The organism is Ruegeria sp. ABV4_181, from assembly GCF_056158465.1.
Genome location: NZ_JBSWTI010000002.1, coordinates 1,703,328 through 1,814,076 on the forward strand (window position 1 = coordinate 1,703,328; position 110,749 = coordinate 1,814,076).

Here is a 110,749-nt window from a genome sequence, read left to right on the forward strand (position 1 = left end):
TGGGTGAGCCATTGACCGGCGCACTGGCACTGGCAAGGGAGGTCCGGCATGAGCATCACTGACTTCCTTCGTGCCGAGGCCTGGCTGACGCCGGAAAACGGGCCGCGATACGTTCAGCTGCGTCGGCGGTTGCAGGAGGGGATCGATACCGGCGTGCTTGCCCCGAACTCGTCGCTGCCGTCCGAGCGTGAACTGGTGGAAATCACCGATTTGTCGCGTGTCACAGTGCGCAAGGCGATTCAGGAACTGGTTCAGGAAGGTGTCATTGAACAGCGTCAGGGGTCCGGCTCATTCATTCGCGAGCGTATGCCGCGGGTCGAACAATCGCTGACGCACCTGACCTCGTTCACCGAAGACATGGCAAGCCGGGGAATGCAGACCACCTCCAAATGGCTGGAACGGGGTGTGTTCGCCCCGACACCCGAAGAGATCAGGGCGCTGAGCCTGTCTGACGGCGAACAAATTTCCCGCATCTACCGTCTGCGCGAGGCCGATGGCCGACCGCTGGCGCTGGAACGGGCCGCACTGCCGCTGGATATCCTTCCCAATCCGATCGAAGTGACCACGTCGCTTTACGAAGTGCTCGAAGGGCTGGGCAGGCGCCCTGTGCGCGCCGTTCAAAAGATATCAGCCCTGAATCTGGCAGCGCGCGAGGCTGACTTGTTGGAGGTGCCTGAAGGGGCCGCCGGGCTGAACATCGAGCGTGTTTCATTCCTCAAGAACGGGCGGGTCGCGGAACTGACCCGGTCCCTGTATCGCGGCGATGCCTATGATTTTGTCGCCGAATTGCGGTTGTAACTGGAAAGGCCGGAAATTCATGTCTGAACAAACTTCGAAAATGCGTCAGGAGATCCTCGAAATCCCTGATGCCGTTGACAGATTGCTAAGCCAGGGTGCGACCAATATTCAGGGCGCCGCACAGATGGTCCGTCAGGCCGATCCACGGTTTCTGATTTCGGTGGCCCGGGGTTCATCGGATCACGCCTGCAGCTATCTGAAATACGCCAGCGAGCTGCTGCTGAACCTGCCGGTGGCTTCGGTTGGTCCGTCCGTCAGCTCGATCTACGGCGTTGACCTGAAGGCAAAAGGCGCGCTGTGCCTGTCAGTGTCTCAGTCGGGTCAGAGCCCGGATATCGTGGGAATGACGCGGTCACTTGGAAATTCCGGCGCGGTCACGGTTGCAATTACCAACAACACAAACTCGCGTCTGGCCGAAGCGGCGGACGCGGTATTGCCCCTGCATGCCGGTCTGGAACTGAGTGTGGCTGCCACAAAAACCTTCGTTACTTCGCTGGTGGCCGGATTGTGGCTTTTGGCAGAGCTGACCGAGGATGACGAGCTAACGGGTGCCATACGCACCTTGCCGGGCGTCCTGGAACGGGCCGCGCAATGCGACTGGTCGGCGGCGGCCGAGACGATAACGGGCCGGTCCCTGTTCACCCTTGGGCGCGGACCGTCCTACGCGATGTCCAACGAAGCGGCGTTGAAGATCAAGGAAACTTGTCAGATTCATGCCGAAAGCTATTCAGCGGCCGAGGTGCTGCACGGGCCGGTTTCAATCGTGGAAGAGGGATTTCCGACCATCGTCTTCGCCGCCGGCGATGCGGCGGAACAGACCACGGCCGAAGCGGCCGACGCGCTGGCCGGCAAGGGCGCAACGGTCTTTGCAGCGACCGACAAGGTGACGCAGGCGCAAACCCTTCCATTCATCCGAACCGACCATTGGCTGACCGATCCGATTGCCACCATCACCTCGTTCTACAGTATGGTCGAGGCCGTGGCCGGCGCGCGCGGCATCGACCCGGATACGCCGCGGCATCTCAAGAAGGTGACAGAGACGGTATGACCTCAGATTCGGTAACTTTTCGGAACGGGTCCCTGTTTGACGGCGCGCGACTGCAGACCGGCCAGGCAATCGTTTTTCGGACCGGTGGGCCTGCGACCCTTGTGCCAGAGGGTGATGTGTCGCAAGACGGGCAGGTCATTGACCTGAACGGCGACATCCTCTGCCCGGGCTATGTTGATCTGCAGGTCAATGGCGGCGACGGCGTCATGTTCAACGATGACCCTTCGGTGGAAACCATCAGACGGATCGCGTGTGCGCATCGGCGGCTGGGCGTGGCAAACCTGTTGCCAACGCTGATCACCGATACCGCCGAGAAGACTCAGGCGGCGATTCAAGCGGCGATCGCGGCCATTCAGGAGGGCGTGCCGGGCGTCGCGGGTCTGCATCTGGAAGGGCCGCATCTGTCCGTCGCCCGCAAGGGCGCGCACGACGCCGCACTGATCCGCCCGATGGATGACGGCGACCTTTCCATGCTGATCGACGCGGCGGGCAACTTGCCCAGTCTCAAGGTCACCATCGCGCCCGAGGCCGTTTCGGATCAGCAGGTCAGCGCAATGTCCAGGGCCGGAATTCTGGTATCTCTGGGCCACAGCGACGCGGATTTTGCAACGTGCCAACGATATGCCGAGGCTGGTGCCCGCTGCGTGACACATCTGTTCAACGCCATGAGTCAGTTGGAAAACCGCGAACCCGGGTTGGTCGGGGCCGCACTTGCCAATGGCGGGCTGTCCGCGGGCTTGATCGCTGACGGTATCCACGTACATCCCGAAGTTATCCGGGCGGCCTGGGCCGCCAAGAATGCACCCGGTCAGGTCTTTCTTGTCAGCGATGCCATGGCCGTTGCTGGTACGGATCAGACCGAATTCCGACTGGAAGGCCGACGGATTACCCGAACCGACGGGCGGCTGACCCTTGAGGACGGAACACTGGCCGGTGCGGATCTTGATCTGACCACGGCTATCCGCAATCTGGTCAATCGGGTCGGTGTGCCATTGCAGGATGCCCTTGCCGCCGCGACGACTTATCCGGCGCAGCTCATTGGTCTGCCGGAGGCGCAACTTCAGCGGTACGAATCGATGATCCGGGTGTCGGCGGACCTGAAATCGTGTTCCTGGCTGGCGCGATGATCTGTCCTGGCTGAGGCCATGATCGTTGGTCCGCATCGCCTGTTGTGCATGGCACAACCGAGTGGAGGCAAATTTCGGTTTCGTGGTCCGAACGGCGCTTGACGATACCTGACGCATCGCTTAAACCGACCTCCGCTGAGCGGGCGTCGTATACTGGCTATTACCTCAGCCTTCCAAGCTGATGAAGCGGGTTCGATTCCCGCCGCCCGCTCCAGATCAGCCCACAAATTCTGCGTCAAATGGCCCTGCAGGGTCTGCAATTTGCGTGACTTTGCTTGACCCCGTGACGTAGTGCAGCCAAGAAGCGGTCACTCAGTCGCGAATACGAATTAAGGGCCGGCCATGGCAAGATCCGCTTCAGCACGTCCAGCAGACAAACCCGCGCCGGGTGCCAGCGAAGAACGCGCCGGATCGAAGAAGATTGGCGTTCTGTCCTCGCTGTGGCCGTTCATGCGGCCCTACCGGATGCTGATGATCGGCGCGACGTTGGCGCTGGTGCTGACGGCCAGCATGACGCTGACCTTGCCGCTAGCAGTGCGCCGCGTGGTCGACAATTTCCGCATCGAAGACGGCGAGTTGCTGGATTGGTATTTTCTGGCGGCGCTGGGCATCGCGGCGATTCTGGCGATGGGAACCGGCATTCGCTATGCGCTGGTCACCCGGTTGGGCGAGCGTGTCGTGGCCGATATCCGCAAGGCCGTGTTCGACCGCGTCATAGGGATGAGCCCCGAATTCTACGAACGGATCATGACGGGCGAAGTGCTCAGCCGGATTACCACGGACACCACCCTGATTCAGTCGGTTCTGGGGTCTTCGGTGTCCATCGCGCTGCGCAACCTGTTGATGTTCATTGGCGGGCTGGTGCTGATGTTGCTGACCTCGGCCAAGCTGACTGGCATGGTGTTGTTGCTGATCCCGCTGGTCGTGGTGCCGATCCTGGTGCTGGGCCGCCGCCTGCGCGTCATCAGCCGTGAAAACCAGGACTGGATTGCGGCCTCATCCGGTAATGCGGGCGAGGCGCTTGGTGCCGTTCAGACGGTGCAGGCATTCACGCATGAACAGGCCAGCCGCAAGCAGTTTGGCGACATGACCGAGACATCTTATGTCGTGTCTCTGCGCCGGATCAAAACCCGCGCGGTTCTGACCGTGATCGTGATTTTTCTGGTGTTCTCGGGCATCGTCGGCGTTCTGTGGATGGGCGCGAATGATGTGCGCAACGGGGTGATGACCGAAGGCGTTCTGATCCAGTTCGTGATCTATTCGGTCATCATGGCGGGTTCCGTCGCTGCCCTTTCGGAAATCTGGAGCGAGCTGCAGCGTGCCGCGGGCGCGACCGAACGTCTGGTCGAATTGCTGAATGCACAGGACACCGTGAATGACCCGGCAAAGGCCAGCGCATTGCCCGCTGATGTGCGCGGCGAGATCCGGTTCGATGACGTGACTTTCCGCTATCCTTCGCGCCCTGATGTCGTGGCGCTGGACCACCTGAGCCTTCAGGTCAAACCGGGTGAGACGGTGGCTTTTGTCGGCCCGTCAGGTGCGGGCAAGACAACCGTGATCCAGATGATCCAGCGTTTTTATGATCCGGATTCCGGACGGGTCAGCCTGGACGGGGTCAATCTCAAGGACCTCGATCGCGCCGATTTCCGGCACCATATGGCTCTGGTGCCGCAGGACCCGGTCATCTTCGCGGCATCTGCGCGCGAGAATATACGTTTTGGCCGATTGGATGCCACCGACGACGAGGTTGAGGCCGCCGCCCGTGCCGCTGCGGCGCATACATTCATTTCGGCCCTTCCTGAAGGGTATGACAGCTTTGTCGGGGAACGGGGCGTGATGCTGTCGGGAGGGCAGAAGCAACGCATTGCCATCGCCCGCGCGATCCTGCGAGACGCGCCGGTGCTGTTGCTGGACGAAGCCACCTCGGCCCTTGATGCCGAAAGCGAACGTGCGGTGCAGGGGGCCGTGGACAAGATGCGCGCCGGTCGCACGACCCTGATCGTGGCGCACAGGCTGGCAACGGTGAAAAAGGCCGACAGGATCGTGGTGATGGAGGCCGGCCAAATCATGGCGCAGGGCACCCATGACGATCTGGTGGCGCAGGACGGGTTGTATGCCCGTCTGGCCCGGCTGCAGTTCACCGACGGTCTGGCCGCCGAATGATGTGACGTGGGGGCAATTTAACCCGCTCCGTAGCGTCATTCTACACCTGAACGGGCATCGCCGCTAAGCGCATTCTTGATCATGCGCGGTTTTGCTTCCATTTTGTCGATGGACACTAAACCTGTGCTGGACACGGGACAGATAAGGGAGGAACCACATGGCGTTTGTGGGATTGGAAGACAAGGCGAGAATGGAGCAGGAAATGCCGTGGGAGGACCGCGACGTTCCGGTGACCTTCCACCAGTTGCTGTCACGGACGGCAGGCAAATATCCGAACAGCAATGCAGTCAGCTTTCAGCTTTTTTCCGGCCCGACCGACAAGGCCGAGACACTGACCTGGTCGGAACTGCTGGGCAAGGTCAATCAGGCCGCCAACCTGTTCCGGTCTCTGGGCGTCGGTGAAAAAGACGTGGTTGCCTATGTGCTGCCCAACTGTAACGAAACCCTGGTCACCATGATGGGCGGGGCTGTTGCCGGGATCGTCAACCCGATCAACCCGCTGCTGGAACCCGAGCAGATCGCGGCCATCCTGCGGGAAACCGGGGCCAAGGTTGTGGTGACGCTCAAGTCGTTCCCCAAAACCGACGTCGCCCAAAAGGTCGAAGAGGCCGTGCGCCACGCGCCTAAGGTTAACACCATTCTCGAAATCGACCTCAACCGATACCTGACGCCGCCAAAGTCCTGGCTGGTGCCCTTCCTGCGCCCGAAGATGGGCGACAAGGAACATCTGGCCCACGCGGATTACAAGAACTTCAATCAGGAACTGGCGAAACAGCCCACCACGCTGACTTTCGAAGACAGCAAGGAAGACCGCGTAGCCTGCTACTTCCACACGGGCGGAACCACGGGCATGCCCAAGGTTGCGCAGCACAAATACTCCGGTCTGGTTTATAACGGCTGGCTGGGTCATACCCTGCTGTTCTCGGAAGAAGACGTGATCATGTGCCCGCTGCCGATGTTCCACGTCTTTGCCGTGCATGTGATCATGATGGCCGCCGTGTCTTCGGGCGCGCATGTGGTCTTCCCGACGCCGCAGGGGTATCGCGGCGATGGTGTGTTCGACAATTTCTGGAAACTGATCGAGCGCTGGAAGGTGAGTTTCATCATCACCGTCCCCACGGCCATCGCCGCCAAGATGCAGCGCCCGGTGGATGCGGATATCTCCAGCGTCAAAACGGCCTTTTCAGGCTCGGCGCCGCTGCCGGTAGAGCTGTTCCGCCGGTTCGAAGAGGCCACCGGCGTGACCATCGTCGAAGGCTATGGCCTGACCGAAGCCACCTGCCTTGTGTCCTGTAACCCGGTGGATGGGGAAAAGAAGATCGGCTCGATCGGCATCCCTTTCCCCTACACGGACGTGAAAATCCTGCAAAACGGTCCGGACGGCCCGAAAGAATGCGGGTCTGACGAGATCGGTGAAATCTGCATCTCGAACCCCGGTGTCTATGCAGGCAACACCTATACCGAGGCCGACAAGAACGTAGACCTTTATCACTTCGACAAATACCTGCGCACGGGCGATTTGGGCCGGTTTGACGAGGATGGTTACCTGTGGATCACCGGGCGCGCCAAGGATCTGATCATTCGCGGCGGCCACAACATTGATCCCGCCGAAATCGAAGAAGCCCTGTTGGGTCACGATGCGGTTGCCTTTGCCGGCGCCATCGGCCAGCCGGACGCATATGCGGGCGAGGTGCCCTGCGCTTTCGTCGAACTGGTCGACGGCGCCACGGTCACCGAAAAAGAGCTGATGGATTACTGCGACGTGCACGTTCACGAACGGGCCGCGCAACCCAAGCACATGACCATTCTGGACGAGCTTCCCAAGACCGCTGTCGGAAAGGTCTTCAAACCGGAGCTGCGCAAACAGGCGATCACCCGCATCTATAACGGTGCGCTGGAAAAGGCAGGCGTCGAAGCGCGCGTGGTCTCGGTAATCGACGACAAAAAACGCGGTCTCGTTGCGCAGCTTGACGCGAACGGTTCCTCGGACGACGATGTCAGCAAGGTGCTGGGATCGTTCACCCGGCCATGGGAGTGGGCTGCCTGACCGGGAGGATACATGGATTATGAACGTCTGATCGATGAGGAAACCTGGGCGTTCATAAGACGAACGGCTGAAAGCTATCCCGAAGACGCGGTGAAAATGTCGATCGACGATCAACGCCGCGTCTATGACGCCATGTGTCGGGACTTTCGCCAACCTCGGCCCGATGGCGTCGAAACGCAGGACAGGTCCGCCGATGGCGTGCCTGTCCGGGTTTACACCGCCGGAGATCCCACGCGAACCGTCGTCTATTTTCATGGCGGCGGTTTTGTCGTTGGCGGGCTGGACAGCCACGATGACGTTTGCGCCGAGATTTGTGCGCAGACCGGATATCGGGTTGTCGCCGTGGACTATCGCCTGTGTCCCGAACATCTGCACCCGGCCCAGTTTCAGGATTGCTGGACTGCTACGAATTGGGTCTTTCGGGAATTTGGCGACCCGATGATTCTGGCAGGCGACAGCGCGGGTGGCAATCTTGCGGCCGCCGTTGCCCATTACGGGCGGGGACGGCTTGAGAGCATCATGGCGCAGGTTCTCATCTATCCCGAGTTGGGCGGTGATACTTCGAAGGGATCGTATATCGAACATGCCCACGCACCGCTTTTGACGCGAGACGAGGTTCTTTATTTCGAAAAGGTGCGCTGTAGCGGCGAGGTACCCGCCGAAGACCCGACATTCGCGCCCTTAAATGACACCGAATTCACAGCCCTGCCGCCCACGGTTGTCGTGACCGCGGATTGTGACCCGCTGCGGGATGACGGGGCTGCCTATTGCGACCGGATCACCGCTGCAGGCGGGCAGGCGCATTGGGTGAACGAACCCGGCCTTGTGCATGGATATCTGCGCGCGCGAAACAGCGTGAAGCGCGCCGCCAACAGTTTCGAGCGGATTTCCGTCGCCATTGAGGCGCTGGGCCAGCAGATCTGGCCCTACGACTGAATTGTCATTTCAGAAACGGCGCGGCTTTCATCGTCTCGGCAACAGGCGCGCCCATCCGGTTAAGGATGGTAGGCGCAAGCTGTAGCTGATCAATCACCGTGTCGGCCTCGGGGCCTTCGGCATCGCCAAAATAATACAGCGCAGTTTCCTGCTGAAGCGCGCCACGTCCGCCGTGATGGCCGCGTTCATCCTGCCCGTGATCGGCGGTCACGATGATCTCATATCCCAATTGCCGCCATCGGGGGATGAACGGGGCCAGCATCTCGTCGGCGACAAAACAGGCGTGGTCCATTTCCTCGCAATCATGAAAGAACCGATGGCCCATGCTGTCCAGTGTGCAGCTGTGCAGGATTCCGTAATCCAGCCCAAAGCGCAGGCACAGATTGGTGAGCGTGGCGAACAGGTCCACATCGCAGGGCGTCATCTGATTGGCCTTGCCATATCCGGTCATGGTGTGGAATCGGCCATGATTGATGGACCTGCTGTCCGGCTCGTCATATTCGACATCCCGAACGTAGTCGAAGGGATGGCGATTGAAGAACTGCGACCAATAGCTATGGGTCACCGCCCCGGTCACACCACCCCCTTCACGCACCTGGCTGAAGACATCCTTGTGGCCAAGGCGGAACACATTTCCATTTCCGGTACAGCCATGCTCCTGCGGTGTGACGCCGGTATGGATCGAGGCATAGCAACTGGCCGAGGTTGACGGAAGAACGGCGCGCAGCTTCCACACTCGCGCCTCACCGCTGTCGACCCAGCCTTCCAGATTGCCGAACAGGCGGCGAAAATTGCGCCAGGGAACCCCGTCCAGAATGATGAGGAGTAGTTTGCGATCCATGTGCCGCCCCTTTTCTTCTTAGGGCGACCCTAGGGGATTCGCCCGACCGGGGCTGCCTGTTCGCGCCCTCAATGGCAAAATCCCGACACCTGTCGTCGGACAGGATGCCGGGATTTAAAATCTTCACCGAATTGTCACGGAAAAGGCCGGGATCAGTTCCCGGCGCTTTCCATCTTGCGGTGGGCGACAACCTCTTCCAGCCAGCCCAGATGCATCTCGGGCACGGAACTGAGCAGCAGGTCGGTATAGTCGTCGAACGGCGGGCTCAGAACCTCGCTCTTGGAGCCATAGCGCACGACGCGCCCCTGATACATCACCGCAATGCTGTCGCTGATGGCGCGCACCGTCGCCAGATCGTGGGTGATGAACAGATAGGCCACATCCTCGATCTTCTGCAGGTCCAGCAGCAGCTTGAGGATGCCATCCGCCACCAACGGGTCGAGCGCCGAGGTCACCTCATCACAGATGATCATCTTGGGCTTTGCTGCCAGCGACCGGGCGATGCAGACACGCTGTTTCTGCCCACCGGACAGTTCCGCGGGATAGCGGTCGATGAATTTCTCGCCCAGCTCGATCTCATCCAGCAATTCGACGATCCGCTTGCGCTTTTCGGAACCGCGCATGTTGAAGTAGAACTCCAGTGGCCGGCCGATGATCGTACCGACGGTCTGCCGCGGGTTCATCGCCACGTCGGCCATCTGATAGATCATCTGCAACTCGCGCAGGTCTTCCCGGCTGCGCCCCGCCAGATCGCGCGACAGCTTGCGCCCGGCAAAGGTGATCTCACCGTCGCGGGGCGGCAGCAGGCCGGTGATCACCCGCGCCAGCGTCGATTTACCCGAGCCGGATTCGCCCACAACCGCCAGCGTCTGCCCCGGGTGCAGTTCCACATTGACGTTGTGCAGCACGTCGAAGTTCAGCCCCTTGTAGCGCGCGGTGATCCCGTCAACGCTCAGCACCGCCTCAGGCGTGGGCTTCTTCTCTTCATGTTCGATCGAACGGACCGAGACCAGCGCCTTGGTATAGTCCTCTTGCGGATCGTTGATGATCTGGTCGGTATGGCCGTATTCGACCGTATTGCCCATTCGCAACACCATGATGTCATCACTTACCTGCGCGACGACGGCGAGGTCGTGGGTGATGTAGAGCGCGGCAACGCCGGTATCGGCAATGGCCTCTTTGATCGCCATCAGAACGTCGATCTGCGTCGTCACGTCCAGCGCCGTCGTGGGTTCGTCGAATACCACCAGATCGGGCTCGGGGCACAGGGCCAGCGCCGTCATGCAGCGCTGTAGCTGACCGCCAGACACCTGGTGCGGATAGCGGTCGCCGATATTGTCCGGATCGGGCAGACCCAGCTTGGCGAACAACTCCCGCGCGCGGCCTTCGGCCACTTTACGGCTGAACTTCTTTTGCTCGACGGCCGCCTCGACCACCTGATCCATGATCTTCTTTGCCGGGTTGAATGACGCGGCAGCAGATTGCGAGACATAAGTGACCTCACCGCCGCGCAGCTTGCGAATGTCGCCATGGGACGCCTTCAGAATGTCGCGCCCGTTGACCCAGACCTCGCCCCCGGTGATCTTCACACCGCCACGGCCGTAAGCCATAGAGGCCAGACCAATCGTGGACTTGCCGGCACCGGATTCACCGATCAGCCCCAGCACCTTGCCGCGTTCGAGGTCAAAGCTGACCCCGTGCACGATTTCGATGTCATGGGGTTTCTCACCCGGCGGATACACGGTCGCGCCGATTTTGAGGTCGCGGACCTTGAGAAGGGTATCACTCATCCCCGACCTCCTTTCAGCGATGTGGTACGGTTCAGGATCCAGTCAGCCACCAGGTTGACCGAGATTGCCAGCGTCGCGATGGCGACAGCAGGGTAGAGCGCCGCGCCGATGCCATAAACGATGCCATCCTTGTTTTCCTTCACGATACCGCCCCAGTCGGCCTGCGGCGGCTGAACGCCTAGCCCCAGGAAGGACAGTGTCGAGACGAACAGAACCATGAAGATGAACCGCAGGCCCATTTCCGCAACCAGTGGCGACAGCGCATTGGGCAGGATTTCCCGGAAGATGATCCAGGCGATCTTTTCCCCGCGCAGGCGCGCGGCCTCGACATAGTCCATGACCGAAATGTCCACCGCCACGGCCCGGGCCAGCCGGTAAACGCGGGTGGCATCCAGAAAGCCCATGACCAGGATAAGGATGGTAACGCTGACCGGAACAACCGACAGAACAACCAGCGCAAAAATCAGCGTCGGGATCGACATGATGAGGTCAACGAAACGCGACAGGGTCTGATCCACCCAGCCACCGACAACGGCCGCGAAAAAGCCCAGCACCGAGCCGGTGACGAAGCTGAGGATCGTGGCGGCAGTTGCGATGAAAATGGTGGTGCGGCCGCCGTAGATCATACGGCTTAGCAGATCGCGCCCGATATTGTCCGTGCCCAGCAGGAACTGAGACGACGATGGCTCCCACACGCCGCCGACCACTTCGGCCATGCCGTAAGGTGCGATCAGCGGCGCCAGCAGGGCGGCCAGGAAGTAGAGGGCGGTAAGGATCAACCCGATCAGTGCAGAAATAGGAATGTTCTTCATTTCGGGTGCCTTAGTCTTGGGTTTGCCACGATCGAGACGATATCGGCAATCATGTTCAGCCCGATATAGACCGCGGCAAAGATCAATCCGCAGGCCTGCACAACCGGCACGTCCCGTTTGGAGACGTGATCGACCATGTACTGCCCCATACCCGGGTATACAAAGACCACTTCGATCACGACCACGCCCACAACCAGATAGGCGAGGTTCAGCATGACCACATTCACGATCGGGGCGATGGCGTTGGGAAAGGCGTGGCGATAAATGACTTTGAAGGTACTCAGCCCTTTCAGTTCGGCCGTTTCGACATAGGCCGATTGCATCACGTTCAGGATCGCGGCACGCGTCATGCGCATCATATGTGCCAGCACAACCAGCGTCAGCACCGTGATGGGCAGGGCAATCGCGCTCAGCTTCTGACCGAGCGACATACTGTCATTGATCATCGCAACCGACGGGAACCAGCGCAGCTTGACCGCGATGAAATACATCAGCAGGTAACCGATCAGAAACTCGGGCACCGAAATCGACGCCAGTGTCACGGCCGAAATCAGCTTGTCGGGCCAGCGGTCGCGGTAGCGCACTGCCAGCAGGCCCAGCAAAATCGCCAGCGGAACCGAGATGACCGCGGCCCAGAACGCCAGGAACAGCGTGTTACCGAGGCGGTCGCCGATGCTTTCGGTGATGCTTTTGCCACTGGTCAGCGCGGTGCCCAGGTCACCCTGCAATACTCCGCCCAGCCAACTGAAATAGCGTTGAACCGGCGGGTCGTTCAGCCCCAGCTCATCTCGCATGTTGGCCAGCGCCTCGGGGGTTGCCGATTGTCCCAGGATGGATTGGGCCACATCTCCGGGCAGGATGATCGTGCCGACAAAGATGAGAATGGAGACGAAAAACAGCAGCAGCAGACCCAGCGCGATGCGCTGGGCCAGTAGTTTTACAAGCGGCGACATATCAGCCGGCCACCCACATCTTCGACGGTGCGTAGAGATCCATCAGGTCAAAGCCCTTGTGATCGTCGACCCAGCCGGTGATCCGGTCCGACGTCGCGCCGATGAAATCATTGAACATCGGGCAGATCAGGCCGCCTTCACCGTGGACGAGCGCGCCCATATCGGCGTACATCTGCGTCCGCTTGGCATCGTCCAGCTCGCCACGCGCATCAACCACCAACTGATCGAAGTTATCGTTGAAGAAGCGGGTGTCGTTCCAGTCCGCCGAGGACAGATAAGCCGTCGAATACATCTGATCCTGAACCGGACGGCCGCTCCAGTAGCTGGTGCAGAAGGGCTGAACGTTCCAGACTTCGGACCAGTAACCGTCATTCGGTTCACGCTTGATATCCAGCGTGATGCCGGCTGCGGCCGCGGATTGCTGGAACAGTGCCGCAGCATCCGGCGCGCCGGGGAACGAGTTGTCCGATGTGCGCAGCGTGATCGGGCCGCTGTGACCGGATTTCTCATAGTGGAACTTGGCTTTGTCCAGATCGTATTCACGCTGCTCAAGCGGCGTGAACAGCGGGTAGGACGCGTTGATCGGGATGTCATTGCCAAGCGAGCCGTAGCCGAACAGGATCTTGTCGACCAATTCCTGACGGTTGATGGCGTATTTCAGTGCCAGACGCAGTTCGTTGTTGTCGAACGGTGCCGTGTTGCAATGCATGATGAACACATAATGGCCCGGTCCGGCTGTCGAATGCACATTGATGCCCGGCGCGCGGCTGACCAGATCAGCGGTTCTGGGCGGCACCCGGTCGATCATGTCGACCTGACCCGACTGCAACGCGGCTACGCGCGCGGTGTTGTCGTTGATGACGACAACCTCGATCGTTTCCGCATGGCCGAGGTTCGGATCCCAGTAGTTGGGGTTCTTTTCGGCGACAAAACGCACGCCCATATCGACTTCTTTCAGCACATACGGGCCTGTGCCGATGGCCGCTGTCGGGTCGTCCTTGCCACCGTTGGGCTGGATCATCAGGTGATAATCGGTCAGCAGATAGGGCAGGTCGGCGTTCGGCGAATCCAGTTCGACGACGAATTTGTCGCCCTCGGCCCGCATTCCCGAAATGCCGCGCAACAGTCCCAGCGCGCCGGACTTGGTTTCGTCGTTCGAATGACGGTCGATCGTGGCCAGCACATCCTCGGCGGTGACGCTTTTGCCGTTCGAGAAGGTCATGCCTTCGCGGATCTTGAACGTCCAGGTCTTGGCATCTGCCGAGGCCTCGACGCTTTCGGCTACTTTCGGCTCCAGCCCGCCATGCGGAGCCAGCGCCATCAGCAATTCACCCCAAAGGCGGTTGATCATGGTGCCAGTGGTGTTGGTCGTGGTCGCGGGATCAAGGCTGTCGGTCGAGCTGCCGCCCTGAATCCCGGCACGGATGGTTCCGCCTTTGACCGGACCGGCCGCACGTGCCGCATCAGCGAACAGGGTGCTTGCCATCGCCGCAGACACACCCAGCGCCGCGGCCTTCCCCATGAATTCACGGCGGGTCAGCTTGCCGGCGGTGACCTGTCTGGCCATGTGAGTGAGTTGATCGTTCATCCAAAATCTCCCAGTTGATTGGATTGTCGCCCTTTACGGGCTTTTTATTGACGCATAAGTCAAAGTAGGCCGATTTTTGCCCCCTGGGCAAGTTTTATTCGCCATACATTTGGGCGTCGTGAATTCACATCTGATCGCGGGGTACCGAGTCCTCCGTTTCCTTGGAGAATACCAAGGTTTCGCCCTGAAAGGCTTTTATTTTTGCGCTGAGGAAAAAGGTCTCTCGGTCGCACCACATTTCGCAAGACGTCTCGGTCCGAAGGTCAATCCCGTCCCGACTCATCTCCTGCGTCCAGTGGCAAAAACCACGGGCAGTCAGCGGATCGTCCGGATGAATGGACCAGCGTTCGTACGCGGTGCCGCCATGTGTCAGCCCATGGTGGTCGTCGGTGACCAGACCGAAGTCATCCTCGATGATCAGGCGCGTTTCGCCCGAGTTCATATCGGTTTCCACGCGCCTGGAATTTCTGGCCTCGCGCAAGGTCGTGACTTTGCGTGGGCTGTCCGTCTCTGCTGGTGGAAAAATCCATTCATCGGTCTCAGCGGCCACCCGGTTCGGGATTGTAATGTCGCCGCGCGTCAGATGCAGTTCGGTGGCTTCCGGCGAAGGCCAGATCAGCGGCCAGTAAGCGCTGGAGACCGCGACGCGCAAATGGTGCCCGCGGGGCACGCGATAGGCGATGTGATCCAGATCCAGCGCAACCTCATATGGCGTGCCTGGCTTCAACGGCTTTGGGTAGGCACGGTTGTCACGATGGGTCAGGTTCAGAACGCCGTAGGTGATGCGCGTTGACGCCCCGTCCGGGTGGACATGATTCAGCCGGACGGCAATCTGCGCCTGTGATTGGTCGGCACTGAGGCGCAAGCGAATGCGGGGCGCTCCGACAATGTTCAGATCTTCGGTCAGCGGCGCGCTGTCGAAACACGCGGACAAGGCGTCATCGGCACGCTGATCGCCCGGCATGTCAGGACCCAGCCAGATGGCGCAATACTCACCGCCATCTATGCCGCAGGTGTGCGGCGAACGCACCTTGCGGTCCAGCGGGCCATCTTGCCCCAGTCCCTTATCTGTCAGGTGTAGGTTCACACCGGGCAAATGCGACGTGGCGCCTTTACATTCAGCGATCCAGTGACCGGGCCTGTTGCTATACCATCGATGAGGGCGCACACCATCCATCAGATAGGCGCGATAATCCGGATCGCTTTCGACGCCGGTGTCCTGATCCCTCAGCCAGCGGTCCCACCAGCGCAGCGCCTCTTGCAGGAAACCGATCCGGGGTTCGGGTACCGCGAAATGAGGATATTTGTGAACCCAGGGACCAACGATCCCTTTGACCGGCGCGGTCAGCTTTTCAACCAACAGCGGCACGGTATTTTTATACGCATCGCCCCAGCCGCCGATGGCCAGTGTGGCCGCCCGAATCGCGCCGAAATCCTCGCACACAGACCCGTGCTGCCAGTAATCGTCCCGCCTTTGGTGGCGCAGCCAGACCGAGGGCAGAAAGGGCTGTCGTTCCAGCCGCTCCAGCCACAAAGCGCGCCAATTCGCGCGCAATGCCGGGTCCGGCGCGCGCGAGGAATAGGACCACATGGTCGCGCCCCAGCCCAGATTCTCGTTCAGCAGGCAGCCGCCCTTGTAGTGGATGTCATCCGCAAACCGGTCGGCGGTCGAGCACAGGGTGATAATGGCCTTCAGCGGCTCTGGTTGAAGCGCGGCAACCTGAAGCGCGTTGAACCCGCCCCAGCTGATCCCCATCATTCCGACCTTGCCGGTGCACCAGACCTGTTGCGACAGCCAGTGTATGGTCGCCACTGCGTCATCCAGTTCCTGCCGGGTGTATTCATCCTCCATCAACCCTTCGCTGTCGCCGTTTCCGCGCATGTCCACACGGATGCAGGCATAGCCGCGCCTGGCAAACCATGGGTGGGTCAGGGCATCCCGCGTCGCTGTGCCATCGCGCTTGCGATAGGGCAGAAACTCCAGAATGGCGGGGACAGGGTTCCGGTCCGCATCTGTTGGACGCCAGACGCGCGCGGACAGACGACACCCATCGGGCATTTCAATACCAACGTCGGGAAGGTCTTCGATATCTCTCAGCACGTTGGCGGGTTGCGTCATGTCGGCAATGTTCGCGGCTTTTCCTTTGCAGGTACGGTCAAAACCGTCAATTCAATCGCGGATTGCGACAAGCAGATCCATCACATTCGTTCCGGTTGGCCCGGTCACCAGCAACGCATCAGCGTGATCCAGATAGCTGCCGCTGTCGGCCCGCAGCAACGCCGGTTCGGCGTCCGGCCCCCAGGTCGATCCGTCGACAACGGCCCCGGCCGCCAGAGTTGGCCCATCGGTGCCGTCGGTCCCGCCCACGACCAGCGTTATCCCCTGACAGCCGGATATCTCGCGCGCCAGTTCCAGCGCCAATGCCTGATTGCGCCCGCCACGACCGGGATTGTCCGGCAGGACAACCGTCGGCTCTCCGCCAAAGACCATGACGCCGCCTGGCATGGCGCGAAGACGTTGTCCCAGAGTTCGAGCCACCTCATGAACGTCGTCATGCAGGCATTCTTCGTCGGCCAGCACTGTGAAACCTTGTGCCTGCGCCATGTCCACCGCCGCCGCGCGCGCATGCGCGTTTGAGGCCACGATCTGTGTTGTGGCCCGAAAATCAACGGCTTCGGGCAAGGCCCCGATCCCCGAGCCGACAACGTTCAGGTCATCGCCGGGCACATCCGAAATCGCCAAAACCGTTGCCCTGCCGCCATGGAAGTGGGAAAGCAGCCCACCGCCCTTGATCCGCGACAGCTTGCGCCGCTGTGCGTTCATAGCGGTGATGTCCAGCCCCGAGGCCAGCAGGCTCTTATTCAGCTGTTCCAGATCATTCAGGGATTTTCCCGGCAACAGATCCTCGGCCAGTGAGGACGCACCGCCGGACACGAGCAGCAACAGATGCGATTCCGGTGCCATCGCCTCTACGGCCGCGCGCAGTGCTTGCCCGCCCTGAAGGCTGCGATTGTCCGGCACCGGGTGAGAAGCTTCGATCACCGTGACAAGGTCCGGAAGGCCCCGCCCGTGTTCATCCTTGGTGACGACCAGAGTGGGGCACGGGCCGAAATGCTCCAGCGCCGCCCGCGCCATAGCGGCGGCCGCTTTGCCAACGGCCAGAATCCGGTCGGGCTCAGGGACCCCGCGCAGCGCTTTGCTGGTCGCGGTATAGCCACCCACGGCGTCGACACCCGCCTGCCATATGCGTATCGCCTGTTGAGCTCTGTTCATCAGCTTTCCATCCAAATCGTGACCGGGCCGTCATTGACCAGTTCAACAGCCATATCTGCACCGAACTGCCCGGTTTCGACGGGCACGCCGTGCTCCTGCAGCCGTTGCGCGAAGACCTCGTAAAGACGTTCACCCAGATCCGGCGGGGCGGCTGCGGAAAATCCGGGCCGGTTCCCGCGCGACGTGTCGGCAGCCAGCGTGAACTGGCTGACCACAAGCGCCGACCCTCCGATATCCAGAACGGACCGATTCATTTTACCCGCGTCGTCTTTGAAGATGCGCAATCTGGAAACCTTGGCGGCCAGATGTTCCGCATTTTGTTCGTCGTCCCCCTGCATCGCGCAGACCAGGATCATCAACCCCGGTCCGGTTTGGCCAACGACATTGTCATCGACGGAAACCCTGGCATGCGAAACCCGTTGTATTACAGCGCGCAAATGTCTTCTCCGCTTGGTTTCTTGCTTACCCGACCCAATCCACGATCTCGCTCAGATCGGCGCGATCGGTGCGAAACCCGTTCGCCGGGTGGTCTTTGTCCGCGTATCCGAAGGATATCGCGCATAGGATTATCCGGTCCGCGGGGATGTCGAAATACCGGCGCAGGAACGGGCTGTAGGTGGCAAGGGCCGCCTGCGGAATCGTGGCAACACCCAGCGCCTGAGCCGCCAGCGAAAACGCGGTAACAAACCCGCCGCAATCCATCGCGCCATAAGATCCAAGCTCTGCCGGGCTGGAGACGATGGCGCAATGAGGTGCCCCAAACAGGGCAAAGTTCTGCATCATCTGATTGGCCGAGGCCGCTCGGTCACCACGTTCCACACCCACCGCCTGATACAGTGCCCACCCGCAGGCCTGGCGGCGATCCTGATACACGCCGGAATACGAGGTTGGAAAGGGCAGGTCAGGGGCCGGGGTGCCGGTCGCAGCCTCTTCCAGCATTGCCTTGCGAAACCGGTCGGTTTCGTCCCCGCTGGTGATCTTCACTTGCCACGGCTGCGCGTTGCACCAGCTTGGTACGCGCGCGGCGCTGGCCACAATCTGCTCGATCTGTTCCCGAGGTACCGGATCAGGTCGAAAAGCCCGGCAGGAGTGCCGTTCATCCAGCAATCTGTTCAGATCGGTAAGCGTCACACGGGCCTCCCCCTCGGCGCAGACGAGGCGCAGGATGGCGTCAGAGCGCAGGATGTTCAAGCGATTAAGCGGCCTTTCCGGGAAGCTGCGCGCGCAAGCTTATTGCTGACCCGTTGCCATCAGATACCCGACGCCGGCGGCGACAAGTAGCCCAAGAACAACGGCGATCGTGATCTTGATTGCGGACCATGGGCGCTCTCCCTGAACGCGCCCGGTGCGCCCGTTCACCACAAAGCGATAGGTCTGCCCGCGATATTTATACGCCGCCATCCAGACCGGCAGCAGGATATGCTTGAACGTCACATTCCGCACATCTGTATCAATCGCATGTATCCGCTGCCGGTCGCCGCCGATGTCGAACCGGACGTCACGCTCGATCACGCGTGCCATATGGCTTCTGGCTTCCTTGTATCCATCCTTCAGTTCAACCGTGTAGGCTTCGGCCCGGAATCCGGCCAGATATTCGGGCTGGTAGGGTTCAAGCGCCGGCAGGTCCCAGGGCTCCAGCGCGTCGGTGTAGCTTTTGGGCAGCGAGCGTGAGGCCAGCACCAGGACGTCGTCAAAGAAGCGGGCCACCCGCCCGGATTTCCGGGACCAGCGGACCTTGGCCACCCGCTGCTGCATCCTTTTGCCGTCGCGCATGACGGTTCGGGTTTCGTAATAGACAACGCCGCGCTCGCCCCGATAGCTGGATTGGGTGTCCGCGTCGAAGGTCCAGTAAGGCACATAGATGCCCTGCATCTTGCGGCCCTTGCGGGCATAGTCCTGCAAACCGTTCGGGGCAAACCACAGGCGGCCCAGCCATTTGTTCATGGCCTTATGCGCGGTGCGCTCGTCCAGCGCAAAGGGCAAAACACACCTGGGTTTGATGTGGCGGCTTACCCCGGTATCCGTCACCACCGGTGTTGCGCAGAACGGGCATTCCGCAGCATGGGTGTCGGGGTCAAATTCGACCTGAGCCGCACAGTTCGGGCAGGACAGCACACGGGTTTCTTCGATTTCACTGTCCGGTAGCCGGTCTGCCAGAGCGGCGTCGAAATCCAGTTCTTTCAGGCTGGCCCCGCCCCACGGCCCGGCACCAATCGCCTCGGAATGTCCGCAATGGTCACAGGTCAGCGTTCCGTCGCCCGGGTTGAATCGGTAATCGGCACCGCATTGGTCGCAGGGAAAACGGTGTTCGTCAGTCATATGCCCGAGCCTTCTGCGTACCGCCCGATCCGGGGCCGACCATAGCGCGAATTGCGAGGGCAACGACAATGCAGGCAGCGATAAACCAGGCCGATCTTTGCGTTACTTGCCACCACCCCATAGGGGTCAGAATGCCGTCAACTCGACTTACTTGATCACCACTGCCGATCTGAGATGAAAAGTTTGGGTTGAGCGATACCATTAATCCAAACAAGCGCCCGATTGCGATGCCAGTTAAGGTCAGAACCAGACCTATGGTTGCGCCCCAAAACGACGCCCGCCTATATGTCACGTTCGTTTGCATAAACCGCCGTAGGAACGGTGCCACAACGATCCATGCCGCAATGAAAGCGATCGGTAGTCCGACAACTGCGAACGGGGGTACAAGTCCGTACACAGACCCCCAGCCTCCGTTATTCAGGGCGCTGACAAAAATGGGAATGCCAATCGCCATCAGCCAGCCCAACAGGGCGGACAAGTTGACCGCCCATAGGAACTGGCGATCGGAATAGGGGGGCTGGTCGGGCTTTCCCCTCAAAACTCACGCTCCGGGCGGTGGCGGCGGCAGGATCGTGAACAACTGCGCCAGTTCCTGAACATCTCCGGCCTTTTTCCAGCCGTCTTGCCCGGCGGTCCAGACGTGGGTTTCGCGGGTGATCTCTCCGTCCGTGGCCATTCGCCCCATCTTGGCTTTCGAGAACGGCCCGCTGGTCTGACCGTCCACCGCGATATGCCAGACATGCTCGACCGGCGGAGGGGGCGGCGGCGCCGCATGCGCCGCTGGTTGCGGGGCAGCGGGGGCGGAACCGCCCCACGGGCCGCTTGGCTGGCCCGCTGCCATGTTGGCCATCTGGTTGGCCATTGCCATACCCATGCCCATACCCAGACCAGCACCCATGCCGCCGCCCTGGCCGGGGTTGTTGGCGGCTGCCGTCATCGCTTCGGCCGCAGAATACTGGGTAAACTTGCCCAGATCGCCGGCCAGCCCCATCGACGTCCGCTTGTCCAGCGCGGCCTCGACCGCAGGCGGCAGAGAGATGTTTTCGATATAGAATTCCGGCATTTCCAGCCCATAGCCGTCCAGCACCGGAGACACCTCGGCCGCGATCAGCTTGCCCAGATCCGCGGTATTGGCCGCCATGTCCAGAACCGGGATACCGGACCCGGCGATCACGCGGCTGAATTCCTGCACGATGATGTTGCGGATCTGGAAACTGATCTCATCCATCGTGAACTCACCATCGGTGCCCACAATCTCAACTAGGAATTTGGCCGCATCCTTGACCCGAACCGTATAGGTGCCGAAAGCCCGGATGCGGGTCGGGCCGAATTCCGGATCGCGCAGCATGATCGGGTTCTTGGTGCCCCATTTCAGGTCATTAAAGCGCGTCGTATTGACGAAATAGATCTCGGACTTGAACGGAGATTGAAAGCCGTGATCCCAGTGCTGCAATGTCGTCAGGATCGGCATGTTATTAGTCTCAAGCATATAGAGACCCGGGGTGAAGACGTCGGCCAGTTGCCCTTCATGCACAAACACCGCCGCCTGACCTTCGCGCACGGTCAGTTTGGCACCGTATTTGATCGCGTGTCCTTCGCGCTCGAACCGCCAGACCATGGTGTCGCGGGTGTCATCGACCCAATGAATGACGTCAATGAATTCTCCGGTCAGAAAATCGAAAATGCCCATTTGGGGTCTCCTCTTCTGGGGCTCAGAGCGGCTGGCCCATCAATTCACGCGCGATGATCCGCACCACAGGGCGGGCTTCGTCAGCCGACACGCCCGCACTCAGACGCTCATCATAAAGAAGCGCCAGCAGTTTTTCGTCATGACTGGTCAGCAATGCAAACTCGTCATCGTCGTTAAAGATCGAAGGCCGGGCGGCCGGGCTGTCATTGGGAAGGCCAAGCCCCTGCGCGATCTCTTCGTGTATGCAACTCAGGCGCAACAGGTCCGCATTTTCGGCCCGGATATATGCCACCGCCTTCTTTATGGAATGCGTGTCACCGCGATGCACGAATGTGAAAACAAAACAGTAATACGGCTTTTGAAGGTTTCTGATCAGATCCAGCCTGTCCTGCGGAATGTCGGGGATCAGCTCCCGCAGCCGTCTCTGGGCATAGGCCGTATCGTCCTGACCGGAAATGAAAACGATAAAATTACCGTCGCGATCCGCGCTTCGGATCCGATGGCCAGTCGCGTTCTGAAGCCGGGCGGCATAAGCCTCGATTTTCGATCGGTCCGCCGCGCGTTTGTCAGGCGCCACGCTTGGACCAAATTCAGTCACGATGCGGATCGGGTTTTTCCACCGGCTGAGCTTGATGGCAGAAGGTCCGCCCGTGAACGCGCCCGACCGGCCCGAATGTTCGTTCACAAAGGCGATCACCTCGAAATTTCGGGCCAGATCCTCGGCATCAAAGGGGGTATCCGGGCCGCCGCCATCGGTCCGCAACAGACCGCGCGCCACAAGATCGTTTTCAATCCTTTGGTAATACCGGGCCAGATCCTGACTGGCCGCGGATGGTGGGACATAAGCGTTTGGAACCGGTGCCGGTGCTACCGGGCGCTGCTCGGGAACAACGGAAGATGTCAGCGCTTCGTCGCAGCCGACCAGCGCCAGCAGTGACGCCAAGCCCAGCAGAGGCCGCAGATATCCCCGAATCCGCACGTCCTGTCCGCCGTCAGCCCGGAACCGATGTTCGGGCGTTGTCGCCGGTTCCGTCCCGGCGCGCCTTGGCTGCGGCCAGCGTATCGCGCAGTTCGGTCTCCATCTTCTGCAACTCCTGCTCGGCGGCGGCGCGTTTAGCCTTGCCTTCGTCGGCAATCGCCAGGCTTTCGTTGATGGTGCCGATCAGATCCGCGTTGGCCTGTTTGACCGCTTCGATGTCGAACACACCGCGTTCCATTTCCTCGCGGATCATCTTATTCGATTCGCGCAGATTTGCGGCGTTCGAAGTCAAAAGTTCATTCGTCAGATCATTGGCATCGCGTACGGCAGCGGCAGCTTCGGCGCTGCGCTGGATGGTCACGGCCTGTGCCAGCTGCGTTTCCCACAGCGGCACGGTGTTGACCAAAGTCGAGTTGATCTTGGTGACCAGCGATTTGTCGTTTTCCTGAACCAGCCGGATCGAAGGCAGCGATTGCATCGTTACCTGTCGCGTCAGTTTCAGATCATGCACCCGGCGTTCCAGATCATCCCGCGCGGCGCGCAGGTCACGCAGTTCCTGCGCCTTCATGACCTGTTCGTCCTCGGGGGCGGCCTGAACCTCGGCTTCCTTTTCGGGGATATCGTGGCTGTCCAGCTCGGTCAGTTTCTCCTCACCCGCCGCAATATACAGCGCCAGTTCGTCGTAGAAGCCCAGCGTCTTTTCATACAGCAGGTCGAGCGATTTGATATCTTTCAGCAAGGTATGTTCGTGGCCCAGAAGATCATCGGTGATCTTGTCGATCTGGTCCTGAACCTGTTCGAACTGGGCGGTGAATTTGGCAAACGGCGCGGCTTTGCCCAGCAGTTTTTCCCACCAGCTGCGTTCGCGGCGCACATCCAGTTCACTGACCGAAAATCCCCGGATCGTGGTCACGATGTTGCGCAGGCTGTCGCCGGCAGGGCCGACATCCTTGTTGCGTACATCGGCCAGCATGGCCTGGCTGATTTCCTGTAACTCGGCCTGCGCGGACGATCCGAAAGAGACGATGGAATTGGTGTTGTCCATGTCGATCTCGCCCATGCGCTTGCGAATCTCGGCACTGACGGGGTCGTCCGCTTCTTCCAGCGAGACGATCTCCGCGGTGGGATCGGGCAGGGCGACGGCGGTTACTTCCTGAACCAGGGTTTCGGCCTCGACCGCCTTGTTCTTGATCTCATCGGACATGGGGATAATCCTCTCACAAATTTTGGCCGGTCAGTCCAACCGGACACCTTCGCGTTGCAGCCGCTCGCGCAACACGTCAATTTCAACCGTCAGATCGCTGCGGTCATCCAATAGCATCTTGCGGGTGCGGGCCGCGAAATTCTGTTCAAGATCGTCCAGCAGGGACGAATAATCCTTCAGCGCCTGAGCGTCACGGGTACGGGCATAGACATCGGCGAACTTCACCGTCGCGTCGCGCGCGCCCTGCAAATAGACGGTCAGGTATTTGCGGGCGCCGCTCAGGTCGCGGGGGTCTTCCTCGACCGTGCGGAACAACTCGCGGGCGGTGTCCTGAAACTGTTCGACCCGCGCTTCGATCCTGCGGTCGCCGGCGCGTTTGATTGCATCCGTCATCTCGGTCAGGTGGGTTTCCGCGTCCTCGACCACGCGGGCGACGCGATCCTGCTGAAACGTGTCGATGCCTTCCATCCCCTTGTCTTTCAGCGGATCCAATCCGAAGGAGACCGAATGCAGAACGGTTGCGACCGCGCCGAACAGAACCGGAGCGATCAGGCTGGCCTCGGACGCGGTGGCTGCGTCCAGAAACTCTGTGCGATAAGACGCCAGACCGGCACCTAAACCCGTCAGGATGCTGGAGAATATCTTTCTGGGAAATGCAGGTCGCCGCGCGGTACGCCGGGCATTAAACGCAGCCTCGGCGCGCAGCCCTTCGCGCAGCAGAAAAGCCGCAGCCGTCAGCAGGCCGGCCGCGATCAGGCCGATGGTCATCCCGATTGCGCCGTCATTCAATGACAGGAATACCAATGGGACCGCGGGCAGAAACAGAAGGTTTGCACGCGCGCCTGCCGGTTCGACCCGGGCGCCGTCAAACTGGCCGCGTCTGGGCTGCTCTGACGGGTCAGGGTCACCCTGTGGGCTGAATTTTCCGCCATAGCGTTTGGCCATGCGCCTACAAGCCCCCCAATACGCCGGTGCAAACACCGAGCAACAGCGCCAGCAGCGCAACGTAGGCCAGTTTCTGTACTCCGGTTCCGGACATGGCGCCCCCCAAAGACAACCTTCAGGGAAAATCTAGGGGATGAGAGGCCCCGGCGCTAGGGGAAAGGTTGCCTAACCTGCGTCACTTGCGAGGTTTCTTGCCGACCGGGGGCCGTTTTCGTTGCGGTCTGCCGGGGCGTTTCGTCGCGGGGTCCGGCTCTGGGTCCAGGCCCAGCTGATCGCGCATCACGCGGCGGCGGATTTCTTCAACCTCGCCGGGTTTCAGATTCCCCAGCTGGAACGGTCCATAAGATACCCGCAACAGGCGGTTTACCGTAAACCCGATATCCTCCATCGCGCGGCGGATTTCGCGATTCTTGCCTTCGCGCAGGCCGATGGTCAGCCATGCATTCGCCCCTTGCTGACGGTCCAGCGAGACGGTCATCGGCTGAAACCGTTCACCTTCGATGACCAGACCCTGACGCAGGGGGGCAAAATCCTCGTCCTTGGGGCGGCCGTTGACGCGTACACGGTATTTGCGCAGCCATCCGGTGGCGGGCAGCTCCAGCTTGCGCTTGATGCCGCCATCATTGGTCAGCAGCAGCAGACCTTCGGAATTCAGGTCCAGCCGGCCGACGCTCATGACACGGGGCATGTCCTCGGGCAGGTTGTCGAAGATCGTTGCGCGGCCTTTTTCGTCGCGTGTCGTCGTCACCAGACCGGAGGGTTTGTGATACAGCCACAGGCGCGAGGGTTCCGGCTCGGACACCGGTTTGCCGTCAACGGTGATCTTGTCCTTGGCAGTGACGTTCAGCGCAGGGCTGTCGATGACCTTGCCGTTCACCGAAACCCGACCGGCTTCGATCATGCGTTCGGCTTCACGGCGCGAGGCGACGCCCGCGCGGGCAAGGGTTTTGGCGATCCTGTCGCCGGGAGGAGGGGTGTTGCTCATCCGCAGGCCATAGCGCATCCCGTCCGCTTGCGAAAGACAGGTTTCTGATGCAGTCAGGGGCATGGAGTTCAAATCGCACATGAATGCCGCGCTGGAACAGGCGCGCGCCGCCGCGAAACGCGGAGAGGTCCCGGTTGGCGCCGTGATCGTGGCTGCCGATGGCCGGATTGCGGCGGCGGCAGGCAACCGAACGCGCGAACTGAACGACCCGACGGCTCATGCCGAAATTCTGGCGTTGCGGGCTGCCTGTGCCGCAGCCGGGTCCGAGCGTCTGCCGGATCACGACCTCTATGTCACCCTGGAACCCTGCGCAATGTGCGCGGCGGCACTGGCGGCGGCGCGGATCCGGCGCATCTATTACGGTGCTGCCGATCCGAAATCTGGCGGCATCGCCCATGGCGCGCGGGTTTTCACCCATTCGCAGGCGCACCATTCACCCGAGGTCTACGACGGTATCGGAGGGCAGGAGGCCGCCGAAATGCTAAAGGAATTCTTCGCCGCGAGGCGGTGATCCTACAGGGAAATGGGCTGCATGATTTCGGGCTCGATCACGTCGACACCGGGCAACCCATCCGCCAGTGCCTGTGCGGATTGTTCCAGAATTGAGAAGGTCTTGTAGTGGCAGGGAATCACGGTCTTGAAGTTAAAATACCGTCTGGCCGCGTAAGCCGCCCCTTTCATATCCATCGTAAAATGCCCCCCCGCCGACAGTATGCCGATATCGGGTTTGTAATAGTCTCCCATCCAGTCCATGTCGGCCATGATATCCGTATCACCGGACAGATAGACCATGTGACCCTCGGACGCGATCATGAAGCCAACCTCGCTGCCGCCGGTCCGGAGCCCTTCGGGCGTCGAGAAAGTCGAACTGTGCGAGGCGGGCACCATCGACACCTTGATACCGTTCAGGTTCACCGTGCCGCCCTTGTTGTAGCCGATGGTTTCCAGCCCTTCAGCCTCGCTCCAATACCCCATCAGATCATACTGACCGACAACCGGTACGTTCAGGTGTTTGGCCAGGGAAACCACGTCGACCACGTGGTCGAAATGCGTGTGCGTCAGGAGGATATGCGTCGCCCCGTCCAATGCGTTGTCGTGATGCTCTTCCGACAGGACCGGGTTGCCGGTCAGCCACGGGTCGATCAGCAGAACCTGCCCTTGTGTTTCAATGCGGAAGCTTCCGTGGCCCAGCCAGATGATATTCATAAAAAATCCTCCCAATCAGCCTGTTGGCATCAACCTAGCATCGGCTATGTAAAATTTCATGGACTGGTTGCAGGAAATTGACGGCTATTGCGAGCGTGTGTCGCCCGCCTATTGGGCCGAGCCAATAAACGCCGTCACAAACGCGGCCTTTCTGATCGCGGCGATTGTCATGTGGCGTCGGGTGCGGGGGCAGGGGATGCCTCTGGCAATGGTGCTGGTTGGCATTCTGGTCGCCATCGGGATCGGCAGCTATTTGTTTCACACCCACGCGCAGGTCTGGGCCGCCATGGCGGATGTTGTGCCGATCCTGCTCTACATTCTGGTCTATATCTTCGCGATCAATCGCGACGTCTGGCAGATGAGGCCGCTAACAGCCGGGATAGTGACGGCATTGTTTTTCCCTTATGCGGCTGCAACCATTCCTCTGTTTCAGCTTGTTCCGGGGCTGGGTGGGTCAGCCGGTTATGCCCCGGTCCCGCTCTTGATCCTGATCTATGCGTTCCTTCTGCGCGACAGGACGCCTGAGACGGCCCGAGGGCTGGCGATCGGCGCGGCAATCCTGATCGCCTCAATCACGTTTCGGGCGCTTGACGAACCTCTCTGCGGATTGGTGCCGACCGGCACGCATTTCATGTGGCACATCCTGAATGCCACCATGCTGGGATGGATGATCGAGGTCTACAAATCGCACCTTTTGCGCGCGTCTCAGCCCTGAAACGCCGCCGCGAGGTCTTCAGGCAAGTCGAATTCCGACAAAACGCGCGCGCGACCGTCGGCCGACATTTTGCGGGCGGTTTTTTCGACAATGCGCAGGATTTTTTCGGCCGAGTGTTTGGCGGCGAAAGGCGCGAAATACCATTTGAGAAAGACGAAACAGATGACGTCTTCCAGCGCCTGCACCTCGGCATCGCGCTTGATACCCTGTTTGCGCAGCATGCGACCGGCAGTTTCCGCCTCATCCGCGCTGTAGCCTTCGTGTTCCATCATCGCCATGACCACGTCGGCATGGTAAACGCCCTGCGCCTTGCGCCACGCCAGGTATCCTGCGCGGCCCTCGGGGTATTCGCTGCGCGCCAGCTTCCAGCGCTCGACATGCTGACCGCGTGCCGCGATTTGCAACAGGTCCGATGCATCGGGAATAAGCCTGTTGAGTTCGGCGCTCATCCGCTGGCCGTAAAGCAGGGCGGCAGGCTGGCCGTCTTCCTGATTGGGGTCTTGCCTGTTGGCGGCGTCAATCGCCTCCAATACCGCTTGCATGCGTGCGCTCATCTTCCGCTCCGTCAGAATGCCGGGTCTGTTCGACAGCCCGGCGGGTCATTCAGCGGTATCGTAACGGCTTGCTGCGGCAAGTGCAGCAGCCAATTGCAGATTGTCCGGGCCGATTGTGGCTTGACCGGCCCGGACCGAGGGGGGGGGTTACTTATCCAGTTTCACCTGATCTTTCGTGACGGTCCCCGAGATCGGCTCGGGGAAGCTCAGATCCCGCGTCAGGCTGTCCATGGTGGGCCCGAATGCCTGAGCCTGCGCTGCAAGAACTGTGGTGGCCAATACAAAGGCTGTCATGAACGTTTTCATTTTCTTTCTCCGGTTTAGGCTGTGCCATACAGTTCGAAATGAACAGTACAGTTCAGTTTTTCAAGAAGGGAAATGAACCAATCAGTTCACTTTGGCGTATAGGGGATATGCAAATTTGAATGGCAGCCCTGTAAGCCGGAACAGGCCATGGGCGATATCCGCCGCCGGGCGGTCTTGCGACCCGGGCATCAGACGGGTAAATGCCCCCTAACGCATATGAGGTTTCCCATGTCGATTGACCAAAGCACCGCCGCCAAGGTGGCCAAACTGGCCCGGATCAAGGTCGAGGATGACGCGCTGCCGGCGCTGGCATCCGAGTTCAACACCATTCTTGGGTTCATCGAGCAACTGAACGAAGTGGATGTCGACGGGGTCGAGCCGATGGTCTCGGTCGAACCGATGCGCCTGAAACGTCGTGAGGATGTGGTCACCGACGGCAACCAGCAGGACAAGGTTCTGGCCAACGCCCCCGACGCCCGCGAAGGGTTCTTCGCAGTCCCCAAAGTGGTGGAGTAAGACATGAGCGATCTGAACAAACTGGGCTTGGCCGAGGCCCGCGACGCGCTGCGCAAGGGTGACGTGACCTCGGTTGAACTGACTGAATCCTGCCTGAAGGCCATTGATGACGCCGACGCGCTGAACGCGTTTGTCCACAAAACGCCCGAGATCGCGCTGGAACGCGCCAAGGCGGCCGATGAGCGGATCAAGGCGGGCGATGCGCCCTCGATGTGTGGTCTGCCGATCGGCATCAAGGACCTGTTCTGCACCAAGGGCGTGCCCTCGCAGGCGGCCTCGAAAATTCTGGAGGGCTTCAAGCCCGAATACGAATCCACCGTGTCTCAGCAACTGGCCGATGCCGGTGCCGTAATGCTGGGCAAACTGAACATGGACGAATTCGCCATGGGCTCGTCCAACGAAACCTCGGTCTATGGCAACGCAGTCAGCCCGTGGCGCCGCGGCAATGATGATGCGCAGCTGACACCGGGCGGATCGTCAGGCGGGTCTGCTTCGGCCGTCGCGGCTGATCTCTGTCTGGCCGCGACCGGTACAGATACCGGCGGCTCGATCCGCCAGCCTGCCGCGTTTGTGGGCATCACCGGAATCAAACCAACCTATGGTCGTTGCTCGCGCTGGGGCATCGTGGCCTTCGCCTCCTCACTGGATCAGGCCGGTCCGATGACCAAGAACGTCCGTGACGCGGCGATCATGCTGGAAACCATGTGCGGTCACGACCCCAAGGATTCGACCAGCGCCGAACTGGCTGTCCCGAATTTCGAGGCGATGCTGACCGGCGACATCAAGGGAAAGAAGATCGGTATCCCCAAGGAATACCGCATGGACGGCATGCCCACCGAGATCGAGAAGCTCTGGTCTGAAGGCGCTGAAATGCTGAAAGCGGCAGGGGCTGAGATTGTCGATATCTCACTGCCGCACACCAAATACGCGCTGCCTGCCTACTACGTGATTGCGCCGGCCGAGGCGTCCTCGAACCTCGCCCGGTATGATGGTGTCCGCTATGGCCGCCGCGCGCAACTGGCGCAGGGCGACGGCATCACCGAGATGTACGAAAAAACCCGCGCCGAAGGGTTCGGTCATGAGGTGCAGCGCCGTGTCATGGTCGGAACTTACGTGCTGTCGGCAGGCTTCTACGATGCCTACTACAACCGCGCCCGTCGCGTCCGCACACTGATCAAGAAAGACTTCGAAGATGTCTTCGCTGCTGGCGTCGATGCCATCCTGACCCCGGCCACGCCGTCTGCGGCTTTTGGTCTGGGAGAGATGACCGAGGCCGATCCGGTTCAGATGTACCTGAACGACGTTTTCACGGTGACCGTGAACCTGGCTGGCCTGCCCGGCATCTCGGTGCCCGCCGGCCTCGACAAACAGGGTCTGCCGCTTGGCCTGCAACTGATCGGTCGTCCGTGGGACGAAGGCGATCTGCTCAACACGGCCTATGCGCTGGAAAGCGCCGCCGGGTTTGTGGCCAAGCCGGGGAAATGGTGGTAATCCTCGGAGCAGGCAAGACAACGCAAGACGGAGCAGCTGGATGCGCTTTTCGCTTCTGATCCCCGCAATCGGGCTTGTGGCCGCCTGCGACACGGTGGCCCCTGTCAACGGGACGGATTTCAACACCCCGGCCTATCAGGCGCAGCGCGAGGCGCAGCTTGCGGGGCAGGGGTATACCGGCAATCCGTTGCTTGGCCCGGTTGAAGTGTCCGAACAGCAACTGGGCGCGCCCGGCACGACATCCCCGCTGCCGACCGGTGACAATGCAGACATCGCGTCGGCAACCGCCGCCGCACTGGCCAGCACCTCCGGCCAGGAAACGGCCGTGCCGCCCGTGACGCCGGTCCCCAGCAATAACGCAATATCCGATGAGCAGGATTTCGAAGCAGTATCGGGACGCCGCACCATCGAAACCGACGCGGCGCGGCTCGAGCAGAACCGCCAGACCTATGAGGTCGTCGCGCCTACGGCGGTTCCGCAACGCGGTACGGATGGTCAGCCCAATATCGTTCAATATGCGCTGAACACGTCGAACCCGGTGGGAACCCAGCTCTATAGTCGCGCAGGGTTTAACCTGCAGGCCAAAGCGCAGCGCAATTGCGCCCGCTACCCGTCAGCCGATCAGGCCCAGATCGAGTTTCTGGCCAATGGCGGCCCCCAGCGTGACCGCAAGGGTCTGGATCCCGATGGCGACGGCTACGCCTGCGGCTGGGATCCCAGCCCGTTCCGCAGTGCTGTCAACAACTGATCCGCAGACGCCAATCTGGCACCCGTCGCTCAATTTCGGCCCGCGCCGGGATGGGCTGACCCCGTCCCTGATCGTCCTCCACTATACCGCGATGGACAGCGCGCAGGCCGCGCTGGAGCGGTTGTGTGATCCTGCTTGTGAAGTATCCGCCCATTACCTGATAGGTGCTGAAGGCACGCTCTGGCAGATGGTGCGCGAGGAAGACCGCGCATGGCACGCCGGGGCAGGGGAATGGCACGGGTCGGCCGATATCAATTCCCGCTCGATCGGTATCGAGTTGGATAACCGAGGTGATCATCCGTTCTCCGCCCCGCAAATGTCGGCGCTGGATCAGCTTCTGATGGCGGTAATGACGCGTTGGGGAATTGCGGCCGAAGGTGTGATCGGCCATTCCGACATGGCACCAGGCCGAAAGACCGATCCCGGCCCCCGGTTTGATTGGCAGCGGCTGGAACGTCAGGGCCTGGCCGCCAGGCGCGGCACAGCGGCGCCCGCAGCACCGGCCGCGTTTCAAACACTTGCCCGCCGCAGGGGATACACGGCGGTTGTTGACGACGAAACATTGTTGTCTGCGGTCCGCTTGCGCTATCGCCCATGGGCCACCGGCCCACTGCATGCGGATGATCTTGCGCCGCTGGGCGGGTTACATGATCCGACTTGATCCGCTCTTCATCTGGCCGGAAATACCTCGGGGTTGAATTGGCCGCAGGCCAAGAAGGGGCTGGCCCCTTCACACCCCATCCACCCTTGACGCCGCCGGGCACACATCCTACGCAACCCACGCGCGGAGGGCCGGATGGCCGCTGGGGTCGCAAGACCCGAGAGGAAAGTCCGGACTCCACAAGACAACGGTGCCGGGTAACGCCCGGGCGGGGCAACCCGACGGAAAGCGCCACAGAAATCAGACCGCCCCGTTTTCGGGGTAAGGGTGAAACGGTGGGGTAAGAGCCCACCGCGCCGCTGGCAACAGTGGCGGCACGGCAAGCCCCACCGGGAGCAATGCCAAATAGGGTCCCCGCGCGGGCCGGTCGGCGTCAGCCGATACCGCCGCTAAGCGCGTCTTGGCCGAGAGGGACCGGGTTGGCAGCTTGAGCCGTGCAGCAATGCACGGCCTAGAGGAATGGTCATCGAAGGGGGCAACCCCGGAACAAGATCCGGCTTACAGGCCCTCCGCGCACTATCCCGATCAAGCGCCGGGTGGCGTGTAGGCCCGGGTCAATACAGCCGCCTTTTCCGTGATTGCCACAAAGTCGTCCGCTGTCCAGGCCCGAACGGTCTCGATCTTTTCAACCGCGCCGGATGCCGCCACCGCCATACCGACCGCAACCGCGTCTGTTCCATCGGGCGCATCGCTGATCACGACCACATCATTTGATCCTGTCGTCATGTTAAAAGCTAACAGCTTGCCGCCAACTTTTTCCAGCAAGTCCTTCACCGGTCCGGTTCTGCTTGCAGGCTTTTGCAGCATGCCCTGAATGCCAGCCTTGGAATATGAAGCGTAGGTAAGGAAAACAGGCAAAATTGTCCTCCCTGGATCAATATTTTGGAAAAGTGAAACTGGTCAATTCCTCGCCGGAATTGCCTATGCGGTCACAAAGCCCCCGGAATCGCCGCGTAAAATCACTGCCAACAGCGGTTGCGTGCCTGTCTGCGATGCCTCGATGAGCGAGCCTGAAAAATGGCTTCTACCTTGCAATACGAAGGGCACATATCAGGAAATCGCAATTTGTTCAAATCTGGCGCGCAAACTTCAGGCCAAGGCTGAAATTGGCGTGCTAACCTTAGCCTTATGGTCGTGAGCCCGGCAGGCCCTCTGAAGCCTCGGTTTCTCGGATACCCGAATAATGTTATCGTTCAGACCAATCACGCTTTACCTGTCGGGAGGTTCACCATGAGTTTCATGAAGGCACTTGCATCGGTTGCGGTTGGCTTTGCTGCGGCCAAGGGCATGGAAAAATACAAGCAGATGGGTGGCATGGCCGGGCTGCAGGACATGATGCAGGGCGCAGGCGGCGGCTTTGGCATGGACCAGCTTGGTAAAATGGCCGAGCAATTTGGCATGCCGGGCGGTGCGGCTGGTTTGCAGGGCATGTTTGGCAAGCTGGGCGCAACCAGCCAAGCCGGCGCCGCCGGGTTGGGCGGGCTCATGAACGCCATGCAGGGCGCTGCCAGAACCGGCAGTCAACAGACCGTCGACATGATGGAGACAGTGTTCAAGGGCACGCCCGGCGGCGCGGTCATGGAGGAACAGGCCAAACTGATGCTGCGGGCGATGATCCAGGCGGCCAAGGCTGACGGCCAGTTGGATGCGCAGGAAAAGGAAACCATTCTGGGCGAATTGGGCGACGACATCAGCGCCGAGGAGCGTGCCTTTGTGCAGGAACAGCTTGATGCGCCAATTGACGTCATCGGACTGGCTGCCGATTCCGGCGCACCGTTGAAGACGCAGGTCTATGCAACCTCCCTGGCCGCGATTCGCCTCGACAACCAGCAAGAGGCTTCCTATTTGCTGCAACTGGCGACGGCTTTGGGGCTTTCAGACGTGGAGCGGGATCAGATTCACACCTATATGGGGGCGCCGACCCTGTCCGCCTGACGTCAATCTCATATCCATTTCCCCGCATGCGCGATTGCCCTTGACATGGGCGGTGCAGGGCGTAAAAGCGCACGCTCATAGGAATTCAACCGAAAGGCCCCTGCCTTTTCGGACGCAGGAGATAACCATGGCGAAGCCGACGACAATCAAGATCCGCCTGAACTCGACCGCGGGCACGGGCCACTTCTACGTGACCAAAAAGAACGCACGCACCATGACCGAGAAGATGACCATTCGCAAATACGACCCGGTCGCTCGGAAGCATGTCGAGTACAAGGAAGGCAAGATTAAGTAATCTGCCGTCCAGCTTGGACAGTTTCAAAGGGCTCTGCTGCGGCAGGGCCTTTTTTGCGTGCCTCCTAGTTCGAGATCGTCGCCAAACAGAGGGCAGCGGCGCCACCGATCCCTCCGTTGCAATGACGCATCAGAGGTCAGGCCATTCAATTCTACGGTGGGTTGCTTTTTGCAAGGGCTTGCCCCTACGCTTCAACAAACCGTTCCAAAATGTTGGCCGTCATGAAAAAAATCTTGTTATCCACACTGACCATTCTGGCCCTTGCAGCCTGCGAAGATCCGTTCAACCGCCAGGGTGTCGGGTTCACTGGGATCGATGGCGAGCCGCGCACCATCTCTGACGTGCCGGGTGCCGCGGCCTTCCTACCGCCAGCCACCAATATCCCGGCCGAGCTGGCCGTGCTGCCGGCCATTCCTGTGACGACGACCGAGGTCGAGGCCGAGAAAATCGCGCGGGTTGCAATCGACAATGGCGGGCGCAGCGATACCGACTCGGTCATTCTGACCGGGTCTGACACCAACCTGTTCCTGAGCACCGTCAGCGTGAACGGAACCCTCTACGGTGTGTTGCGCACGGCAAACAACAGCACGCGGGTGGACAACGCCATTGGGGCCAGCTTTGGCCGTAACGCAGAACAATTTACCGGCTGCCTACCGGCGGGCGATGTATTCCGCAAAGGCTCGTCTGATCGCAGCTCGGGATTTGCCGTGCCGCTGAACTGCAGCTAAAACAAGCTGGCAAAGTCAATTTGGAAGGCCCCGTCATTTGGCGGGGCTTTTGCTTGTTCTGATAGCGAAACGAATTTGCAGCGACGGGATATTGAAATCTGAAGGGCGGCCACCAGCCAAAAGAAAAGGGCGGGTTGCTGAGAACCCGCCCTTTGGATTTTGTTGCCGATGCAGCGTTATTCGCGGTTGCCGAACAGTTGCAGCAGGAACATGAACATGTTGATGAAGTCCAGATACAGGCTCAGCGCGCCCATGATGGCCGCTTTGCCCAGCCACTCCTGATCGCCGGAATGCGCCATTTGCAGGTAGGTGTTCTTGATGTTCTGCGTGTCATACGCGGTCAAACCCGCAAAGATCAGAACGCCGATAACCGAGATCGCAAACGCCATTGCAGAGGATGCGATGAAGATGTTCACGATGGACGCCACGATCAGGCCGATCACACCCATGATCAGGAACGTGCCCATTGCGGACAGGTCCTTCTTGGTGGTGTAGCCATACAGGGAAAGCCCCGCAAACGCGATCGCGGTGATCAGAAACACCTGAATGATGGACTGACCGGTGAAGATCAGGAAAATCGAGCTGATCGACAGGCCCATGACGGCCGCAAAGATGTAGAACACCAGTTGCGCGCCGGCTGCCGACAGGCGGTTGATCCCGGCGCTGAAGCCGAAAACAAATGCCAGCGGAGCGAACATGATCACCCATTTCAGCGGCGATGCGTAAAGCGTGTATCCAAACGATGTCAGATACTTGTCAGCGCTCAGTTGAGCCGCCGCTGCCGAGGGGTCAGCCGTCGTTGCCAGACCCGAGATCGCCCAGGCTGCGGCAAACGTGATCAGCATGCCCACGGACATGGTGCCGTAGACTTTGTTCATATGGGCGCGCAGGCCCTCGTCAATCTGGGCAGCGCGCGCGCCGGCCGCCGTCCGGATCGTGTCGAATTGTGCCATTAAAGGGTCTCCCTTCACGTAATTCTTGTCGCGGCCTGAAGATCAGGCCCCGTTCCCCGCAAATATCGGCAACTACGGGTCGCGTTTCAAGGGTTTAGCACGGGAAACTGGTTAAAACGGTCAACAAAAATGGCGGCCTGCTGATATGGGCCGCCATTCTTTGGAAATAGATGCATCCAGAACTCACTTTTGCCAGAATTGGGGGGCGTCCCAGATTGGCCGGTTTGCCTCGGCCTCGGCCTGTTCGCGCGTGATGCCGATGTCATCAAGGGCGCGGTCGTCCAACTGTGCCAGGTGACAGCGCTGGCGCCGCAGTGACAGCACATCCCAAAGCGAAGTCAGCGAAAATCGGCGGTGAGGTTTGCAATGTCCTGTGATCGCAATTTGGGTCATAATCTTTGTCCTTTCCTGAATTTTCGATGCTTTGTCACTGTCTCATCAAGTTCCTTGATTTATATGGCGTGGTGTGACACATTTTGAAAATGAATATTTATGAAGTGACGCATAAGGAATTGTGAAGATGCGAAATTTGGACATCACGACACTGCGTTCGTTTGTGGCGGTGGCGGATCACGGCGGCGTAACCCGCGCGGCAGGGTTCCTGCACCTGACGCAATCTGCCGTATCCATGCAGTTGAAACGGCTGGAAGAGTTGTTGGGCCTTGAACTGCTGGATCGCAGCGGCCGGACCATCGCGCTGACCGCGTCGGGAGAGCAGTTGCTGGCATATGCGCGCCGGATGATTGCGCTGAATGACGAAGTGATCTCGAAACTTACGGATCAGGCGTTCGAAGGCGAGGTCGTTCTTGGCGTGCCGCATGACATCGTCTACCCCGCAATCCCGCGGGTTCTGCAACGGTTCAACGCAGATTTCCCGCGCGTGCGCGTTCAGCTGGTCTCGTCCTACTCGCTGCAACTCAAGGATATGTTCAAACGCGGTGAGTGCGATCTGATCCTGACGACCGAGGCGACCGGAGGCGAGGGGGCCGAGACCGTTGCCGAGCTGCCGTTGCGCTGGATCGGCGCCCCCGGCGGATCAGCCTGGCGCAAACGCCCGATTCCCTTGGCGCTGGGTCGTCGCTGCCTGTTCCGGCCGCAGGTGATTTCCGCGTTGGACGAGGCGGGCATCCCATGGGAACTGTCCGTGGAAACCGAAAATGACCGCACAATCGAAGCCACGGTGAGCGCTGATCTGGCCGTCCACGCCATGCTGGACGGAACCGAAGCGGCGCATCTGGTCCAGATCGATACTGGCGGCGTCTTGCCGGACCTGCCCGCGCATATGATCAACCTGTATGGTGCCGAAGCCGGACGGGGTGCGGTGGTCGAGGCGCTGGCGGCACTTGTCCGTCAGAACTTCCGCATGCTCGGCAGTGCGCCATTGAAGGCCGTTGTCGGCTGATCCCCGTCAGGGTGTGATCACGACCTTGCCGGTCGCCTTGCGATCCCGCAGCAGCTGCAGGCCGTCTTCCGCGTTTTTCAGGGGCAGCACGTGGCTGATATGCGGCTTGATCCGACCTTCGGTGTGCCAGCGGAACAGCGTGTCAAAGCTGTTCCGAACGATCTGAGGGCGGAAATTCAGGTAACCGCCGATATAGAAGCCGATCACCGTGAGGTTTTTGACCAACAGGTGGTTGGCCGGGATTTGCGGAACGTCTCCGCCCGCGAAACCGATCGGCAGCAGACGCCCTTCGGGATTGGTGGCGCGGAACGCGGCCTTGAACACGTCCCCTCCGATCGCATCATAGACCACATCTGCGCCGCCAAGCTCCTTGACCCGTGCCCGCAGGTCTTCTGAGGCATCGACCAGATGGTCCGCGCCTGCCGCACGGGCGACCTTCAGCTTATCCGCGCCGCGCGCCTGCGCGATCACCGTGGCGCCCATCAGCTTGCCGATTTCGACGGCGGTCAGCCCGACACCCCCTGCCGCGCCCGTGACCAACAGCGTTTCACCCGGTTGCAGCCGTGCCCGATGGTCCAGCGCGATATGGCTGGTTCCGTAGGCGATCTGGATTGCGGCCGCGTCCTCGAAACTCATGGAATCAGGCAGGGGAATCGCCCGGTTCGCGTCGAACACACCATATTCTGCCAATCCGCCCTGACCGGAATAAACCGCGACCCGGTCACCCGGTTTCAGATGCGTAACGTCAGGACCAGCTTCATCGACGATGCCGGCGATTTCCATGCCTTGCGTAAACGGTGCAGGCGGTGTGTCCTGGTAGGTGCCCTTCTGCATCAGCAGGTCGGCAAAGTTTAGTCCGCACGCTTTGATTGCGACGCGAACCTGCCCCTCTTTAGGTTGAGGAACGTCAATATTGCAAAGACGGGCGGCGGCCCCCTGACTTGGCACTCTGTACGCCAGCATCGTCGCGCTCCTGTGTTTTTGGCATAGATTCGCGCTGGCCCGGAATTGTCAATCATTTACCCTGCGGGACAGGCAGGCCGGAGCCTTTGTCGGGATATCCCTAGGGGCGGAAATGACGTGTGCGAGACCATCCCGACACAACCATAAACCTCAGTTCAGCGAAACAGATTCAACCTTCTTGAAAAAAAGCCAAAAAGGCGCAATAGTGATCCATGGTGCTGATTTGGGGGGCATGTTCCAAATTAGGAAGTGGTTAAGGGCGGCTCGCTAGCGTTGCGTTCCAAAGCAAGTCGCGCACCTGAGTGAGTTGTGTGTGTGTAGTAGAGGAGAATACCAATGACCCATCACGTCGATGTCCATGTGGGTAAGCGTGTCCGGCATCGCCGCTGGCTGATTGGCATGACGCAGCAGCAGTTGGCGCAGCAAGTTGGTATTAAATTTCAGCAGATTCAGAAATACGAAACCGGGGCCAACAGGATCAGCGCATCCCGGTTGTGGGACATCGCCGAGGCACTGGATGTACCAGTCAGCTTTTTCTTTGAGGGTCTGGAAGAGGCTGAAAAGGAAAGCACCGGCAAGAAGTCGGTTCCGGCGGATCTGATGGGCGACAAAGAAGCTCTGGACCTGGTTCGGTCCTACTATGCGATCCCCGAAAACCAGCGCCGCCGCCTGTTCGAACTTGCCCGGGTTCTGAGCGACGTCGCCTGAACGAACGGGGTTGACTCTGAACCGCGCGGACCGCACGGGTAGCGCATGCAAGAGACCTCGCTCAGTGATCTGGAAGTAGCCGAAGAAATGGCTGACGCGGCGCGCGCGGCCATTCTTCCGTTTTTCAGACAATCCAATCTTGAAACAGACAACAAGCTGGCCGATGGCTTTGATCCGGTTACGGTTGCCGACCGGAACGCCGAACAGGCCATGCGGGAAGTGTTGGCCCGACGCCGCCCGGACGACGGCGTATTCGGTGAAGAGTTCGGTCAGGTTGAGGGCAGCACCGGCCGCACCTGGGTTCTGGATCCTATTGACGGTACACGCGGGTTCATTAGCGGAACACCTACCTGGGGCGTTCTGATTGCGCTCAGCACGCAGGACGGGCCGATAATGGGGGTGATTGACCAGCCCTATGTCGGCGAACGGTTCATCGGGTCCGCGGAAATTGCGCAGGCAACAGGCCCGACGGGCACGATGCCCTTGAAGACCCGTCCGACGCAAACGCTGGATCAGGCGATCCTGTTCACCACTTTCCCCGAGGTTGGCACACCGGAGGACCGCGCCGGTTTCGAGGCCGTGGCGCGGCAGGCCCGGCTGACCCGCTATGGGATGGATTGCTATGCCTATGCGTTGCTGGCGGCCGGGCAGGTGGATCTGGTGATCGAATCTGGCCTGAACGCCTATGACATTCAGGCGCCGATTGCGGTGATCGAGGCCGCGGGCGGCATCGTGACGGATTGGCAGGGCAAACCGGCCCATAACGGTGGTCGGGCATTGGCGGCGGCAAACGCCGAACTGCACGCTGTGGCGCTGGAAATCCTGCTCAAATACTGAAGCCTGTTGCCCGGCGCCGGCCAGTCGGATAATCTCACTCCGGCTGGTTCTTGTGTCCGTTTTCCGCCAGCCTGCGCACTCCTTGCATGAAACGGGCTGTTGCAGGAGGGCGAAATGACCGAATTCCTAATCAAAAATGCAGATTCGATTCTGACCATGGATGACACGCGCCGCGAAGTGTCGGGTGCGGATATCCTGATCCGGGACGGGCAGATAGAACAGATCGGCCACGATCTGCGCACGGCCGGGGATGTTCACGACGCTTCGGGATGCGTTGTGACGCCTGGGCTGGTGAACACCCATCATCATCTTTACCAGACCCTGACCCGCGCCGTGCCCGGCGGTCAGGATGCGTTGCTGTTTGGTTGGTTGAAAACGCTCTACCCGATCTGGTCCCGGTTCGGCCCGGAAGAGATGTATGTCTCGGCCCAGATCGGACTGGCGGAACTGGCCTTGTCGGGCTGTACGCTCAGCTCGGACCACCTCTACCTGTACCCCAACGGCGCACGGCTGGATGACACGATTGCCGCGGCCACCGAGATCGGCCTGCGGTTTCACCCGACGCGCGGCGCGATGAGCATCGGTGAAAGCGCGGGCGGGTTGCCGCCGGATGCTCTGGTCGAGGCCGAAGACGCAATCCTCGCCGATATGGCGCGGGTTGTGGATGCCTTTCACGACCCGTCCGAGGGTGCGATGTGCCGGGTGGGTCTTGCGCCCTGTTCGCCATTCTCGGTCAGCCGCGAGCTAATGCGCGACACGGCGGTTCTGGCGCGTGAAAAGGGGGTCATGCTGCACACGCATCTGGCTGAAAACGAAGAGGATATCGCCTATTCGCAAGCGCAGTTCGGGTGCCGCCCCGGTCAGTATGCGGAGGAGCTGGGCTGGACCGGATCGGACGTCTGGCACGCCCATTGCGTAAAGCTGGACGGGGCCGAGATCGACCTTTTCGCCAGAACCCGCACCGGTGTCGCGCATTGCCCCTGTTCCAACTGCCGTCTGGGTTCGGGCATCGCGCCGGTCCGGGCCATGCGGGACCGGGGTGTGCCGGTCGGGTTGGGTGCGGACGGCTCTGCCAGCAACGACAATGGCAGCCTGATCCTCGAAGCGCGTCAGGCCATGCTGTTGCAGCGGGTCGCGAACGGTGCGGACGCCATGTCGTCGCGCGAAGCGCTTGAAATTGCGACGCGAGGCGGCGCGGATGTGCTGAATTGACCCGATTGCGGCCGTCTTGCACCCGGCAAACGTGCGGACATAGCCGTCTGGGATACGCGTGGTATCGAAAGCGCAGGTAGTTGGGACCCCGCCGCCTTGTTGTTGGCGGGGCCGATGAAGGTCAAACATCTGTTTGTCGAAGGCCGCCAGATCGTGCGCGACGGGCAGGTTACCACACTGGACATGCCCCGCGTGATCGAACGGCAAAACCGGCTGGCCCGGGCCTTGCAGATTTAGAGGTTGACGCGCTGACCGGCGATCCAGACCTCGGCGATCGCCCGGTCGTCGCCCATCATGATAGTGGGGAAGATGGCTTCCCACAGATCCTCAGCGCAGGCTTCACGTTGAGCGATGGCGGCGGTCGAGGCCAGATCCAGTACGATCAGGTCGGCCTCCATCCCCGGTGCGACATTCCCGATCCGGTCGTCCATCCGCAACGTACGCGCCGAACCGACTGTGCCCAGCCACAACAGCTGTGCCGCGTGCAGGGGCGAACCGCGCAGCTGTCCGATTTCATAGGCCGCCGCCATGGTGCGCAGCATCGAAAAACTGGACCCGCCGCCGGTATCCGTGGCCAGACCGACGCGATGCCCGTCACGCATCAGCCCGGACATGTCGAACAGGCCCGAGCCTATGAACGTGTTCGAGGTCGGGCAGTGGATCAGCGAAGCGTCAACTTCGCGCAGACGGTCTCGTTCGCGCGATTCCAGATGGATGACGTGACCGTATACGCCATGAGAGCTCAGCAGCCCGAATTTTTCATAAGTGTCCAGATAATCGCGCGCTTCCGGGAACAGCTCGCGCACCCACGCGATTTCGTCGGTCTGCTCGCTGAGATGCGTCTGCATCAGGCAATGTGGGTGTTCCGCCCACAACGCGCCCATCGCTTCAAGCTGTTCGGGGGTGGATGTGGGTGAAAAGCGCGGCGTGATGGCATAGGACAAACGGTCAATGCCGTGCCATTTTTCCAGCAGCGCCGCAGATTGATCATAGGCCGTCTGAGGTGTGTCCCGCAGCCCCTCGGGCGCGTTGCGATCCATACAGGTTTTGCCCGCGACCACGCGCTGATTGCGCTGCTGCGCTGCCGTGAAGAACGCGTCGACGCTTTCGGGATGGATGGTGCAGAAACTGCACATGGTCGTGGTGCCATGCGCGGCTGTCAGGTCAAGATACCGGTTGGCGATTTCGGTGGCATATTCCACCTCGCCGAACTTCATTTCTTCGGGAAAGGTATAGGTGTTCAGCCAGTCGATCAGGCGCTTTCCCCAGCTGGCGATCATAGCGGTCTGGGGATAGTGCACATGCGCGTCCACAAAACCGGCCATGATCACGTGTTGCCCGTGGTCCACAACGGTTGCGTCCGGGTGCGCGGTGGTCAGGCTGCCGGCATCCGCCACGGCAGAGATTCGGCCGTCTTCGATCAGAACGGCCTCGCTGATGCGCACCGCGTCTGTTGGTTCGCCGTCAAAGGGCGACCGGGTGAAGCTCAGGACGCGCCCTTTCAGTAGCGTTTTTTGCGCCATTTTCATTCATCTCCGCCTGTATGGGACTGCGAAACAGCATAGGCGGGCGAAACTTGTCGGTAAATCGGCGCATTGTCATTGTTTTCCGGTAGCTGCTTCTTCTAATTAGGGGTCAATGACCAAGGAAACGGGGGCAGACATGACGACAGGCTTTGATGAACCCGTAACCGAACCCGCCAGCGACGAAGATGTCTATGCGCTGGACCGCCGCACCCTGGCGGCCATCCTGTATGCGGTCGATGTGGAAGACCGCGACAAGCTGATCGAGTTGATGGAGCCGCTGCACCCGGCCGACATCGCCGACCTTCTGGAACAGATCAACCCGTATGACCGGACACGCCTGATCCGTCTGTATGACAAGGAATTCGACGGCGACATCCTGTCGGAACTTGACGAATCCGTCCGCGAAGAGGTTATCGCCGTTCTGCGCCCGGACGTTCTGGCCGACGCCGTGCGTGATATGGAAAGCGACGATGTCGTCGACCTGCTTGAGGATCTTGAGGAACCCCAGCAAGAGGCGATTCTTGACGCGCTGGAAGATTCCGAACGGATCGCGGCGGAACAGGCTCTGTCCTATCCCGAAAACTCCGCGGGCCGTCTTATGCAGCGCGAAGTGGTCATGGCGCCCGAGCACTGGACGGTGGGTCAGGCCATCGACTTCATGCGTTCCAATGACGATCTGCCTGAACAGTTTTATCACGTCGTTCTGGTCGATCCGCGCCTGAAGCCGGTCGCGCAGGTCACGCTGGGCAAGCTTATGGCGACCCGCCGCGAAGTGGCATTGCATGAAATCGCAGAGGAAGAGTTTCACACCATCCCCGTCGATCAGGACGAAGAGGATGTCGCCTATGCCTTCAATCAGTATCACCTGATTTCGGCCCCCGTGGTGGATGCCGACGGACGGCTGGTCGGCGTGATCACCATTGACGACGCAATGGTTGTTCTGGACGAGGAATACGAAGAGGACATGCTGCGCCTTGCGGGGGTCAGCGACGAAAGTTCGCTGTCGGACAGTGTGGCCGCGACCAGTCGGCGGCGGCTGCCGTGGCTGGCGGTGAACCTGTGCACCGCAATCTGTGCCTCGCTGGTGATTTCACAGTTCGAGGCGGCAATCGATCAGTTGGTTGCTCTGGCCATTCTGATGCCGATCGTGGCGTCGATGGGGGGCAATGCCGGAACACAGTCGCTGACAGTGGCGGTGCGGGCGCTTGCTACCCGTGACCTGACCGGCGCGAACGTCTTGCGGGTGATCCGGCGGGAATTGCTGGTCGGGCTGCTGAACGGTCTGTGCTTTGCCATCGTTCTGGGCACGGTTGGCATGCTGTGGTTCGAATCCGCGTTGCTGGGTGTCGTGATTGGGGCAGCCCTGGTCGTGAACATGATCATAGCAGGCTTTGTCGGTACGGTAGTACCTGTGGTGCTGGACCGTCTGGGCGCCGACCCGGCGCTTGCGTCCGGCACCTTTGTGACGACGACGACGGACGTCATGGGGTTCTTCCTGTTCCTTGGGCTTGCAAGCGTGGTGCTTTTGTGACCGATCTGACCGAAATCAAGGCCGCCGCGCGCAAGGTGGCCTTTGCGCGCCGAAAGGCGGCATTTGACGCGCGACTGCCGGGCGCAGCCGGCCGGTTGTCCGAGGTTCTGGCCGGCCACCGGGGCGTGCCGTTGTCAGGCTATATGCCGATCCGGACCGAGATTGATCCGCTGCCCGCCATGGCCGAGGCGTCGGCCTATGGTCCGGTCGGTGTTCCGGTCATTCAGGCGGCGGGGCAGGCGCTGAAGTTTTCGCGCTGGACACCCGAAGGCGCGTTGAAAGACGGGCCGTTCGGCGCGAAAGTGCCCGAGGCCGACGACTATTTTGATCCTGAAATTCTGATCGTTCCGCTGGTTGCGTTCGATGTGCAGGGTGGGCGGCTGGGCTATGGCGGCGGGTTTTATGACCGAACGCTGGAGGGCTTGCGCGCGAAACGCCCGACGCTCGCCATCGGGTTCGCCTTTGACGCGCAGGAGGCAGACGGTCTGCCGCTGGAACCCACCGATCAGCCGCTGGATATGGTGATCACTGAAAGCCGTGTGCTGACGTTCTCTGCCTGACCGCGTCAGGCCGGGTTGTTTTCACGGAAATACTCCCAGGCGTCCATTTCCCGGCCATCTGCCAATATGCAGACCCCGTACTGCCCGTTGTCCCCATCGCGGATTTTATAGCGCGCACCGCTTTCGACGCAAAACGCCGCCGCCGGATTTGCCAGTTGTGCGGTTGTGGCAGTGGAAGTGGGCTGATCGCAGGCCGTCAACGCGACCATGCCGATGACCGTCAGAGCGGTACGGGGCACAAAAAATCTCCTGTTGAATGGGCTTTCGAGGATTATACAGACAGTTTAACCGCTTGTGCTTGCCCGATACCACACTTAGGACAGGTCGGATGAGGATACTTTTTCTGGGTGACGTCATGGGCCGTGCAGGACGCACGGCGGTTCAGCAGCATCTGCCGCGTCTGCGCGAGGAATGGCGGCTGGATTTCGTGGTGGTCAACGGTGAAAACGCCTCGAACGGGATGGGGCTGACCGGTGATCACGCAAAGCTCTTGCTGGATGCCGGTGCGGATTGCCTGACACTGGGTGATCACGCGTTCGACCAGAAGGACATGCTGCAATTCATCGAGAATGAGCCGCGCATTGTGCGCCCGATGAACTTTGCCAAAGGCGCACCGGGGCGCGGGCATCGGCTGTATACCGCGCCGGGCGGGCGCAAGGTGCTGGTGGTTCAGGTGTTGGGGCAGGTGTTCATGAAGCGGCCCTTTGACGATCCGTTTTCGGCCATCGAACCGATCCTGAAGTCGCACCCACGCGGCGGGCAGGCGCAGGCGATCATCGTGGACATGCATTGCGAGGCGACATCCGAGAAGATGGCGATGGGCCACTATTGCAACAACCGTGCCAGCCTTGTTGTCGGCACGCATACCCATGTACCGACTGCGGACGCGCAAATCCTGCCCGGCGGCACGGCTTACCTGACCGATGCGGGTATGTGCGGCGACTACGACTCGGTCATTGGCATGGACAAGGTCGAGCCGATGCGCCGATTCATCACCGGCATGCCCAAGGCCCGTTTTACCCCGGCCAATGGCGAGGCAACGCTGAGCGGAGTGTTCGTTGAGACCGACGACCGAAGCGGGCAGGCGAAATCTGTGCAAATGATACGCATTGGCGGGCGTCTGCAGCAGGCGGGGCTGTAAGAAAGCGATGTCAGGCTTGCTCTGCCGCGTGCAATGCAGGAAACTGCCTGTCGGGCGCGTTTGCCAGGCCAGGGTTCGGACAGAATACCAAGAATGCAATTCCTTCAGCTGACAGAAACGGGCAGCGCAATACTGGCGCTGATGATCGTCGCGGGCATGTTCGTCATGTTCCTGCGCGAGGTCTATCCGACCGAGGTTGTCGCCATCGGCGGCGTCGCCCTGATGCTGGTGACGGGCATTCTGCCTTATCAAAGCGCGCTGGCGGTCCTGTCCAACCCGGCGCCGTGGACGATCGCGGCAATGTTCATCATCATGGGTGCCCTTGTGCGGACCGGTGCGCTGGACGCCTTCACATCGACTGCGCAGAAACAGGCGCAGGTGAACCCCCGCATCGCCATCGGGTTGCTGATGGCATTTGTCGTTGTCGCCTCGGCCGTGGTGTCGAACACCCCCGTGGTTGTCGTCATGATCCCGGTATTCGTTCAAATCGCGCGCACGCTGAACGTTCCGGCCTCAAAGCTGCTGATCCCGCTCAGCTATGCGGCCATTCTGGGCGGCACACTGACCCTGATCGGCACGTCGACCAACCTGCTGGTGGACGGTGTCGCCCGGTCTCAGGGCATGACCGCCTTTACGATTTTCGAGGTCACGCCTCTGGGCATCGCATTGGTGATTTACGGCATGGTCTATCTGCGCTTCATTGCGCCGCGCGTGCTGCCCGAACGGGACAGCATGGCCTCGTTGCTGAGCGACCGGTCCAAGATGAAGTTTTTCACCGAGGCCGTTATTCCGCCCGAAAGCAACCTGATCGGGCGCGAAGTCGTCGGTGTTCAGCTGTTCAAGCGGCCCGGCGTGCGCCTGATCGACGTGATCCGGGGTGATGAATTGCTGCGGCGCAACCTGAAGGGCGTCACGCTCAAGCTGGGCGATCGGGTGGTTCTGCGGACCGAGATGACCGAACTGCTCAGCCTGCAGCGCAATAGGGAACTGAAACGGGTGGATCAGGTCTCGGCGGTTGAGACCAAAACCGTAGAGGTTCTGATTACCCCTGGTTGCCGCATGGTGGGGCGTACCCTGGGCACGATGCGCCTGCGCCGCCGGTACGGGGTCTATGTGCTGGCCGTGCATCGCCGGAACCAGAATATCGGGCGTCAACTGGACGACCTGGTGGTTCGGGTCGGCGACACGCTGCTGTTGGAGGGCGCGCCCGCCGACATCCAGAAACTGGCGGCCGATATGGACATGGTCGACGTCACCCAGCCGTCGGCAAGGGCTTTCCGGCGCAGCCACGCCCCGATTGCCATTGGGTCCCTGATTGGGATCGTCGCGCTGGCCGCCCTTGGGGTCGCGCCGATCCTGTTGCTGTCGGTGCTGGCGGTCGCGGTGGTTCTGATCACCCGCTGCATTGACGCGGATGAGGCGTTTTCCTTTGTCGAAGGCCGTTTGCTGGCCCTGATCTTTTCGATGCTGGCCATCGGTGCGGCGCTGGATAAGTCCGGTGCCGTTTCCCTGATTGTCGAGGCCATAGCGCCCGGCCTTGGAAAACTGCCGCCCTTCCTGATCATCTGGGCGGTCTACCTGCTGACCTCGGTGCTGACCGAGCTGGTGTCAAACAACGCCGTGGCCGTGGTGGTGACACCCATTGCCATCGGGCTGGCGCAGGCGGTCGGGATCGATCCGCGCCCTCTGGTGGTGGCGGTGATGGTGGCGGCGTCAGCCTCGTTCGCGACGCCGATCGGGTATCAGACCAATATGATGGTCTACGGCCCGGGCGGGTACAGGTTTGTCGATTTCATGAAGGTCGGTATTCCGCTGAACCTGACTGTGGGATTGCTGGCCTCATTGCTGATACCGTTTATCTGGCCGCTGTAGCACCACAGGCGTGGAATCGCTGATCTGAGGCAGCGGCTCTTGTAAATGCCGATCCTGACACGATCTTTTCACCAAAGCGGAAGTGAAAGGATCTTACCATGCCATTTCCAAAGCTCGGTCAGATTATCGTCGCCAGCGCAATTGTGCTGACCCTTCTGGGCACCCAAAGCCATGCCGGCACGGTGACGGGAACCGCCACCTATCGCGAACGGATCGCGGTACCGCCGGACGCGACGCTTTATGTTGAGCTTCAGGACGTGTCTCTGGCTGACGCTCCGTCTGTGGCGCTTGCCTCGAAACGCTATGCGATGGATGGCGTGCCCGCGCAGTTTGAGCTGACCTTTGACGACGCATTGATCCAGAACGGCCATCAATATGTCGTGCGTGCCACCATCAATCAGGGGCAAAAGCTGCTGTTTACCACGGATACGGCCTATCCGGTTCTGACCGATGGTGCGGGGAATTCCGCAGACCTCATGCTGGTGCAGGTTCAGGGAGACATCATGCTTGAGAACACGCGGTGGACCGCCGCTGTCCTGAACGGTGCGCCGATTGACACAGAGCGCCGCCCCGAGATTTCCTTTGCTTCGGGAGGGGCCTTTTCCGGCAGCGGTGGCTGCAACCGGTTCAATGGTCAGGCCGAGATCTCCGGTGCGAATATCGTATTTCCCGACAACATGGCCGCAACGCTGATGGCCTGCCCCCCAGCCCTTGAAGAGGTCGAGCGGCAGTTTTTTGATGCGCTGCAGCATGTCACAACCTTCGCGATGGAAGGTGATGCATTGGCGTTTTTGGACGCAGCGGGGGAGCCTGTTATCAAGCTGGCTCGCACCCAGTAGTGCTGGGCCGTCACGCGACGGCCCTTGACCGCCCGGCATTGCGACCCGAAAAGATACAGCCCCCCAGGAACGAGCCTTCGAGCGCGTTATAGCCGTGATAGCCGCCACCGCCGAAACCGGCGACTTCACCTGCGGCGAACAGGCCGGGAACAACCTCGCCATCCGCTCCGATCATCTGACTGTCCAGATTGGTCTGTAGCCCGCCCAGCGTCTTGCGGGTCAGCACGTGCAACATAACCGCAATCAGCGGGCCGTTGGCCGGATCAAGGAACTTATGCGGCTTCGCCGTTCGGATCAGCTTGTCGCCGCGATAGTTGCGCGCCGCCAGAATGGCGGCCATCTGCGCGTCCTTGGTAAAGGGGTTGTCGACCTGGCTATCCCGCGCCTCGATCTGCGCACGCAGATGCGCCTCGTCAATCAGACCGCCGCCCAGTTGGTTCATGCCGCTGACCAGTTCGGTCAGGGTATTTGCGACGATGAAGTCTTCTCCGTGTTCCTTGAACGCCTCGACCGGGGCGGTCGCCTTTGATCCGGTCAGGACGCGCTGGAACAGCACTTCGCGCCAACCGCCGTCGGTCATATCCGGGTTCTGTTCCGAGCCGGACAGGGCAAATTCCTTCTTGATGACCTTCTGAGTCAGCACAAACCAGCTGTATTCATACCCGGTTTTCAGGATTTCCTTCAACGTGCCCAGCGTGTCGAACCCCGGTAGGCAGGGCGGTTTCATCCGGTTGCCGCGCGCGTCGAACCACATAGAACTTGGGCCGGGCAGGATGCGGATACCGTGCGACGGCCAGATCGGGTTCCAGTTGCGCACGCCTTCTGTGTAGTGCCACATCCGGTCGCCGTTGATCACATGGCCCCCCGCCTTTTCGCTGATCGGGATCATCCGACCGTCAACGTGGAAGGGCACACCGGCCACCATGTCCTTTGGCGGCTCGCCCAGCCGGTCGCGTGGCCAGTTCTTGCGGACCATTTCAAAGTTGCCGCCGATCCCGCCCGAGGTGACGATGACCGAGGGGGCATAGACCTCGAACTCGCCGACCTCATCACGGTTTGTCTTGGCGCCGTGAGCGGCGGTGTCATCGGCCAGAACTTCGCCCGAAACGCCCTTGGCGGTGCCGTTATGCATGATGATGTGGCTGACCTGATGGCGGAATTTCAATTCGATCAGACCGGCATCGACATGTTCGCGCACCCGGCGGACAAAGTGTTTCAGAACGCCCGGACCGGTGCCCCAGGTGATATGGAACCGCGGCACCGAGTTTCCGTGACCATCGGCATAAGACCCGCCACGTTCGGCCCAGCCGACGATGGGAAACCAGCGCAGGCCCATCTCGTACAGCCAGGGGCGCATCTCGCCGGCGGCAAATTCCACATAGGCCTCGGCCCATTTGCGCGGCCAGGCGTCTTCGGCGCGGTCGAACTGCGCGCTGCCCATCCAGTCGCGCAGGGCCAGGTCGCGGCAGTCCTTGATGCCCATTCGCCGTTGTTCCGGCGTATCGACCATGAACAATCCGCCAAGGCTCCAGAATGCCTGCCCGCCCAGAAAGTGCTCGGGTTCCTGATCCAGAACGATCACCTTCTTGCCGCGATCACCCAGTTCCGCGGCGGCGGCCAGCCCGGCCAGCCCGGCGCCCACGACAATGGCGTCAGCAGTGTTGTTGGTCATGACATGTCCTTTCAGCGGCTGCGCATCCACGCGATAAACGGCAGGGCCACGGCATACATCGTGATCCCGTAGACGGCGGACGGCAAGGCAAGCGGGCTGAAACCGCTGTCCGTTCCCGTGATCAGCGCCGCCAGAGTAATCCCCAGCGTCGAGTTCTGGATACCGGTTTCGATTGAGATTGTCTTACTCTCATTCCACGACAGTTTCGCGGCACGCGCCAGCCCAAGCCCGATCAGCAGCAGAGCAATATTCAATGAGATCAGCCCGGCCCCCATGACGCCAAGATTATCGACGAACAACTGCCAGTTCCCGGCCAAAGCGGCTATGACGATCAGGACGAAGAGGACAACCGCAATCCTCGACAAGGGCGCGTCGATCCGTTCGGCCAGAGCGGGCGCAAAATGGCGCAGGCTGACTCCGATGGCGACAGGCAGGGTCGTGATCAGGAACATGGCAACGGCCAGCCCGGTGATCGAAACCTCGGGCGCGTCTTCACCCATGAAATGATTGATCGACCAGGCGGCCAGAATGGGAACCGTCAGAATGGACAACAGGCTGATCACCGCGGTCAGGCTGACCGACAGGGCGACATCGGCTTTGGCCAGTTTCGACAGAATATTGCTGGTGACGCCGCCGGGGCAAAAGCTGAGCAGCATAAAGCCCACGGCGATTTCAGGCGGCAATGCAAACAGCTTTACGGTGATGAACGCCGCGACAGGCAGCAGCACAACCTGGCTCAGCGCGCCGATGGCGAACGGGTACCGCCGGTTCAGGACACGGCGGAAATCGGCCACCTGTAGTCCGACACCCAGAGACAGCATGATAATGGCCAGCGACAGGGGCAGGCCGACATTTATTAGCAGATCCAAGAACAACTCCTCCCAAAGCCGTTCGGGCCAGCCTATGCGAGGGGCGAAGGCGCAGGCAACCGCGCCGTTGGGTCACCCGTAGCGACGGGCGAAACGGCGCAGGATTTCGCCGGGCTGGGTGACATCGGCGGCATGGCAAACTTCGATCAGGCGCTGCGCGTCCTCGGGCGGAAAATACCCGTGATCCTTGTATATGTTGATGCGCTGTTCAAAGTCCCGCGCGTCGGCTTCGGGGTGAAACTGGGTGGCATAGACGTTCTGACCCCAGCGGATCATCTGAAAGGGGCAGGGGTCCGATGCCAGCAGGTTCACGCAGCCCTCCGGCAGGGCCTGAACGGCCTCTTTGTGACCCACAAAGGCATCAAAGGTCTTGTCCAATCCGGCGGTCAGCGCGTCACGCGCGCCTTCGTCAGTCAGATGGCAGGTCGAGGGGCCGACAGGCTCGCCGAAGCGGTCCTTGCTGACCTCACCACCCAGATGCGCAGCCAGAATGCCCAGCCCATAGCAGCAGCCCATGAACGGATGATCCTGCGCGGTGATCTGGGGCATCAGACCCATTATGGCCTCTTCAATACGCGCATCCGTCGCCGATTTCTTCGCCGGGTCGTCGCTGACACAACCGGGGCCACCGCCGACGATCACTCCGGCATAGTCTGTCACGTCCAGCCCTGCGGGCAGGTCTTCGCAATCCAGACGAATGCGGTGGGTTTGATCAGGGGTCAGGCCGGCCTTATCCAGAATCGACGCATATTCGGCGTCCGAGGCGTCGGGTTCCGGGCGGAGCTGCAGGATCAGAAATCGCTTCATACACTGCCCTTACCCGTCAAAGCGGCCAGAAGACAAGGATGGCGGGAACGGAAACCGCAACGATGAGGATTTCCAGCGGCAGCCCCATTCGCCAATAGTCGCCAAACCGATACCCTCCGGGGCCCAGAACCAAAGTGTTGTTCTTGTGTCCGATGGGCGTGAGGAATGCGGCCGAAGCCGCCACTGCAACCGTCATCAGGAACGGATCGGGCGACACCTCCAGTGTGCGGGCCATCTGGATGCCTACGGGCGCAGCGACGATTGCGGTGGCAGTGTTGTTCAGCACGTCGGACAGAGTCATCGTGACCACCATCAACACCGTCAGAATCGCCCATGCAGGCAGGCCGTCGGTCAGCTGCACCAGCGCATTGGCGATCAGTTCGGTACCACCGGAGGTTTCCAGAGCGCTGCCCAAGGGGATCATTGATCCCAGCAGCACGACCACCGGCCATTCGATGTGATTGTAGATATCGGCAATCGGCATGATCTTGGTCAGCACATAGCCCACCACCACCAACCCCAGCGCGATCGGCAGGTAGATCAGCCCGACGCTTGCTGCAAGCACGGCGGCGGCGAACAGGCCGATGGCCAGCCATGCCTTTTCGTTGGCGGTGACATTCAGCCCGCGCGCCGCCAGCGGCAGGCAGCCCAGCCATTCGGTCACATCCGCACTGCGGTCGCGGGGACACAGCAACAACAGGATATCACCCGCCTCAACCTGCGTCTTGCGCACCTGCTCGGTGATGCGGCGACCCTGCCGCGAGATGCCCATCAATACGGTGCTCTGCCGCCAGGCCAGCCCCAGGCCCTGCGCTGTGCGCCCGGTGATGCGCGAGCTTTCGGGCGCGACGACTTCGATCACCTCAAGCCCGTCGCCTTCGGCGGTCAGCAGTTCCTGGCGCCGGGTGTCCGAGAAATCGAGGTTCAGCGCCGCGCGAAACTCATCCAGCGCCTCGGGACGGGCTTCCAGAACCAGTGCGTCGCCGTCGTGCAACGTGGCGTGGGCCGAGCGCCCGTAGCGCCGCTTGCCATCGCGGATCAGTCCGATAATCGCAACGTCGGATTTCTCGGCCGCCTCGTAAAGCTCGCTGACGCGTTTGCCGATATGGGCCGACTCCGGCGGGATGGTCAGTTCGGCGATATACTCGGCCAATACCTCAGACGTTTCCTCCTGCGGGCCCCGGTTCGGGATAAGCCGCCATCCGATCAGCGACACAAAGGCCAGCCCCGCAATCGCCGCCAGCCCGCCGACCGGGGCGAAATCGAACATGCGAAAGGGTTCGCCCAGTGTCTCGGCCCGGATTGAGGCGATGATGATGTTGGGCGGCGTCCCGATCAGCGTCGCCATACCGCCGAGAATGGTGGCAAAGCTCAGCGGCATCAGGGTCAGGCCCACCGACCGCCCGGCCTTGCGCGCCGTCTGGATATCGACCGGCATCAGCAGCGCCAGCGCGGCCACGTTGTTCATGAAAGCCGACAAAACCGCTCCGATCCCGCCCATCAGCGCGATATGCGCGCCAAGCCCCCGTGAGGCATCGACCAGCGTTCGGGTGATCAGGAAAACGGCACCCGATCGGACCAGCCCGGCCGAGACCACAAGCACCAGTGCCACGATTATGGTTGCGGGGTGCCCGAACCCGGCAAAGGCGTCGTCCACCGGTACAACGCCCAGCACGACCCCGATCAGCAAGGCGGAAAAAGCCACTAGATCATATCGAAACCGGCCCCACAGCAGCATCCCGAATACGGTGGCGAAAAGGGCAAAAAGAATAATCTGATCTGTCGTCATGCCGCCACCATACCCGCAAGGGGGGCTGTCGCAAGCCGCTCTCTTGATCCCATGCCCCGCAAACGTCTATATGAGCGCCGAATACGCAATCACTATCACGAGGACGCAACATGGCAGGCCATTCCAAATGGGCCAACATCCAGCACCGCAAGGGGCGTCAGGACGCCGCGCGGTCCAAGCTGTTTTCCAAACTGTCGAAAGAAATCACTGTCGCCGCCAAGATGGGCGACCCCGATCCCGACAAAAACCCACGCCTGCGTCTGGCGGTGAAAGAAGCCAAATCGAACTCGGTTCCCAAAGACGTGATCGACCGCGCGATCAAGAAGTCGGTTGCGGGCGAGGGCGACGAATACGAAGAAATCCGGTACGAAGGCTATGGTCCGAACGGCGTAGCTGTCATCGTCGAGACAATGACTGACAACCGCAACCGGACCGCATCGACCGTACGCTCGACCTTCTCCAAGAACGGCGGCAATCTGGGCGAGACAGGGTCGGTCGGGTTCATGTTCGAACGCAAGGGCGAAGTGGTTTATCCGGCCTCGGTCGGTGACGCCGACACGGTGTTCGAAGCGGCCATCGAAGCCGGTGCCGAAGACGTCGAAAGCTCGGACGAAGGTCACATCATCTGGTGCGCTGACACCGACCTGAACGATGTGTCGAACGCGCTTGAAACCGCGCTGGGCGAGACGGAATCGACCAAGCTGGTCTGGAAGCCCACCACGACGACCGAACTGGGCCTGGAAGACATGCAGCGCCTGATGAAACTGGTCGATGCGCTGGAAGATGACGATGACGTTCAGCGCGTGACGACGAATTTCGAAGCGTCGGACGAGGTCATGGCACAGCTCTGATCCGGTTCCTGTTTCGCAGATCGGAAAGCCCGGCCTCTGGCCGGGTTTTTTCTTTTGTACCGACCGGGGTTCTTGGCCGGTTGACCGGAACCCGGTAGATTTGGGCAAATGCCTGAAAACACTTTGCCGGGGTAAGAAGTCGATTGCGAGAATGACAGACAGCCCACCAAACCCACCGAACAGGAACATTCCGGTCCTGACGGGGCAGAGCATCCTGTCTCAGGTCGCCTGGACCCTTGGCAGCCCGTCCATCGTGCTGCCGTTTCTGGCGGTGTCGCTGGAATTGCCGATGTTCATCGCTGGCGCGCTGGTGTCGGTGCGGATGGTGGGAAGCATGATCTCCGACATCTTTCTGGCGCAGCCGATCGCGGCCCGACAGCGCAAAAAGCGCGCGATTGCCATAACCGAAATCGCAATCGGCGGGTGTCTGGTTCTGGCGCTGGTTGTGGCGGCAACCGGGGTTGTGCCGCTGATCGGCATCGCGTTTGTCGCGACGTTTTTCCTGATCGGTCTGATCGAGGAGGTGCAGTCACTGATGCTGACCGACCTGCTGGGCGACCATGTGCAGTCAAAATCGCGCATGATCATGCATTACCTGCAACTCGGTGTCGGGGGCCTGGGTGCCATCGGGCTGGCTTTACTTGTCCACGAAGTAACCAAAGAAAAACCGCCCTTTTCCCGCCACTCTGCGGTCATTGCGGTGTCCGTGGCATTCTTCATCCTGTCCGGCCTGTCCATTCTGGCGATGTCGGAGGCGGTGCGTCGGAACAGGGCCGATATGCGCACGGTTGCAAAACGAAAATTCATCCAGAACTTCACTGATATCTGGGCTATGTTCGATGAGCCGTGGTTCCGCAGATATATGGTCATGCGCATGCCGCTGGTCGTGGTTTCCCTGTCCGTTCCTTTCTTTGCTTTGCTGGCGGCGGAATCTCATCACACGTCGGCGAAAGGGCTGACAGCCATGATCGTTTCGTCGGCCTCGGGATATCTGGTCTCTGCCCCGTTGTGGCAGATGGTCAATCTGAAGTCACACAGGGCGGTCATGGTCATGGGGAACATGATGATAGCGCTGAGCGGTATTGTTCTTTTGTCGGTCCACTATCTGGGCATTGATCATGACGTGCACGTTCACGCCATAGCCCTGTTCATCGTGACGGTGGCAGCCACGGGTGTCAGCAGCGCCCGAAGGCTGTATTTTCTGGACGTCGCCCCCAAGGATCAGCGCGTCAAGGCCGTTGCCGCGGTCAAGAGCATTTGCCGGATCGCGGCAGTTGCCCTATCGGCGGCGCTGGCCGGTGTCGCGCATATGCACGAGGTCGCCTGGGCAATCGTGTTCATTGTGATCGTGAGCCTGTTCGCTGCTGTAACCTGCTATCGAATGGTTCTGCCGGGTGCGAAGGAAAAAGTTGCCTCGTGACCGGCGCGTTATGCCCCGGCGGGCAGAAGCGCATCAGCGGATACCTGTCTGACCGCATCGGTCAGGGGCGCCAGCGCCGACGCCAGAACTCTGCCCGCCTGCCAGGTCAACGGAACATCAAGGGGCGCGTCGGGCAGAACGAGGCGAAGCCGTCCGTCCGCCAATGCCTCCTGCGCCAGCGCGACCGGATTCATTCCCCAACCCAACCCGGAAATCGCTGCATCCACAAACCCATGCGACGAGGGAAGGAAATGCGAGGGCGGCGTAATCCTGCGGTCGGTCTGACTGGCGATCCAGGCCTTTTGCAAACCGTCCTTGCGGTTGAAGGTCAGGCACGGGGCGCGGGCGAGCGAGTGTTCATCGACGCCGTTGGGAAACCATCGACGCATAAATTCCGGGCTGGCCGTCGGCACGTATCTCAGGTCACCCAACGCATGGGCGTCGCAGCCTGAAACCACTTGCCCGCCAACCGTTATCGCCGCGCTGACCTCGCCGCGCCGCAACCATTCCGCAGAGTGATCCTGATCATCCAAAACCAGATCGAACAACAGGCCGTCCACCCGAGCTATCGCATGGATGAACCACGTCGCCAGAACATCGGCCGGAACCGCGATCCGCACACGCGCCGGGCCGGGGGTCTGGTCCAGGGTCAGGTCGCGGGCCAGCTTCGATTCAAGCACACCGATATCTTCGGCGTGCTGCGCGATACGCAGGCCTGCGGGCGTGCCGGTGCAGGGGGTGCCCCTGTTGATCAGGGCCGCGCCCACACGATCCTCCAGCGCCTTGATCCTTTGAGAGATGGCGGAGGGCGTCACGGCAAGCTCAGCGGCTGCGGCATCAAAACTGCCATGGCGCAAAATCGCAGATAAGGCGGACAGGTGGTTCGGGTCCAACAGCATTAGCGAAACTTATCACAGATCAATATCTTTAATTTGATAGATGCTCCCACCAGCGTTAGTCAACGGCGCAGAACGCAGGAGGCTTCATGTCCACATCCCTGATTGCCGGTTTCGCCCTGGGGTTCAGTCTGATCCTGGCCATTGGCGCGCAAAACGCTTTTGTTCTGCGTCAGGGATTGCGGCGCGAGCATGTCTTCCCACTGTGCCTCACCTGTGCGGTCTCGGATGCCATTCTGATCGCCGCCGGCGTTGCCGGGTTCGGAACATTGGCACAGGTTCTGCCGTGGTTCGAGTCGGTCATGCGCTACGGCGGAGCGGTTTTCCTGATCTGGTACGGGATGCGCAGCCTGCAATCGGCGCTGCGCGGCGGCGCAGCAATGGACGTGAGTGAGGGGAAACGTGCCAGCCTGCGGTCGGTTCTGGTGACTGTTCTGGCCTTTACCTGGCTGAACCCGCATGTCTATCTGGATACGGTTGTCCTGATCGGTTCCATCTCAGCGCAGTACGAGGATCGTCTGGCTTTCGCCACGGGTGCGGTCTTGTCCAGTTTCGTGTTCTTTTTCTCGCTGGGATACGGCGCAAGCGTATTGTCGCCAATCTTTGCGCGGCCGCGCGCGTGGCAGGTTCTGGACGTATTGATAGGTGTTGTTATGCTTGCGATCGCTCTCAAACTTGTGGTGATGTGACGGGTTGCCCCTGCGCGGCATTCCGTGTTCAACCGTTAACATGTCAACTCTTACCGCCCAATACCGCCCGCTGGCCGGCATGTTCTGGATGTTTTCCGCCGGGTTGTCCTTTGTGGTCATGACCGCTCTGGTCAAGTCACTGGGGGCGACGATGGATCCGATTCAGGCGGCGTTTCTGCGGTTTGCCTTTGGGCTGGTCTTTCTGCTGCCTGCTTTGCGGCTGGTTCTGAGAACGCATCTGACGCGCAGGCACCTGATGCTGTTTGGAGCGCGCGGCATCGTCCATGCCGGCGCGGTGATGCTCTGGTTCTTTTCGATGACGCAGATCCCACTGGCCGAGGTCACGGCGATGAACTACATGACCCCGGTTTACGTCACGCTTGGTGCGGCGCTGTTCCTGGGCGAAAAACTGGCCTTTCGCCGAATTGCCGCCATCTGCGTCGCGGTGATCGGCGTTCTTATCATCCTGCGCCCGGGATTTCGGGAAATCTCGCCGGGGCACATCACCATGCTGGGTACGGCTCTGGCGCTTGGTGCGTCATATCTGCTGGCCAAGGTGCTGGTGCGCGATCTTCCACCTGCGGTGGTTGTCGCCCATATGTCCATCTGGGTAACCGTGTTTCTGATTCCGTTTGCAATCGCAGTCTGGACGCCGCCCGACCTGCACGAGCTTGGGATTCTGTTCCTGGTCGCCAGTTTCGCCACGATGGGTCATTACTTCATGACCCTCGCACTGAAGGCCGCCCCGGTGGCCGTCACACAGCCGGTGACATTCCTTCAACTGATCTGGGCGACATTGTTGGGTGCCCTGGTCTTTCACGAACTGGTCGACGTCTGGGTTGTTGCGGGCGGAACGCTGATCCTGTCTGCGGTCAGCTTCATCGCCTGGCGCGAGGCGGTCCTGAATCGCGGCAACTTGACGACCCCCAGCATTGCCCCCAAACTCTGACCGTTACGGTCCCGGCAAACGTTATTGATTGACGAGTCAATAAAAACCCCGTAGCGTTTTCTCAGTATTCGCAGTGAGGGGTAACGATGCCGAAACTCGGAATGGAGCCAATCCGTCGTGATGCGATCGTCAAGGCGACGATTGCCGAGCTTGGGTCGAAAAAATCTCTCGACGTGACCGTCAGCCAGATCGCCAAGCGGGCGGGGATGTCCAGCGCATTGGCGCATCACTATTTCGGCGGAAAGGATCAGATTTTTCTGGCCGCCATGCGCCGCATTCTGTCCGATTTCGGCACCGAAGCGCGAGAGGAGCTGAAAGCCGCCGCGCCGCATGAGCGCGCGCAGGCCATCATCCGGTCGTGTTTTGCCCCATCCTGTTTTACGCCCGACGTGATTGCCGCATGGATGACGTTCTACGTGCTGGCGCAAACCAATGATGATGCGTTGCGGTTGTGGCAGATTTATCAGTCCCGTATCCGCTCTAACCTGATCTACGCGCTGCGCCCCTTGCTGAGCGACCCGGTCGAGGCGGCCGAGAATATGATCGCGCTGATCGACGGGTTGTATATCCGCGCCGCGCTGAGCGCACCGGAAGAACCGCAATTGGCCGTCAACCACGCGATGCGTGTCCTCAATACGTTAATCGAGGCTGAAAAATGACAAAACCGAATATTCTGATCCTGATGGTGGATCAGTTGAACGGGACCCTCTTTCCAGACGGCCCCGCAGACTGGCTTCATGCCCCGAACCTGAAGAAGCTGGCCGCGCGGTCGATCCGGTTTGCCAATGCCTATACCGCCTCGCCGCTGTGCGCGCCGGGGCGGGCCAGCTTCATGTCCGGGCAGTTGCCGTCGCGCACTGGCGTCTATGACAATGCCGCCGAGTTCCGCAGCGATATCCCGACCTATGCGCACCACCTGCGTCGCGCGGGCTATTACACCTGCCTGTCCGGCAAGATGCATTTCGTCGGTCCTGATCAGTTGCACGGGTTCGAGGATCGTCTGACAACCGATATCTACCCGGCTGATTTCGGCTGGACGCCGGATTACCGCAAGCCGGGTGAACGGATCGACTGGTGGTATCACAACATGGGCTCGGTCACGGGCGCAGGGGTGGCCGAAATCTCAAACCAGATGGAATATGATGACGAGGTTGCCTATAACACCAAGGCCAAGCTTTATGATCTGGCCCGTGGCAAGGACGACCGCCCGTGGTGCGTGACCGTCAGTTTTACCCACCCGCATGATCCCTATGTTGCGCGCCGCAAGTATTGGGACCTTTACGAAGATTGCGAACACCTGCTGCCCGAAGTTGCTGATCTCGGTTATGACAATCAGGACCCGCATTCCCAGCGCATCTTCGACGCCAATGATTGGCGCAGCTTCGACATCACCCAAGAAGATATCCAAAAGTCCCGCCGGGCCTATTTCGCCAATATCTCGTATCTGGACGACAAGATCGGCGAAATCCTCGACGTCCTGGAATCCACGCGGCAAGAGGCGATCATCCTCTTTGTTTCCGACCACGGCGACATGCTGGGCGAGCGCGGATTGTGGTTCAAGATGAACTTCTACGAAGGCTCGGCCCGCGTACCGCTGATGATTTCCGCACCCGGATTGCCAGCCGGACGGATCGACGCGCCGGTATCGACCATCGACGTGACACCGACGCTTGGTGCCTTGGCGGGCGTTGACATGGCTGAGATTGCCCCCTGGACCGATGGCGAAGACCTTGTGCCGCTGGCGAACGGAATCGAGCGTACCGCTCCGGTAGCCATGGAATACGCGGCTGAGGCGTCTTATGCGCCTCTGGTGTCGCTGCGTTATGGCAAGTGGAAATACAATCGCTGTGCGCTGGATCCGGATCAGTTGTACGATCTGGAGGCCGACCCGCACGAACTGACCAACCTTGCCGACAGTCCCGATCATGCCGGCACTCTGCAAACACTGCGGGCCAAGTCCGAGGCGCGCTGGGACCTCGACAGCTTTGATGCCGATGTTCGCGCCAGTCAGGCCCGCCGTTGGGTTGTGTACGAAGCGCTGCGCCAGGGGGGGTATTACCCGTGGGACTATCAGCCGCTGCAAAAGGCGTCCGAGCGCTACATGCGCAATCACATGGATCTGAATGTCGTTGAGGAAAACGCCCGCTTCCCGCGCGGCGAGTAACCTCTTCATATTTTTCGAAAATACTCCCGCCGGAAGCGCCCGAACCAGGCTCGGCGGGTCATGGAGACCTGAAAATGGAAGCAGATTTCGTCATCGTTGGCGCAGGATCCGCAGGATGCGCGATGGCTTATCGACTGAGTGAGGCGGGGGCCTCGGTTCTGGTGATCGAACATGGGGGCACCGATGCCGGCCCGTTCATCCAGATGCCGGCCGCGCTGAGCTATCCGATGAACATGCCGATGTATGACTGGGGATACCGGTCCGAGCCTGAACCCCATCTGAACAATCGCCAGCTGGCCTGCCCGCGGGGCAAGGTCATCGGCGGTTCATCCTCGATCAACGGCATGGTCTACGTGCGCGGTCACGCGCGCGATTTCGACAGCTGGGCCGAGATGGGGGCTGATGGATGGTCATATGCAGACGTGCTGCCCTACTACAAGCGTATGGAAACCTGGCACGACGGTGGTCATGGCGGTGATCCGACCTGGCGCGGGACCGACGGGCCGCTGCATGTTTCGCGCGGTCCGCGCGAGAACCCTCTGTTTCAGGCCTTTGTCGATGCGGGTCAGCAGGCAGGGTACGAAGTGACCGGCGACTATAACGGTGAAAAGCAGGAAGGCTTTGGCCCGATGGAGCAGACCGTCTGGAAGGGGCGGCGCTGGTCAGCGGCCAACGCATACCTGAAGCCCGCGATCAAACGCGACAACTGCGATATCGTGCGCGGACTGGCGTGCCGGGTTGTCATGGAAAGCGGTCGCGCAACCGGGGTCGAACTGGTGCGCGGCGGCAAGAAAGAGATCATTCGCGCCCGGCGCGAGGTGGTTTTGGCGGCGTCGTCGATCAACTCGCCCAAGCTGCTGATGCTGTCCGGCATCGGCCCGGCGGCGCATCTGGCCGAACATGGGATTGAGGTTGTCGCCGACCGCCCCGGCGTCGGCGCAAACCTGCAAGACCATCTGGAATTGTACATCCAGCAGGCCTCGCTGCAGCCAATCACGCTCTACAAACATTGGAATCTGGTCAGCAAAGGGCTGATCGGCGCACAATGGCTGTTCACCAAAACCGGTCTGGGGGCGTCGAACCAGTTCGAAAGCGCGGCCTTCATCCGTTCGAAGCCCGGAGTGGAGTATCCGGATATCCAGTACCATTTTCTGCCGATTGCCGTTCGCTACGACGGGCAGGCAGCGGCCGAGGGGCACGGGTTCCAGGCACATGTCGGGCCGATGCGCTCGCCCTCACGCGGGGCGGTTACGCTGCGATCAGACAAGCCCGAGGACGCGCCGGTGATCCGGTTCAATTACATGAGCCACGAGCAGGACTGGGAGGATTTCCGCAGCTGCATCCGCCTGACCCGCGAGATTTTCGGACAGGACGCCTTCAAACCTTATTCCGGCAAGGAAATTCAGCCGGGCGCCGACGTGCAGACCGACGAGGAACTGAATGCGTTCATCGCGGAACATGCCGAAAGTGCCTATCACCCCTGCGGCACCTGCCGGATGGGGCGGGCGGACGACAAGCGCGCGGTTGTTGATCCCGAAGGTCGCGTGATTGGCGTAGATGGCCTGCGCGTGGCCGACAGCTCGATCTTCCCGCAGATCACCAATGGCAACCTGAATGCGCCCTCGATCATGGTGGGCGAAAAGGTGTCGGATCATCTGTTGGGCAAGGAAGCTCTGCCGAAGGCCAACGATCGCCCGTGGATTCATCCGGCATGGGCAACCGCACAGCGGTGATTTGATCCGCGTCAAAGCAAGGTGTGGGAAAGACGTATAGACCTGAATCGCAACGACATATTTCAGGAGCGAACAGGAATGTCCCACACCCCGCATGAACTGGCCGAGGAATTTCCGGAGAAAGTTGAAATGATGAGCCAGCTCAAGCAAACGGATGCGCATTTCGCCCGGCTGGCAGATGAATATCACGAGATCAACCGCATCGTGCATCGCGCCGAGACCAACATCGAACCGATGGAAGATTTGGCCGAGGGCGAAATGCGCAAGAAACGCGCGGCGCTCAAGGATGAGATCTGGGCGATTTTGTCGAAAGATTGAAGCAACAGGGCGGGGGCTCTGCCCCCGTCGCGGCAGGCCGCGACTCCCCCGAGGTATTTTCAGGCCAGGTGAAGATCAGGTGACTTCGTAAGGCAGGGTGCCGCGGGTATGCGCGTCGATGGACAGGCGCCTTTCCAGAGGCGGGACCGAGCGCTGATGGCAGTTTTGCCGTTCGCAGATGCGGCACGAGATGCCGATGGGTTCGTAGGCGCTGGCGTTGTTGATATCGAGATTGTCGGCGTAAACCAGCGCCTCGGCATGGCGCACTTCACACCCCAGGGCAATGGCATAGCGGCGCACAGGCGCGCCGAAAGACCCGCCCGATTTCGATACGTCCCGCGCGAGGGAGATATATCGGACACCGTCCGGAGTTTCCGCCAGTTGCCGCAGGAAATGGCCGGGGGTTTCGAAAGCGCGGTGGACGTTCCACAGGGGGCAGGCCCCGCCGAAGCGGGCGAATTGCAGGCGTGTGGCCGAATGGCGCTTGGTAATCGTCCCGGCCTGATCGACACGGACAAAGAAGAACGGAATGCCCTTGGCGCCGGGGCGTTGCAGCGTGGACAGCCGGTGTGCCACCTGTTCAATTGACGCGCCGAAGCGGTTGCTGAGCAGTTCAAGATCGTGGCGATACTCCTGCGCTGACGACAGGAACGCGCCATAGGGCATCAAGGAGGCACCGGCGAAATAGTTGGCGAGGCCGATCTTGGCGATCGCACGCGCCTCGTCGCTTTGGAACTTGGCAAAGTCCAGCGTGGCCTCAAGCAACTGGTCCTGGCTGATAAGCGCGACCTGTAACAGCAACTGAAAGACTTGCGTTTGCGGTGCCGTGCGGGAGGACAGCAGGAGTGTCTTGCTGTCGCCGTCGTATTTCCGCGTTTCTTCGATTTCCACGAACTGTACGCGAATACCACGCTCGGCAAGGCTTTCGATTGCTGCGGCGCGGACGCCGCCTGTGGTTTCGGCGCGGCCTGCAAATCGTTCCGCTGCGCGGTCGACCGCGTCGATGTAATTGTCGCAATAGTGAAAGAAATCGCGCACTTCTTCCCATGGGCTGGCCTGAATCCGGGCGTCTTCACGCCCCAATGCCTCGTCCAGAGAGGCCAGCCGCTCATGCGTCTGGCGATAGGTTCTGTGCAGCGCGATAAAGGCGCGTGCCAATGCGGGGGCGTTGGATGCCGTCAGCCTCAGATCGGCCAGCGGCGGTATGGCGTCGTCAAAGACCGGGTCGGCCAGCGCCTCGCGCATGTCAGACACCAGACGTTCGCTGTCACCAGTGCTGAGCTCGGTCACGTCCATGCCGAATTCCTGCGCAAGGGACAGCACGACCGTGGTGGAAATCGGCCGGTTGTTGTTTTCCATCTGGTTGAGGTAGGGCAGCGATACGCCAAGTTTTGCAGCGAATTCCTTTTGCGTCAGGGTCAGGCGCGTACGCATTTCGCGCAGCTTCGCACCGGCATAGAGTTTTTGGGTCGCCATAACGGGCCTTTGCAACTTTTCCGTTGCTGAAAGCTAACTTTGCAAATCTGCGGGCGCAAGCGGCCTTAAAGTCCCAGTTGCCTTTCGCGCCGGATCACGACGGCGATCGCGCAGATCGCCAGGGCGGATGTTGCCAGCATAAGCCACAGCAAGGGCATCGCGCCTGTCTCGTGGGTCAGCAAGGCCCCTGCAAAGGCGCTCAGACCCGCGCCGCCACCCAGCATGATTGCGCCGCTCAGGCCGGATGCGGTGGCCGCAAGGTGCGGGCGAACGGACAGGGCGCCGGAAGTGGCATTGGGAATGGTCATGCCGTTGCCCACCCCGACGAAGGTCATGAAGCCGAAAAAGCTGAGCGCTGAGCCGGCGCCTGCCAGAAACAGGGTTGCCGAAATCGCAACGCCGATTGCGTTCAGCCAGCTTCCCCACAGGACCATGCGGTTCACGCCATACCGGACCGAATACCGCCCGCTGAGGAAGTTTCCGAAGAAATAGCCCAATGCCGGGGCACCGAAATAAATGCCCAGTTCCGAGGCCGACAGGCCGAACAGTTCCGTGCCGATGAAGGGCGCGCCGCCAAGGTAGGCGAAGAAGGCACCGGATGAAAACGCCGAAGACAGCGAATATCCCCAGAACCGTGGCGATCGCAGCAACTCCGGGTATTCGCGAAACTGCTGTATCAGCGTCTTGCCGCTTTTGGTTGAGGTTTCGCCAAAATCGGCAAAGGTCAGGGCCAGCGTCAGGGCCCCAAGTCCGAAGGGCAGCCAGAAGTTTGCCTTCCAGCCAAAGCTCTCTTCGAGCAGGCCGCCGATGCCGGGACCGATCATGGGAACAACGGCCATGCCCATCGTGACATAGCCGATCATCGACGCAGCCTGATCCTGATCATAAAGGTCCCGCACCGCCGCACGGCTGAGAACCATTCCGACAACCACGATTGCCTGACACATCCGGAAGGCAAGAAACACTTCGGCATTGGGGGCGTAGATGCAGCCCAGCGTTGCAACCAGAAACAGCGCGAGCCCCCACAGCAGAACCGGTCTGCGACCGGCCTTGTCCGCGATGGGGCCAATCAGGATCTGAAGCACCGCATTGACCAGCAGGTAGAGCGCAATCGACAATTGCATGACCTTGTAGTCCGTGTCGAAATACAGGGCCATGTTCGGCAGGCTGGGCAAAAACAGGTTCAGGCTCAGGGCGGACATCCCTGAAAGCAAAACGAGCGTGGCGATAGTGGGGGGCGAACGGCGCGCCCGGGATGTGCTGAACTGCATGGTTCACATGTATAGTGACGGTTTTTGGGAATACCATGCATGCCCGTCCGGTATCCGTAAACTTCGCAAATTTACAATTTTCCCGCTATCCGTTTCCAGAACTTTGCAAATTTGCCGAATGACACTTTGGTCTGAACGACTCTGCGTATATGGTCGCGCCAGATTTTACAGGGGATTATCGTCATGAAAGACATCCTTTCCGAGCTTGAAGACCGCCGGAACGACGCGCGGCTTGGTGGCGGACAACGACGCATCGACGCGCAGCATGCACGGGGCAAGCTGACGGCACGCGAGCGGATCGAATTGCTGGTGGACGAAGGCAGTTTCGAAGAGTTCGACATGTTCGTCAGCCATCGCTGCACTGATTTCGGAATGGAAAATCAAAAGCCTGCGGGTGACGGGGTGGTTACTGGCTGGGGCACGATCAATGGCCGCATGGTCTATGTGTTCAGCCAGGATTTTACCGTGTTCGGCGGGTCGCTGTCGGAAACCCACGCGCAGAAGATTTGCAAGATCATGGATATGGCGATTCAGAACGGCGCGCCGGTGATTGGAATCAACGACTCGGGCGGGGCGCGAATCCAGGAAGGCGTGGCGTCGCTGGCCGGTTATGCCGAGGTGTTCCAGCGTAACATCATGGCCTCGGGCGTGGTGCCGCAGATCAGCGTGATCATGGGCCCCTGCGCGGGCGGAGCAGTCTACAGCCCCGCGATGACCGATTTCATCTTCATGGTCAAAGACACGTCCTACATGTTCGTGACCGGGCCTGATGTTGTCAAAACCGTCACCAACGAGGTTGTCACCGCCGAGGAACTGGGCGGGGCGTCGACGCATACCAAAAAGTCATCGGTCGCTGATGGGGCATTCGAAAACGATGTCGAGGCATTGGCCGAGGTGCGTCGTCTGGTCGATTTCCTGCCGCTGAACAACCGCGAAAAGCCGCCGGTGCGCCCGTTCTTCGACAGCCCAGACCGGGTTGAGACCTCACTGGACACGCTGATCCCGGACAACCCGAACACGCCCTACGATATGAAGGAACTCATTACCAAAGTGGCGGATGAGGGTGACTTCTATGAGATTCAGGAAGACTACGCCAAGAACATCATCACCGGATTTATCCGCCTTGAAGGTCAGACGGTCGGTGTGGTCGCAAACCAGCCGATGGTTCTGGCGGGATGTCTGGACATTGACAGCAGCCGTAAGGCCGCGCGGTTTGTGCGTTTCTGCGACTGTTTCGAAATTCCGATCCTGACTCTGGTAGACGTGCCGGGCTTTTTGCCCGGAACCTCGCAGGAATATGGCGGTGTCATCAAGCACGGCGCCAAACTGTTATTCGCCTATGGCGAGGCGACTGTGCCAAAGGTGACCGTGATTACCCGCAAGGCTTATGGCGGTGCATATGATGTTATGGCCTCCAAGCACCTGCGCGGCGACTTTAACTATGCCTGGCCCACCGCCGAGATCGCGGTGATGGGAGCCAAGGGCGCGACCGAGATCATCCACCGCGCTGATCTGGGGGATTCCGAAAAGATCGCACAGCACACTCAGGACTACGAAGACCGCTTCGCCAATCCGTTTGTTGCGGCTGAACGCGGCTTCATCGACGAGGTGATCATGCCGCAATCGACCCGGCGCCGCGTGTCGCGGGCTTTTGCCAGCCTGCGCAACAAGAAGCTGAAGAACCCGTGGAAGAAACACGACAATATTCCGCTGTAAAGGATGCACGCCAAGCGTCTTGTCCGGCCGGCCGCCATGGGAACCCATCCCTGATGGCCGGTCCCGGCACAATTCCCTGCAAGCGAGTTTGACTCTGAGGCCAAAACTGCTAAATGAAATGCCTTATCAGACATAGAAAAGCGCGGGCCGAAAGCCATGCGCGCGCGATCCCGGAGAGAGGAGCCTGCCCTTGGCAGGTCCGGGATCGCGCCTTTGTCCTGATCCTTCTGGCCCTGGGTTCCCCCGCCTTTGCAGAAACCGAAGTTCTGCTGCCGGTTCCGTCCGGCCAGCCCGTGCATCTGAGCGACGTTCTTCTGGACAATAACCCCGGTGAACTGTGGCTGCGGTTTCGCTTTATCGCACCCAAGATCGGCTCGACCACAGGGCGGATCGGGTACGATGTCGCCGCGGCGGATATGGAGCATCTGTGCCAGACGCTCGCGGTTGCCTATGTGGCCGAATACGAACTTGCCCCCGCGCGGGTCGTCATTTCGCTGTCGGACCGGCCCATCGAGTTCGGACGCGCGTCCCCCGACGCCACGCAGTTTTTCGAAGCCTACCGTCTGGAGCAGTCGCAATGTATCTGGGAGGGGCTCTGACCATGAGATACCATTTTCATGACCTCAGGGCGTTTCTGAAATTCAGTGCGGCTTTGGAGGTACGCAATATGATCCGATCCGGTTTCGGACTTGGCCTTGTTTTCTCAGTGAATGATCAAATCGACGAGGTGGCGGCATGCTGAAGCACCGCGGATTTCCCGGTCGTCTGGCGGGAACCGATTTTCAGTTCACCATTCGGCGGGCCAATCCCAAAGGGGTCACGCCGCTGACCCGTCGCGAACGGTTTCGCGACCGCAAGCCAGCGGACCGCCGCGCGGATGTCGCGTTTCTGCAGGCGTTGTGGGAGCATTTTGGCGACCAACCTTTTGAACGCGGCAATCTGGATGCCGGACGCCTGAGTTGGTTGTTCGAGCGTGAGGTTATCCCGGCCGAAGACCCGTTTGATCCGGCCAGCTACGACGCGCTTCTGGTGATTGATCCGGATGTGGCGCGGGTGTCATTTCCCGACATTTTCGACGGGGTGCGCTGATCGTGCAATTCTTGACTGCATGTATCCCGTTTGGGCCTGTCCGGGCCAAAACCCTGCCCGATGCCGGGCAGGGTCGGTTTGTGCGGTCAGAAATTCAGCTGAGCGGCCACCTGCACGCGGTTGCCGTCAAAGGTGCGGCCTGTGGGCGCGTCATTCCGCTCGCCATAGATATACTCGGCGCTGAGGGTCAAACTGTCCGTCGCCTTGTAGAAGGCGTTGACATGGATCGTCTCAAGCTCGGTAAAGGCCAGCGTGCCGGTCGAGGTCGGGAGGTCGTAATCCTCTTTGCCGTAGGCGATGCCGACGTTCCATTTTGGGCCGATGTCCTGACGGAATTCGATGGTATAGCCATCCACATCGTTGGCCTGACCGCCGACAACGGGATCACCCAGGCCGATCAGGTAGGGCCCAAGCGCCTCGCCGGTGACATAGTTGATCTGGAACAGGCCGCCTTCCCACGGACGGACCGAGCCGGACAGGGTAAGACCGGTCTGGTCAACTTCGACGCCGCCGCTTTCCGCGGTGCCATAGAGCGCGGCGGCGCGCGCGATGTAAGTGCCGTCATTGAATTCCGCCGAAGCGGTCAGCACCGGATCTTGCGAGTTCGACCCGCTGACATTCTCTTCGACAGAAACTGCGAAGGTCGTGTTGGTTCCGAATTTGTTGGAATACCGAACCTGGGGTACGCGGGCAAAGGCGATCCCGACCGGGCCGTTGAATTCCACCGAGGTCGGATATGTGTCGAGCGGCTGGAAATTGGTCCAGTATTGTCCGATCAGCCAGGCGTCGCCCACCCGGATATTGGCGTGGCGCAGACGGAATTCGGCCGTGCCATTCGACGCGAACAGGTCAACCTCCAACTGGCCGTCGATATCGCCAATGGCGCTGGGCGTGCTGGTGCGCAACCCGATCCGCGACTGACGAACGGTCGCGCCGAACGTGCCGCTGGTTGCGGCCGACGGCTCGCCGATAACGTTGACGAACGCGGTATCACCCTGATCGAATTCGAAGTCATAGAAGAAGTCGGCCTTGACGTAACCGTAGACGTCCAGCGTTGTGTTGCCAACGCGCAGGTCGCCGGTCCCCGAGCCGGGGTTCGCAGCCTCCAGCGCCTCGACGCGGGCCCGCAGCGCGTCAAGTTCGGCCTGGGTCTGGGCATCTTGGGCATAAGCAAGCGAGCTGGTCACACTAAACGCGGTGGCAGCAAGCAGAAATGCCGTTTTTCCTTTTATAATCATGTGGATGTTTCCTTGTGTGCGAGTGTGCACGCGCACCGTTCCACGCAGCGGAAAATCTGGGAAATCACGAGATCGGGACCAAGAAGCGGATTTTTCACAAGAAAAATTGCGCTGCGCGGTGCTTTTTATCACACGCCGGTGACCCGCGCGCTCAAAGCCCGGCGAATGTGGAACAATTGCGCGGCTTTCGCGGTTGCAGTACGTGATGATGCGTCTGCAGAAACCGCAGAAAACGGGCCGCTTTGTAACGGAAGTGTGACGCTGCCGCCGGCAGGTGTGGGCTTTTGCGGTCAACAACCTATCGGCGTAAATCTGCGCGGGAATTTGCCCGATGGGCAAATTCCAGCCGGAAAATTCGCGGGCGGTGAATCTTCGTTTGCACCCTCTGCCGGGGCGTGCATGTTGAACGGGCCGTGCGGCTCTACTTTGCCTGCGCCGCACAAGCACCTACTATTCCGTACCCCTTCCTTCCGCGGGCAGGTTTGTGATCCCCACAAAATCCTGCCCGCGTTTTTCTTTGCGCCTGAACCATGCCCGAGGCGGCATAAACCTGCGCAATTCTCCGGTTCACGGCGCCTGATATTGAATAACAACCGGTATTTCCGGCATCTGCCCCCAGAAACGTCAATAATCTTAAAAGGGCAGAAATCATGCGATTCCCGAGATACTTCCTTGCACTGGCAACCTGCGCGGGCCTTGCGGCCTGTGGCGACTCGACCGGCGAACAAGCACTGCTTGGCGGCGGCGCCGGGGCTGTCGGCGCAGCGGTCGTCAACGCCGATCCGCTGTTCGGTGCCGTTGTCGGTGCCGCGGGCAACGTGCTGTACTGCAAGACGCAGAACAACTGTAGGTAACACCGATTTCTCCGGGGCGCGTGTCGCCCCGACCGTCATCGCGCATCACGCCGTCGTGGGGTTCCGTCCCCGCGGCGGCGTTTTGCGTTTCCAGAACACCAAGACAAAGGACGTTTCATGTTCAACAAGATCCTGATTGCTAACCGGGGCGAGATCGCCTGCCGCGTCATCAAGACCGCCCGCAAGATGGGAATCGGCACCGTCGCCATCTATTCGGATGCGGACAAGAACGCCCTACATGTGGAAATGGCGGACGAAGCCGTTCATATCGGCCCGCCGCCTGCAAACCAGTCCTATATCGTGATCGACAAGGTGATGGACGCGATCCGCGAAAGCGGCGCACAGGCGGTGCACCCCGGATACGGCTTCCTGTCGGAAAACGCCAAGTTCGCCGAGGCGCTGGACGCCGCAGGCGTGGCTTTTGTCGGACCGCCCGTCGGTGCGATTGAAAGCATGGGCGACAAGATCACCTCGAAGAAGATCGCGCAGGATGCCGGGGTTTCGACGGTGCCCGGTTACATGGGCCTGATCGAAGACGCAGACGAGGCCGTGAAGATCAGCCAGGAGATCGGCTATCCGGTCATGATCAAGGCCAGCGCCGGCGGCGGCGGCAAGGGCATGCGGATCGCGTGGAATGATGACGAAGCGCGCGAGGGCTTCCAGTCGTCCAAGAACGAGGCCGCGAACTCTTTCGGTGACGACCGGATTTTCATCGAGAAATTCGTGACCCAACCGCGCCACATTGAAATTCAGGTTCTGTGCGACAGCCACGGCAACGGCATCTATCTGGGTGAGCGCGAATGTTCGATCCAGCGCCGCAACCAGAAAGTTGTGGAAGAAGCCCCGTCGCCGTTCCTCGACCCTGAAACCCGCAAGGCGATGGGGGAACAGGCCGTCGCTCTGGCCAAGGCAGTGGACTATGCCAGCGCGGGGACGGTGGAGTTCATCGTGGATGGCGACAAGAATTTCTACTTCCTCGAAATGAATACCCGTCTGCAGGTGGAACACCCGGTGACAGAGCTGATCACCGGCGTCGATCTGGTTGAACAGATGATCCGCGTCGCAGCGGGTGAGCCTCTGTCGATCACGCAGGACGACGTGACGCTCACCGGCTGGGCTATAGAAAACCGCCTTTATGCCGAAGATCCTTATCGCAACTTCCTGCCCTCGATCGGCCGCCTGACCCGCTATCGCCCACCGCAGGAAACCGCCGCGGGTCCGCTGCAGGTGAATGGCAAATGGCAGGGAGACGCGCCCGAAGGTGAGGCCGCCGTGCGCAACGACACCGGCGTCTATGAAGGCGGCGAAATCAGCATGTATTACGACCCGATGATCGCCAAGCTCTGCACCTGGGCCTCAACCCGCGAGCAGGCGATTGAGGCAATGCGCGTGGCGCTGGACAGTTTCGAGGTCGAAGGCATCGGTCACAACCTGCCGTTCCTGTCCGCCGTGATGGATCATCCGAAATTCGTCAGCGGCGACATGACAACCGCCTTTATCGCCGAGGAATACCCGGACGGGTTCGACGGCGTGACACTGCCCGAAGCCGATCTGCGCCGCATCACGGCCTCGTGCGCGGCCATGCACCGGGTTGCAGAGATTCGGCGCACCCGCGTGTCGGGTCGGATGGACAACCATGAACGCAAAGTCGGCAAACGCTGGGTTGTGACGTTGCAGGGTCAGGAGTTCGCGGTTCAGGTGAATGCGGACAAAGAAGGCGCAACGGTCAAGTTCGAAGACGGCTCGACCCTGCGCGTTGCGTCCGACTGGACCCCGGGGGATCAGCTGGCGGTGCTCGATGTCGACGCCGCCCCGTTGGTTCTGAAGGCCGGCAAGGTCTCGGGCGGTTTCCGGATTCGCAACCGGGGCGCGGACATGAAAGTGCATGTGCGGCGTCCGCGACAGGCGGAACTGGCTCGACTGATGCCCGAGAAGCTGCCGCCGGATACCTCGAAAATGCTGCTCTGCCCGATGCCCGGACTGATTGTGAAGGTCGATGTCGAAGTAGGGCAGGAGGTCCAGGAAGGTCAGGCGCTGTGCACGGTCGAGGCGATGAAGATGGAAAACATCTTGCGCGCGGAAAAGAAGGGCACCGTCTCCAAGATCAACGCAGGCCCCGGCGACAGCCTTGCCGTGGACGATGTGATCATGGAATTCGAATGATCATGTCCGCGTTTTTGCCAAACCCCCAAAAGGACCCGGCCAATTGCGCCGGGGCGATGGGGCGTGGCGAAGGCGCTCAGCCGCCCTCGCGCCGTTCGCGAATCTCGCGTTCGCGCAAGGGGGTCTTGTCAATCGAGCGACCGATTTCGCGTACGCTCCAAGGGGAAGGCTTGCGCAGTTTGACGACACCGTCCTTGTCAACGAACACCATCTGGAACCCGCGCGGGCGCAGTTGCGTCCGGATCGGGGACCGGGCCGCAGGATCGGTATCAGTCAGGACGATCACGTCCCGTTCGCGCATGGCGTCTTCGCCTTCCAGCAGCATGTCGATCTGCTGCCGGAACCTCGGATCGGCGGGGGTGTCGGCAAAGACGACGATGGGCCTGTTAACCCAAAGATATTCGCTCAGCTCGCTGTCACCGGCGGGACGGACAAAGCTGTCATCGGCAGGGGCTGTCCCGTCGGCGGCCGCAACAGCCAGCGGGAATAGTGCCGAGAAAACAAGGGCAAGCGTTCGTGTCATGGGGCCTCCTGTTCGTTTGAATATAGCCTCTGTGCCGATGAATGCGACCAGCGAATTGCACGCAGCGTTCAAAATGTTGCGTCCGACCATGCCCGAAGGGGCGCCACAGATGATCACACCGCGCGGGCAGCGCCCCGGCGCGATCCGAACCGAGAAAAGGAAATCGCAATGACCGATACCAAAGACTGGCAGGCGCTGGCCGAGAAAGAGCTGCGCGGCCGTCCGTTGAACGACCTGACCAAAGAGACGCTGGAAGGCATCGACGTCAAACCGCTCTACACGCAGGCAGACACCGCCGATCTGCCGCATATGGGGTCTCTGCCCGGGTTCGGGCCGTTCACGCGTGGGGTAAAGGCGACGATGTATGCCGGCCGCCCGTGGACGATCCGCCAATACGCGGGCTTTTCGACCGCCGAGGAATTGAACGCATTCTATCGCCGTAATCTGGCCGCCGGTCAGCAGGGTGTTTCGGTGGCCTTCGATCTGGCGACGCACCGGGGCTATGACAGCGACCACCCACGCGTCGTCGGTGATGTTGGCAAGGCAGGCGTGGCAATTGACAGTGTCGAGGACATGAAGATCCTGTTTGATGGCATCCCGCTGGACAAGGTCTCGGTCTCGATGACCATGAACGGTGCGGTGGTTCCGATTCTGGCCAGTTTCATCGTTGCGGGTGAGGAGCAGGGCCATGACAAGTCCGTACTGTCCGGCACCATTCAGAACGACATTCTGAAAGAGTTCATGGTGCGCAACACTTATATCTACCCGCCCGAACCGTCGATGCGGATCATCTCGGACATCATAGATTACACCTCGAACGAGATGCCCAAGTTCAACTCAATCTCGATCTCGGGCTATCACATGCAAGAGGCCGGGGCGAACCTGGTGCAGGAACTGGCCTATACGCTGGCGGATGGGCGCGAATATGTCCGCGCCGCCACGCAGGCCGGGATGGATGTGGACAAGTTCGCGGGCCGTCTGTCGTTTTTCTTTGCCATCGGCATGAACTTCTTCATGGAAATCGCCAAGCTGCGTGCGGCCCGCACGCTGTGGCATCGGGTCATGACGGATTTCGGGGCCAAGTCCGAACGGTCGAAAATGCTGCGGACCCACTGCCAGACCTCGGGCGTGTCGCTGCAGGAACAGGACCCCTATAACAACGTCATCCGCACCGCCTACGAGGCGATGAGCGCAGTTCTGGGCGGCACCCAGTCGCTGCACACCAATGCGCTGGACGAGGCGATTGCCCTGCCCACCGATTTCTCGGCCCGCATCGCGCGGAACACGCAACTGGTGCTGCAGGAGGAAACCGGCGTGACTGATGTGGTCGATCCGCTTGCCGGGTCCTACTACATCGAAAGCCTGACCAATGAACTGGTCGAAAAGGCCTGGGCGTTGATGGAAGAAGTCGAGGATATGGGAGGCATGACCAAAGCCGTCGCCTCCGGTATGCCCAAGTTGCGGATCGAGGAAAGCGCGGCACGCCGTCAGGCGATGATCGACCGAGGCGACGAGGTGATCGTCGGCGTCAACAAGTACCGCAAGGAACAGGAAGACCCGATCGACATTCTGGACGTCGACAATGTCGCCGTGCGCGATGCGCAGGTCGCGCGTCTGGAACGTATCCGCGCCACCCGCGACGAGGCCGCCTGCCAACAGGCGCTGGCCTCGCTAACCAATACCGCCCGCGAGGGCGGCAACCTGCTGGCTGCCGCGGTCGAGGCCGCCCGCGCCCGCGCATCCGTAGGAGAGATCAGCATGGCAATGGAGAAAGAGTTCGGCCGACATCGCGCCGAGGTAAAAACCCTGGCCGGTGTCTACGGTGCCGCTTACGAGGGCGACGAAGGCTTTGCCGCGATCCAGAAATCCATCGAGGAATTCGCCGAAGCCGAAGGCCGCCGCCCGCGTTTGTTGGTGGTCAAGATGGGGCAGGACGGGCATGACCGCGGGGCCAAGGTGATCGCCACGGCCTTCGCCGATATTGGCTTCGACGTGGATGTGGGGCCGTTGTTCCAGACACCCGCCGAGGCTGCGCAGGATGCGGTCGACAACGACGTGCATGTGGTCGGCATTTCGTCACAGGCGGCGGGTCACAAGACGCTGGCCCCGCAACTGGTCGAAGAGCTGAAAAAAGCCGGGGCCGAGGACATCATCGTCATCTGTGGCGGGGTTATCCCGCAACAGGACTACCAGTTCCTCTATGATCATGGTGTGAAGGCCATCTTCGGCCCGGGAACCAATATTCCCGAGGCGGCACAAGACATTCTGCGCCTGATTGGCGAAGCGCAGAGCTGACCGAATATTTTTTGACGAAAAATCTTGTGATCCCGCGCCTTTGGCGAAAACATGCGGCCAGCCCCCCTTTTGGGCTGGCCGCTTTGCATAGGAGGCGCGCGTGTTACTGGATCATCTGGCCGTGGCGGGCGAAACGCTTGATGAGGCGTCCGCCCATATCGAGCAGGCATTGGGAGTACCGTTGCAGGAGGGCGGCAAGCACGAGACCTTCGGCACTTACAACCGGCTACTGGGTCTGCGGGATGGTCTGTATCTGGAAGCCATCGCGATTGATCCCGAGGCGGCGAACCCGCAGCGAACCCGCTGGTTCGATCTTGACCGGTATCAGGGGCAGCCGCGCCTGACCAACTGGATCTGCAGGGTTTCGAATATTGTGGAATCACTGAGCGTTTTCCCGAATGGGGTCGGTACGCCCATCGAACTGGCCCGGGGCGCGTTGCGGTGGCAAATGGCGGTGCCGCTCAACGGACGATTGCCATTCGACAATCTGTTTCCGGCGCTCATCCAATGGCATGGCGACCTGCACCCCGCCAGGATGCTGCAGGACAGCGGGTGCCGCCTGCGCCGCTTGGTGGTTTTTCATCCGGATGCGCTGGAACTGGCCAGATTGCTGGGCGATCTGGATCACGTTGTGTTCGATTCAGGCCCTGCGGCGCTTCGGGCCGAGTTCGAAACACCTCATGGCGTGCGCGTGCTGGAATGAACATCCGGCAGGCCAGGGTCGCGGATGCCGAAAGTATCGCCGCAATCACAAACGCGATCATCCGCGATACGCTGGTCACTTTCACAACGACCGAGCGCAGTACGAAAAGCATCGCGGCAGATATCGAAACCCGTGGGCCCGCGTATCTTGTGGCCGAAGGAAACGGCGCGACACTTGGCTTTGCAACCTACGGCCCGTTTCGGGCTGGCCCGGGGTATGCGCAGTGCCGCGAACACACAATCCAACTGGCCACCGACGCGCGCGGTCAGGGCGTGGCGCGGGCGTTGATGTCGGCGCTTGAAGACGTGGCGCGGGCGGATGGCGTGCATGTGCTGGTGGCCGGGATATCATCGGCCAATCCGGGCGCGGTTGCCTTCCATGCGGCGCTTGGCTTTGTGCAGGTCGGTGTCATGCCCGAAGTTGGTATCAAATGGGGCCGGCGGCTGGATCTTGTGCTGATGCAGAAAATTCTTGCCGCGGAGTGATCTGTCGCACCTGACAGGCGTGCAATAGGTCGCTAGGGTGCGCTCATGTCGATTTGGACCCGCATATCTGACGCGTTGAGCGCGCTTGCCCAGGGCGAAAGCCTTGCGGCGGTTTTTGAGAAATTGCGAACACCGCCGGAAAGGTCCGTTGCGTTTGCGATCGCGGTAATTGCGCTGGGCGCGAAGATGGCCAAGGCCGACGGGCGGGTGACGCGGGACGAAGTGACAGCGTTTCGTGACGTTTTCCAGATCGCGCGCGAGGATGAGGCTGGCGCCGCCCGCGTCTTTGACATGGCCCGCACGGATGTCGCCGGGTATCAGGATTATGCCCGCAAGATCGCAAGGATGTTTGCAGATGACAGCACCACACTGTGCGACCTGATGGAGGGGCTGTTCCACATCGCGATGGCCGATGGTTTTTATCATCCCAATGAAAACGAGTTTCTGGAAGAGGTCAGCCGGATTTTCGGCCAGACCGAAGCGCAGTTTCTGGCGCTGCGGGCCCGGTTCGTTCCGGACGCGCCCAAGGACCCATACACCGTTCTGGGCGTGCCCCGCGACATGCCGCTGCCCGATATTCGCAAGGTCTGGCGGCAACTTGTCCGCGAAACACATCCCGATGCGATGATGGCCCGGGGCGTCCCGGAAGAGGCGATCCGACTGGCCGAAAAGAAGATGATCGACATCAATCGCGCCTGGGACGAGATCAACGGCGCGCGAGCCTGACGGGATGCGCTTGGCGACCTACAATATCGAATGGTTCGCCAACCTGTTTAACCGTCGTGATGAGTTGCTGATGGATGACAGATGGTCCGGCCGCCACGATGTCACAAGGGCGCAGCAGGTCGAAGCGATCGCCAAGGTTCTGACGGCGGTGGACGCAGATGCGATCCTGATTGTCGAGGCTCCCAATACCGGTAAAACCCAAAACACGGTGCGCGCGCTGCAGAACTTTGCCGCCGCCTTTGATCTGCGCACGACAAACGCGGTGATGGGTTTCGCCAATGACACCCATCAGGAGCTTGCCCTGCTTTACGATCCCGCCGTACTCACGGTGCGGCACGATCCGCAAGCCGGGGACGAAAGGGTGCCGCGTTTTGATGACGTCCTGCACATCGACCTTGATATCGATGCCACCGAAGATCAGGTACGGTTCTCCAAACCGCCCATGGAGCTTGAGGTCCTGACCCGCAAGGGCGCAAGGTTTCGCCTGATCGGGGCCCATCTGAAATCCAAGGCGCCCCACGGTGCCGGATCGCGCGACGAGGCGATCCGCATCTCAATCGCCAACCGCCGCAAGCAGCTTGCGCAGGCCGTCTGGCTGTCGCGGCGGGTCAGGGCGCATATCGGGGCCGGGGATCAGGTCATTCTGATGGGGGATCTGAATGATGGGCCGGGTCTGGATGAGTTTGAACATCTGTTCGGGCGATCCTCGGTCGAGATTGTGTTGCAGGCGGGATTGTTCGACCCCCACGCGGTCACGGCACATGGGCCAAGGCCGGGCTCTGTGCCTGCAACGGCCCGGTTTGCCCGGCCGGGTGAGGGGCAGTTCCTTGAGGCGCTGCTGGACTACATCATGATCAGCGACAACCTGCGGGCATTCCACCCAGACTGGCGCATCTGGCACCCGTTTCGCGACAGCGCCTGTCAGGCCTCCCGCGAATTGCAAAACGCGCTGCTGACCGCATCCGATCATTTTCCGGTCACTCTCGATATTGATCTGTAAGCTTTCATCCCGCACCCGCTGCGCCTATATTTTCGGGTATGAGACATGTTTTTCCGATCTGTGCGATTTCGGCGGCCCTTGCTCTGCCTGCCTTTGCCGAGGAAGACACTGGTAAATCGTTGATGGAGCAGGGTGCAGAACTGTTCTTTGAAGGGTTGCGCCAGGAAATGGAGCCCGCGCTGGAAGACCTGCAAGGGCTGGTCAATCAATTCGGCCCCGCGATGCAGTCCTTTTTCGAGGAGATGGGACCGGCGCTGGCTGACTTGGCCGGCGAAATTCAAGATTGGAGCACCTATGAGGCGCCCGAGATGCTGCCAAACGGCGATATCATAATTCGGAAAAAACCGCCTGAGGACCCGCAGGACATCCCCGAACAAACCGAACAGGACCCGGATGGCGCGACGGAAATCTGACGCCTATCCCTTGATGATGACCCGGGTCTCGGATTTCAGCGCATTCGCCAGCGAATTCAGGCGCGACTCGGCCACCTCGTTGAACAGCGGTCGGGCGGCGGCGGGCAGGCGCAGTTCCAGCAGGTGCTTTTTGGGATAAAACCGCAATGTTCCCATCGTGGCATCGCTTTGCATCCACAGCATCGCGCCGAACCGCATGGCTTTGCCCAGAATCTCGGCCTGTTTCTGGTCTTTTTCCTCTAACAGCTTGTACAGGGGCTCAAACCTGTTGCCTTCGCGCTTGTTGCGATAGCGGTGCTGCAGGGCGAGGCCGATGAATATACGCTCGGAGTGTTTCAGACCGCCCAAATTGGCGCGGGTGACGTTGTCGAAACACACCTCGGCCCGGTAATCGGGATGCGCGCGCCAACTGACGTCATGCAGCAGACATGCCGCCTTGACCAGCCGAACCCTTGCGGGCGGGGCCGATTTGAACAGGGGCATTACGAATTCATAAAGGTGTTTGCCAAAGCCGGGCAGGCGGGCGTCCTTAGCTTCCGAGAACCGGCTGGCCTCGATCAGCGGGTCGCGATCTCGCAGGTCTTGCGGCATCTGTTCGTACAGCAGACCTTCGCGAATTCCATAGCTTGAGATCGCGATGTCCTTGGGTTTGAACGTGCGGATCAACCGGGCCAGCACATCCATCGCATAGGGGATCAGCGTCATGCGCGAGCTTGAAACCCCGGCCTGACTGCGCAGTTTTTCAGGGTCGCCTTTTTCGATGAACTTGATGGTTTCACGTACCTGCGTGGTGGTCATCCGGTATTCATGCAGGACGTTCAGGGGATACCCCCGGCGCAGCATGTCCAGGCGCGCAAAGGCGCGCCAACTGCCCCCGACCAGGAACAGGCGGTCGCGCTGAAGACCCATCTGATCGCGCAGGTCTTCCATGGTGGCTTTGATATGCGCTTTACGCGCCCGGCGACCGCCCTTGATGTCGCGCAGCTTGAGCGGGCCAAGAGCCGACGTCAGACGCCGCCCGACATCGCCGTCGCCGATTTCAGCCAGTTCCATCGACGACCCGCCGATGTCGCAGATCAGCCCATAAGCGCCCGGCCAGCCCAGCAAAACACCCTGTGCGGACAGGCGCGCCTCTTCCCCGCCGTCGATGACCGATACGGTCAGCCCCGTCTCGGATTTGACCTCGTCGCAAAAATCCGGCCCGTCTTCTGCCTCGCGAACGGCTGCGGTGGCCACGACGTGCAGCCCGGGCAGGTTCAGATCGTCGGCAAGCCGGGCAAACCGGCGCAGCGCGGAAAGCGCGCGCACGCGTCCGCGGGGGTTGAGGCGACCGGTTTCCGACAGGCCGGCCCCAAGCTCGCACATGACTTTTTCGTTGTAGAAATAGGCCGGAGACCGTGCTGCGCCGTCAAAGATCACCATCCGGACCGAGTTCGACCCGACATCGACGACACCTACGCGGGACAGGGCCCGGGCCTCGGGGTTGTCAAACAATGGCTTTCCGAAAGGCCCCCAGTCCGGGATGTCGGTTTCGAAGCTCTGATCCATGTCTTTTCCAGGTTTGCCGCCAGCAGAATGCGAAATCACCCGTTGCGGGTCAATTGTCGGATCAGACATCTTCCGCATCCGCGTTGAGAACCCTGACCGCCAGTGCCCGGGTGATCTCTCGTTTTTCCGACAGGGCAATGTAATCCAGCCGCTTGACCACATCGGCTGCCGTTTCAAAGCGCCGGTCCATGTGCTTGACCAGATATGAAATGACTTCGGGGCCGGGGTTCAGCTGGCGGTCGATGAAGAGCTTGGCCAGAACCGCCCCCAAAAGCGCGTCGTCCGGGGGATCAAGGGCAACGTGATGGGCGCCTTCTATGCGGCTCTGCAGATCCGGCAGCGGCAACTGCCACAGCTTGGGCACAAGACGCCCGGTCATCAACAGGGTCCATCCCTCGGCCAGGGCCAGGTTGTGCAAGTGAAACAGGGCCTTCTGCCGCTCCGGGTCGTCCGCGATCATCGGCACATCTTCAACCGCAACCGGTCTGCGTGCCAGATCGGGCACGGCGTCATAATCCAAATCCCTGGCCGGGATGATCCGACCGCCGGTTTCAGCCGCCCAAACATGGGCAAGGTGCGTCTTGCCGGCCCCGGCCGGACCGCTGAGCACCAGCTTGTTGCCAGGCCAGGACGTGGCCGAGATCATTGCAACGGCCAATGCGTTGGCCGGGGACACAAAGAAATCCTCACGCCCCAGCGCGGTCTTGGCCGGAAGATCAAAGCTTAGCTGTCGGGCCATTTATTCGTTTTCCTGATTCAACCCTTCGAGGCCGGTATACAACCGGCTGTCCAGATAAATCGACGTGGCGAACCGCGCCACCACTCCCAACGCCGCAGCCACAGGAACCGCGACCAGCATGCCAACAAAGCCAAACAGCGCACCGAAAACCGACAGGGCCAGCAGCAGCCAGACAGGGTGCAGCCCGACCGAGCTGCCAACCAGCTTGGGCGTCAGAAAGTTGCCCTCGGTCACCTGACCCAGCGCAAAGATACCGGCGACCAGACCGATATGGGCCCAATCGCCCCAAAACTGGAACATGGCCAGACCAATGGCCAGACTGCCGCCGATCAGCGCGCCAAGGTAGGGGATGAACGTGACCAGGCCAGCGATGAAGCCGACAATCAGGCCGAATTGCAGACCCACCAGCATCAGCGCTACCGCGTAATAGGTGCCGAGGATCAGGCACACAGTGCCCATACCGCGCACGAACGAGGCCAGAACCGCATCAATCTCACCTGCCAGCCGCTTGATCGTTGGAGCGTGGTCGCGGGGCAAAAGCTCTCCGATCCGGGCAATCATGCGGTCCCAGTCCAGCAACAGATAAACAGCCACCACCGGAACGATGACCAGCAGGACAACGACGTTGATCGCGGACCCCAGCGAGGCCACAACCGATTGCAGAACGTCACCCGTTTTCGATTGCAGCGTCTCACCCAACGACACCAGAACCTGATGCGAGCTGGATTCACGGTCCAGCAGCGACGGGAATTGTTTTTCGATGAAGCCGCGCAACTCCTTGAACAGGCTGGGCATCACTTCGATCAGGTCGATCAGCTGCGTGATCAGCGCGGGAACCACCATCAGGACCATGAGGACAAAGCCCAGAATTCCAACAATTGTAATGATCCCCGTGGCGGCCATGCGCGACAGGCCCAGATTTTCAAGCCGGTCCGCGACCGGATCAAGGAAATAGGCGATCGCGCCTCCGATGACGAATGGCAGCAGAACGTCGCCAAGGGCCCACAACAAAAGAACAAATACCGCGGTGGCAATGCCCCAGTATCTTAGCTGATCCTTCACCGGCAAAGCCATAGCTGTCCCCTTGTTACGGCCGTTGCACGTGTTCTTGGCGTATGCGGCCCCGCGATGCAAGCGCTTCATACCCGGCTGAATACGGGTGGCTAATCGCTCAGCGTTCCCAGTTCGGGGGTCTCCTCATCTGCTGCTTCGTCCGGCCAGTTGGTACGCCAGATCTCGGCCGACCAATGGCCGCAATGCACAGGCGGGCGGTCGAACCCCGGCAAAGGAGGAAGCAGGGGCGTGACAATAACATCGTGGCGCGGAACGGCGAAATAGGGAAAGGAATACCGTTCGCGGCCCGAGCGATTGACCACCCGGTGCGGCGTAGATTTCAGGCGGCCACCGGACCACAGTTCAAGCATGTCGCCAATATTGACGATGAAACCGCCCGGCGGGCAGTCCGGGGTGATCCAGCCCCCGTCTTGCGTGCGCACTTCCAGCCCACCGACGGGGTCAGGGGCGATTATGGTCAGGGCATCGGTGTCCTTGTGTGGATGAATGCCATAGCCCGTATCGTCCGGGTCCTGAGGTGGATAGTGCAAAAGCGTCATGTTTGTCATTGGATCGCGGAAAGCGTCGCACAAAGTGTTTGCCGAAAGCCCCAACCCCACCTCAACCGCGCGCAGCAGCATGTCGGCAACGCTGTCCAGACGGGACCAATAGTCCAGAATGACCGAACGCGCGTCCGGAACCTCTGGCGGCCACAGGTTTGGACCGTAAAGCGCGCAGTCCTTGCGGATGGGCGCATCCTCGGCGACTTCGAAGTGCAGCTTATAGCCTTCGTATTTGTCCGCCCGGCCTGATCCGTCATTCGGCGTGAAAAACCCCAACGGGATATAGCCGCGATAGTTTTCCCTAGTGATGGCCCGATCCCATTTCAGGCGCTCTTCGATGTCAAAGATTGCCCGGACACAGCTACGCATATTTTCAACAATTTGCTGGGAAACGCCCGTTCCCGTAATCGACAGAAATCCGATCTGGGTAAACGCCTCCATGACTTGCTGAACCGCCCGATCATAGTCAGGATGGCCTGCATCATGCAGCGGAGCGATGTCGATCGTCGGGATACGGTCCATCAGTGAATCCGGACGCCCTGCCGGTCCAGCTCTGCGTGAACCGAGGCCAGGTTCAGCTCGCGCAGGTCCTGATTGCTTTTTAGCGATTGGGCGGCAGCGATCCCCGCACCCTGACCCATGACGGCGCAGCAGGCCATGTTCCGGGTGGCAGCATGGGCTACCTTGTCGGCCCCGTGCGACCGACCCGCAACCAGCAAGCCCTTGATCCCTTTCGGCAACATCGAGCGATAGGGGATTTGCATGTACCGCCCGGTGGTCGGCAGGATCAGAATGCCATAGCCGTCGATGAATTCGGGGTAGATACCGATTGTATCCTCGAACCGGCCCTGATGGCGCGCGTCCTGCTCGGTCATGTTGTAGACCGCGTCGATCTTGCGGGTGTCGCGGATACCGATGGTCATGCCGAAATTGCGCAGCCGCGCGTTCTCGCAACCCGGCATGAAGCGGCGCAGGGCGTCGATGGCCAGCATGGATTGGCGACGGCCCTCGATCTCGCCCCGTGTCAGGCTGTCGGGGTCGGTGCCGTCGATTTCGGCCAGATGGATAAGGTTCATATAGGTCAGCTCACCCGTGTCATGCATCGCGCCCCAGGTGCCCGCGATGGTGTTCAGATGCGGCGGGATCATCCCCGCATCAATCGCCTGCTGAAAGGGTTTGTGCACGAAGGGAGAAAACATGTCGTCCTCTTTGCCCGAGGTTTCGATGTTCCACTCACCCCCGCCGCCCCAGTCCTTATAGGTCTGCGGGTCGGCCTTCACGCCTTCCATGAACGCGCGTTTGTCCACGCCGGCCAGATGGAACATGACCGAGGCTGCCATCATCTCTTCGGGTGCAGTCTTGCAGGTGGGCGCGCCCGCACGGTGGGCCACATCCGCATCGCCGGTGGCGTCGATCACGACCCTGGCCAGGATCGCCTCGCGCCCGGCCTTGGATTCGGTGATGATTCCGGTGATCCGGTCGCCCTCAAGGATCGGCGCCACAAACTGCCGGTGCAGCATCGGATGGACACCGGCCTCCGCCACCAGCTTATCTGCGACCAGTTTGAAGCCTTCGCTGTCCAGCTCATAGCTCAACGACTGGCTTTCGGGCACCGCTGCGCCCATCTCTTTGGCGCGGGTTTCGAACTCCATGCCGATACCGCCGGCCTCGACCGTCTGTTCGTGGCGATACCAGGCGAAACCTTCGACCCCGACGGCAGTGATGTTACCGCCCATGCAGCCGAACCGGTCGACCAGAGACACCTCGGCCCCTGCGCGCGCGGCGGCCAGAGCCGCGGCCAGACCGGCCGGGCCGGACCCGACAACCAACACCTCCGTCTGGTGAACAACGGGTATCTGGCGGGCGGGTTCCTGAATGGTCTGCATTGGGGCCTCGTGAATTTTACATTCCTGTCACAATTGAAGCTCCTGACTGGTGGGTCAATCAAAAATCCGACCGCGCCGAGGTCGCAAAATCACCATTGCCTGATTGCCCCCGGCGGGGCTTTGGCATAAGCAGCTTTGAAGTCGAATTCTCACCTTTGAAGGTCATCCAATGCGCCTCAGCCGTTATTTTCTGCCCGTTCTCAAGGAAAACCCGTCCGAGGCCCAGATCGTCAGCCACCGGCTGATGCTGCGCGCCGGGATGATCAAACAGGCTGCCGCCGGGATTTATTCGTGGCTGCCGCTGGGCTTCAAAGTGCTGCGCAAACTGGAAAATATCATCCATGAAGAGCAGGCGCGCGCAGGCCATATCGCGATCCAGATGCCCATTATCCAATCGGCAGACCTATGGCGTGAATCCGGGCGGTATGACGATTACGGTCAGGAAATGCTGCGTATGAAGGACCGGCATGACCGGGATATGCTGTTCACGCCCACAGCCGAAGAACTGGTAACAGACATCTTCCGCGGTCACGTGAACAGCTACAAGGACCTGCCGCTGACGCTCTATCAGATTCAGTGGAAGTTTCGTGACGAAATCCGCCCGCGTTTCGGTGTGATGCGGGGGCGTGAGTTCTACATGAAGGATGGCTACAATTTCGACCTGACCAAAGAGGACGCGCTGCACGCCTATAACCGCCATCTGGTCACCTATCTGCGCACTTACGAGCGGATGGGGTTGCAGGCGATCCCGATGCGCGCCAATTCCGGCCCGATCGGCGGCGACAATACGCACGAGTTTCTTGTGCTGGCCGAAACCGGAGAATCCGAGGTCTTCTATGACAGCGCCGTCACCGACCTGTCCTTTGGCGACCGCGAGATTGACTACAACGACAAAGCACAGTGTCAGGCCATCCTTGAGGAATTTACCTCGAAATACGCGCGCACCGACGAAACCCATGATGAGGGGTTGTTCAACCAGATCCCCGAAGACCGTCGCCGCGTGGCGCGTGGGATCGAAGTGGGGCAGATTTTCTATTTTGGCACCAAGTATTCCGAGGCAATGGGCGCGACCGTGCAGGGCCCTGATGGCAAGCCGGTTCCGGTCCATATGGGCAGCCATGGTATCGGTGTCAGCCGCCTGATCGGCGCGATCATCGAAGCCAGCCATGACGACAAGGGCATCATCTGGCCCGAGGGCGTGACCCCGTTCCACTGTGGCATCGTCAATCTGAAGCAGGGCGATGAAGAGGCGGACGCCGCATGTGACAAGCTTTACGGCGCGCTGACCGCGCTGGGTCTGGAACCGCTTTACGATGACCGCAACGAAAGGGCCGGGGGCAAGTTTGCCACAATGGACCTGATCGGCCTGCCATGGCGCATCACAGTTGGCCCGCGTGGTCTGAAAAACGGCGTGGTCGAACTGACCAGCCGCCGTACCGGCGAAAGCGAGGAGCTGAGCCCCGAAGCCGCTGTCACCAGGATCGCAAAGATTTATGAGCAAATCGGCTGATCCTTCCGGCGCGCCGCTGATCTCGGTCGTCACCGCCACCCATAACCTGTTGTCTCAGGGGCGTCAGGACGGGTTTCGCGAAGTGATGGCCTGTATGGCGCGCCAGAATTGCGGCCGGGCAGAGCACATCATTCAGGACGGGGCCTCGACCGATGGCACGGTCGGCTTCCTTCAGGACCTGACTGCGGAGGCCCCGCGCACGCGCCTGATCAGCGAGCCGGATTCGGGCCTCTACGATGCGATGAACAAAGGGGCGCAGGCGGCGCGGGGCCAATACCTGCTGTTCCTGAACTCTGATGACTCACTGGCCTCCGACGATGTTCTGAACTCAGCGGCGGACAGGTTGACGGTGACCGGCCCCGATTTTTTGTACGGTTCGACCCTGCGCCGATATGAGGACGGAACCGAAACCCGTGAAAAGCGGATGTCGCTGACAGCGATACTGCAGCGCATGCCTTTCTGCCACAACTCGGTCTTTCTGAAACGGGATGTCTTTCTGGCGATGGGCGGTCACGACACGCAGTTTCGCGTCGCCGCCGATTACGACCTGATGCTGCGGATGCTGGCCGGGGGGTATCAGGGCGAGGGGATGGACGACCCCATCTCATTGTTCTGGAGCAGAGGCGTGACCCAGGACGACAGCCGCACCGGTCAGGACTATGCCCGCGTCTGGTTGAAATATTATGAGGGGTTCAAATCGGCCCGCGGTTTAACCCAGGAGGATTTCCATCGGTTCTACCAGCGCGGTCATATGCCGGCAGGGCTTGTTCTGGAACAGTTGCGCCGACCCGGCGCTGCTGAGGCGATAAAGATTGCCGCGCGTCACAGCCTGTGGAAATCCCTGCGACGGTCAGCCCAGTTCTGGAGGCGGTTTTAGACGCCGTTCGATGACGGGCGGTCGATCAGGATATCACCGTCCGCCTGATTGCCTCGTGCCACGACCATGGGTCGTCCCAGACGCCGCACAAGTTCTCTGAATTCGAACCCGAGAAAGCGCAAACCGCAGACACGGTCGCCGGTATCCTGGTCCGTGACGCAAAGCCGGCCTTGCCGGAAGACAAGGTGATAGCCCTTGTCCTGCAGGATCTGTGTCAGGCTACCCCAGCTCGCGGCGCTGGAAAAGACCGGGCGGATTGCGGCGCGCAGCAACGCTGCGGTTTCGCAATCCAGTTCTGTGGAAGCTAATTGGGCAGAAAATGCGCCCCCTGTTTGTGTTTCAAATCGAATACTCATGAGCGACCCCCGCTCTAACTGGTTAAATCCCCCAATACCTAGGGTGACAAAATTCCCCAAAATAAGCAAAACACGAAATATTATTGCGCATGAAATGTTACATTTTGGATTCAGTAAGCCTTGTCCGGCTCACATTGACTTCATAGCTGAAACAATGATCGGTTGTCTGTGAAGGGCTTCACAACCAAGAGTGTAGCGACGCCCATTTGCGTTCACCTTAAATCCGAACAGGTCTGTTTTTCATGATGGCTTGGTGATTCGTTTTCCCCTTTCGCCGGGGTGAATTGGACAGAAACCGAATTGCTGATACACGAAGCAAAACTTTGAAAGGACCTGCGGTTTGCTGAGTTTCGCCACGGTTGTGTATGCCAAGGATTTTCCGTTGCTGGAACTTCAGGCGCTGTCTTTTGCCCGGTTCGTCGATCCCGACCGCGTCGGTTCGATCCATGTGATCATGAACGACATCGACGAAGTGAAACTGCGTGCGAATCTCGAACCCATTCTGGCGGCCTACGGGCCGCTGCGATCGAAGGTTTCGATCCTGAGCGGCGATGATGTTCTGTTGGGGCAGGGACATTGCTTGCGCCGGCCAATGCCGGATCAAATCCTGATTGAAAACCGGTTTCGTATCCCGGTGGCCAGAAAAGGCGGATGGCGCGGGAACAACGGCTATCGCTCGCAGCAGGTTCTGAAACTGGGCGCCGCGCGGGTGGCCGCGTCCGAACACATGGTCATCCTCGACACCAAAAACGTGTTTCTGAGGGCCTTTGACGACGCCGAGTATTTCGCGGCCAACGGTGCAGCCCGCATACCTTTCGTCGGGATCAAAAGCGATTTTCACCACAGATGGCTGTGCGAAAGTCTGGACGCGCTGGGGGTTCCGCATCCTGATCTGAGCCAGTTGCACACAACGACGTTCTCCACACCTTTCCCGGTACGCCGCTCGCTTATCCTGGCGCTGCTGGACGAGATCAACGCGCGCTATGGTTCGGTTCAGGCTCTGTTTGCCTCGCGCAGACGGCCGTCCGAGTTCATGTTGATGAATGCCTTTTGCCTGAAGTCCCCGGAAGGATATGAGCGCTGGTTCGAAAATACGACCAATTGGAACGTTGGATTGTGGCCGACCTTTTCGGCGGAAGAGCTTGCCGCCAAGATGACCCGGCTGGACGATCCCTGTGCGCTGACGCTGGGACTGCATAACCGGGCCCTGGCAAAACTGCCCACTGATCTGCGCGACCGGGTGTTCTCCGAACTGGAAAACCGCGAAATATGTGAGCGGTCCAAAGCCGAGGCCGTTCTGAACCGAACAGCGGCCCTGACCGGCTGACAACCAACTTGACCATCCGGCGAAATGCCGAAAGGGTCGCGCCAAACAAAAAACCGGAGCAGACATGGCCAAGACGCCCCCGCCCTTTGCCCCATTTGAATGGAAGATCGCCTGGCGATACCTGCGCGCGCGCCGGGCCGAGGGCGGCGTCAGTGTGATGACTTGGATTTCCCTGATTGGGATCACATTGGCCGTTTTCGCTCTGATCGCCACGCTGGCCGTGCGGTCCGGGTTCCGGTCCGAATTTGTCGGCACAATTCTGGGGGCAAATGCCCACGTCACGGTTTATTCCGCAGGTAACTTCGACGCACAGGGACGCTTGGACCGGACCATCGCGGATTATGACGGCGTCACCGAACGCATCGCGCAGGTGCCCGGCGTTGTTCGCGCCGCACCTTTGGTCAAAGGGCAGGTTCTGATTACCAATCGCGAACGCAGCAGCGGGGTCGAAGTGTTCGGTATTCAACCCGACGATCTGCTGGACCTGCCCGGTGTCGCTGAAAGCGAACGGGCCGTCGGGGATCTGTCGGAATTTCAGAACGGGCAAGATGTCATCGCCATTGGCTCGGGCGTGGCGCGCAGCATCGGTGCGACCGTGGGTGACACCGTCAAACTGACCTCACCCAACGGCGTGAAAACAGCCTTTGGCACGTCGCCCCGCGTAAACGCCTATCGTGTGGTCTATGTGTTCTCGGCCGGGCGCTACGATATCGACCGAACCCGTGTCTATATGCCATTCGAACAGGCGCAGAGCTTTTTTAACCGTGAAGGCGTGGCGGATGAGATCGAGGTGATGGTCGAACACCCCGAGGAACTGACGCCGATCCTTATCCCGATCCTAGAGGCTGCGGGCGAACGCAGCCAATTATGGACGTGGCAGGACGCCTCGGGCGGGTTCCTGCGGGCGCTGGAAGTCGAGGACAACGTGATGTTCATCATCCTGTCGATCCTCGTGCTGATTGCGGCGATGAACATCGTTTCGGGCCTGATCATGCTGGTAAAGAACAAGGGCCGCGATATCGGCATCCTGCGCACCGTTGGCCTGAGCGAAGGGTCGGTCCTGCGGGTGTTTTTCATTTGCGGCGCTTTCACCGGCATCATCGGCACTGCGATGGGTGTGATCGTGGGCTGCCTGTTTGCGATCTATATCGACCCGATTTTCTCGTTCGTGAACTACGCGATGGGCGGCGGCGTGTGGGACCCGTCCATCCGGGGCATCTACGCTCTGCCGGCCGAACTGCACCTATCGGATGTGCTCATGGCGATCGGATTGTCGCTGGGGCTGTCTTTCTTTGTCACTTATTTCCCCGCCCGCCGCGCGGCGCGGCTGAACCCGGTCGAGGCGCTGCGCTATGAATGATGTGACGATGCGGCTGAACGGCCTGACCAAAACCTATTCTCAAGGGCACTCCGGGCGAGGTTCAGGTGTTGCGCGGTGCCGATCTGGAATTGCGCAGCGGTGAGGCGGTGGCACTGGTGGCGCCGTCGGGAGCCGGTAAGTCGACCCTTCTGCACATTGCCGGATTGCTGGATACGCCCGATGCCGGGTCGGTCGAGATCGCGGGCCGGAACGTGGCCGGTAAGGGCGACCGCACCCGCACCGCGTTGCGGCGACAGGATGTTGGGTTCGTTTATCAGTTTCACCATCTGCTGCCCGAGTTCACGGCGCTGGAAAACATCACTCTGCCGCAGCTTGCCAATGGTGTATCCGAGAAAGCCGCCCAGCAAAGGGCGATGATCCTGCTGGATCGCGTTGGTGTCGCGGCGCGCGCTGCTCACCGCCCGGCGGCCTTGTCCGGAGGAGAGCAACAGCGCGTGGCTTTTTGCCGGGCCTTGGCCAACAAGCCGCGGGTCCTGCTGGCGGATGAACCGACGGGCAATCTGGACCCCGAGACCTCGGATCAGGTATTCGATGCGCTGATGGCGCTGGTCCGGGACGAAGGGCTGTCGGCGCTGATTGCCACGCATAACATGGACCTTGCCGCGCGGATGGACCGCAAGCTGCGGCTTGAGGCGGGTGTGCTCAGGCCAGTTGAGTGATCGCCACGCCAACGGCCATTACGGTGATGCCGCCCGCCCGAATCCAGGTCAGCGGCGTGACCTGAGCGCCGAACAGGCCGAAATGGTCGATGGCCGCCGTGCTGATCAACTGCCCCAGCAGAACGAAGAACACCGCATTGCCGACCCCGAAATGCGGGGCGACATGGGTGATCGACAAGACGTAAAAGGCGATCAGGATACCGGCCAGCAACAGATGTTTTGGTGCGTCCGTGATTTTGGACAGCGCCCCGGCACTCGGAAACACCAGCAGGACAAGCGCGGACGCGCCGAACGCGATGGCAAAAAGAACCACTGCGGCCGCGGTCGGCGATCCGATCAGCTTGCCAAGTGCCGCGTTCAGCGCGGCAAGAATTGGCACGCCAATTCCGGCCGCCAGCATGATGGCTGCATATTGTGTCATATCCGGAATCCTCTGCGCCGCTTTCGTTGATCTGGATCATTGCGCCAAGCCGCCTGTCGGGCAAGCCTGCAAATGTCAATCATGACAGGAGGATGCGATGATCAGGCTGGTACAGGCGACGGTTTCTGCGGGTTTGCTCGCTTTGGCGTCTCAGGCAGGGGCGCAGGACGTGGAAACCGGCGCAGAGCTTTATCAGCATTATTGCGCGACGTGTCACGGGCTCGACGCGACCGGGCATGGACCGATGGCCGGCGTTCTGGTCATTCAGCCGGTCGACCTGACGAAACTTGCCGGCGAGGACGGAGTATTTCCGACCGCCCGCGTCGTGGCGCGGATTGACGGGCGCGATCCGCTGGTCAGTCACGGCAGTCCGATGCCGGTCTACGGACCTTACTTTGATGGTCAGGACACCTCGATGAATACGCCAGAGGGTCAGCCGATCCTGACAAGCCAGCCGATCGTTGATCTGGTCGCCTATCTGGAAACGCTTCAGGGACAGTAGGGCGTCAGCGGCAAATACCTTCGACCTCGGCTCCGCTCCACGGAATGACGATCTCGCGTTCGCGGCGCTGTGTGGGTAGCGGCGACAGATCAAAATGTGATCCCAGCATGTCATGCAGGCGCTGCGTGCGGGGCGCCGTCGGGTCCAGTGCGCGGCAACAGACGTATTCCTCGACGATCGCGCCCTGTTGTTCGAACCCGTAAGACAGGAAATCGGGCGAGGTGTCGATGTCGAACAGATAGGGGTCCTTGTTGCCGCCATGTTCCGCCGCGGCCCGCAGCGGGTGATACCCGGTTGTCCGGCGGTTTTGCCATTGCCAGACATGAGTCAGTTCGTGGGCCAGCAACATCGCTGCGACAAGGTTCATCTGTTCGGGAAAGTCGGTCATGTAATCTTCCAGATACCAATCGCGCGTGAAATAGACCTTGTTGAACAGGGCAACGGCGGCAGGTTTGGCGGTTATGACACCTTCTTTTGGGGCCGGCAGGATGCGTTCGCGGCAGGCCAGACGCGGTCGCGCCTTGCGGTAAAAGGTGATCGGCGCGACCGGAGCGCCTTCGACCAGTCTTACCCGGTCCAAGTTCAGCGTTTCGCCCTGAACGGTGCTGGCAAAGGCGCGTTCCTGATCCGTCAGCGGGCGACCGCAGGAGGCGAGTAAAAAAAGAAAAATCATCAAAAAGCGGAAGGGCATGATCAAAGCCTACTGCGAAGCCCCCGCTCTGCAACCGATTTTCACACGCTCATCGCCAATACGCGGCTTATTTCCGTCAACGACCGTCCGGACTGATCCATCCAGGTGTTAAAGGCCTCCTGAACCGCCGCCATTGCCTTTTTTGAACTCGGCGCTTTATCGACGATCCCCTCGGCAATCAGCCGGGCTGTGACGTCTTGCGACAGGATGAAACTGTCGCGCCCTGCGAACCGCATCGCGTATTGCGCCGAAGCCCCGCCCAGACGCGACCCGCGTTTGCCCAACATCGCCAGCAGACCGACGTAATCGACCGAAGGCCAGCCGCCCAGAACCTGCCCTGCACCGCCGTCTTCGCGCAGTTCCAGCAGGAACGCGGCATTGTCCCGGACCGAGGCGATCTTGGTTCCGTTGCGCACGATGCGGGTATCCTGCAGCAGCGCGTCGAATTTTTCGTCATCCATAAAGGCGCACCGGCCCACGTCGAACCCGTCAAAGGCGGTTTCGAACCCATCCCATTTGTTTTCGATGACTTTCCAGTTGAACCCGGCCTGAAAGACAGTCTTGGAGATGATCGAAAGCCAGCGATCATCGGGCATGGCGGCCAGTTCCGCCGTGCTTTTGGGTCTGGTCAGCTTGGCGTCCAATGCCTCGGCGCCACCGTGGCGATCGGCGGCCAAGGTAAAAATCTCATCGAAATGGTGCATTTGCGGCGTCCTCCGCCGGTAACTTTGCCTGTCAGATGGCCTGTTGCAAGGTCCCAGGTACTTTGCCTGTTTCACGCTTCAGCCACTGCGCGGCAATTGAGACACCAAAAAATGAGTGAAAAGAAAAAGAAATGCTCGACAAAACAAGGGATTCGGGTTTGTGATTGACTCGTCAATCAATGTGCCGCCCTGATATTGTACGAAATTGCGATGACCGGGTGGCCGCACGATGCGGCAGGTGGGAAAATCCGAACGGTTCCGAGGGGCGAATAAAACCGCCTTGGCCAGAACTGTTCACTTCCCTTTTCCGGCCAATTTTGTGCATGTTGCGACATGGTGTTGTCGTTCGACAAACTTTCCGGGGCGCAAATGCGCGCTGGGGTGGGCAAAACAAAACAAGACAGGGAGAATGTCGATGAAGAAACTCAGTGTAAGCCTGTTGGCTATGGCCGTGGCAAGTTCCGCCTATGCCGCCGATATGGGCGCTGTGGACGAGCCGATCAAACTGGCCATCAATGAATGGACCGGCCAGCACGTCACTACGCATGTGGCCGGTGAGATGCTGAAAGCAGCGGGCTACAACGTTGAATACGTGACCGCCGGTATGATGAACCAGTTCCAGGCGCTGGCCGATGGCGATATCGACGCGACGCTGGAAATCTGGTCGTCGAACGTATCCGACGAATACGCCAAGAAAATCGACGAGGGCACCGTTGTTGAAATCGGTGATCTGGGGCTGGATGCCAAAGAGGGCATTGCCTACCCGGCACATGTGGCCGAGCTGTGCCCGGGCCTGCCGGCCTGGGAGGCGCTGAAAGACTGTGCTCAGGTTTTTGCCACGGCTGAAACGCTGCCCGGTGGCCGCCTTGTCGACTATCCGGCGGATTGGGGTACGCCGGGCGCCGACCGCATGGTTGGGCTTGAGTTGCCGTTCAAGGCGGTTCCCGCGGGCTCCGAAGGTGCCCTGATTGCCGAACTGCGCGCTTCGACCGAGCGCAAATCGCCGCTGTTGATCACTTTCTGGCAGCCGCACTGGGCGATGTCGGCCTATGACGTTCAGTTCGTCGATCTGCCTGCGGGCGAAGAGGCATGCTTTAACGATCCGTCCTGGGGTCCGAACCCGAATGCGGTGAATGACTGCGATTTCTCGCCTTCGCGCATCTTCAAGGCCGGTTGGAGCGGCATGGCAGACAAGTGGCCCGCCGCCTATGAGATTCTGACCAACTATCAACTGGCGGTCGAAGACCAGCAGCCGATGATGGGCGCAATCGACGTTGACGGCGGATCGGTTGAAGAAGTTGTCGCGGCTTGGATGGCCGAGAACGAAGACAAATGGCGTCCGGTTGTCGACGCGGCAACCCAGTGAGCCCGCTTAAGTGACCGACACAACGACACCAGCCATCGCCTGCCGGAATCTCTGGCAGGTCTTTGGCCCCGGTGCTGACAAAGCCCTGACCGACGCGCTGTCTCGGTCAGGGAATGACGCCGACCAAGCCGCCAATGATCTGCGCGAACACGGGTTCATTCCCGCCGTTCAGGATGCAAATTTCGACGTCAGAGAGGGCGAGCTGTTCGTCATCATGGGGCTTTCTGGGTCGGGCAAATCCACGCTGATCCGTTGTATCTCGCAACTGCTGCCCGGCACGGGCGGCGAGATTCGCGTGGATGGCGATAACGTCATCGGAGCCTCCAAAAAGGCGCTGACGGAATTGCGCCGCAAGAAACTGGGCATGGTATTCCAGCATTTCGGACTGTTCCCGCACATGACCGTTGCCGAAAACGTGGCGTACCCGCTGCGTGTACAGGGCGTTGGCCGCAAGGAACGGCTGGCCCGCGCGCAGGAAGTGATCTCGCTGGTGGGACTGGAAGGGCGGGAGGACAGCTTCCCGCGTCAGCTTTCCGGTGGCCAGCGTCAGCGTGTGGGCATTGCGCGCAGCCTTGCCGTCAACCCCGATATCTGGTTTCTGGACGAGCCGTTCTCGGCCCTCGATCCGCTGATCCGGCGCCAGTTGCAGGATGAGTTCCTGCGCATTCAGGCGACGCTGAAGAAATCCATCGTCTTCATCACGCACGACATTCAGGAGGCCCTGAAACTGGCCGACCGCATCGCCATCATGCGCGACGGCAAGATCGTGCAGATCGGCACACCCACGGACATCGTACTGCACCCGGTTGATGATTACGTGCGTGAGTTTTCCAAGGACGTGGCCAAGGGTCAGCACGCCAAGGTCGCCTCGGTCATGCGGGACGAGGCGGAATGCGGCCCGGACGACCCCGGTCTGACGACGGCAATGACGCTGGATGCGGCGCTTGCGCATTGTATGGAACTGTATGAGCCCGTGCCTGTGCGGGATGAGCATGGCAATATTGTCGGCAACGTTCATCCGTCCGATCTGGCCGCCGCGTTGCAGGTGGATGAAACATGACAGCCGTCACGGACATCCCCTCGGGCCACGCAGCGCGCCTGACGGCCGGTGCCCAAGCGGCGCTGATCACGGTGATCGTCGGCGCGGTGTGTCTGGCGCTGGAAGGCGTCGCGCCGTGGCTGGTCAAGTGGCCTGCGGCGTGGGAACTGCCCGCGACCCAATGGGTCGGGGCGTTTCTGGACTGGTTCCTGAACGGCATCAAGCCGGCGATGCGCCTGTTTTCCGATCTGATGACCTATCCGATGGATGCCGCCAATTATGTTCTGGGCAACACACCCTGGCCGGTTCTGATCGGTCTGGTGACGGCATTAGGCTGGTATCTGGGCGGCTTGTCGATGGCGGCGCTGGGGTTCTTTGGCCTCAGCTTCGTGCTGGCCTCGGGCTATTGGTCCGAAAGCATGAATACTCTGGCGCTTGTCGCCGTTTCGGTGCCTGTCGCGCTGGTCGCCGGTGCCGCCATTGGTATTCTTGCGAATGAGGTGCCAAAGGTAAAATCCTTCGTTCAGGCGGTGCTGGACGTCATGCAGACGGTGCCGACCTTTGCCTACCTGACGCCATTGCTGCTGCTGTTTGGATTTGGGCCTGTGGTGGGCCTGATCGCGTCCGCCATCTACGCCGCACCGCCGATGGCGCGCAACGTGATGCTGGGGCTGGAACGGGTGGAACCGGAAATCAAAGAGGCCGCGATCATGTCCGGCGGCACGCGGTTCCAGCAACTGTTTCAGGTCGAAATACCCGCCGCCGCGACGCAGATCATGGTCGGTGTGAACCAATGCCTGATGGCTGCGCTGTCGATGGTGATCATCGCCGCCGTCATAGGCGGGTTCAACGACATCGGGTGGGAGGTCCTGCTGACCATGCGCAAGGCGCAGTTCGGCAAATCTCTGCTGGCTGGTCTGGTCATTGTGGTCTTTGCCGTGGTGATCGACCGGATGAGCGGCACGCTGGCGACCGAGCGCAAACGTTACGATCAACGCGTGGTCTGGGCCGTACTGGGCTTTACGGCTCTGTTCACGGCTGCTTTCTGGATCTGGCTGCCAAACCCGTCGGAACTGACACTGCTAGACCCGTTGGCCGACGCAGTGGACAGCGGTTTGACCGCCTTCACGCAGACCAACGGCCCCTGGCTGGATGCGCTCAAGAACAACTCGCTGTTCTATGTGTTGCTGCCGCTGCGGATCGGTCTGGATCAGGCGGTTTTGCCCTTCACATGGGGTTTTCAATGGACCCCGGCCATGAGTTTCGGCTTATTCGCAGCAGCCGCCGCAATCGCCCTGCTGATGGCATGGCGCGGTCACCTGACCGGGGGGCTGGTGCTGTTGATCCTGATTGGCATTCTGGAAACCGGTATCGCCAACCTGCCGTGGCCCTTTGTTCTGACCGGAGCTGCCGCTTTGGGCTGGGTTGCGGGCGGCTGGCGGCTGGCGGCGCTGTCGGTGGGGCTGCTTTGCACCATCCTCGTCTCTGGCCTGTGGGAGCGCGCCTTGCTGTCGCTTTACCTCAGCGGAGCGGCGGTGTTTTCCTGTGCCGTGATCGGCGGCTTGATCGGTCTTGCCAGCGCAGTGTGGGAGCCGGTCTGGAAAGTCGTGCGCCCGATCTGTGACATGCTTCAGACGATCCCGTTGTTCGTGTTCCTGATCCCAGTTCTGATGGTGTTTCAGATCGGCGAGTTTTCGGCCTTTCTGGCGATCTGCGCCTACGCAATCGTCCCGATGATCCGCTATACGCGGCATGGTCTGGTCAACACACCGGAAGAGATGATGGAGGCTGCAATCTCCAGCGGTGCGACCGAGTGGCAGATCATGCGCGACGTGCGCGCGCCCTATGCCGCGCCGACTATTCTGCTGGGGCTGAACCAGACCATCCTTTATGCGTTTGCCATGCTGGTGATCGCGGCACTGATCGGCACCACCGGTCTGGGCCAGTCGATTTATCTGGCGCTGGGGCAGGCGGATGTCGGGCTGGGTATCTCGGCGGGTGCCGCAATGGCCATTCTTGCCCTGATTGCTGACCGCATGGTGCAGGGCTTCGCCGAAGAACGACGCAAGGCGCTGGGCTTGTAAACAAGGGCAGGGGCGGTACGTCCGCCTCGCCTGTATTCCCACCCGGACCCGACTTGACTTCGGGCAAGGAACTCGGGCTCACCCGGGTATAGATCAGCAAAAAATCATTCGGAGAATACCATGTCCGGTTGGGGTCTGTTCTTTGCAGCTTTGGTGACCTTTCTGCTCAGCCACGCGATCCCGGCGCGCCCCGCCGTGCGTGGCCACCTGATCGGGGTGCTGGGACGCAAGGGTTACTTGACGGCTTATTCCGTTCTGTCGCTGGCTGTGCTGGGCTGGTTGATCATCGCTGCCGCGCGGGCGCCTTATGTTGAGGTCATCCCGCCGCTTGCCATCTTTCGATGGGCGCCGCTGCTGATCATGCCGGTCGTATGCTGGCTGGCGGTCGCAGGGCTTGCGATCCAGAACCCGTTCTCTTTCGGTGGTCTGGGGCATCGTGCTTTCGATCCTGAAAACCCCGGCATCCTGCGCACGACACGCCATCCGATCCTGGCCGCGCTGATGCTGTGGGCCGCGGCGCATCTGTTGGCCAATGGCAGCCTGTCGCACGTCATCCTGTTCGGCCTGTTTGCGGGCTTTGCGGCCATGGGCATGGCGCTGATTGATCGTCGCAAGGCGCGGGACATGGGTATCGAGTGGACGCGCATGTCGCGGAATACGGCGCGCCTGTCACTGCGCGCGCCCCGACCCTGGCCACGGCTCTGGATCTGGCTGGTGTCGATTGGTGCCTTTGCTGTTCTCCTTCACCTGCACGCACCTGTGATCGGCCTTTCACCATTGCCATAACGCAGGGAGTGGTCGGAGCGCATCATGCGTGCTATCTGGAATGTCACTGTTTCGGACTACAAGGATATCGCGGATGTATCTGGCTTATGTGACCACCACGGATCGCGGCGCAACCGACCGCCTGCTGAGCGCTGTGGCCGAGCGGCTGCTATCCTCCGGGGCGCATCTGGCCGGCGTGGTTCAGACCAACACTGAATGCGCCGACAACAGCAAATGCGACATGGACGTGCGTGTTCTGCCCAAAGGTGAGACCATCCGGATATCGCAATCGCTGGGCACCCAATCGCGCGGGTGCCGTCTGGACCCTGCCGCGCTGGAGCGGGCTGTGGGATATGTGACCGCGTCGCTGTCGGACGCGCCGCAATTGCTGATCGTCAACAAGTTCGGCAAACACGAAGCCGACGGTCGCGGTTTTCGTCCCGTGATTGCCGAGGCTCTGGCGCAGGACATCCCGGTGCTGGTCGGTGTGAACGGCCTGAACAGCGAAAAATTTCAGGAATTCACCGGCGGAGAGGCCGAACAATTGCCCCCGGAGCCGGAGGCCATTGTCGCGTGGTTCGACCGGGTCACTGCATTGCGCGCAGCGGCCGCCTGATCCAGGTTCCCGTGGGGTAAGCTGCTGAAATCCTGTCTTGTTCCCAGGCACATGTGCTGCAATCCTCTGATCCCGGAGGAGATTGTATATGTGGGCAAATTGGGCCGGAAACCAGCACGCGGATACTGCGGTCACGCGCCCTGTTTCGATGGCCGAACTTCAACAGGCAGTTGCGCAGCCGCAAAGCCTGCGGGTGGTCGGGGCCGGGCATTCGTTCACGCCCATCGTTGCAGGTGGCGACAGGATTCTGGACCTGTCGAGACTGGACCTGCCAACGCTGGGCGAGATCGACGGTGATCGGGTCTGGGTCAATGCGAACGCGCGATTGCGCGATTTGTCGCCGGCGCTGGCGAATCAGGGCTTGGCCTTTCGCAATTTGGGCGACATCAACGTCCAGTCACTGGCGGGGGCCGCTTCGACCGCAACGCATGGCACCGGGCAGAAGCTGCCTTGCTTGGCGGCTGAAATCTCGGATTTTCGGATGATTGGCGCGGGTGGCGAAATGCTGTCGACGCAGGACATCCCATTGGAAATGGCGCAGGTTACGCTGGGGATGCTGGGTGTCCTGACCGAGGCACAGATTACCGTTGTCCCGAAATACAATCTGCGCCGCCAAGTTCGGTTGGCCCCGCTTGGGGACACTCTGGCCACCATGCACAGGAAATGGGCGGAAAACCGAAACTTCGAGTTCTTCTATATCCCTTTCACCGGCAAGGCAGTGGAAATCCGGCACGCGGTGACCGAAGCGGCGGAAACACGGGCGCCGCGCGATCTGGACATGATAGCCGTCAAGGTGCTGAAACTGGCGCGCAATGCGGGAAGGGTCAGCAAAGGGTTGCGCGGTGTTCTGCTAAAGCTTCTGACCCTTGCGCAGTCCGATGAGGATTATGTCGGCGAAAGCTGGCGCGTGCTGTGCAGCGACCGCCATATCCGCTTTAACGAAATGGAGTATCACCTGCCGCCCGATGTGGCCTGTGACGTTCTGAAAGAGGTGTTGAACCGCCTGCACCGTGACCACAATGACATCTATTTTCCCATCGAAGTGCGCCAGACTGCTGGCGACACGGCCTGCCTGTCGCCATTTCAGGGTGGCCAGCGCATCTCAATCGCCATCCACAGCGACGCTTCGGAGGATCACAGGCGATATTTCTCGGCCATCGAACCATTGCTGGTCGAAGCCGGAGGGCGTCCGCACTGGGGCAAAATGCACAGCCTCACCTACAAGCACCTGTCGGCAATGTACCCGGATTTCGACCGGTTCTGTACGTTGCGCGAACACCTGGACCCCGGTGGCAAGTTCCTGACACCTGCACTGGCAAGAATGTTTCGGCCATGACCCGGACGTATCTTCAATCCCTGTCCGAAACGCTGCGCGCCTATGGGGTGGACCAGCCGGTCACCGTGGTCGATCTGGATCGTCTGGAAGCAAACTGTGACCTGGCTTTGAGGGGCGCAGAGGCTGGGCCCGACCGGCGTCTGGTCGCCAAATCCTTGCCCTGCCTTCCACTTCTGAACCACATACGCGCGCAGATACCGACGTCGGGACTGATGACGTTCTCGGAACCGATGTTGCAGGCATTGTTGACGGCCGAGGCCGGAACCGATCACCTGATCGGTAAACCCCTCCCTGTCAGGTCCGCCGCGCGGGTTCTTGCGGCCTGTCCGGATTCCGCGGCGCGGGTTCAATGGCTGATCGACACGCCCGATCACCTGCGAGACTATCTGGCACTTGCAGCAGACCGGCAATCTGCGCTGCGCCTGTCGCTGGAGATTAATGTCGGGTTGCATCGCGGCGGGTTCAGGCCAGAGCAGGTGGCAGAGATCGCGGCTGAGATTGACGCCAGTCCCCATGCGCGCCTGTCCGGCGTGATGGGGTACGAGGCCCATCTGGCCAAGCTGCCGCGACTATTGCGCAAGCGCGGGACCCGATCCTGCAAGGATGCGTTCCGGCGCGCGGTTTCCGGCCTGCCGATGGCCGGGAAAGGATTGTGTCTGAACACGGGCGGTAGCCTGACCTTTCAATCATACCCTGCGGATGGACTTGCTACTGAAGTGGCCTTTGGATCGGTACTGGTAAAGCCCGCAGACTTTGACCACGTTTCGACTCGGGGATTTCTGCCTGCGGCCTTTATCGCGACGCCGGTTTTGAAGGTCATGCCGGGCAACCCGCTTCCGGGGCTCGATTTTCTGCGTCGGAACAAGACCGACCTCGCCGTCTTTGGCGGGCATTTTCTGGCGCATCCCGCGTACCCGGACGGGTTCGGCTATTCCAGGGTCTTTGGACGTTCCAGCAATCAGGAGGTTTGGGCCGGTCCCCGTCTGGCCAATGTCACAGCGGGCGATATCGCGTTGCTGCGCCCGACACAAAGCGAGGCCGTGCTGAATCAGTTCGGACGGATGCTGGCGGTCAGGAACGGGCAGGTGATCGCAGAATGGCAATGCCTGCCGAGTTAACGGCGGTTGCACTTTGTCACCATCTGGAAAAGATGGTGGGCGACCCTGGAATCGAACCAGGCGTGCGTCTCCGCGAGGGAGTTACAGTCCCCTGCCACACCTTGCGGCCTGTCGCCCACTGTCAGGCGTTGCACCTGACGTGGAGGCGTGATTACTAGCGCTCTAAACGAGCGTCAACAGGAAAATACGGCTTTGACGCAGGAAACCTATTTGCCGGCCCGGAGGCCCAGGAAATGAAGAAACCCAAGTGGGTCGTGGAAAAGGAACAGGCACGCAAAGCTGCCGCATCCGAGACTGTCTGGCTGTTCGGACTGCACGCCGTGCGCGATGCGCTGATGAACCCAAATCGGCAGAAGCTGCGTCTGATCGTTACAAGAAATGCAAGGGGCAAGCTGACAGAAGCCATTGAATTTGCAGGGGTTGAGGCCGAAATGGTCGATCCCCGCAAATTCTCTGCTCCGATTGATCCGGGCTCTGTCCATCAGGGTGCGGCGCTTGAGGTCAAGCCGCTGGATTGGGGCGGCTTGGCTGAAAACTGCATCGGGCGCGCGCATCCGCGGGTCATATTGCTGGACCGGGTGACCGATCCGCACAATGTCGGAGCAATTCTGCGCTCGGCCGAGGTGCTGGGCGCAAGTGCGGTGATCGGCACGCGGCACCACTCGGCCCCGGAAACGGGCGCATTGGCAAAGACAGCCAGCGGCGCGCTGGAGCGGCAACCCTATCTGCGCGTTCGCAATCTGGCCGACGCAATCGTTGAGTTGCAGAATATGGGTTTTCTGGTGCTTGGTCTGGACGGCGAGGCGGACGACACCATCGAAACGGCAATGGGCGGCAAACTGGACCGGCCTGTTGCCCTGGTGCTGGGTGCCGAAGGGCCGGGCCTGCGGCAAAAGACCAAGGAAACCGTTGACCAACTGGTGAAAATCGACGCAGCCGGAGGGTTTGGGTCGCTGAACGTCTCAAACGCTGCCGCAATCGCCTTATATGCTTCCAGGCACAGATAGACAGGAGAGAGCCATTTCCAGCCCGTCCAAAATCGCCACATGTTGCTATTGCGGAACCCGCGCCGCCCTTGTTCTGAAAGGGCAGCAACGGCACGAACTCAGTTGCTCCAGTTGCGGGGCGCCTCTGCACGATCTCAAGATGGTGCCAAAACGCAAACTGTCCGAGGCCAATGGCAAGCGTGACACTATGAGGGCCGCAGCCTCGTATAAGAAAAAGAAGCAAAAGAAGAAAAAGAGCGTCTTCTCACGCGTTCTGGACGAAGCCTGGGATGTGATAGATGACATCTTCGACTGAGGCGGCGATCCGGCGACACAGGCGATCACAACCACGTTAAGCAGGGTTACACCTGGCTGCAAAAATTGCATTTTTGGTACTCTGATGACTTCGAACGTGAAATACAGATGCTGACCCGACGTTTCCTACTGGCTGCGGTGGCTGCCGCTGCATTTGCCCCTTCTGCCTATGCGCAAGACATGCCCGTTTACTTTGAAACGGACGGTGCCGCGATGGCCGGGTATGACGCAGTGTCTTACTTTTCGGGCGACACGCCGGTTCGGGGCGAACCCGATATTGCGATCGTCTGGAAGGGGGCCGAGTGGCATTTCGCCTCGGCCGAGAATCGCGACGCGTTTGAGCGTAACCCGCGTGCTTTCGCCCCGCAGTTCGGCGGCTACTGTGCCTACGCCATGGCGCAGGGCAGGCTGGTCAGCACGGACCCGACCGCCTGGCAGGTTGTGGACGGCAGGCTTTACCTGACCCACTCGCATGCGGTCGAGCGAATGTGGCGCGATGCACCCGACGAGTACATCCGCATGGCCGAGGCCCACTGGCCCGTCATCCTTTACGAAGAATAGGCGAAGCTCCGCTTTTTGCGATCTGTCATCACAAAAATGCGCGCACCCTCTTTTTTCTCTGAACTCGTGCTTAAATGTCACAGTGACCGCGGAACGGAACTGCCGCGGGTCATTTCACTGTCCCTCGTTCCAACAACTGGCGCTCAGGTACGACCTGGGCGCTTTTTTCTTTTGTGCGTACGGCCTAGGGTGCGCTTATGCCAGATTATTCCGATACGTTTCTCAGGGATATCCTTCAACGCACCAAGGTTGTGGCCGTGGTTGGCGTTTCGATGAATCCGGTGCGGCCCAGCTATTACGTCGCGCGGTATTTGTCGCTGAAGGGATACAAGGTCATTCCGGTGAACCCAGGCCATGCCGGGACCGGGTTGTTTGGCCAAACGGTGCGGGCATCCCTGTCGGATATCACGGAATCCGTTGATATGGTGGACATCTTCCGCAGGTCCGAGGCCGTTCCGCCCATCGTCGACGAAGCGTTGGCCGCCTTGACCGGGGTGCAAACGATTTGGATGCAGATTGGCGTCGAACACGCTCAGGCCGCGGCAGCCGCGCAGGCAAAGGGCATAGATGTTGTCATGAACCGGTGCCCCAAGATCGAATACCAGCGATTGTTTGGCGAGTTGCGCATGGGCGGGTTCGCGACCGGGGTGATCTCATCCAAGCTGTAACCGGTCACGGGGCCGGCAGTGGTTTCAACCGGGCGACCTGTTCCAGCCGCCGTTTTTCCAGAACGACATCGCGCGGTACCCAGTCGTATTTTGTGTCCTCAACCAGCGGCGACCAGAACAGGACCCCGCCATAGCGCCACGGATCCAGAACCACGCCGTCATACATCGTCTCACCCTTCCGGCTGATGATGGCGGTGCTGTGGTCAATGCGAAACGGGTTGTCTGCATTGGCGATGGCGCGGTGCATCTCAAGCGTCTGAAACCCTTCCTGATCCAGTCGCCGTTCGATGTCCTCGGCCCAGTGCCAGCACAGACCACGCGGGCGCAGGCCCTTGTTTACCTTGGCGTTGTGGATCAGTGGCGGGTCGGTGATTTCGTATTCCTGCGCAAGCTGCGCGGTATAGGAATAGGCGATGCGGGCCGCGCGAGCGGCTTCTTCGGGGTCGATGTCAGGGCCGAGGCCGCGGATTTCGCTTGCCAGGCGCTGAACCTCGTCTCCGGTAGAGGGGGGCGGGACTGAACACGCCGAAAACGTCAAAACGGCAAGCAAACAGGCCAGAGCTCTGATCATTCCCGCGTCCTTCGATCCCTGTTACATCGGTCCCCGACTATACAATGCAAGGTTTCAGGACGGAACCCGCCTGCTCAACCCTTGGGGCGCGCGGCCTTTTCGGCGATCCCACTGGTGCCCTGCCGCTCTGCCAGTTCGGCCAGCACATCCTCCAGTTCCACATCGCGCGCGGCCAGCATGACAAGCAGGTGGTAAAGCACATCCGCAGCCTCGGACGTGAGCCCCGCCTTGTCGCCCTTGACCGCCTCGATAACGGCCTCGACGGCTTCTTCACCGAATTTTTCAGCACATTTCTCGGGGCCCTTGGCCAAAAGCTTGGCGGTCCAACTGGAATCAGGGTCCGCCTCTTTGCGGTCTGCAATGATCGCCGCCAGTTCGTGAAGAATGCTCATGTCAGCCTCATTGGAATACCAGCAGCGGCCATGTGTTCCTTGGCCTCGCGGATGGTGTATTCACCGAAATGAAAGATTGAGGCTGCCAGCACTGCGCTGGCCCCGCCCTTGGTCACGCCCTCGACCAGATGGTCCAGATTGCCAACACCCCCCGACGCGATCACCGGCACGTCCACGGCATCCGAGATGGCGCGGGTCAATGGCAGGTTGAATCCAGCCTTGGTGCCATCGCGATCCATTGAGGTCAGCAAAATTTCTCCGGCCCCTTTGGCGACGACTGTTCGGGCAAACTCCACCGCGTCGATGCCTGTGGGTTTGCGCCCGCCATGGGTAAAGATTTCCCACTTGCCCGGGCTGACGGTTTTGGCGTCGATAGCGCAGACGATGCACTGGCTTCCGAACTGGTCTGCCGCCTCGGCAATTACATCCGGGTTCGCCACTGCGGCCGAGTTAAAGCTGACCTTATCCGCCCCCGCCAGCAGCAGGGCGCGCACGTCATCCTTGGTACGCACGCCGCCGCCCACGGTCAGGGGCACAAAGCATTGCTCGGCCGTGCGCTGCACCACGTCAAACATGGTGCCCCGGTTTTCATGAGTGGCGTGGATGTCCAGAAAACAGATCTCATCGGCACCGGCGGCGTCATAAGCCTTGGCCGATTCCACGGGATCGCCCGCGTCGCGCAGGCCAACGAAATTCACGCCTTTGACCACGCGGCCATCGGCGACGTCCAGACAGGGAATGATACGGGTTTTCAGCATCGGCCTTCCTTTGTTGGCCGCACCTCTACCGGCAAAGCCCCGCCGATGCCAGACTTGTGATTGCCCGCGCGCGCAAAGCTGTGAAAACTGAGGTGAAATTCACAGAAGGAATTCCGATATGCGCAAACTGATACTGGCTTTAATTCTGACCTTCACAGGGGCACTGTCCGCCATGGCCGACGACATCATCAAAGTCCAGACCAACAAATCCGTTCCCGAGGCGCTGGACGCACTTGAGGCAGCGATCGGCAATGCCGGCGCGACCGTCTTTGCCCGCATAGATCACGCCGCCGGCGCGGAAAAGGTCGGTCAAACCATTCCGGCCAATCAGGTGCTGATCTTCGGCAACCCGGCGCTGGGAACCCCGGCCATGCAGATCGACCCGCGCGCCGGTCTGTTTCTGCCGCTGAAGGTTCAGGCCTATGAGGATGCCGATGGTCTGGTGTGGCTGGCCTATGAAGACCCCAAAGAGACCATGGACGAGCTGGACGATGTCGAAAACTCCCCGGTCATCGAGAAGATGCGCGGCGCGCTGGCAAAGCTGACATCTGTTGCGGCGGAATGATCAACTCAGGGCGCGAATGGCCGTAGCCAGGTCGATTGCGCCGTCATAAAGCGCGCGCCCTGAAATCGCACCGTTCAGGTCCACGCCACAGTCCCGCAGGGCAATCAGGTCCTCCAGCGAACTGACACCTCCCGAGGCGATCACGGGGATCGACACGGCGCGGGCTAGCGCAGCCGTGGCCTCGATATTCGGGCCCTGCATCGCGCCGTCGCGGTTGATGTCGGTGTAGATGATTGCCGCCACGCCCGCGTCCTCAAAGCTGCGGGCCAGATCGGTGACCTGAACGTCGGTCTCTTCGGCCCAGCCTTTGGTGGCGACCATACCATTGCGGGCGTCGATCCCCACGGCGACCTTGCCGGGGAAGGCTTTGGCCGCCTCACGCACCAGATCGGGGTTCTCGACCGCGACGGTGCCCAGAATCACCCGCGCCAGACCCTTCTCGATCCATGTCTCGATCGTGGCCATGTCCCGGATGCCGCCGCCAAGCTGGGCCGGTACGTCGCACGCCTTCAGAATCGCCTCGACCGGGGCGGCATTGACCGGTTCGCCGGCAAAGGCACCGTTCAGGTCCACCAGATGCAGCCATTCGCACCCGGCATCGACAAAGGCGCGGGCCTGGGCGGCCGGATCGTCGTTGAACACGGTTGCCTGGTCCATTTCACCACGCAGCAGGCGCACGGCCTGCCCGTCTTTGAGGTCGATGGCGGGGTAAAGGATCATGTGCGACGGCCTTATCTGAGTATTGTCCGAGCGGGATATCGCACAAGCCGGGCAGGGGATGCAACGCGACGCAAAGTCAATCTTGCCCGAAGTTCACCAGCGGGCCAGAGTGACTTCCAAACAGGGAGGATACCATGAAGAAACTTACGCTCGCGGCAGCTTTCGCAGCCATGGCAACCAGCGCATACGCGGCCGACCCGGTTGACGGGCTTTGGAAAACTCAGCCAGGCGATACCGGCGGCTATCTGCATGTCTCGATTTCGGAATGCGGTAGCGCGATTTGCGGCACCATCGATACCGCCTTTGACAAAGACGGAAATGAGCAGTTGGAATATGAAAACCTTGGCAAACAGATCATCTGGGACATGGTGCCCGATGGCGGCGGCAACTACAGCGGCGGCAAGATCTGGGCCCCGGACCGGGACAAGACCTACAGCTCGAAAATGACACTGGACAGCCAGAACAAGCTGACCGTCAAGGGCTGTGTTGCCGGTGGGCTTGTCTGCCGCGGGCAAGACTGGACGCGGGTACAGTAACCGCTCAGGGCGTCCAGATCAGGAAATTCCCGATCATACGCAGCCCCACGTCCTGACTTTTTTCAGGATGGAACTGCATCCCAACCATCGTGTCGCGGCCGATCACGGCCGTGACTTCCTGCCCATACTCCACATAAGCCAGACGCTGCGCCGGATCTGTCACCCGGAAATGGTAGGAGTGGACGAAATAGGCGTGATCGCCTGAGGTCACCCCGTCAAAGACAGGGTGAACGCTTTCCAGAACCAGATCGTTCCAGCCCATATGCGGCACTTTCAGGGCGCTGTCCGAGGGCTTGATCCTGACGACATCCCCGGCAACCCAGCCCAGCCCGTCGGTTTCGCTGTATTCGTGGCCTGTTGAGGCCATCAGCTGCATCCCGACACAAATCCCCAGAAAGGGTCGCCCTTTCTGTTCGACCGCCTCGACCATGGCGTCGTAGATGCCCTTGTGGCCCCGAAGCTCGGCAGCGCAGGCCGGGAAAGCCCCGTCGCCGGGCAGCACAAGGCGATCAGCCCGCGCCACAACATCAGCGTCCGAGGTTACGACAACCTCGCCCGCGTCCACCTCGCGCGCCATACGCTGAAACGCCTTTTCGGCCGAGTGCAGGTTACCGCTCTCGTAGTCGATAATGGCAGTCAGCATCTACAGCGCGCCCTTGGTCGACGGAATTGCATCCGCCTTGCGCGGATCGGTTTCCACCGCCAGCCGCAGCGCGCGCGCAACGGCCTTGAACGCGGCCTCGGCAATGTGGTGGCTGTTGAAACCGTGCAACTGGTCGATATGCAGGGTGATGCCGCCATGGGTGCTGAGCGCCTGAAAGAACTCGCGCACAAGTTCGGTGTCAAACGTGCCGATCTTGGGCGTCGGCAGATCGACGTTCCAGATCAGGAACGGACGGCCCGACAGATCCAGCGCGCAACGCACCTGCGCGTCATCCATGGGCAGGTGGCATTCGCCATACCGACGGATACCCTTTTTATCACCCAGGGCCTGCGTCAAAGCCTGACCCAGCGCGATCCCTGTATCTTCGACCGTGTGGTGGTCGTCGATGTGATAGTCGCCCTTGGCCCGGATCGTCATGTCGATCAGCGAATGCCGCGCAAGCTGGTCCAGCATGTGGTCAAAGAAGCCAACGCCGGTCTGATTGTCATATTGGCCGGAGCCGTCCAGATTGACCTCGACCGAAATGTCGGTTTCGGCGGTCTTGCGGCTGATCTTTGCGCTGCGCATGGGCGAATTCCTTTTGCTACAGGGGCGCTTATAGACGGGGATCGCCTGCCTTATCCAGACCAAGCGTGGCATTCACGGCAAACTGTTGCAGGGGATTGCGCAGGCGCGCGCACCATGCCAGCCTGCCGGCAACTCAATCAACAAGGTCAGACCCATGTCCACCTGTGTCTTCATCCAGATCCGCTGCAAACCCGGCACCACGTACAAGGTCGCGGAAGAGATCGCCCTGCGCGAAATCCATTCCGAGCTTTACTCGACCAGCGGCGAATACGACCTGCTGCTGAAACTCTACATTCCCGAAACCGATGACGTGGGACATTTCATCAACGAAAACCTGCTGGTGATTCCGAATATCGAACGATCTCTGACCACGATGACGTTCAAGGCATTCTAGCCCAGCTCAAACGTGGTGACCCCGAAGATTCGGTTCAGGTCGATATCCGGCTCATAGTCGGAATACATGCGCGCCGTTTCGAACACCTTATCCATCCCAAGTTGCGCCGCCATCGCAAAGGCGGCGTTGTTGGGCTGTGGCATGTCGATAAACACCTGCTGCGCGCCGTGATCGGCCGGAACGGCCGCCAAAAGGCTGGCCAGCAAGGCCTGCGCGATACCCGCGTCATCGGCAAACAACGGCCCGACTTTGTATCCCGACAGGCAAGGGCGCAGCGTTGCATACCCCCTGATCCGACCTTCTTCGGTATACACCCGCGAGATATGGCGGGCGGCGCTTAGCCAACTGTCCAGAAAGGCGTCGCGGCGGGCCGGGAACAACTTGCGGTCATATCGCTTCAGCGCCTCATAGGCCTCGTCAAGCTGGGTGACACCGTTGCCCAGGACCTGGCCCAGTTTCGGCAGGATGTCCCTGACCGTCGCGCCAAAGCGGTAATTGTTGTAGGCGAAGGTAAACCCGGACTTTCGGTAGTTGTCCTGCTGCTCGACAACTCCATCCAGCCCCATATTGCGCCCTTCGCAATGGGCAAAAGCCTGTTTAGCAATCTCCCAGCCGTGGCCCGAGCCCCGAAATTCTGGCCGGACGATGTAAAAACCCAAAAAGGAAAACGCGTCATCGTAGTTCACGGCCGACACGGATGCGATCATATCATTGTCCAGAAACCCGCCAAGGTAACCTTCGGGGTCGGTGGAGCGAAAGCACTCAGCGTCATGCACACCCGGATTCCAGCCTTCCCGCCCCGCCCAATCCACGGCGTGCTGAAGTTCGGTGGCCGTCAGGGGGCGAATGGAATAATCCGGCATAAGCAAGGTCCTGAATACTGTGGCGCCCCCAACATGGCGCAACAAATTCCAATAAACCAGCAATGTTTGAGGAAGGTGGTATCTGGAGCGGGCGAGGCGATTCGAACGCCCGACCCTAACCTTGGCAAGGTTATGCTCTACCCCTGAGCTACGCCCGCATCAGATACTATGTTGGTCCGAAGACCTCTCAATGGAGCGGGCGAGGCGATTCGAACGCCCGACCCTAACCTTGGCAAGGTTATGCTCTACCCCTGAGCTACGCCCGCGCCGTTGAGTGAGGCGTGAAGTATAAATTCTGGCGCAAAGCTGCAAGGGGAAAAACGCATCTTTAGGCAAATTTCTTTTTTGCGACGGAAATCCTTGCGGCCACCGTTCTAACACCAAACGCAGGAAAACTGTTGGAGGCCGCCGGTGAAACCCAGGGAACGAAACAAAATCATACTATTGGTTGGGCTGATGGCGGTGGCCACGGTCCTTTCGCACAAACCCGACAGGGCTGATGCGGCGGCCACACAGGTTTGGACGCCCCCGCAAGAAATCGCCACCGAGGTTCTGAAGGGGTGATCGGTCTCAGCCTTGCGGGTTCGGGCTGTAGGAGCAGGTGTAATTTTGACCGGCTAAAAGGCCAGCGCCAGGTTCGCGAGGGCTGCGATAAGAAGCGTTGCGAAGGTCAGCGACATGCCCGCCTGACGCAGAATCACGATCTGCGGGGTCTTTCCGAAACCATAGGCATGCAACACCCGCCCGCAGAGAATCCCAAGGCCCAGCAGATTGACCAGCCAACCGCCGGCGCCCTGCAGTTCTGCCATGGCAATCAGGAGCAGCGCAAAAGGGGCATATTCGGCGAAATTGGAATGTGTCCGTATCGCCTTGAGCATGGCTGAGCTGCCGCCGTCGCCATAGGAAATCTTGTCGTCGCGTCGCTGGAAGATGACCCGGACGCTGAGCGCAACATACAGAATTGCCAGCAAAGCCGCATAGATCGGTGTGATAGTCAGCATGGTCTGTGTCCCTCCGCGGTGCCAAAAAACGGGCCGCCCGGTTGTCCGAGCGGCCCTGTTAATCCTAGAAGTTTAGGCCGGTTATTCCAGTTCGACCAGAAGGTCCTTTGCGTCAATCTGACCGCCGGGCTGGACATGGACGGCTTTGACCACTGCGTCGCGTTCGGCATGGATGCCGGTTTCCATCTTCATCGCTTCGATGGTCAGCAGCAGATCACCTTCCTTGACTTCTTGCCCCGCCACCGCGGCAACGGTGGCCACAACACCGGGCATCGGTGCGCCGACGTGGTTCGCGTTGCCGGCCTCGGCCTTGGGCCGTGCCTGTGTGGTCGATGTTACA

The 110,749-nt window shown here is 60.5% G+C and carries 113 protein-coding genes, 4 tRNA genes, 1 other RNA gene and 2 pseudogenes (2 of these 120 only partly in view); 66 read left to right on the top strand and 54 right to left on the bottom strand.

What is annotated here, in order from left to right:
- The 8 genes from ACXAC3_RS08415 to ACXAC3_RS08450 form a co-directional block, all read left to right on the top strand.
- A protein-coding gene (locus ACXAC3_RS08415; protein WP_475158697.1) for a glucosamine kinase nucleotide-binding domain-containing protein crosses the window boundary here: on the top strand, positions 1-62 show its 3' end. It extends 814 nt beyond the left edge of the window; only the last 62 of its 876 coding nucleotides appear in the window; its start codon lies beyond the left edge, outside the window; its stop codon occupies positions 60-62.
- Entirely contained in the window at positions 49-798 is a 750-nt protein-coding gene (locus ACXAC3_RS08420) for a GntR family transcriptional regulator (RefSeq protein ID WP_475158698.1), read from the top strand. Before ACXAC3_RS08415 ends, ACXAC3_RS08420 begins: the two co-directional genes overlap by 14 nt.
- Positions 799-817: 19 nt before the next feature.
- Entirely contained in the window at positions 818-1,846 is a 1,029-nt protein-coding gene (locus tag ACXAC3_RS08425; RefSeq protein WP_475158699.1) for an SIS domain-containing protein, read from the top strand.
- Positions 1,843-2,973: an N-acetylglucosamine-6-phosphate deacetylase gene (nagA, locus tag ACXAC3_RS08430; protein ID WP_475158700.1), complete on the top strand. Its 1,131-nt coding sequence runs from the start codon at positions 1,843-1,845 to the stop codon at positions 2,971-2,973. Before ACXAC3_RS08425 ends, nagA begins: the two co-directional genes overlap by 4 nt.
- Positions 2,974-3,112: 139 nt before the next feature.
- Positions 3,113-3,187 (top strand) — tRNA-Gly (locus tag ACXAC3_RS08435).
- A 128-nt stretch (positions 3,188-3,315) separates the two neighbouring features.
- Entirely contained in the window at positions 3,316-5,136 is a 1,821-nt protein-coding gene (locus tag ACXAC3_RS08440; RefSeq protein WP_475158701.1) for an ABC transporter transmembrane domain-containing protein, read from the top strand.
- 157 nt (positions 5,137-5,293) lie between these two features.
- Positions 5,294-7,183 (top strand): acyl-CoA synthetase, encoded by a 1,890-nt coding sequence (locus tag ACXAC3_RS08445; RefSeq protein ID WP_475158702.1) that lies wholly within the window; start codon positions 5,294-5,296, stop codon positions 7,181-7,183.
- Between the two features lie 12 nt (positions 7,184-7,195).
- Positions 7,196-8,119, top strand: coding sequence for an alpha/beta hydrolase (locus ACXAC3_RS08450; RefSeq protein WP_475158705.1), 924 nt, complete (start codon positions 7,196-7,198; stop codon positions 8,117-8,119).
- 4 nt (positions 8,120-8,123) lie between these two features.
- On the opposite strand, the gene ACXAC3_RS08455 is transcribed toward ACXAC3_RS08450, so the two are convergent.
- The 15 genes from ACXAC3_RS08455 to ACXAC3_RS08525 all read right to left on the bottom strand — a co-directional run bounded on the left by ACXAC3_RS08455 (position 8,124) and on the right by ACXAC3_RS08525 (position 25,562).
- Entirely contained in the window at positions 8,124-8,960 is an 837-nt protein-coding gene (locus tag ACXAC3_RS08455) for an alkaline phosphatase family protein (RefSeq protein ID WP_475158707.1), read from the bottom strand.
- A 152-nt stretch (positions 8,961-9,112) separates the two neighbouring features.
- Positions 9,113-10,750, bottom strand: a complete 1,638-nt coding sequence (locus ACXAC3_RS08460) for an ABC transporter ATP-binding protein (protein WP_475158710.1) — start codon at positions 10,748-10,750, stop codon at positions 9,113-9,115.
- Complete coding sequence (locus ACXAC3_RS08465) at positions 10,747-11,562, bottom strand: ABC transporter permease (protein ID WP_475158713.1); 816 nt, start codon at positions 11,560-11,562, stop codon at positions 10,747-10,749. The genes ACXAC3_RS08460 and ACXAC3_RS08465 overlap by 4 nt, the downstream gene beginning before the upstream one ends.
- The gene (locus ACXAC3_RS08470; RefSeq protein WP_475158716.1) at positions 11,559-12,515 is read right to left on the bottom strand and encodes an ABC transporter permease; all 957 of its coding nucleotides are present in this window, start codon (positions 12,513-12,515) and stop codon (positions 11,559-11,561) included. The genes ACXAC3_RS08465 and ACXAC3_RS08470 overlap by 4 nt, the downstream gene beginning before the upstream one ends.
- Position 12,516: 1 nt before the next feature.
- A complete protein-coding gene (locus ACXAC3_RS08475; protein ID WP_475158719.1) occupies positions 12,517-14,103 on the bottom strand; it encodes an ABC transporter substrate-binding protein in 1,587 nt (528 codons plus the stop codon).
- A 124-nt stretch (positions 14,104-14,227) separates the two neighbouring features.
- Entirely contained in the window at positions 14,228-16,222 is a 1,995-nt protein-coding gene (locus ACXAC3_RS08480) for a CocE/NonD family hydrolase (protein ID WP_475158721.1), read from the bottom strand.
- A 51-nt stretch (positions 16,223-16,273) separates the two neighbouring features.
- Entirely contained in the window at positions 16,274-17,377 is a 1,104-nt protein-coding gene (locus ACXAC3_RS08485; RefSeq protein ID WP_475158722.1) for a glycerate kinase type-2 family protein, read from the bottom strand.
- On the bottom strand, positions 17,377-17,814 hold the full coding sequence (gene dtd / locus ACXAC3_RS08490) for a D-aminoacyl-tRNA deacylase (protein WP_475158725.1): 438 nt from the start codon (positions 17,812-17,814) through the stop codon (positions 17,377-17,379). The genes ACXAC3_RS08485 and dtd overlap by 1 nt, the downstream gene beginning before the upstream one ends.
- 25 nt (positions 17,815-17,839) lie before the next feature.
- Positions 17,840-18,508, bottom strand: coding sequence for a nitroreductase (locus ACXAC3_RS08495; RefSeq protein ID WP_475158726.1), 669 nt, complete (start codon positions 18,506-18,508; stop codon positions 17,840-17,842).
- Between the two features lie 99 nt (positions 18,509-18,607).
- Positions 18,608-19,696 (bottom strand): TFIIB-type zinc finger domain-containing protein, encoded by a 1,089-nt coding sequence (locus ACXAC3_RS08500; protein WP_475158729.1) that lies wholly within the window; start codon positions 19,694-19,696, stop codon positions 18,608-18,610.
- A 541-nt stretch (positions 19,697-20,237) separates the two neighbouring features.
- On the bottom strand, positions 20,238-21,386 hold the full coding sequence (locus ACXAC3_RS08505) for an SPFH domain-containing protein (RefSeq protein ID WP_475158730.1): 1,149 nt from the start codon (positions 21,384-21,386) through the stop codon (positions 20,238-20,240).
- 22 nt (positions 21,387-21,408) lie between these two features.
- On the bottom strand, positions 21,409-22,359 hold the full coding sequence (locus tag ACXAC3_RS08510; protein WP_475163387.1) for a DUF2927 domain-containing protein: 951 nt from the start codon (positions 22,357-22,359) through the stop codon (positions 21,409-21,411).
- Between the two features lie 19 nt (positions 22,360-22,378).
- A complete protein-coding gene (locus tag ACXAC3_RS08515; RefSeq protein WP_475158733.1) occupies positions 22,379-23,569 on the bottom strand; it encodes a toxic anion resistance protein in 1,191 nt (396 codons plus the stop codon).
- A 30-nt stretch (positions 23,570-23,599) separates the two neighbouring features.
- Positions 23,600-24,514 (bottom strand): 5-bromo-4-chloroindolyl phosphate hydrolysis family protein, encoded by a 915-nt coding sequence (locus ACXAC3_RS08520; RefSeq protein WP_475158736.1) that lies wholly within the window; start codon positions 24,512-24,514, stop codon positions 23,600-23,602.
- A 175-nt stretch (positions 24,515-24,689) separates the two neighbouring features.
- Positions 24,690-25,562 (bottom strand): pseudouridine synthase, encoded by an 873-nt coding sequence (locus tag ACXAC3_RS08525; RefSeq protein WP_475158739.1) that lies wholly within the window; start codon positions 25,560-25,562, stop codon positions 24,690-24,692.
- On the opposite strand from ACXAC3_RS08525, the gene ACXAC3_RS08530 reads away from it, so the two are divergent.
- A complete protein-coding gene (locus ACXAC3_RS08530) occupies positions 25,561-26,010 on the top strand; it encodes a nucleoside deaminase (protein ID WP_475158742.1) in 450 nt (149 codons plus the stop codon). The genes ACXAC3_RS08525 and ACXAC3_RS08530 overlap by 2 nt on opposite strands.
- Positions 26,011-26,012: 2 nt before the next feature.
- On the opposite strand, the gene ACXAC3_RS08535 is transcribed toward ACXAC3_RS08530, so the two are convergent.
- Positions 26,013-26,705, bottom strand: a complete 693-nt coding sequence (locus ACXAC3_RS08535; RefSeq protein ID WP_475158746.1) for a metal-dependent hydrolase — start codon at positions 26,703-26,705, stop codon at positions 26,013-26,015.
- Positions 26,706-26,763: 58 nt separating this feature from the next.
- Between ACXAC3_RS08535 and ACXAC3_RS08540 the strand changes: the two genes are divergently transcribed.
- Positions 26,764-27,420 (top strand): ceramidase domain-containing protein, encoded by a 657-nt coding sequence (locus ACXAC3_RS08540; RefSeq protein WP_475158748.1) that lies wholly within the window; start codon positions 26,764-26,766, stop codon positions 27,418-27,420.
- Here the strand turns inward: ACXAC3_RS08540 and ACXAC3_RS08545 are convergent.
- Both ACXAC3_RS08545 and ACXAC3_RS08550 read right to left on the bottom strand, forming a co-directional pair.
- Positions 27,411-27,974 carry a DUF4202 domain-containing protein gene (locus tag ACXAC3_RS08545; RefSeq protein WP_475158750.1) on the bottom strand — a complete coding sequence of 188 codons (564 nt, stop codon included), beginning with the start codon at positions 27,972-27,974 and terminating at the stop codon, positions 27,411-27,413. The genes ACXAC3_RS08540 and ACXAC3_RS08545 overlap by 10 nt on opposite strands.
- Positions 27,975-28,121: 147 nt before the next feature.
- Positions 28,122-28,280 (bottom strand): hypothetical protein, encoded by a 159-nt coding sequence (locus ACXAC3_RS08550; RefSeq protein ID WP_475158752.1) that lies wholly within the window; start codon positions 28,278-28,280, stop codon positions 28,122-28,124.
- A 228-nt stretch (positions 28,281-28,508) separates the two neighbouring features.
- Here ACXAC3_RS08550 and gatC point away from each other — a divergent pair, with 228 nt between their 5' ends.
- The 5 genes from gatC (at position 28,509) to rnpB (ending at position 32,213) form a co-directional block, all read left to right on the top strand.
- A complete protein-coding gene (gatC, locus tag ACXAC3_RS08555; RefSeq protein ID WP_039536649.1) occupies positions 28,509-28,796 on the top strand; it encodes an Asp-tRNA(Asn)/Glu-tRNA(Gln) amidotransferase subunit GatC in 288 nt (95 codons plus the stop codon).
- 3 nt (positions 28,797-28,799) lie between these two features.
- Complete coding sequence (gatA, locus tag ACXAC3_RS08560) at positions 28,800-30,287, top strand: Asp-tRNA(Asn)/Glu-tRNA(Gln) amidotransferase subunit GatA (RefSeq protein WP_475158754.1); 1,488 nt, start codon at positions 28,800-28,802, stop codon at positions 30,285-30,287.
- A 40-nt stretch (positions 30,288-30,327) separates the two neighbouring features.
- Positions 30,328-31,035, top strand: coding sequence for a hypothetical protein (locus ACXAC3_RS08565; RefSeq protein ID WP_475158757.1), 708 nt, complete (start codon positions 30,328-30,330; stop codon positions 31,033-31,035).
- Positions 31,022-31,696 carry an N-acetylmuramoyl-L-alanine amidase gene (locus ACXAC3_RS08570; protein ID WP_475163388.1) on the top strand — a complete coding sequence of 225 codons (675 nt, stop codon included), beginning with the start codon at positions 31,022-31,024 and terminating at the stop codon, positions 31,694-31,696. The genes ACXAC3_RS08565 and ACXAC3_RS08570 overlap by 14 nt, the downstream gene beginning before the upstream one ends.
- A 123-nt stretch (positions 31,697-31,819) precedes the next feature.
- An RNA gene (gene rnpB, locus ACXAC3_RS08575) (RNase P RNA component class A) lies at positions 31,820-32,213 on the top strand.
- An 8-nt stretch (positions 32,214-32,221) separates the two neighbouring features.
- On the opposite strand, the gene ACXAC3_RS08580 is transcribed toward rnpB, so the two are convergent.
- On the bottom strand, positions 32,222-32,554 hold the full coding sequence (locus ACXAC3_RS08580) for a GYD domain-containing protein (protein ID WP_475158759.1): 333 nt from the start codon (positions 32,552-32,554) through the stop codon (positions 32,222-32,224).
- Positions 32,555-32,926: 372 nt separating this feature from the next.
- Here ACXAC3_RS08580 and ACXAC3_RS08585 point away from each other — a divergent pair, with 372 nt between their 5' ends.
- The 3 genes from ACXAC3_RS08585 to ACXAC3_RS08595 all read left to right on the top strand — a co-directional run bounded on the left by ACXAC3_RS08585 (position 32,927) and on the right by ACXAC3_RS08595 (position 34,654).
- Positions 32,927-33,631 carry a DUF533 domain-containing protein gene (locus tag ACXAC3_RS08585; RefSeq protein WP_475158760.1) on the top strand — a complete coding sequence of 235 codons (705 nt, stop codon included), beginning with the start codon at positions 32,927-32,929 and terminating at the stop codon, positions 33,629-33,631.
- Positions 33,632-33,758: 127 nt separating this feature from the next.
- Positions 33,759-33,926 carry a 50S ribosomal protein L33 gene (rpmG, locus tag ACXAC3_RS08590; protein ID WP_010441901.1) on the top strand — a complete coding sequence of 56 codons (168 nt, stop codon included), beginning with the start codon at positions 33,759-33,761 and terminating at the stop codon, positions 33,924-33,926.
- Positions 33,927-34,147: 221 nt separating this feature from the next.
- Positions 34,148-34,654 (top strand): hypothetical protein, encoded by a 507-nt coding sequence (locus tag ACXAC3_RS08595; RefSeq protein ID WP_475158765.1) that lies wholly within the window; start codon positions 34,148-34,150, stop codon positions 34,652-34,654.
- A 176-nt stretch (positions 34,655-34,830) separates the two neighbouring features.
- Here the strand turns inward: ACXAC3_RS08595 and ACXAC3_RS08600 are convergent, their stop codons facing one another.
- Positions 34,831-35,607 carry a Bax inhibitor-1/YccA family protein gene (locus ACXAC3_RS08600; RefSeq protein ID WP_475158768.1) on the bottom strand — a complete coding sequence of 259 codons (777 nt, stop codon included), beginning with the start codon at positions 35,605-35,607 and terminating at the stop codon, positions 34,831-34,833.
- 183 nt (positions 35,608-35,790) lie between these two features.
- A complete protein-coding gene (locus ACXAC3_RS08605; RefSeq protein ID WP_475158770.1) occupies positions 35,791-36,000 on the bottom strand; it encodes a DUF1127 domain-containing protein in 210 nt (69 codons plus the stop codon).
- A gap of 127 nt (positions 36,001-36,127) precedes the next feature.
- On the opposite strand from ACXAC3_RS08605, the gene ACXAC3_RS08610 reads away from it, so the two are divergent.
- The gene (locus tag ACXAC3_RS08610; protein ID WP_475158773.1) at positions 36,128-37,009 is read left to right on the top strand and encodes a LysR family transcriptional regulator; all 882 of its coding nucleotides are present in this window, start codon (positions 36,128-36,130) and stop codon (positions 37,007-37,009) included.
- 6 nt (positions 37,010-37,015) lie between these two features.
- Here ACXAC3_RS08610 and ACXAC3_RS08615 read toward each other — a convergent pair whose 3' ends face one another.
- Positions 37,016-37,972: an NADPH:quinone oxidoreductase family protein gene (locus ACXAC3_RS08615; RefSeq protein WP_475158776.1), complete on the bottom strand. Its 957-nt coding sequence runs from the start codon at positions 37,970-37,972 to the stop codon at positions 37,016-37,018.
- A gap of 336 nt (positions 37,973-38,308) precedes the next feature.
- Between ACXAC3_RS08615 and ACXAC3_RS08620 the strand changes: the two genes are divergently transcribed.
- From ACXAC3_RS08620 to ACXAC3_RS08630, 3 genes and pseudogenes are all read left to right on the top strand, one after another.
- The gene (locus ACXAC3_RS08620) at positions 38,309-38,680 is read left to right on the top strand and encodes a helix-turn-helix domain-containing protein (RefSeq protein WP_239337245.1); all 372 of its coding nucleotides are present in this window, start codon (positions 38,309-38,311) and stop codon (positions 38,678-38,680) included.
- Between the two features lie 45 nt (positions 38,681-38,725).
- Positions 38,726-39,517 carry a histidinol-phosphatase gene (hisN, locus tag ACXAC3_RS08625; RefSeq protein ID WP_475158780.1) on the top strand — a complete coding sequence of 264 codons (792 nt, stop codon included), beginning with the start codon at positions 38,726-38,728 and terminating at the stop codon, positions 39,515-39,517.
- 114 nt (positions 39,518-39,631) lie between these two features.
- A pseudogene (locus tag ACXAC3_RS08630) lies at positions 39,632-40,966 on the top strand (8-oxoguanine deaminase).
- Here ACXAC3_RS08630 and guaD read toward each other — a convergent pair.
- Positions 40,963-42,252: a guanine deaminase gene (gene guaD / locus ACXAC3_RS08635; protein ID WP_475163390.1), complete on the bottom strand. Its 1,290-nt coding sequence runs from the start codon at positions 42,250-42,252 to the stop codon at positions 40,963-40,965. The pseudogene ACXAC3_RS08630 and the gene guaD sit on opposite strands and share 4 nt — an antisense overlap.
- Before the next feature lie 139 nt (positions 42,253-42,391).
- Between guaD and mgtE the strand changes: the two genes are divergently transcribed.
- On the top strand, positions 42,392-43,786 hold the full coding sequence (gene mgtE, locus ACXAC3_RS08640; protein WP_475158782.1) for a magnesium transporter: 1,395 nt from the start codon (positions 42,392-42,394) through the stop codon (positions 43,784-43,786).
- Complete coding sequence (locus tag ACXAC3_RS08645; protein ID WP_475158784.1) at positions 43,783-44,346, top strand: 5-formyltetrahydrofolate cyclo-ligase; 564 nt, start codon at positions 43,783-43,785, stop codon at positions 44,344-44,346. Before mgtE ends, ACXAC3_RS08645 begins: the two co-directional genes overlap by 4 nt.
- A gap of 5 nt (positions 44,347-44,351) precedes the next feature.
- Here the strand turns inward: ACXAC3_RS08645 and ACXAC3_RS08650 are convergent, their stop codons facing one another.
- Positions 44,352-44,585 carry a putative hemolysin gene (locus ACXAC3_RS08650; RefSeq protein ID WP_475158787.1) on the bottom strand — a complete coding sequence of 78 codons (234 nt, stop codon included), beginning with the start codon at positions 44,583-44,585 and terminating at the stop codon, positions 44,352-44,354.
- 89 nt (positions 44,586-44,674) lie between these two features.
- Between ACXAC3_RS08650 and ACXAC3_RS08655 the strand changes: the two genes are divergently transcribed.
- From ACXAC3_RS08655 to ACXAC3_RS08665, 3 genes are all read left to right on the top strand, one after another.
- A complete protein-coding gene (locus ACXAC3_RS08655) occupies positions 44,675-45,487 on the top strand; it encodes a TIGR00282 family metallophosphoesterase (protein ID WP_475158791.1) in 813 nt (270 codons plus the stop codon).
- Positions 45,488-45,580: 93 nt separating this feature from the next.
- The gene (locus tag ACXAC3_RS08660; protein ID WP_475158794.1) at positions 45,581-47,359 is read left to right on the top strand and encodes an SLC13 family permease; all 1,779 of its coding nucleotides are present in this window, start codon (positions 45,581-45,583) and stop codon (positions 47,357-47,359) included.
- Positions 47,360-47,457: 98 nt separating this feature from the next.
- Positions 47,458-48,198 carry a YbaY family lipoprotein gene (locus ACXAC3_RS08665; RefSeq protein WP_475158798.1) on the top strand — a complete coding sequence of 247 codons (741 nt, stop codon included), beginning with the start codon at positions 47,458-47,460 and terminating at the stop codon, positions 48,196-48,198.
- Between the two features lie 10 nt (positions 48,199-48,208).
- On the opposite strand, the gene ACXAC3_RS08670 is transcribed toward ACXAC3_RS08665, so the two are convergent.
- The 4 genes from ACXAC3_RS08670 to ACXAC3_RS08685 all read right to left on the bottom strand — a co-directional run bounded on the left by ACXAC3_RS08670 (position 48,209) and on the right by ACXAC3_RS08685 (position 53,335).
- Positions 48,209-49,870 (bottom strand): FAD-binding dehydrogenase, encoded by a 1,662-nt coding sequence (locus ACXAC3_RS08670; protein WP_475158801.1) that lies wholly within the window; start codon positions 49,868-49,870, stop codon positions 48,209-48,211.
- Between the two features lie 11 nt (positions 49,871-49,881).
- Positions 49,882-50,739 carry a bile acid:sodium symporter family protein gene (locus tag ACXAC3_RS08675; RefSeq protein ID WP_475158804.1) on the bottom strand — a complete coding sequence of 286 codons (858 nt, stop codon included), beginning with the start codon at positions 50,737-50,739 and terminating at the stop codon, positions 49,882-49,884.
- A 72-nt stretch (positions 50,740-50,811) separates the two neighbouring features.
- On the bottom strand, positions 50,812-51,546 hold the full coding sequence (locus ACXAC3_RS08680; RefSeq protein WP_475158807.1) for a glutamine amidotransferase: 735 nt from the start codon (positions 51,544-51,546) through the stop codon (positions 50,812-50,814).
- Between the two features lie 16 nt (positions 51,547-51,562).
- A complete protein-coding gene (locus tag ACXAC3_RS08685; RefSeq protein WP_475158809.1) occupies positions 51,563-53,335 on the bottom strand; it encodes an SLC13 family permease in 1,773 nt (590 codons plus the stop codon).
- Between the two features lie 110 nt (positions 53,336-53,445).
- On the opposite strand from ACXAC3_RS08685, the gene ACXAC3_RS08690 reads away from it, so the two are divergent.
- Both ACXAC3_RS08690 and ACXAC3_RS08695 read left to right on the top strand, forming a co-directional pair.
- Positions 53,446-54,186, top strand: a complete 741-nt coding sequence (locus ACXAC3_RS08690; protein WP_475158812.1) for a YebC/PmpR family DNA-binding transcriptional regulator — start codon at positions 53,446-53,448, stop codon at positions 54,184-54,186.
- Positions 54,187-54,337: 151 nt separating this feature from the next.
- Positions 54,338-55,606, top strand: coding sequence for an MFS transporter (locus ACXAC3_RS08695; RefSeq protein WP_475158813.1), 1,269 nt, complete (start codon positions 54,338-54,340; stop codon positions 55,604-55,606).
- An 8-nt stretch (positions 55,607-55,614) separates the two neighbouring features.
- Here the strand turns inward: ACXAC3_RS08695 and ACXAC3_RS08700 are convergent, their stop codons facing one another.
- On the bottom strand, positions 55,615-56,505 hold the full coding sequence (locus tag ACXAC3_RS08700) for a LysR family transcriptional regulator ArgP (RefSeq protein ID WP_475158815.1): 891 nt from the start codon (positions 56,503-56,505) through the stop codon (positions 55,615-55,617).
- Between the two features lie 86 nt (positions 56,506-56,591).
- On the opposite strand from ACXAC3_RS08700, the gene ACXAC3_RS08705 reads away from it, so the two are divergent.
- From ACXAC3_RS08705 to ACXAC3_RS08730, 6 genes are all read left to right on the top strand, one after another.
- Complete coding sequence (locus tag ACXAC3_RS08705) at positions 56,592-57,191, top strand: LysE/ArgO family amino acid transporter (protein WP_475158817.1); 600 nt, start codon at positions 56,592-56,594, stop codon at positions 57,189-57,191.
- 40 nt (positions 57,192-57,231) lie between these two features.
- The gene (locus tag ACXAC3_RS08710) at positions 57,232-58,140 is read left to right on the top strand and encodes a DMT family transporter (RefSeq protein WP_475158818.1); all 909 of its coding nucleotides are present in this window, start codon (positions 57,232-57,234) and stop codon (positions 58,138-58,140) included.
- Between the two features lie 86 nt (positions 58,141-58,226).
- Positions 58,227-58,799 (top strand): choline-binding transcriptional repressor BetI, encoded by a 573-nt coding sequence (gene betI, locus ACXAC3_RS08715; protein WP_475158820.1) that lies wholly within the window; start codon positions 58,227-58,229, stop codon positions 58,797-58,799.
- Positions 58,796-60,304 carry a choline-sulfatase gene (betC, locus tag ACXAC3_RS08720; protein WP_475158822.1) on the top strand — a complete coding sequence of 503 codons (1,509 nt, stop codon included), beginning with the start codon at positions 58,796-58,798 and terminating at the stop codon, positions 60,302-60,304. Before betI ends, betC begins: the two co-directional genes overlap by 4 nt.
- Positions 60,305-60,378: 74 nt before the next feature.
- The gene (gene betA, locus ACXAC3_RS08725) at positions 60,379-62,037 is read left to right on the top strand and encodes a choline dehydrogenase (protein WP_475158823.1); all 1,659 of its coding nucleotides are present in this window, start codon (positions 60,379-60,381) and stop codon (positions 62,035-62,037) included.
- 78 nt (positions 62,038-62,115) lie between these two features.
- Positions 62,116-62,355 carry an HP1242/YdcH family protein gene (locus tag ACXAC3_RS08730; protein WP_475158825.1) on the top strand — a complete coding sequence of 80 codons (240 nt, stop codon included), beginning with the start codon at positions 62,116-62,118 and terminating at the stop codon, positions 62,353-62,355.
- A 75-nt stretch (positions 62,356-62,430) separates the two neighbouring features.
- Here ACXAC3_RS08730 and ACXAC3_RS08735 read toward each other — a convergent pair whose 3' ends face one another.
- Together ACXAC3_RS08735 and ACXAC3_RS08740 are read right to left on the bottom strand one after the other, a co-directional pair.
- The gene (locus tag ACXAC3_RS08735) at positions 62,431-63,831 is read right to left on the bottom strand and encodes a helix-turn-helix domain-containing protein (RefSeq protein WP_475158826.1); all 1,401 of its coding nucleotides are present in this window, start codon (positions 63,829-63,831) and stop codon (positions 62,431-62,433) included.
- Between the two features lie 65 nt (positions 63,832-63,896).
- A complete protein-coding gene (locus ACXAC3_RS08740; protein ID WP_475158828.1) occupies positions 63,897-65,102 on the bottom strand; it encodes a multidrug effflux MFS transporter in 1,206 nt (401 codons plus the stop codon).
- A gap of 183 nt (positions 65,103-65,285) precedes the next feature.
- Between ACXAC3_RS08740 and ACXAC3_RS08745 the strand changes: the two genes are divergently transcribed.
- From ACXAC3_RS08745 to ACXAC3_RS08755, 3 genes are all read left to right on the top strand, one after another.
- The gene (locus tag ACXAC3_RS08745; protein WP_475158832.1) at positions 65,286-66,818 is read left to right on the top strand and encodes an acyl-CoA carboxylase subunit beta; all 1,533 of its coding nucleotides are present in this window, start codon (positions 65,286-65,288) and stop codon (positions 66,816-66,818) included.
- Between the two features lie 113 nt (positions 66,819-66,931).
- Positions 66,932-67,417, top strand: coding sequence for a DUF6497 family protein (locus tag ACXAC3_RS08750; protein WP_475158835.1), 486 nt, complete (start codon positions 66,932-66,934; stop codon positions 67,415-67,417).
- A gap of 136 nt (positions 67,418-67,553) precedes the next feature.
- Entirely contained in the window at positions 67,554-67,907 is a 354-nt protein-coding gene (locus ACXAC3_RS08755) for a hypothetical protein (protein ID WP_475158837.1), read from the top strand.
- Between the two features lie 86 nt (positions 67,908-67,993).
- On the opposite strand, the gene ACXAC3_RS08760 is transcribed toward ACXAC3_RS08755, so the two are convergent.
- Positions 67,994-69,145 carry a DcaP family trimeric outer membrane transporter gene (locus ACXAC3_RS08760; RefSeq protein ID WP_475158838.1) on the bottom strand — a complete coding sequence of 384 codons (1,152 nt, stop codon included), beginning with the start codon at positions 69,143-69,145 and terminating at the stop codon, positions 67,994-67,996.
- A 650-nt stretch (positions 69,146-69,795) separates the two neighbouring features.
- Between ACXAC3_RS08760 and ACXAC3_RS08765 the strand changes: the two genes are divergently transcribed.
- Together ACXAC3_RS08765 and ACXAC3_RS08770 are read left to right on the top strand one after the other, a co-directional pair.
- Positions 69,796-69,999, top strand: a complete 204-nt coding sequence (locus ACXAC3_RS08765; RefSeq protein ID WP_475158840.1) for a hypothetical protein — start codon at positions 69,796-69,798, stop codon at positions 69,997-69,999.
- 117 nt (positions 70,000-70,116) lie between these two features.
- Complete coding sequence (locus ACXAC3_RS08770) at positions 70,117-72,162, top strand: acetyl-CoA carboxylase biotin carboxylase subunit (RefSeq protein ID WP_475158841.1); 2,046 nt, start codon at positions 70,117-70,119, stop codon at positions 72,160-72,162.
- 76 nt (positions 72,163-72,238) lie between these two features.
- Here ACXAC3_RS08770 and ACXAC3_RS08775 read toward each other — a convergent pair whose 3' ends face one another.
- Entirely contained in the window at positions 72,239-72,685 is a 447-nt protein-coding gene (locus tag ACXAC3_RS08775) for a DUF4174 domain-containing protein (protein ID WP_475158844.1), read from the bottom strand.
- Positions 72,686-72,853: 168 nt separating this feature from the next.
- Here ACXAC3_RS08775 and scpA point away from each other — a divergent pair, with 168 nt between their 5' ends.
- The 6 genes from scpA (at position 72,854) to ACXAC3_RS08805 (ending at position 78,307) form a co-directional block, all read left to right on the top strand.
- Positions 72,854-74,980, top strand: coding sequence for a methylmalonyl-CoA mutase (scpA, locus tag ACXAC3_RS08780; RefSeq protein WP_475158846.1), 2,127 nt, complete (start codon positions 72,854-72,856; stop codon positions 74,978-74,980).
- Positions 74,981-75,080: 100 nt separating this feature from the next.
- Positions 75,081-75,683 carry a VOC family protein gene (locus ACXAC3_RS08785; RefSeq protein ID WP_475158848.1) on the top strand — a complete coding sequence of 201 codons (603 nt, stop codon included), beginning with the start codon at positions 75,081-75,083 and terminating at the stop codon, positions 75,681-75,683.
- Positions 75,680-76,168 carry an N-acetyltransferase family protein gene (locus ACXAC3_RS08790; protein WP_475158849.1) on the top strand — a complete coding sequence of 163 codons (489 nt, stop codon included), beginning with the start codon at positions 75,680-75,682 and terminating at the stop codon, positions 76,166-76,168. Before ACXAC3_RS08785 ends, ACXAC3_RS08790 begins: the two co-directional genes overlap by 4 nt.
- A 45-nt stretch (positions 76,169-76,213) precedes the next feature.
- Entirely contained in the window at positions 76,214-76,894 is a 681-nt protein-coding gene (locus tag ACXAC3_RS08795; RefSeq protein ID WP_475158851.1) for a TerB family tellurite resistance protein, read from the top strand.
- A 4-nt stretch (positions 76,895-76,898) separates the two neighbouring features.
- Entirely contained in the window at positions 76,899-77,894 is a 996-nt protein-coding gene (locus tag ACXAC3_RS08800; protein WP_475158852.1) for an endonuclease/exonuclease/phosphatase family protein, read from the top strand.
- 38 nt (positions 77,895-77,932) lie between these two features.
- Positions 77,933-78,307 carry a hypothetical protein gene (locus tag ACXAC3_RS08805; RefSeq protein WP_475158854.1) on the top strand — a complete coding sequence of 125 codons (375 nt, stop codon included), beginning with the start codon at positions 77,933-77,935 and terminating at the stop codon, positions 78,305-78,307.
- 3 nt (positions 78,308-78,310) lie between these two features.
- Here the strand turns inward: ACXAC3_RS08805 and ACXAC3_RS08810 are convergent, their stop codons facing one another.
- The 5 genes from ACXAC3_RS08810 to ACXAC3_RS08830 form a co-directional block, all read right to left on the bottom strand.
- Positions 78,311-79,855: a Ppx/GppA family phosphatase gene (locus ACXAC3_RS08810; protein ID WP_475163392.1), complete on the bottom strand. Its 1,545-nt coding sequence runs from the start codon at positions 79,853-79,855 to the stop codon at positions 78,311-78,313.
- 61 nt (positions 79,856-79,916) lie between these two features.
- The gene (locus tag ACXAC3_RS08815) at positions 79,917-80,594 is read right to left on the bottom strand and encodes a P-loop NTPase family protein (protein ID WP_475158856.1); all 678 of its coding nucleotides are present in this window, start codon (positions 80,592-80,594) and stop codon (positions 79,917-79,919) included.
- A complete protein-coding gene (locus ACXAC3_RS08820) occupies positions 80,595-81,668 on the bottom strand; it encodes an AI-2E family transporter (RefSeq protein ID WP_475158858.1) in 1,074 nt (357 codons plus the stop codon).
- Positions 81,669-81,757: 89 nt separating this feature from the next.
- Positions 81,758-82,732, bottom strand: a complete 975-nt coding sequence (locus ACXAC3_RS08825; protein WP_475158859.1) for an isopenicillin N synthase family dioxygenase — start codon at positions 82,730-82,732, stop codon at positions 81,758-81,760.
- Positions 82,732-84,096 (bottom strand): FAD-dependent oxidoreductase, encoded by a 1,365-nt coding sequence (locus ACXAC3_RS08830; RefSeq protein WP_475158861.1) that lies wholly within the window; start codon positions 84,094-84,096, stop codon positions 82,732-82,734. Before ACXAC3_RS08830 ends, ACXAC3_RS08825 begins: the two co-directional genes overlap by 1 nt.
- Before the next feature lie 169 nt (positions 84,097-84,265).
- Here ACXAC3_RS08830 and proS point away from each other — a divergent pair, with 169 nt between their 5' ends.
- Positions 84,266-85,606 carry a proline--tRNA ligase gene (gene proS / locus ACXAC3_RS08835; RefSeq protein ID WP_475158864.1) on the top strand — a complete coding sequence of 447 codons (1,341 nt, stop codon included), beginning with the start codon at positions 84,266-84,268 and terminating at the stop codon, positions 85,604-85,606.
- Complete coding sequence (locus tag ACXAC3_RS08840) at positions 85,590-86,483, top strand: glycosyltransferase family 2 protein (RefSeq protein ID WP_475158866.1); 894 nt, start codon at positions 85,590-85,592, stop codon at positions 86,481-86,483. The genes proS and ACXAC3_RS08840 overlap by 17 nt, the downstream gene beginning before the upstream one ends.
- Here ACXAC3_RS08840 and ACXAC3_RS08845 read toward each other — a convergent pair.
- On the bottom strand, positions 86,480-86,839 hold the full coding sequence (locus tag ACXAC3_RS08845; protein ID WP_475158870.1) for a hypothetical protein: 360 nt from the start codon (positions 86,837-86,839) through the stop codon (positions 86,480-86,482). The genes ACXAC3_RS08840 and ACXAC3_RS08845 overlap by 4 nt on opposite strands.
- A 340-nt stretch (positions 86,840-87,179) precedes the next feature.
- Here ACXAC3_RS08845 and ACXAC3_RS08850 point away from each other — a divergent pair, with 340 nt between their 5' ends.
- The 3 genes and pseudogenes from ACXAC3_RS08850 to ACXAC3_RS08860 all read left to right on the top strand — a co-directional run bounded on the left by ACXAC3_RS08850 (position 87,180) and on the right by ACXAC3_RS08860 (position 90,206).
- A complete protein-coding gene (locus ACXAC3_RS08850; RefSeq protein ID WP_475158873.1) occupies positions 87,180-88,166 on the top strand; it encodes a DUF6492 family protein in 987 nt (328 codons plus the stop codon).
- A 64-nt stretch (positions 88,167-88,230) separates the two neighbouring features.
- Positions 88,231-89,526 carry a lipoprotein-releasing ABC transporter permease subunit gene (locus ACXAC3_RS08855; protein WP_475158876.1) on the top strand — a complete coding sequence of 432 codons (1,296 nt, stop codon included), beginning with the start codon at positions 88,231-88,233 and terminating at the stop codon, positions 89,524-89,526.
- Positions 89,519-90,206, top strand: a pseudogene (locus tag ACXAC3_RS08860) (ABC transporter ATP-binding protein). The gene ACXAC3_RS08855 and the pseudogene ACXAC3_RS08860 overlap by 8 nt, the downstream one beginning before the upstream one ends.
- Here ACXAC3_RS08860 and ACXAC3_RS08865 read toward each other — a convergent pair.
- Positions 90,190-90,627: a DMT family transporter gene (locus ACXAC3_RS08865; protein ID WP_475158880.1), complete on the bottom strand. Its 438-nt coding sequence runs from the start codon at positions 90,625-90,627 to the stop codon at positions 90,190-90,192. The pseudogene ACXAC3_RS08860 and the gene ACXAC3_RS08865 overlap by 17 nt on opposite strands.
- A 97-nt stretch (positions 90,628-90,724) precedes the next feature.
- On the opposite strand from ACXAC3_RS08865, the gene ACXAC3_RS08870 reads away from it, so the two are divergent.
- Positions 90,725-91,129, top strand: a complete 405-nt coding sequence (locus tag ACXAC3_RS08870) for a c-type cytochrome (RefSeq protein WP_475158883.1) — start codon at positions 90,725-90,727, stop codon at positions 91,127-91,129.
- A gap of 4 nt (positions 91,130-91,133) precedes the next feature.
- On the opposite strand, the gene ACXAC3_RS08875 is transcribed toward ACXAC3_RS08870, so the two are convergent.
- Together ACXAC3_RS08875 and ACXAC3_RS08880 are read right to left on the bottom strand one after the other, a co-directional pair.
- Complete coding sequence (locus ACXAC3_RS08875) at positions 91,134-91,802, bottom strand: hypothetical protein (protein ID WP_475158885.1); 669 nt, start codon at positions 91,800-91,802, stop codon at positions 91,134-91,136.
- 59 nt (positions 91,803-91,861) lie between these two features.
- Complete coding sequence (locus ACXAC3_RS08880; protein WP_475158888.1) at positions 91,862-92,524, bottom strand: DNA-3-methyladenine glycosylase I; 663 nt, start codon at positions 92,522-92,524, stop codon at positions 91,862-91,864.
- Positions 92,525-92,939: 415 nt separating this feature from the next.
- Between ACXAC3_RS08880 and ACXAC3_RS08885 the strand changes: the two genes are divergently transcribed.
- The 7 genes from ACXAC3_RS08885 (at position 92,940) to ACXAC3_RS08915 (ending at position 100,848) form a co-directional block, all read left to right on the top strand.
- Positions 92,940-93,890, top strand: coding sequence for an ABC transporter substrate-binding protein (locus ACXAC3_RS08885; RefSeq protein ID WP_475158891.1), 951 nt, complete (start codon positions 92,940-92,942; stop codon positions 93,888-93,890).
- A gap of 10 nt (positions 93,891-93,900) precedes the next feature.
- Positions 93,901-94,950: a quaternary amine ABC transporter ATP-binding protein gene (locus ACXAC3_RS08890; protein ID WP_475158892.1), complete on the top strand. Its 1,050-nt coding sequence runs from the start codon at positions 93,901-93,903 to the stop codon at positions 94,948-94,950.
- Positions 94,947-97,013, top strand: coding sequence for an ABC transporter permease (locus ACXAC3_RS08895; protein WP_475158894.1), 2,067 nt, complete (start codon positions 94,947-94,949; stop codon positions 97,011-97,013). The genes ACXAC3_RS08890 and ACXAC3_RS08895 overlap by 4 nt, the downstream gene beginning before the upstream one ends.
- Before the next feature lie 120 nt (positions 97,014-97,133).
- Positions 97,134-97,799, top strand: coding sequence for an NnrU family protein (locus tag ACXAC3_RS08900; RefSeq protein ID WP_475158899.1), 666 nt, complete (start codon positions 97,134-97,136; stop codon positions 97,797-97,799).
- Between the two features lie 73 nt (positions 97,800-97,872).
- Positions 97,873-98,394 (top strand): DUF2478 domain-containing protein, encoded by a 522-nt coding sequence (locus ACXAC3_RS08905; RefSeq protein WP_475158903.1) that lies wholly within the window; start codon positions 97,873-97,875, stop codon positions 98,392-98,394.
- 88 nt (positions 98,395-98,482) lie between these two features.
- The gene (locus ACXAC3_RS08910; RefSeq protein ID WP_475158905.1) at positions 98,483-99,730 is read left to right on the top strand and encodes a D-arabinono-1,4-lactone oxidase; all 1,248 of its coding nucleotides are present in this window, start codon (positions 98,483-98,485) and stop codon (positions 99,728-99,730) included.
- Positions 99,727-100,848, top strand: coding sequence for an alanine racemase (locus ACXAC3_RS08915; protein ID WP_475158907.1), 1,122 nt, complete (start codon positions 99,727-99,729; stop codon positions 100,846-100,848). Before ACXAC3_RS08910 ends, ACXAC3_RS08915 begins: the two co-directional genes overlap by 4 nt.
- Positions 100,849-100,881: 33 nt before the next feature.
- Here the strand turns inward: ACXAC3_RS08915 and ACXAC3_RS08920 are convergent.
- Positions 100,882-100,965: transfer RNA gene (locus ACXAC3_RS08920), tRNA-Tyr, on the bottom strand.
- A gap of 116 nt (positions 100,966-101,081) precedes the next feature.
- Here ACXAC3_RS08920 and rlmB point away from each other — a divergent pair.
- The 4 genes from rlmB (at position 101,082) to ACXAC3_RS08940 (ending at position 103,378) form a co-directional block, all read left to right on the top strand.
- Positions 101,082-101,855: a 23S rRNA (guanosine(2251)-2'-O)-methyltransferase RlmB gene (gene rlmB, locus ACXAC3_RS08925; protein ID WP_475158909.1), complete on the top strand. Its 774-nt coding sequence runs from the start codon at positions 101,082-101,084 to the stop codon at positions 101,853-101,855.
- Positions 101,836-102,150: a hypothetical protein gene (locus ACXAC3_RS08930; protein ID WP_475158910.1), complete on the top strand. Its 315-nt coding sequence runs from the start codon at positions 101,836-101,838 to the stop codon at positions 102,148-102,150. The genes rlmB and ACXAC3_RS08930 overlap by 20 nt, the downstream gene beginning before the upstream one ends.
- Before the next feature lie 107 nt (positions 102,151-102,257).
- On the top strand, positions 102,258-102,710 hold the full coding sequence (locus ACXAC3_RS08935) for a YHS domain-containing (seleno)protein (RefSeq protein ID WP_475158913.1): 453 nt from the start codon (positions 102,258-102,260) through the stop codon (positions 102,708-102,710).
- Positions 102,711-102,907: 197 nt separating this feature from the next.
- Positions 102,908-103,378 (top strand): CoA-binding protein, encoded by a 471-nt coding sequence (locus ACXAC3_RS08940; RefSeq protein WP_475158915.1) that lies wholly within the window; start codon positions 102,908-102,910, stop codon positions 103,376-103,378.
- A 4-nt stretch (positions 103,379-103,382) separates the two neighbouring features.
- On the opposite strand, the gene ACXAC3_RS08945 is transcribed toward ACXAC3_RS08940, so the two are convergent.
- From ACXAC3_RS08945 to hisF, 3 genes are all read right to left on the bottom strand, one after another.
- A complete protein-coding gene (locus tag ACXAC3_RS08945; protein ID WP_475158917.1) occupies positions 103,383-103,949 on the bottom strand; it encodes a hypothetical protein in 567 nt (188 codons plus the stop codon).
- Between the two features lie 74 nt (positions 103,950-104,023).
- Complete coding sequence (locus ACXAC3_RS08950) at positions 104,024-104,341, bottom strand: phosphoribosyl-ATP diphosphatase (protein WP_475158919.1); 318 nt, start codon at positions 104,339-104,341, stop codon at positions 104,024-104,026.
- Positions 104,338-105,099: an imidazole glycerol phosphate synthase subunit HisF gene (gene hisF / locus ACXAC3_RS08955; protein ID WP_475158920.1), complete on the bottom strand. Its 762-nt coding sequence runs from the start codon at positions 105,097-105,099 to the stop codon at positions 104,338-104,340. The genes ACXAC3_RS08950 and hisF overlap by 4 nt, the downstream gene beginning before the upstream one ends.
- Before the next feature lie 118 nt (positions 105,100-105,217).
- Between hisF and ACXAC3_RS08960 the strand changes: the two genes are divergently transcribed.
- Positions 105,218-105,664 carry a DUF302 domain-containing protein gene (locus ACXAC3_RS08960; protein ID WP_475158921.1) on the top strand — a complete coding sequence of 149 codons (447 nt, stop codon included), beginning with the start codon at positions 105,218-105,220 and terminating at the stop codon, positions 105,662-105,664.
- On the opposite strand, the gene hisA is transcribed toward ACXAC3_RS08960, so the two are convergent.
- Positions 105,665-106,384 (bottom strand): 1-(5-phosphoribosyl)-5-[(5-phosphoribosylamino)methylideneamino]imidazole-4-carboxamide isomerase, encoded by a 720-nt coding sequence (hisA, locus tag ACXAC3_RS08965; protein WP_475158926.1) that lies wholly within the window; start codon positions 106,382-106,384, stop codon positions 105,665-105,667.
- A gap of 134 nt (positions 106,385-106,518) precedes the next feature.
- Between hisA and ACXAC3_RS08970 the strand changes: the two genes are divergently transcribed.
- Positions 106,519-106,920 carry a DUF2147 domain-containing protein gene (locus ACXAC3_RS08970; RefSeq protein WP_475158927.1) on the top strand — a complete coding sequence of 134 codons (402 nt, stop codon included), beginning with the start codon at positions 106,519-106,521 and terminating at the stop codon, positions 106,918-106,920.
- Between the two features lie 4 nt (positions 106,921-106,924).
- Here ACXAC3_RS08970 and hisH read toward each other — a convergent pair whose 3' ends face one another.
- Together hisH and hisB are read right to left on the bottom strand one after the other, a co-directional pair.
- Positions 106,925-107,563, bottom strand: coding sequence for an imidazole glycerol phosphate synthase subunit HisH (gene hisH, locus ACXAC3_RS08975; RefSeq protein WP_475158929.1), 639 nt, complete (start codon positions 107,561-107,563; stop codon positions 106,925-106,927).
- A complete protein-coding gene (hisB, locus tag ACXAC3_RS08980; protein ID WP_475158930.1) occupies positions 107,564-108,151 on the bottom strand; it encodes an imidazoleglycerol-phosphate dehydratase HisB in 588 nt (195 codons plus the stop codon). It abuts the gene before it with no gap.
- Between the two features lie 154 nt (positions 108,152-108,305).
- Between hisB and ACXAC3_RS08985 the strand changes: the two genes are divergently transcribed.
- Positions 108,306-108,545, top strand: coding sequence for an Lrp/AsnC family transcriptional regulator (locus ACXAC3_RS08985; RefSeq protein ID WP_074735480.1), 240 nt, complete (start codon positions 108,306-108,308; stop codon positions 108,543-108,545).
- Here ACXAC3_RS08985 and ACXAC3_RS08990 read toward each other — a convergent pair.
- The 5 genes from ACXAC3_RS08990 to ACXAC3_RS09010 all read right to left on the bottom strand — a co-directional run.
- A complete protein-coding gene (locus ACXAC3_RS08990; RefSeq protein WP_475158935.1) occupies positions 108,542-109,408 on the bottom strand; it encodes a GNAT family N-acetyltransferase in 867 nt (288 codons plus the stop codon). The two genes, ACXAC3_RS08985 and ACXAC3_RS08990, sit on opposite strands and share 4 nt — an antisense overlap.
- An 83-nt stretch (positions 109,409-109,491) precedes the next feature.
- Positions 109,492-109,566: transfer RNA gene (locus ACXAC3_RS08995), tRNA-Gly, on the bottom strand.
- Positions 109,567-109,599: 33 nt separating this feature from the next.
- Positions 109,600-109,674 (bottom strand) — tRNA-Gly (locus ACXAC3_RS09000).
- 351 nt (positions 109,675-110,025) lie between these two features.
- The gene (locus ACXAC3_RS09005) at positions 110,026-110,409 is read right to left on the bottom strand and encodes an MAPEG family protein (protein WP_475158939.1); all 384 of its coding nucleotides are present in this window, start codon (positions 110,407-110,409) and stop codon (positions 110,026-110,028) included.
- 81 nt (positions 110,410-110,490) lie between these two features.
- Positions 110,491-110,749: the 3' end of a pyruvate carboxylase gene (locus ACXAC3_RS09010; protein ID WP_475158941.1), read on the bottom strand. Its footprint extends 3,179 nt past the window's final position; only the last 259 of its 3,438 coding nucleotides appear in the window; its start codon lies off the right edge, out of view; it ends in the stop codon at positions 110,491-110,493.

What these genes read in the sequence shown, in the direction of transcription:
- ACXAC3_RS08420 (WP_475158698.1), top strand. Translation starts at nt 49, where the DNA reads ATGAGCATCACTGACTTCCTTCGTGCCGAGGCCTGGCTGACGCCGGAA.
- ACXAC3_RS08425 (WP_475158699.1), top strand. Translation starts at nt 818, where the DNA reads ATGTCTGAACAAACTTCGAAAATGCGTCAGGAGATCCTCGAAATCCCT.
- nagA (WP_475158700.1), top strand. Translation starts at nt 1,843, where the DNA reads ATGACCTCAGATTCGGTAACTTTTCGGAACGGGTCCCTGTTTGACGGC.
- ACXAC3_RS08440 (WP_475158701.1), top strand. Translation starts at nt 3,316, where the DNA reads ATGGCAAGATCCGCTTCAGCACGTCCAGCAGACAAACCCGCGCCGGGT.
- ACXAC3_RS08445 (WP_475158702.1), top strand. Translation starts at nt 5,294, where the DNA reads ATGGCGTTTGTGGGATTGGAAGACAAGGCGAGAATGGAGCAGGAAATG.
- ACXAC3_RS08450 (WP_475158705.1), top strand. Translation starts at nt 7,196, where the DNA reads ATGGATTATGAACGTCTGATCGATGAGGAAACCTGGGCGTTCATAAGA.
- ACXAC3_RS08455 (WP_475158707.1), bottom strand. Translation starts at nt 8,960, where the DNA reads ATGGATCGCAAACTACTCCTCATCATTCTGGACGGGGTTCCCTGGCGC.
- ACXAC3_RS08460 (WP_475158710.1), bottom strand. Translation starts at nt 10,750, where the DNA reads ATGAGTGATACCCTTCTCAAGGTCCGCGACCTCAAAATCGGCGCGACC.
- ACXAC3_RS08465 (WP_475158713.1), bottom strand. Translation starts at nt 11,562, where the DNA reads ATGAAGAACATTCCTATTTCTGCACTGATCGGGTTGATCCTTACCGCC.
- ACXAC3_RS08470 (WP_475158716.1), bottom strand. Translation starts at nt 12,515, where the DNA reads ATGTCGCCGCTTGTAAAACTACTGGCCCAGCGCATCGCGCTGGGTCTG.
- ACXAC3_RS08475 (WP_475158719.1), bottom strand. Translation starts at nt 14,103, where the DNA reads ATGAACGATCAACTCACTCACATGGCCAGACAGGTCACCGCCGGCAAG.
- ACXAC3_RS08480 (WP_475158721.1), bottom strand. Translation starts at nt 16,222, where the DNA reads ATGACGCAACCCGCCAACGTGCTGAGAGATATCGAAGACCTTCCCGAC.
- ACXAC3_RS08485 (WP_475158722.1), bottom strand. Translation starts at nt 17,377, where the DNA reads ATGAACAGAGCTCAACAGGCGATACGCATATGGCAGGCGGGTGTCGAC.
- ACXAC3_RS08500 (WP_475158729.1), bottom strand. Translation starts at nt 19,696, where the DNA reads ATGACTGACGAACACCGTTTTCCCTGCGACCAATGCGGTGCCGATTAC.
- ACXAC3_RS08505 (WP_475158730.1), bottom strand. Translation starts at nt 21,386, where the DNA reads ATGGGCATTTTCGATTTTCTGACCGGAGAATTCATTGACGTCATTCAT.
- ACXAC3_RS08515 (WP_475158733.1), bottom strand. Translation starts at nt 23,569, where the DNA reads ATGTCCGATGAGATCAAGAACAAGGCGGTCGAGGCCGAAACCCTGGTT.
- ACXAC3_RS08520 (WP_475158736.1), bottom strand. Translation starts at nt 24,514, where the DNA reads ATGGCCAAACGCTATGGCGGAAAATTCAGCCCACAGGGTGACCCTGAC.
- ACXAC3_RS08530 (WP_475158742.1), top strand. Translation starts at nt 25,561, where the DNA reads ATGGAGTTCAAATCGCACATGAATGCCGCGCTGGAACAGGCGCGCGCC.
- ACXAC3_RS08525 (WP_475158739.1), bottom strand. Translation starts at nt 25,562, where the DNA reads ATGCCCCTGACTGCATCAGAAACCTGTCTTTCGCAAGCGGACGGGATG.
- ACXAC3_RS08535 (WP_475158746.1), bottom strand. Translation starts at nt 26,705, where the DNA reads ATGAATATCATCTGGCTGGGCCACGGAAGCTTCCGCATTGAAACACAA.
- ACXAC3_RS08540 (WP_475158748.1), top strand. Translation starts at nt 26,764, where the DNA reads ATGGACTGGTTGCAGGAAATTGACGGCTATTGCGAGCGTGTGTCGCCC.
- ACXAC3_RS08545 (WP_475158750.1), bottom strand. Translation starts at nt 27,974, where the DNA reads ATGAGCGCACGCATGCAAGCGGTATTGGAGGCGATTGACGCCGCCAAC.
- ACXAC3_RS08550 (WP_475158752.1), bottom strand. Translation starts at nt 28,280, where the DNA reads ATGAAAACGTTCATGACAGCCTTTGTATTGGCCACCACAGTTCTTGCA.
- gatC (WP_039536649.1), top strand. Translation starts at nt 28,509, where the DNA reads ATGTCGATTGACCAAAGCACCGCCGCCAAGGTGGCCAAACTGGCCCGG.
- gatA (WP_475158754.1), top strand. Translation starts at nt 28,800, where the DNA reads ATGAGCGATCTGAACAAACTGGGCTTGGCCGAGGCCCGCGACGCGCTG.
- ACXAC3_RS08565 (WP_475158757.1), top strand. Translation starts at nt 30,328, where the DNA reads ATGCGCTTTTCGCTTCTGATCCCCGCAATCGGGCTTGTGGCCGCCTGC.
- ACXAC3_RS08585 (WP_475158760.1), top strand. Translation starts at nt 32,927, where the DNA reads ATGAGTTTCATGAAGGCACTTGCATCGGTTGCGGTTGGCTTTGCTGCG.
- rpmG (WP_010441901.1), top strand. Translation starts at nt 33,759, where the DNA reads ATGGCGAAGCCGACGACAATCAAGATCCGCCTGAACTCGACCGCGGGC.
- ACXAC3_RS08595 (WP_475158765.1), top strand. Translation starts at nt 34,148, where the DNA reads ATGAAAAAAATCTTGTTATCCACACTGACCATTCTGGCCCTTGCAGCC.
- ACXAC3_RS08600 (WP_475158768.1), bottom strand. Translation starts at nt 35,607, where the DNA reads ATGGCACAATTCGACACGATCCGGACGGCGGCCGGCGCGCGCGCTGCC.
- ACXAC3_RS08605 (WP_475158770.1), bottom strand. Translation starts at nt 36,000, where the DNA reads ATGACCCAAATTGCGATCACAGGACATTGCAAACCTCACCGCCGATTT.
- ACXAC3_RS08610 (WP_475158773.1), top strand. Translation starts at nt 36,128, where the DNA reads ATGCGAAATTTGGACATCACGACACTGCGTTCGTTTGTGGCGGTGGCG.
- ACXAC3_RS08615 (WP_475158776.1), bottom strand. Translation starts at nt 37,972, where the DNA reads ATGCTGGCGTACAGAGTGCCAAGTCAGGGGGCCGCCGCCCGTCTTTGC.
- ACXAC3_RS08620 (WP_239337245.1), top strand. Translation starts at nt 38,309, where the DNA reads ATGACCCATCACGTCGATGTCCATGTGGGTAAGCGTGTCCGGCATCGC.
- hisN (WP_475158780.1), top strand. Translation starts at nt 38,726, where the DNA reads ATGCAAGAGACCTCGCTCAGTGATCTGGAAGTAGCCGAAGAAATGGCT.
- guaD (WP_475163390.1), bottom strand. Translation starts at nt 42,252, where the DNA reads ATGGCGCAAAAAACGCTACTGAAAGGGCGCGTCCTGAGCTTCACCCGG.
- mgtE (WP_475158782.1), top strand. Translation starts at nt 42,392, where the DNA reads ATGACGACAGGCTTTGATGAACCCGTAACCGAACCCGCCAGCGACGAA.
- ACXAC3_RS08655 (WP_475158791.1), top strand. Translation starts at nt 44,675, where the DNA reads ATGAGGATACTTTTTCTGGGTGACGTCATGGGCCGTGCAGGACGCACG.
- ACXAC3_RS08660 (WP_475158794.1), top strand. Translation starts at nt 45,581, where the DNA reads ATGCAATTCCTTCAGCTGACAGAAACGGGCAGCGCAATACTGGCGCTG.
- ACXAC3_RS08665 (WP_475158798.1), top strand. Translation starts at nt 47,458, where the DNA reads ATGCCATTTCCAAAGCTCGGTCAGATTATCGTCGCCAGCGCAATTGTG.
- ACXAC3_RS08670 (WP_475158801.1), bottom strand. Translation starts at nt 49,870, where the DNA reads ATGACCAACAACACTGCTGACGCCATTGTCGTGGGCGCCGGGCTGGCC.
- ACXAC3_RS08680 (WP_475158807.1), bottom strand. Translation starts at nt 51,546, where the DNA reads ATGAAGCGATTTCTGATCCTGCAGCTCCGCCCGGAACCCGACGCCTCG.
- ACXAC3_RS08685 (WP_475158809.1), bottom strand. Translation starts at nt 53,335, where the DNA reads ATGACGACAGATCAGATTATTCTTTTTGCCCTTTTCGCCACCGTATTC.
- ACXAC3_RS08690 (WP_475158812.1), top strand. Translation starts at nt 53,446, where the DNA reads ATGGCAGGCCATTCCAAATGGGCCAACATCCAGCACCGCAAGGGGCGT.
- ACXAC3_RS08695 (WP_475158813.1), top strand. Translation starts at nt 54,338, where the DNA reads ATGACAGACAGCCCACCAAACCCACCGAACAGGAACATTCCGGTCCTG.
- ACXAC3_RS08700 (WP_475158815.1), bottom strand. Translation starts at nt 56,505, where the DNA reads ATGCTGTTGGACCCGAACCACCTGTCCGCCTTATCTGCGATTTTGCGC.
- ACXAC3_RS08705 (WP_475158817.1), top strand. Translation starts at nt 56,592, where the DNA reads ATGTCCACATCCCTGATTGCCGGTTTCGCCCTGGGGTTCAGTCTGATC.
- ACXAC3_RS08710 (WP_475158818.1), top strand. Translation starts at nt 57,232, where the DNA reads ATGTCAACTCTTACCGCCCAATACCGCCCGCTGGCCGGCATGTTCTGG.
- betI (WP_475158820.1), top strand. Translation starts at nt 58,227, where the DNA reads ATGCCGAAACTCGGAATGGAGCCAATCCGTCGTGATGCGATCGTCAAG.
- betC (WP_475158822.1), top strand. Translation starts at nt 58,796, where the DNA reads ATGACAAAACCGAATATTCTGATCCTGATGGTGGATCAGTTGAACGGG.
- betA (WP_475158823.1), top strand. Translation starts at nt 60,379, where the DNA reads ATGGAAGCAGATTTCGTCATCGTTGGCGCAGGATCCGCAGGATGCGCG.
- ACXAC3_RS08730 (WP_475158825.1), top strand. Translation starts at nt 62,116, where the DNA reads ATGTCCCACACCCCGCATGAACTGGCCGAGGAATTTCCGGAGAAAGTT.
- ACXAC3_RS08735 (WP_475158826.1), bottom strand. Translation starts at nt 63,831, where the DNA reads ATGGCGACCCAAAAACTCTATGCCGGTGCGAAGCTGCGCGAAATGCGT.
- ACXAC3_RS08740 (WP_475158828.1), bottom strand. Translation starts at nt 65,102, where the DNA reads ATGCAGTTCAGCACATCCCGGGCGCGCCGTTCGCCCCCCACTATCGCC.
- ACXAC3_RS08745 (WP_475158832.1), top strand. Translation starts at nt 65,286, where the DNA reads ATGAAAGACATCCTTTCCGAGCTTGAAGACCGCCGGAACGACGCGCGG.
- ACXAC3_RS08750 (WP_475158835.1), top strand. Translation starts at nt 66,932, where the DNA reads ATGAAATGCCTTATCAGACATAGAAAAGCGCGGGCCGAAAGCCATGCG.
- ACXAC3_RS08755 (WP_475158837.1), top strand. Translation starts at nt 67,554, where the DNA reads ATGCTGAAGCACCGCGGATTTCCCGGTCGTCTGGCGGGAACCGATTTT.
- ACXAC3_RS08760 (WP_475158838.1), bottom strand. Translation starts at nt 69,145, where the DNA reads ATGATTATAAAAGGAAAAACGGCATTTCTGCTTGCTGCCACCGCGTTT.
- ACXAC3_RS08765 (WP_475158840.1), top strand. Translation starts at nt 69,796, where the DNA reads ATGCGATTCCCGAGATACTTCCTTGCACTGGCAACCTGCGCGGGCCTT.
- ACXAC3_RS08770 (WP_475158841.1), top strand. Translation starts at nt 70,117, where the DNA reads ATGTTCAACAAGATCCTGATTGCTAACCGGGGCGAGATCGCCTGCCGC.
- ACXAC3_RS08775 (WP_475158844.1), bottom strand. Translation starts at nt 72,685, where the DNA reads ATGACACGAACGCTTGCCCTTGTTTTCTCGGCACTATTCCCGCTGGCT.
- scpA (WP_475158846.1), top strand. Translation starts at nt 72,854, where the DNA reads ATGACCGATACCAAAGACTGGCAGGCGCTGGCCGAGAAAGAGCTGCGC.
- ACXAC3_RS08790 (WP_475158849.1), top strand. Translation starts at nt 75,680, where the DNA reads ATGAACATCCGGCAGGCCAGGGTCGCGGATGCCGAAAGTATCGCCGCA.
- ACXAC3_RS08795 (WP_475158851.1), top strand. Translation starts at nt 76,214, where the DNA reads ATGTCGATTTGGACCCGCATATCTGACGCGTTGAGCGCGCTTGCCCAG.
- ACXAC3_RS08800 (WP_475158852.1), top strand. Translation starts at nt 76,899, where the DNA reads ATGCGCTTGGCGACCTACAATATCGAATGGTTCGCCAACCTGTTTAAC.
- ACXAC3_RS08805 (WP_475158854.1), top strand. Translation starts at nt 77,933, where the DNA reads ATGAGACATGTTTTTCCGATCTGTGCGATTTCGGCGGCCCTTGCTCTG.
- ACXAC3_RS08810 (WP_475163392.1), bottom strand. Translation starts at nt 79,855, where the DNA reads ATGGATCAGAGCTTCGAAACCGACATCCCGGACTGGGGGCCTTTCGGA.
- ACXAC3_RS08815 (WP_475158856.1), bottom strand. Translation starts at nt 80,594, where the DNA reads ATGGCCCGACAGCTAAGCTTTGATCTTCCGGCCAAGACCGCGCTGGGG.
- ACXAC3_RS08820 (WP_475158858.1), bottom strand. Translation starts at nt 81,668, where the DNA reads ATGGCTTTGCCGGTGAAGGATCAGCTAAGATACTGGGGCATTGCCACC.
- ACXAC3_RS08825 (WP_475158859.1), bottom strand. Translation starts at nt 82,732, where the DNA reads ATGGACCGTATCCCGACGATCGACATCGCTCCGCTGCATGATGCAGGC.
- ACXAC3_RS08830 (WP_475158861.1), bottom strand. Translation starts at nt 84,096, where the DNA reads ATGCAGACCATTCAGGAACCCGCCCGCCAGATACCCGTTGTTCACCAG.
- proS (WP_475158864.1), top strand. Translation starts at nt 84,266, where the DNA reads ATGCGCCTCAGCCGTTATTTTCTGCCCGTTCTCAAGGAAAACCCGTCC.
- ACXAC3_RS08840 (WP_475158866.1), top strand. Translation starts at nt 85,590, where the DNA reads ATGAGCAAATCGGCTGATCCTTCCGGCGCGCCGCTGATCTCGGTCGTC.
- ACXAC3_RS08845 (WP_475158870.1), bottom strand. Translation starts at nt 86,839, where the DNA reads ATGAGTATTCGATTTGAAACACAAACAGGGGGCGCATTTTCTGCCCAA.
- ACXAC3_RS08855 (WP_475158876.1), top strand. Translation starts at nt 88,231, where the DNA reads ATGGCCAAGACGCCCCCGCCCTTTGCCCCATTTGAATGGAAGATCGCC.
- ACXAC3_RS08865 (WP_475158880.1), bottom strand. Translation starts at nt 90,627, where the DNA reads ATGACACAATATGCAGCCATCATGCTGGCGGCCGGAATTGGCGTGCCA.
- ACXAC3_RS08870 (WP_475158883.1), top strand. Translation starts at nt 90,725, where the DNA reads ATGATCAGGCTGGTACAGGCGACGGTTTCTGCGGGTTTGCTCGCTTTG.
- ACXAC3_RS08875 (WP_475158885.1), bottom strand. Translation starts at nt 91,802, where the DNA reads ATGATTTTTCTTTTTTTACTCGCCTCCTGCGGTCGCCCGCTGACGGAT.
- ACXAC3_RS08880 (WP_475158888.1), bottom strand. Translation starts at nt 92,524, where the DNA reads ATGCACCATTTCGATGAGATTTTTACCTTGGCCGCCGATCGCCACGGT.
- ACXAC3_RS08885 (WP_475158891.1), top strand. Translation starts at nt 92,940, where the DNA reads ATGAAGAAACTCAGTGTAAGCCTGTTGGCTATGGCCGTGGCAAGTTCC.
- ACXAC3_RS08895 (WP_475158894.1), top strand. Translation starts at nt 94,947, where the DNA reads ATGACAGCCGTCACGGACATCCCCTCGGGCCACGCAGCGCGCCTGACG.
- ACXAC3_RS08900 (WP_475158899.1), top strand. Translation starts at nt 97,134, where the DNA reads ATGTCCGGTTGGGGTCTGTTCTTTGCAGCTTTGGTGACCTTTCTGCTC.
- ACXAC3_RS08905 (WP_475158903.1), top strand. Translation starts at nt 97,873, where the DNA reads ATGTATCTGGCTTATGTGACCACCACGGATCGCGGCGCAACCGACCGC.
- ACXAC3_RS08910 (WP_475158905.1), top strand. Translation starts at nt 98,483, where the DNA reads ATGTGGGCAAATTGGGCCGGAAACCAGCACGCGGATACTGCGGTCACG.
- ACXAC3_RS08915 (WP_475158907.1), top strand. Translation starts at nt 99,727, where the DNA reads ATGACCCGGACGTATCTTCAATCCCTGTCCGAAACGCTGCGCGCCTAT.
- rlmB (WP_475158909.1), top strand. Translation starts at nt 101,082, where the DNA reads ATGAAGAAACCCAAGTGGGTCGTGGAAAAGGAACAGGCACGCAAAGCT.
- ACXAC3_RS08930 (WP_475158910.1), top strand. Translation starts at nt 101,836, where the DNA reads ATGCTTCCAGGCACAGATAGACAGGAGAGAGCCATTTCCAGCCCGTCC.
- ACXAC3_RS08935 (WP_475158913.1), top strand. Translation starts at nt 102,258, where the DNA reads ATGCTGACCCGACGTTTCCTACTGGCTGCGGTGGCTGCCGCTGCATTT.
- ACXAC3_RS08940 (WP_475158915.1), top strand. Translation starts at nt 102,908, where the DNA reads ATGCCAGATTATTCCGATACGTTTCTCAGGGATATCCTTCAACGCACC.
- ACXAC3_RS08945 (WP_475158917.1), bottom strand. Translation starts at nt 103,949, where the DNA reads ATGATCAGAGCTCTGGCCTGTTTGCTTGCCGTTTTGACGTTTTCGGCG.
- ACXAC3_RS08950 (WP_475158919.1), bottom strand. Translation starts at nt 104,341, where the DNA reads ATGAGCATTCTTCACGAACTGGCGGCGATCATTGCAGACCGCAAAGAG.
- hisF (WP_475158920.1), bottom strand. Translation starts at nt 105,099, where the DNA reads ATGCTGAAAACCCGTATCATTCCCTGTCTGGACGTCGCCGATGGCCGC.
- ACXAC3_RS08960 (WP_475158921.1), top strand. Translation starts at nt 105,218, where the DNA reads ATGCGCAAACTGATACTGGCTTTAATTCTGACCTTCACAGGGGCACTG.
- hisA (WP_475158926.1), bottom strand. Translation starts at nt 106,384, where the DNA reads ATGATCCTTTACCCCGCCATCGACCTCAAAGACGGGCAGGCCGTGCGC.
- ACXAC3_RS08970 (WP_475158927.1), top strand. Translation starts at nt 106,519, where the DNA reads ATGAAGAAACTTACGCTCGCGGCAGCTTTCGCAGCCATGGCAACCAGC.
- hisH (WP_475158929.1), bottom strand. Translation starts at nt 107,563, where the DNA reads ATGCTGACTGCCATTATCGACTACGAGAGCGGTAACCTGCACTCGGCC.
- hisB (WP_475158930.1), bottom strand. Translation starts at nt 108,151, where the DNA reads ATGCGCAGCGCAAAGATCAGCCGCAAGACCGCCGAAACCGACATTTCG.
- ACXAC3_RS08985 (WP_074735480.1), top strand. Translation starts at nt 108,306, where the DNA reads ATGTCCACCTGTGTCTTCATCCAGATCCGCTGCAAACCCGGCACCACG.
- ACXAC3_RS08990 (WP_475158935.1), bottom strand. Translation starts at nt 109,408, where the DNA reads ATGCCGGATTATTCCATTCGCCCCCTGACGGCCACCGAACTTCAGCAC.
- ACXAC3_RS09005 (WP_475158939.1), bottom strand. Translation starts at nt 110,409, where the DNA reads ATGCTGACTATCACACCGATCTATGCGGCTTTGCTGGCAATTCTGTAT.